General features: G+C 26.9%; 97 protein-coding genes, 2 tRNA genes and 1 pseudogene. 94 read left to right on the plus strand and 6 right to left on the minus strand.

Annotation, left to right across the window (positions count from 1 at the left end; translation table 4 throughout):
- The first annotated feature begins 32 nt into the window (after window positions 1-32).
- The 47 genes and pseudogenes from SMONO_RS04400 (at window position 33) to SMONO_RS01660 (ending at window position 51,658) form a co-directional block, all read left to right on the plus strand.
- A pseudogene (locus tag SMONO_RS04400) lies at window positions 33-2,018 on the plus strand (ABC transporter ATP-binding protein).
- A gap of 140 nt (window positions 2,019-2,158) precedes the next feature.
- Window positions 2,159-3,757, plus strand: coding sequence for an ABC transporter ATP-binding protein/permease (locus SMONO_RS01430; RefSeq protein ID WP_101780576.1), 1,599 nt, complete (start codon window positions 2,159-2,161; stop codon window positions 3,755-3,757).
- Window positions 3,758-3,820: 63 nt separating this feature from the next.
- Window positions 3,821-5,137, plus strand: a complete 1,317-nt coding sequence (trmFO, locus tag SMONO_RS01435) for a methylenetetrahydrofolate--tRNA-(uracil(54)-C(5))-methyltransferase (FADH(2)-oxidizing) TrmFO (protein WP_101780577.1) — start codon at window positions 3,821-3,823, stop codon at window positions 5,135-5,137.
- Between the two features lie 16 nt (window positions 5,138-5,153).
- On the plus strand, window positions 5,154-6,752 hold the full coding sequence (locus tag SMONO_RS01440) for a hypothetical protein (protein ID WP_101780578.1): 1,599 nt from the start codon (window positions 5,154-5,156) through the stop codon (window positions 6,750-6,752).
- A 51-nt stretch (window positions 6,753-6,803) separates the two neighbouring features.
- Window positions 6,804-6,880, plus strand: a tRNA-Arg gene (locus SMONO_RS01445).
- 88 nt (window positions 6,881-6,968) lie between these two features.
- A complete protein-coding gene (locus SMONO_RS01450) occupies window positions 6,969-7,736 on the plus strand; it encodes a GNAT family N-acetyltransferase (protein ID WP_101780579.1) in 768 nt (255 codons plus the stop codon).
- Between the two features lie 24 nt (window positions 7,737-7,760).
- On the plus strand, window positions 7,761-9,011 hold the full coding sequence (locus SMONO_RS01455; protein WP_101780580.1) for a hypothetical protein: 1,251 nt from the start codon (window positions 7,761-7,763) through the stop codon (window positions 9,009-9,011).
- Window positions 9,012-9,319: 308 nt separating this feature from the next.
- Entirely contained in the window at window positions 9,320-9,709 is a 390-nt protein-coding gene (rpsP, locus tag SMONO_RS04390) for a 30S ribosomal protein S16 (protein WP_101780581.1), read from the plus strand.
- Window positions 9,710-9,711: 2 nt separating this feature from the next.
- Window positions 9,712-9,972 carry a hypothetical protein gene (locus tag SMONO_RS01465; protein ID WP_101780582.1) on the plus strand — a complete coding sequence of 87 codons (261 nt, stop codon included), beginning with the start codon at window positions 9,712-9,714 and terminating at the stop codon, window positions 9,970-9,972.
- Window positions 9,965-10,459 carry a ribosome maturation factor RimM gene (gene rimM, locus SMONO_RS01470; RefSeq protein ID WP_101780583.1) on the plus strand — a complete coding sequence of 165 codons (495 nt, stop codon included), beginning with the start codon at window positions 9,965-9,967 and terminating at the stop codon, window positions 10,457-10,459. Before SMONO_RS01465 ends, rimM begins: the two co-directional genes overlap by 8 nt.
- Window positions 10,459-11,190, plus strand: a complete 732-nt coding sequence (trmD, locus tag SMONO_RS01475) for a tRNA (guanosine(37)-N1)-methyltransferase TrmD (RefSeq protein WP_101780584.1) — start codon at window positions 10,459-10,461, stop codon at window positions 11,188-11,190. Before rimM ends, trmD begins: the two co-directional genes overlap by 1 nt.
- A complete protein-coding gene (gene rplS, locus SMONO_RS01480; RefSeq protein WP_425443422.1) occupies window positions 11,190-11,594 on the plus strand; it encodes a 50S ribosomal protein L19 in 405 nt (134 codons plus the stop codon). The genes trmD and rplS overlap by 1 nt, the downstream gene beginning before the upstream one ends.
- Before the next feature lie 107 nt (window positions 11,595-11,701).
- The gene (locus SMONO_RS01485; RefSeq protein ID WP_101780586.1) at window positions 11,702-12,445 is read left to right on the plus strand and encodes a DUF3196 family protein; all 744 of its coding nucleotides are present in this window, start codon (window positions 11,702-11,704) and stop codon (window positions 12,443-12,445) included.
- 17 nt (window positions 12,446-12,462) lie between these two features.
- Window positions 12,463-12,810 carry a hypothetical protein gene (locus tag SMONO_RS01490; protein ID WP_101780587.1) on the plus strand — a complete coding sequence of 116 codons (348 nt, stop codon included), beginning with the start codon at window positions 12,463-12,465 and terminating at the stop codon, window positions 12,808-12,810.
- A gap of 22 nt (window positions 12,811-12,832) precedes the next feature.
- Window positions 12,833-14,125: a GTPase ObgE gene (obgE, locus tag SMONO_RS01495; RefSeq protein WP_101780588.1), complete on the plus strand. Its 1,293-nt coding sequence runs from the start codon at window positions 12,833-12,835 to the stop codon at window positions 14,123-14,125.
- A gap of 1 nt (window position 14,126) precedes the next feature.
- Entirely contained in the window at window positions 14,127-14,855 is a 729-nt protein-coding gene (gene nadE, locus SMONO_RS01500) for an NAD(+) synthase (RefSeq protein WP_101780589.1), read from the plus strand.
- A gap of 81 nt (window positions 14,856-14,936) precedes the next feature.
- Window positions 14,937-15,428 carry a hypothetical protein gene (locus SMONO_RS01505; RefSeq protein ID WP_101780590.1) on the plus strand — a complete coding sequence of 164 codons (492 nt, stop codon included), beginning with the start codon at window positions 14,937-14,939 and terminating at the stop codon, window positions 15,426-15,428.
- Window positions 15,429-15,541: 113 nt separating this feature from the next.
- Window positions 15,542-15,814 carry a TIGR04561 family membrane protein gene (locus SMONO_RS01510; protein WP_101780591.1) on the plus strand — a complete coding sequence of 91 codons (273 nt, stop codon included), beginning with the start codon at window positions 15,542-15,544 and terminating at the stop codon, window positions 15,812-15,814.
- A gap of 36 nt (window positions 15,815-15,850) precedes the next feature.
- Window positions 15,851-17,368: an MSC_0882 family membrane protein gene (locus SMONO_RS01515; protein WP_101780592.1), complete on the plus strand. Its 1,518-nt coding sequence runs from the start codon at window positions 15,851-15,853 to the stop codon at window positions 17,366-17,368.
- Window positions 17,350-18,462: a radical SAM family heme chaperone HemW gene (hemW, locus tag SMONO_RS01520; RefSeq protein ID WP_101780593.1), complete on the plus strand. Its 1,113-nt coding sequence runs from the start codon at window positions 17,350-17,352 to the stop codon at window positions 18,460-18,462. Before SMONO_RS01515 ends, hemW begins: the two co-directional genes overlap by 19 nt.
- A 1-nt stretch (window position 18,463) precedes the next feature.
- Window positions 18,464-18,955, plus strand: coding sequence for an isochorismatase family protein (locus SMONO_RS01525; RefSeq protein ID WP_101780594.1), 492 nt, complete (start codon window positions 18,464-18,466; stop codon window positions 18,953-18,955).
- Between the two features lie 68 nt (window positions 18,956-19,023).
- Window positions 19,024-19,776: a hypothetical protein gene (locus tag SMONO_RS01530; protein WP_101780595.1), complete on the plus strand. Its 753-nt coding sequence runs from the start codon at window positions 19,024-19,026 to the stop codon at window positions 19,774-19,776.
- Window positions 19,777-19,922: 146 nt separating this feature from the next.
- A complete protein-coding gene (locus SMONO_RS01535; protein WP_101780596.1) occupies window positions 19,923-22,070 on the plus strand; it encodes an ATP-dependent Clp protease ATP-binding subunit in 2,148 nt (715 codons plus the stop codon).
- A 61-nt stretch (window positions 22,071-22,131) separates the two neighbouring features.
- Window positions 22,132-23,151, plus strand: coding sequence for a heat-inducible transcriptional repressor HrcA (gene hrcA, locus SMONO_RS01540; protein WP_101780597.1), 1,020 nt, complete (start codon window positions 22,132-22,134; stop codon window positions 23,149-23,151).
- A gap of 2 nt (window positions 23,152-23,153) precedes the next feature.
- Entirely contained in the window at window positions 23,154-23,729 is a 576-nt protein-coding gene (locus SMONO_RS01545; RefSeq protein ID WP_101780598.1) for a nucleotide exchange factor GrpE, read from the plus strand.
- A 29-nt stretch (window positions 23,730-23,758) separates the two neighbouring features.
- The gene (gene dnaK, locus SMONO_RS01550) at window positions 23,759-25,573 is read left to right on the plus strand and encodes a molecular chaperone DnaK (protein ID WP_101780599.1); all 1,815 of its coding nucleotides are present in this window, start codon (window positions 23,759-23,761) and stop codon (window positions 25,571-25,573) included.
- Between the two features lie 56 nt (window positions 25,574-25,629).
- Window positions 25,630-26,760 (plus strand): molecular chaperone DnaJ, encoded by a 1,131-nt coding sequence (dnaJ, locus tag SMONO_RS01555; protein WP_101780600.1) that lies wholly within the window; start codon window positions 25,630-25,632, stop codon window positions 26,758-26,760.
- A gap of 81 nt (window positions 26,761-26,841) precedes the next feature.
- Window positions 26,842-28,005: a hypothetical protein gene (locus SMONO_RS01560; RefSeq protein ID WP_101780601.1), complete on the plus strand. Its 1,164-nt coding sequence runs from the start codon at window positions 26,842-26,844 to the stop codon at window positions 28,003-28,005.
- A gap of 10 nt (window positions 28,006-28,015) precedes the next feature.
- Window positions 28,016-29,143 carry a tRNA 2-thiouridine(34) synthase MnmA gene (gene mnmA / locus SMONO_RS01565; RefSeq protein ID WP_101780602.1) on the plus strand — a complete coding sequence of 376 codons (1,128 nt, stop codon included), beginning with the start codon at window positions 28,016-28,018 and terminating at the stop codon, window positions 29,141-29,143.
- A gap of 47 nt (window positions 29,144-29,190) precedes the next feature.
- On the plus strand, window positions 29,191-29,820 hold the full coding sequence (locus SMONO_RS01570; RefSeq protein WP_101780603.1) for a hypothetical protein: 630 nt from the start codon (window positions 29,191-29,193) through the stop codon (window positions 29,818-29,820).
- A gap of 43 nt (window positions 29,821-29,863) precedes the next feature.
- The gene (locus tag SMONO_RS01575; RefSeq protein WP_101780604.1) at window positions 29,864-31,951 is read left to right on the plus strand and encodes a DUF2779 domain-containing protein; all 2,088 of its coding nucleotides are present in this window, start codon (window positions 29,864-29,866) and stop codon (window positions 31,949-31,951) included.
- Window positions 31,944-32,894: a methionyl-tRNA formyltransferase gene (gene fmt / locus SMONO_RS01580; protein WP_101780605.1), complete on the plus strand. Its 951-nt coding sequence runs from the start codon at window positions 31,944-31,946 to the stop codon at window positions 32,892-32,894. The genes SMONO_RS01575 and fmt overlap by 8 nt, the downstream gene beginning before the upstream one ends.
- A 108-nt stretch (window positions 32,895-33,002) precedes the next feature.
- Window positions 33,003-33,560, plus strand: coding sequence for an elongation factor P (gene efp / locus SMONO_RS01585; RefSeq protein ID WP_101780606.1), 558 nt, complete (start codon window positions 33,003-33,005; stop codon window positions 33,558-33,560).
- 30 nt (window positions 33,561-33,590) lie between these two features.
- Window positions 33,591-33,881: a hypothetical protein gene (locus SMONO_RS01590; protein WP_101780607.1), complete on the plus strand. Its 291-nt coding sequence runs from the start codon at window positions 33,591-33,593 to the stop codon at window positions 33,879-33,881.
- Between the two features lie 102 nt (window positions 33,882-33,983).
- Complete coding sequence (locus SMONO_RS01595) at window positions 33,984-35,843, plus strand: caldesmon family protein (RefSeq protein ID WP_101780608.1); 1,860 nt, start codon at window positions 33,984-33,986, stop codon at window positions 35,841-35,843.
- Between the two features lie 69 nt (window positions 35,844-35,912).
- Window positions 35,913-36,947, plus strand: a complete 1,035-nt coding sequence (locus tag SMONO_RS01600; protein ID WP_101780609.1) for a hypothetical protein — start codon at window positions 35,913-35,915, stop codon at window positions 36,945-36,947.
- Window positions 36,948-36,964: 17 nt separating this feature from the next.
- Window positions 36,965-38,170, plus strand: a complete 1,206-nt coding sequence (locus tag SMONO_RS01605) for a hypothetical protein (protein ID WP_101780610.1) — start codon at window positions 36,965-36,967, stop codon at window positions 38,168-38,170.
- A gap of 31 nt (window positions 38,171-38,201) precedes the next feature.
- Window positions 38,202-39,158 (plus strand): hypothetical protein, encoded by a 957-nt coding sequence (locus SMONO_RS01610; RefSeq protein WP_101780611.1) that lies wholly within the window; start codon window positions 38,202-38,204, stop codon window positions 39,156-39,158.
- A gap of 99 nt (window positions 39,159-39,257) precedes the next feature.
- Window positions 39,258-40,580 carry a hypothetical protein gene (locus SMONO_RS01615; RefSeq protein ID WP_101780612.1) on the plus strand — a complete coding sequence of 441 codons (1,323 nt, stop codon included), beginning with the start codon at window positions 39,258-39,260 and terminating at the stop codon, window positions 40,578-40,580.
- Window positions 40,581-40,621: 41 nt separating this feature from the next.
- On the plus strand, window positions 40,622-41,254 hold the full coding sequence (locus tag SMONO_RS01620; protein WP_101780613.1) for a hypothetical protein: 633 nt from the start codon (window positions 40,622-40,624) through the stop codon (window positions 41,252-41,254).
- A 48-nt stretch (window positions 41,255-41,302) separates the two neighbouring features.
- Window positions 41,303-42,592: a trigger factor gene (gene tig, locus SMONO_RS01625; RefSeq protein ID WP_101780614.1), complete on the plus strand. Its 1,290-nt coding sequence runs from the start codon at window positions 41,303-41,305 to the stop codon at window positions 42,590-42,592.
- Window positions 42,593-42,693: 101 nt separating this feature from the next.
- The gene (lon, locus tag SMONO_RS01630; protein WP_101780615.1) at window positions 42,694-45,069 is read left to right on the plus strand and encodes an endopeptidase La; all 2,376 of its coding nucleotides are present in this window, start codon (window positions 42,694-42,696) and stop codon (window positions 45,067-45,069) included.
- Window positions 45,070-45,156: 87 nt separating this feature from the next.
- Complete coding sequence (locus SMONO_RS01635; protein WP_101780616.1) at window positions 45,157-47,025, plus strand: ABC transporter ATP-binding protein; 1,869 nt, start codon at window positions 45,157-45,159, stop codon at window positions 47,023-47,025.
- 58 nt (window positions 47,026-47,083) lie between these two features.
- The gene (locus tag SMONO_RS01640; RefSeq protein ID WP_101780617.1) at window positions 47,084-48,334 is read left to right on the plus strand and encodes a replication-associated recombination protein A; all 1,251 of its coding nucleotides are present in this window, start codon (window positions 47,084-47,086) and stop codon (window positions 48,332-48,334) included.
- A gap of 26 nt (window positions 48,335-48,360) precedes the next feature.
- A complete protein-coding gene (locus tag SMONO_RS01645) occupies window positions 48,361-49,140 on the plus strand; it encodes a hypothetical protein (protein ID WP_101780618.1) in 780 nt (259 codons plus the stop codon).
- A 522-nt stretch (window positions 49,141-49,662) separates the two neighbouring features.
- Window positions 49,663-50,385 carry an ABC transporter ATP-binding protein gene (locus SMONO_RS01655; protein WP_101780620.1) on the plus strand — a complete coding sequence of 241 codons (723 nt, stop codon included), beginning with the start codon at window positions 49,663-49,665 and terminating at the stop codon, window positions 50,383-50,385.
- A complete protein-coding gene (locus SMONO_RS01660; RefSeq protein WP_101780621.1) occupies window positions 50,369-51,658 on the plus strand; it encodes an FtsX-like permease family protein in 1,290 nt (429 codons plus the stop codon). The genes SMONO_RS01655 and SMONO_RS01660 overlap by 17 nt, the downstream gene beginning before the upstream one ends.
- Window positions 51,659-51,669: 11 nt before the next feature.
- On the opposite strand, the gene SMONO_RS01665 is transcribed toward SMONO_RS01660, so the two are convergent.
- Both SMONO_RS01665 and SMONO_RS01670 read right to left on the minus strand, forming a co-directional pair.
- Window positions 51,670-54,198 carry a hypothetical protein gene (locus SMONO_RS01665; RefSeq protein ID WP_101780622.1) on the minus strand — a complete coding sequence of 843 codons (2,529 nt, stop codon included), beginning with the start codon at window positions 54,196-54,198 and terminating at the stop codon, window positions 51,670-51,672.
- 96 nt (window positions 54,199-54,294) lie between these two features.
- The gene (locus tag SMONO_RS01670) at window positions 54,295-56,721 is read right to left on the minus strand and encodes a hypothetical protein (RefSeq protein WP_101780623.1); all 2,427 of its coding nucleotides are present in this window, start codon (window positions 56,719-56,721) and stop codon (window positions 54,295-54,297) included.
- 290 nt (window positions 56,722-57,011) lie between these two features.
- Between SMONO_RS01670 and SMONO_RS01675 the strand changes: the two genes are divergently transcribed.
- The 3 genes from SMONO_RS01675 (at window position 57,012) to SMONO_RS01685 (ending at window position 63,963) form a co-directional block, all read left to right on the plus strand.
- The gene (locus SMONO_RS01675; RefSeq protein ID WP_158637887.1) at window positions 57,012-62,084 is read left to right on the plus strand and encodes an ABC transporter permease; all 5,073 of its coding nucleotides are present in this window, start codon (window positions 57,012-57,014) and stop codon (window positions 62,082-62,084) included.
- 109 nt (window positions 62,085-62,193) lie between these two features.
- On the plus strand, window positions 62,194-62,721 hold the full coding sequence (locus SMONO_RS01680) for a hypothetical protein (protein ID WP_101780625.1): 528 nt from the start codon (window positions 62,194-62,196) through the stop codon (window positions 62,719-62,721).
- 120 nt (window positions 62,722-62,841) lie between these two features.
- Window positions 62,842-63,963: an AEC family transporter gene (locus SMONO_RS01685; protein WP_101780626.1), complete on the plus strand. Its 1,122-nt coding sequence runs from the start codon at window positions 62,842-62,844 to the stop codon at window positions 63,961-63,963.
- 11 nt (window positions 63,964-63,974) lie between these two features.
- On the opposite strand, the gene SMONO_RS01690 is transcribed toward SMONO_RS01685, so the two are convergent.
- Window positions 63,975-64,397 (minus strand): hypothetical protein, encoded by a 423-nt coding sequence (locus tag SMONO_RS01690; protein ID WP_101780627.1) that lies wholly within the window; start codon window positions 64,395-64,397, stop codon window positions 63,975-63,977.
- Between the two features lie 68 nt (window positions 64,398-64,465).
- Between SMONO_RS01690 and SMONO_RS01695 the strand changes: the two genes are divergently transcribed.
- The 6 genes from SMONO_RS01695 (at window position 64,466) to rbfA (ending at window position 69,338) form a co-directional block, all read left to right on the plus strand.
- Window positions 64,466-65,041: a DJ-1 family glyoxalase III gene (locus SMONO_RS01695; protein ID WP_101780628.1), complete on the plus strand. Its 576-nt coding sequence runs from the start codon at window positions 64,466-64,468 to the stop codon at window positions 65,039-65,041.
- Window positions 65,042-65,189: 148 nt separating this feature from the next.
- Window positions 65,190-66,533, plus strand: a complete 1,344-nt coding sequence (gene nusA / locus SMONO_RS01700) for a transcription termination factor NusA (protein ID WP_101780629.1) — start codon at window positions 65,190-65,192, stop codon at window positions 66,531-66,533.
- Window positions 66,534-66,540: 7 nt separating this feature from the next.
- Complete coding sequence (gene rnpM / locus SMONO_RS01705) at window positions 66,541-66,810, plus strand: RNase P modulator RnpM (protein WP_101780630.1); 270 nt, start codon at window positions 66,541-66,543, stop codon at window positions 66,808-66,810.
- The gene (locus tag SMONO_RS01710; RefSeq protein WP_101780631.1) at window positions 66,801-67,109 is read left to right on the plus strand and encodes a L7Ae/L30e/S12e/Gadd45 family ribosomal protein; all 309 of its coding nucleotides are present in this window, start codon (window positions 66,801-66,803) and stop codon (window positions 67,107-67,109) included. Before rnpM ends, SMONO_RS01710 begins: the two co-directional genes overlap by 10 nt.
- A gap of 16 nt (window positions 67,110-67,125) precedes the next feature.
- Window positions 67,126-68,991: a translation initiation factor IF-2 gene (gene infB / locus SMONO_RS01715; RefSeq protein ID WP_101780632.1), complete on the plus strand. Its 1,866-nt coding sequence runs from the start codon at window positions 67,126-67,128 to the stop codon at window positions 68,989-68,991.
- A gap of 2 nt (window positions 68,992-68,993) precedes the next feature.
- Window positions 68,994-69,338 (plus strand): 30S ribosome-binding factor RbfA, encoded by a 345-nt coding sequence (gene rbfA, locus SMONO_RS01720; protein WP_101780633.1) that lies wholly within the window; start codon window positions 68,994-68,996, stop codon window positions 69,336-69,338.
- Window positions 69,339-69,364: 26 nt separating this feature from the next.
- Here the strand turns inward: rbfA and SMONO_RS01725 are convergent, their stop codons facing one another.
- Window positions 69,365-70,045: a hypothetical protein gene (locus SMONO_RS01725; RefSeq protein ID WP_101780634.1), complete on the minus strand. Its 681-nt coding sequence runs from the start codon at window positions 70,043-70,045 to the stop codon at window positions 69,365-69,367.
- Between the two features lie 95 nt (window positions 70,046-70,140).
- On the opposite strand from SMONO_RS01725, the gene SMONO_RS01730 reads away from it, so the two are divergent.
- The 3 genes from SMONO_RS01730 to SMONO_RS01740 are packed head-to-tail and all read left to right on the plus strand — an operon-like array spanning window position 70,141 to window position 73,375.
- Window positions 70,141-70,854: an RsmE family RNA methyltransferase gene (locus tag SMONO_RS01730; RefSeq protein ID WP_101780635.1), complete on the plus strand. Its 714-nt coding sequence runs from the start codon at window positions 70,141-70,143 to the stop codon at window positions 70,852-70,854.
- Between the two features lie 3 nt (window positions 70,855-70,857).
- The gene (locus SMONO_RS01735) at window positions 70,858-72,039 is read left to right on the plus strand and encodes a hypothetical protein (protein ID WP_101780636.1); all 1,182 of its coding nucleotides are present in this window, start codon (window positions 70,858-70,860) and stop codon (window positions 72,037-72,039) included.
- Between the two features lies 1 nt (window position 72,040).
- The gene (locus SMONO_RS01740; protein ID WP_101780637.1) at window positions 72,041-73,375 is read left to right on the plus strand and encodes a protein kinase family protein; all 1,335 of its coding nucleotides are present in this window, start codon (window positions 72,041-72,043) and stop codon (window positions 73,373-73,375) included.
- 6 nt (window positions 73,376-73,381) lie between these two features.
- Here the strand turns inward: SMONO_RS01740 and SMONO_RS01745 are convergent, their stop codons facing one another.
- A complete protein-coding gene (locus SMONO_RS01745) occupies window positions 73,382-73,912 on the minus strand; it encodes a hypothetical protein (RefSeq protein WP_101780638.1) in 531 nt (176 codons plus the stop codon).
- A gap of 123 nt (window positions 73,913-74,035) precedes the next feature.
- Between SMONO_RS01745 and truB the strand changes: the two genes are divergently transcribed.
- From truB to SMONO_RS01795, 11 genes are all read left to right on the plus strand, one after another.
- The gene (gene truB / locus SMONO_RS01750; protein WP_101780639.1) at window positions 74,036-74,956 is read left to right on the plus strand and encodes a tRNA pseudouridine(55) synthase TruB; all 921 of its coding nucleotides are present in this window, start codon (window positions 74,036-74,038) and stop codon (window positions 74,954-74,956) included.
- The gene (locus tag SMONO_RS01755) at window positions 74,949-75,683 is read left to right on the plus strand and encodes a nucleotidyl transferase family protein (protein ID WP_158637888.1); all 735 of its coding nucleotides are present in this window, start codon (window positions 74,949-74,951) and stop codon (window positions 75,681-75,683) included. The genes truB and SMONO_RS01755 overlap by 8 nt, the downstream gene beginning before the upstream one ends.
- A gap of 56 nt (window positions 75,684-75,739) precedes the next feature.
- Window positions 75,740-76,843, plus strand: a complete 1,104-nt coding sequence (locus SMONO_RS01760) for a serine hydrolase domain-containing protein (RefSeq protein ID WP_101780641.1) — start codon at window positions 75,740-75,742, stop codon at window positions 76,841-76,843.
- A 153-nt stretch (window positions 76,844-76,996) separates the two neighbouring features.
- Window positions 76,997-77,131: a hypothetical protein gene (locus SMONO_RS04370; RefSeq protein WP_281254167.1), complete on the plus strand. Its 135-nt coding sequence runs from the start codon at window positions 76,997-76,999 to the stop codon at window positions 77,129-77,131.
- 758 nt (window positions 77,132-77,889) lie between these two features.
- Window positions 77,890-78,165, plus strand: coding sequence for a hypothetical protein (locus SMONO_RS01765; protein ID WP_101780642.1), 276 nt, complete (start codon window positions 77,890-77,892; stop codon window positions 78,163-78,165).
- A 349-nt stretch (window positions 78,166-78,514) separates the two neighbouring features.
- The gene (gene rpsO / locus SMONO_RS01770; protein WP_101780643.1) at window positions 78,515-78,781 is read left to right on the plus strand and encodes a 30S ribosomal protein S15; all 267 of its coding nucleotides are present in this window, start codon (window positions 78,515-78,517) and stop codon (window positions 78,779-78,781) included.
- A 148-nt stretch (window positions 78,782-78,929) separates the two neighbouring features.
- Entirely contained in the window at window positions 78,930-79,511 is a 582-nt protein-coding gene (locus tag SMONO_RS01775) for a hypothetical protein (RefSeq protein ID WP_101780644.1), read from the plus strand.
- A gap of 195 nt (window positions 79,512-79,706) precedes the next feature.
- Window positions 79,707-80,627 carry a tRNA (adenosine(37)-N6)-dimethylallyltransferase MiaA gene (gene miaA / locus SMONO_RS01780; RefSeq protein WP_158637889.1) on the plus strand — a complete coding sequence of 307 codons (921 nt, stop codon included), beginning with the start codon at window positions 79,707-79,709 and terminating at the stop codon, window positions 80,625-80,627.
- A 34-nt stretch (window positions 80,628-80,661) separates the two neighbouring features.
- A complete protein-coding gene (locus SMONO_RS01785) occupies window positions 80,662-81,414 on the plus strand; it encodes a MurR/RpiR family transcriptional regulator (RefSeq protein ID WP_101780646.1) in 753 nt (250 codons plus the stop codon).
- Window positions 81,415-81,508: 94 nt separating this feature from the next.
- Window positions 81,509-81,582 (plus strand) — tRNA-Gly (locus SMONO_RS01790).
- Between the two features lie 69 nt (window positions 81,583-81,651).
- Window positions 81,652-82,362 (plus strand): DxFTY motif-containing membrane protein, encoded by a 711-nt coding sequence (locus tag SMONO_RS01795; RefSeq protein WP_101780647.1) that lies wholly within the window; start codon window positions 81,652-81,654, stop codon window positions 82,360-82,362.
- On the opposite strand, the gene SMONO_RS01800 is transcribed toward SMONO_RS01795, so the two are convergent.
- Window positions 82,359-83,150, minus strand: a complete 792-nt coding sequence (locus SMONO_RS01800) for a phosphotransferase family protein (RefSeq protein ID WP_101780648.1) — start codon at window positions 83,148-83,150, stop codon at window positions 82,359-82,361. The genes SMONO_RS01795 and SMONO_RS01800 overlap by 4 nt on opposite strands.
- 63 nt (window positions 83,151-83,213) lie before the next feature.
- On the opposite strand from SMONO_RS01800, the gene rdgB reads away from it, so the two are divergent.
- The 24 genes from rdgB (at window position 83,214) to aspS (ending at window position 115,252) form a co-directional block, all read left to right on the plus strand.
- On the plus strand, window positions 83,214-83,819 hold the full coding sequence (gene rdgB, locus SMONO_RS01805) for an RdgB/HAM1 family non-canonical purine NTP pyrophosphatase (RefSeq protein ID WP_101780649.1): 606 nt from the start codon (window positions 83,214-83,216) through the stop codon (window positions 83,817-83,819).
- Window positions 83,820-83,831: 12 nt separating this feature from the next.
- On the plus strand, window positions 83,832-84,350 hold the full coding sequence (locus SMONO_RS01810) for a tRNA (cytidine(34)-2'-O)-methyltransferase (RefSeq protein WP_101780650.1): 519 nt from the start codon (window positions 83,832-83,834) through the stop codon (window positions 84,348-84,350).
- A 42-nt stretch (window positions 84,351-84,392) separates the two neighbouring features.
- Window positions 84,393-85,760 (plus strand): DEAD/DEAH box helicase, encoded by a 1,368-nt coding sequence (locus SMONO_RS01815; RefSeq protein WP_101780651.1) that lies wholly within the window; start codon window positions 84,393-84,395, stop codon window positions 85,758-85,760.
- 64 nt (window positions 85,761-85,824) lie between these two features.
- Window positions 85,825-87,369, plus strand: a complete 1,545-nt coding sequence (locus SMONO_RS01820; RefSeq protein WP_101780652.1) for an AAA family ATPase — start codon at window positions 85,825-85,827, stop codon at window positions 87,367-87,369.
- Window positions 87,370-87,388: 19 nt separating this feature from the next.
- Window positions 87,389-89,056 (plus strand): vWA domain-containing protein, encoded by a 1,668-nt coding sequence (locus SMONO_RS01825; protein ID WP_101780653.1) that lies wholly within the window; start codon window positions 87,389-87,391, stop codon window positions 89,054-89,056.
- A gap of 10 nt (window positions 89,057-89,066) precedes the next feature.
- Window positions 89,067-89,429, plus strand: coding sequence for a PCC domain-containing protein (locus tag SMONO_RS01830; protein WP_101780654.1), 363 nt, complete (start codon window positions 89,067-89,069; stop codon window positions 89,427-89,429).
- A 174-nt stretch (window positions 89,430-89,603) separates the two neighbouring features.
- Window positions 89,604-91,139 (plus strand): cytoskeletal motor fibril protein Fib, encoded by a 1,536-nt coding sequence (gene fib / locus SMONO_RS01835; RefSeq protein ID WP_101780655.1) that lies wholly within the window; start codon window positions 89,604-89,606, stop codon window positions 91,137-91,139.
- Window positions 91,140-91,216: 77 nt separating this feature from the next.
- A complete protein-coding gene (locus SMONO_RS01840; protein ID WP_101780656.1) occupies window positions 91,217-91,618 on the plus strand; it encodes a hypothetical protein in 402 nt (133 codons plus the stop codon).
- Window positions 91,619-91,697: 79 nt separating this feature from the next.
- Window positions 91,698-93,410, plus strand: coding sequence for a YitT family ABC transporter (locus SMONO_RS01845; protein WP_158637890.1), 1,713 nt, complete (start codon window positions 91,698-91,700; stop codon window positions 93,408-93,410).
- An 87-nt stretch (window positions 93,411-93,497) separates the two neighbouring features.
- Window positions 93,498-93,773, plus strand: coding sequence for a post-transcriptional regulator (locus SMONO_RS01850; RefSeq protein ID WP_101780658.1), 276 nt, complete (start codon window positions 93,498-93,500; stop codon window positions 93,771-93,773).
- Complete coding sequence (locus tag SMONO_RS01855) at window positions 93,773-97,501, plus strand: protein translocase SecDF, variant type (RefSeq protein WP_158637891.1); 3,729 nt, start codon at window positions 93,773-93,775, stop codon at window positions 97,499-97,501. The genes SMONO_RS01850 and SMONO_RS01855 overlap by 1 nt, the downstream gene beginning before the upstream one ends.
- A gap of 16 nt (window positions 97,502-97,517) precedes the next feature.
- On the plus strand, window positions 97,518-98,030 hold the full coding sequence (locus SMONO_RS01860) for an adenine phosphoribosyltransferase (RefSeq protein ID WP_101780660.1): 513 nt from the start codon (window positions 97,518-97,520) through the stop codon (window positions 98,028-98,030).
- A gap of 135 nt (window positions 98,031-98,165) precedes the next feature.
- Window positions 98,166-99,389 carry a hypothetical protein gene (locus SMONO_RS01865; protein WP_101780661.1) on the plus strand — a complete coding sequence of 408 codons (1,224 nt, stop codon included), beginning with the start codon at window positions 98,166-98,168 and terminating at the stop codon, window positions 99,387-99,389.
- A 15-nt stretch (window positions 99,390-99,404) separates the two neighbouring features.
- Window positions 99,405-100,136 (plus strand): ABC transporter ATP-binding protein, encoded by a 732-nt coding sequence (locus SMONO_RS01870; RefSeq protein WP_101780662.1) that lies wholly within the window; start codon window positions 99,405-99,407, stop codon window positions 100,134-100,136.
- 14 nt (window positions 100,137-100,150) lie between these two features.
- On the plus strand, window positions 100,151-102,103 hold the full coding sequence (locus tag SMONO_RS01875) for a hypothetical protein (RefSeq protein WP_101780663.1): 1,953 nt from the start codon (window positions 100,151-100,153) through the stop codon (window positions 102,101-102,103).
- A gap of 105 nt (window positions 102,104-102,208) precedes the next feature.
- Window positions 102,209-104,530, plus strand: a complete 2,322-nt coding sequence (locus SMONO_RS01880) for a RelA/SpoT family protein (RefSeq protein ID WP_101780664.1) — start codon at window positions 102,209-102,211, stop codon at window positions 104,528-104,530.
- A gap of 110 nt (window positions 104,531-104,640) precedes the next feature.
- Window positions 104,641-105,453: a hypothetical protein gene (locus tag SMONO_RS01885; RefSeq protein ID WP_101780665.1), complete on the plus strand. Its 813-nt coding sequence runs from the start codon at window positions 104,641-104,643 to the stop codon at window positions 105,451-105,453.
- Window positions 105,454-105,544: 91 nt separating this feature from the next.
- A complete protein-coding gene (locus SMONO_RS01890) occupies window positions 105,545-106,249 on the plus strand; it encodes a DeoR/GlpR family DNA-binding transcription regulator (protein ID WP_101780666.1) in 705 nt (234 codons plus the stop codon).
- Window positions 106,250-106,252: 3 nt separating this feature from the next.
- Entirely contained in the window at window positions 106,253-107,191 is a 939-nt protein-coding gene (locus SMONO_RS01895) for a 1-phosphofructokinase (protein WP_101780667.1), read from the plus strand.
- Between the two features lie 9 nt (window positions 107,192-107,200).
- Window positions 107,201-109,555, plus strand: coding sequence for a PTS fructose transporter subunit IIABC (locus SMONO_RS01900; RefSeq protein WP_101780668.1), 2,355 nt, complete (start codon window positions 107,201-107,203; stop codon window positions 109,553-109,555).
- Window positions 109,556-109,631: 76 nt separating this feature from the next.
- Window positions 109,632-111,947, plus strand: coding sequence for a PHP domain-containing protein (locus SMONO_RS01905; RefSeq protein ID WP_101780669.1), 2,316 nt, complete (start codon window positions 109,632-109,634; stop codon window positions 111,945-111,947).
- A complete protein-coding gene (locus tag SMONO_RS01910) occupies window positions 111,934-112,236 on the plus strand; it encodes a hypothetical protein (protein ID WP_101780670.1) in 303 nt (100 codons plus the stop codon). The genes SMONO_RS01905 and SMONO_RS01910 overlap by 14 nt, the downstream gene beginning before the upstream one ends.
- Window positions 112,237-112,276: 40 nt before the next feature.
- Window positions 112,277-113,530 (plus strand): histidine--tRNA ligase, encoded by a 1,254-nt coding sequence (gene hisS, locus SMONO_RS01915; protein ID WP_245857240.1) that lies wholly within the window; start codon window positions 112,277-112,279, stop codon window positions 113,528-113,530.
- A gap of 3 nt (window positions 113,531-113,533) precedes the next feature.
- Window positions 113,534-115,252, plus strand: coding sequence for an aspartate--tRNA ligase (gene aspS, locus SMONO_RS01920; protein WP_101780672.1), 1,719 nt, complete (start codon window positions 113,534-113,536; stop codon window positions 115,250-115,252).
- Window positions 115,253-115,343 lie beyond the last annotated feature (91 nt).

A 115,343-nucleotide genomic window follows, 5' to 3' on the forward strand; every position in this document is an offset into this window, starting at 1 on the left:
TTTAAGATATTTATTAGAAAATGGTGAATAAAATGGCTGAAAAAACAACTTTGGAATCTACTCAAGAAGTAAATATCCAAAACCAAAACAAAAATATCAAACCTGAATTTAAGACAAAGAGAAGTGGAAGATCTTTCTTTGCTATAATTATGCATTATTTAAAGAGACACCCAATGCTTGGTGTTTTCTTGGTGTTATTAACTTTAGCTTCTTCTGTAACAAGTGTTTTAAGTCCAAAAATTATTGAAAATATTATGAGTATTTTAACTGCTCCAACAAGAATATCTGCAGCTGGAATAACTGATTTAAGTGAAGAAACAATTAATCGTTTCTTACATTCACTTACAAGTGGTCCTAAAATAACTGCATTTGGTAGTGGTCAAAATGTGATGGATTACATTTTTACAACAGGCTTATTCGGATTTAATTTAAAATGACAAGATTGAATCTATGTTCAATTAGGCTTATTCGGTTCATTAGCGATATTTACTTTCGCTTCTAACTACATTGCTGGAATCATGGGTAAAAATATTGAAATTGAATTAAGAAATAAAACTCTTGAAAGATTAGTAAAACAAGATATGAGTTACTATTCAGATAAAAAAATTGGAGAAATTTTAACAAAAATAGTCTCTGATACTCAAATAATTGGAGATCAAGCGCAACAAGTTCCAGTTACAATGATGAGTGCTGCATTTACATTCTTTGGTGCATTAATAATGATGTTTACAATTAACACTTATTTAACTGTTGTTGTTATCATTACAATGACAATAATTGTTACATCAATATTCTCTACATTTGGAATTGTTAAAAAAGCGGCCTTAAAAACTAGAGATTCAATAACAGATATAAACGGTGATGTAACTGATAGAATTGCTACAGTTAGATTAATTAAAGCATCTGGTACTGAGAACTATGAAACTTAAAGATTTAAAGAAATTCATAAAGATTACTTTAAAAAATCAAGTAGTTTAATTAAATTACAATCAACAGTAATTACTGTATTGGTTGCAGGGGTAAGTTCAATCCAAATGATCATTGTTATTGCTGCTGCAATTAAATGACATAATGATCCAGGAACTTTATCTGTTGTACTAACTGCGTTTATTTCATCTGTTGGAACAATGGTTGGTCCAATTATGCAAGTTGCTAGATTACAAGCTGGATTAATACAAGCTTCAACATCAGCAGTTAGAATTAACGAAATTCTTGGAGCAAAATCAAGAATTAACCCACACTACAACCCTGAAGAAGGAATTCACATTGAAAATATTGACAAAGATATTATATTTAAAAAAGTTGAATTCAGATACCCAGAAAAACCTGAAAAAGTTATTATTCCAGAATTTGATTTCACATTTGAACACGGTAAATCATATGCATTTGTTGGTGAAACTGGAGCTGGTAAATCAACTATTGCTAAATTATTATTGAGATTTTATGATCCATACAAAGGTCAAGTTTTAATAAATGGTAAAGAAGATTTAAAAGATGTAAACTTAGCAAGTTACTTAGATAAAGTGGGATATGTTGAACAAGAACCTCAAATTTTATTCGGAGATGTATTAGACAATATTAAATATGGTAGATTTGATGCTACTGATGAAGAAGCTATTGAAGCTGCTAAACTAGCTGAATTACATGATTTAGTTATGACTTGACCAGAAGGTTATAAAACTGTTCTTGGTGAACGTGGATTTATGTTATCTGGTGGTCAAAAACAAAGACTTGTTATTGCAAGAATGTTCTTAAAAGATCCACAATTATTAATTTTAGATGAAGCAACAAGTGCTTTAGATAATATTGTTGAAAAAGAAATTCAAGCAAAACTTGATAGTTTAATGAAGGGTAGAACAACAGTTACTATCGCTCATAGACTAAGTACAATTAAAAACGTTGACCAAATCATAGTTTTAGCTCCTGAAAAAGGAATTGCACAAGTTGGTACTTTCAATGAATTAAAAAATAAAGAAGGTCACTTCAAAAAACTATATGATGCTGGATTAATGGCATAAAAATAAAATCCTCTACTCATTAAAGTAGAGGATTTTTTATGTGAAAATTCTTTTAATTTTTTTTTTTTTTTTATTTGTATTTTTATTCTATAATATCAATTATGGTGCTTATTTATTGTAAAAATAGAAAGTTAATAAATATGAATAAAGAAAATACTATGAGTAATTTTTCAAAAATTGATGGTGAAAAACCATTAATTAAAATTGAAAATATTTCAAAAATATATAAAAACAAAAAAGCTTTAGATGATGTCAATTTAATAATCAATCCAGGAGATAGAATTGGTGTTATAGGACCCAATGGTGGGGGAAAGTCAACTTTAAGTGAAATTATTGGGGGAATTAGAAAACCAACTTTTGGTAAAGTTACAAGACAAGAAAACATGACCATAGGATTGCAATTTCAAGAATCAAAATATCCAATAGGTATTAGTGTTTTAGATATGGTTAAATATTATCTTGAAACTTTTAATATCCCAATGACAGAAAGAGAACTTACTGAAATACTAAGAAAATTTCAAATAGATAACTTTAAAAATAAATTTTTAGAGGGGTTAAGTGGTGGTCAACAGCAAAGAGTAAATATTCTTTTAAGTTTGATACACAATCCAGACTTAGTAATATTTGATGAAATATCAACAGGACTTGATATAGAAGTTAGAAGTGAAATTTTTGATACAATAAAGGAAAATGTTGTAAATAAAAACAAAGCAATGATTTTAGTTACACACATGATGAGTGAAATAGAAGAACTTTGTGACAAATACATTTATATTCACAACGGTAAAATAAGAGAACAAGGTTTGGTTAAAGATTTAGTTAAACAATATGGATCTGTTCATAACTTCACTTGAAAAAAATTTAAAGAAGAAAAGTCGGCAGATCTTAAAAAAGAAAATCTGCAAGCAGACAAGGAAAATAAAAATAAATTAGATAAAATAATTAACAGTGAAAAAAATAAAGGTAAAAACATACCCTTAATAAAACTTTTATTAAAATACTATTATAAAGGGTTTGCTGTTCCTTTTTTCTTATTTTTCTTCCCATTAATTCTTCTTTTCTTGGAAGGTTTTGTATTTAAAAATATGCCTGATGCCTCAGGGAAACCGGGAGGGCTATTACATAATCTAATCGGTTCTTTGGCGATTATGCAAATTATTGCTGTTGGAATATTTATCATACCTCAAACGATTTTAGAGTTCAAAAATAGTGTTCTTATGAAAAGAATTGGTGCAACAAATATTAAACCTATATTCTTTGTTTTAACAGTTGTTGCAATGGGTATATTCTTTATGATAATTGGATTTTTTTGAACATTGCTTTGAGCAGGAATAATGTTTGGTGGAGACCTAGGTTGATCAAATGTAGCTTTACCAAAACAATTCGGACCATCAGTACCATTTTTGGTGTTAACTTTAGTTCAATCAGTTTCGATGGGAATGATGTTGGCAAGCGTCTTTAGATCAACAACAGCATATATTGCTGTTTCAAATGTTCTTTATATGCCAATAGCTTTTTTGGGTGGTTCATTCCTGCCTATAGATTTAATAATGGATAGTCCGGTTTTAAGATATGCAACATACATTAATTTATTTAAATACTGTATGGAACCATTCTCAAACGCATGGGGAGGGACATTTAGTTTTAATTTAACTACAGGAATTTATTTAGGATTATCATTGTCAATGATTGCTGCATTTACAACAACATCAGCAATGAAACTTAGATGAGAATCATAAAATCTTTATTAATGCACAATTTTATTGTGCCTTTTTTATAATCTTTTTTGTTATAATTAAGCAATGGAAAAACTAGTTAACATAATTGGGGCAGGTTTATCAGGGTGTGAAGCTGCTTATCAATTATCAAAAAGAAGTATTAAAGTTAAATTATATGAGAAAAAAACAATTGAAAGGAATCCTGTTCAAAAATTAGATTACTTTGCTGAATTAGTGTGTTCAAACACTTTAAGGTCAACCGATCTAAAAAACGCAGTTGGTACTTTAAAAGAAGAAATGAGGATGTTTGACTCATTAATAATAAAAGCAGCTGAATTTGCACAAATTCCAGCAGGTGGTAGTCTTGCTGTTGACAGAGATGTATTTTCAAAATATATAACAGATGCAATGAATAATGACCCAAACATTGAAGTTATTGAAAAAGAGTTTGAAAAAATTAATGAAAATGAAATAACGCTTATTGCTTCTGGTCCATTAACAAGCGAAAAACTGCAAACAGAAATAGCGAAGGTTATAGGAGAAGATTATTTTTATTTTTTCGATGCAGTTGCTCCGATAATAACAAAGGATTCAATAAATATGGATGTTGCTTTTAGAAAAAATAGATATGAAAAAGGCGAAACACAAGATTACATTAACTGCCCAATGAATAGAGAACAATATGAATTGTTTTATAACGAACTTGTTAAAGCTGAATTGGCTCCAGTTCATTTAGAATCTGAAAAAAACCTTAAATATTTTGAAGGGTGTATGCCAGTTGAAGTGATGGCAAAAAGAGGGTTTGATACTTTAACTTACGGACCTTTAAAACCTGCTGGACTTAGAAATCTTGATGGAACAAATAATTTTGCTGTTGTTCAATTAAGACAAGATAACGCAGCAGATGACCTATATAATTTTGTTGGTTTTCAAACAAATTTAACATGACCAGAACAAAAAAGGGTGTTTAGATTAATACCGGGTCTTGAAAAAGCTAATTTTGTTAGATATGGTGTAATGCACCAAAATAACTTTATTAATTCACCTACAGTTTTAAATGAATTTAATCAACTTAAATCTAATAAAAATATATTTTTTGCAGGTCAGATAACTGGTGTTGAGGGTTATGTTGAATCAACTTCTTCAGGCATCATAGCTGCAATAAATATTTCAAGGATGTTTGAACAAAAAGAAATGAAAAAATTTCCTAAAGACACTGTAATGGGTGGGCTTCAAAACTACATTATTTCAACGGATTCAAAAAACTTTCAACCAATGAAGGCTAATTGAAGTATTGTTGAAAATTTAGAAATTAAGTCTAAAATTAAAAAAGAAGAAAAAAAAGAACTTTACTCTAGTAGGGCGTTAAACTCTATGAAAGAATTCATTAAAACATTATAAAAAATGAAAGGTATATATGAGAGAAATAGATAAACAAAGTATATTTTGATTTGGATTACATAATTTAGCTCAAGAAAATGCTCAGTTAAAATACTATATAACAACTCAAAAAGAACTTATTTATAATTTGTATCCTGTAGTTTATTTGGGTGTTGTTCAATATTCTTTATACAGAGGAATAGTTTTAGATGAAATTCCTCTTGAAGAAAGCAATACTTATACTGAATATATCTTGCAAAGATATGAAGAAATATACAAAATAAGATATAGATTTGTAAAAGATAAGCCTAAAAAAGCAAATTTAAAAGATGAAGAAACATATGAATTGTGTGAAGAAATTATTTCGAATTTACTCTTACCTTATATTAATGAATACTGTTTCAGAACCTATGATATGTGAAAAAACTTAGCACAAGCATATATTAGGGAAAGTGCAATTAATTATGAATATGATATAAACCATGAATCAGATGATGGAAAAATCAAAACATCAATGCTATATCCTTTTTACTTTACTTTGAGTTTAATTGTTGTTCAAGAAAGACAGGGTTTATATCAAAGAATTGAAAAGTGTTATCAAAAAGATGTTCTATTGAGAAAATTTAATTCTGGAAGAGAATGAAGAGAAAAGGAATTAGATTATTTAAACGAAACTTATGAATTAATAAAGAATGACGAAGAATGACTATTATTTTTAAGTAATTTTTCATCATCTAAATGAGATAACTTTGATTTAAAAGAAAGATTTAAAGCACTATTCCAATTAACAAAACTTACAACTATTTTAATGAAAGATGAAATAAGTGCGGTTACAATGCTTGATGATGGTGAGGAATTATTTGATCAAGTAAAAAACTACTTACCTTTATTTATTTGTGATGACAAAATATTTAATGACAAAAAAGAATTAAAGAGAGACTATAAAAAATCAAATATAAAAATACTTTCTCCTTTTGCAAATCAAAATATAAATATAGAAGTTTTGGGACCCTATATTCAATCTAAAGGAGAAAGATTTACTGATTATAAAAAAGAAACTTTGATTGGAACATCAGAAATTATATACACAGTTCTTGCAAAATTAAGGTTGATATTATTGATTCATGAATATTTACCGAATTTAATTGATTCAAGAATTGCTCCAAAGAAAAAATTATTTGTAGAAGTATTAAATCTTTTTCAAGAAGTTAAAGAGTGTAAATTCAAAAGAAATCTTGATGTTGAGAACTTACTTGAAGCAGACTTTTTGATCTCGGAAGACGATATAAACGAAATATTAGAATCAGAGTATACAAATATAAAAGATTTCTATAATAAAAACTGTTTCTATAAAATTGGAAAAATAATGAGTTTAATGCTTGGAGTAGAAAACACAACTGCTTCAAGAATGGAATATGATTTATTTGAATTATTTAGAAATATAATAATTTTAATGGGTCCTCATCCATTGGATCATACTGTTCAAACATCTGAAACAATAGAAAAACTATACAATAGTTTTAAACTAATGTGTGAAGATTATGAAAAACTTCTTCAAAGAGATTTGGAAGAATCCAAAAAATATATATCTAATATTGAATTGCCATTAAAGTTATTAAGATGAAAAAAAGACTAAATTTAATAGTAATATAGCAAAAAATTTGCTATTATTATTTTGTCTTATTTTGCCCACGTAGCTCAGTAGGATAGAGCATGCGCCTTCTAAGCGTAGGGTCAGAAGTTCGAATCTTCTCGTGGGCGCCATTAAGAAATTAGGTACTAGTTTGCAAACTAGTATTTTTTTTTATTCTTTTTTACAATATGGTTGTAAAATGAATAGGAGGTAAAAAATATGAAATTTCTATACAAACAAAAAATATCAGAAAATGAAGGACATGATAATCTTGGTAGAGCATATCTTAGTTATTTCTCAGATCCAATAAATGACCCATTTGAAATTATAAAAGAAGGTAATTTACAATTATTTAAATTTAAAAAGCATGAAAATTCAATTGTTACAATTAATTGAGATTATAGTACTGAAGATATTGATAAATTTAATCAATATTCACCTAAATTTTTGGTTAACTTAACAAATAAAAAATATGATAATCAAGAATTAAAGGGTATGAAATTTAAAGGTGGATACACATTTATGAGATTAAATCTTAAAGGTTTAACCAAATTTGATGCTTTGGAATTAGAGGGTGCAACATTTGAAAAAATGACCAACTCAGTTGAATTGGATACCTTTGTAGATATTGTTGGAACGGTTTTCACTTCTGACGTAACAAGTTCTAAAAAATTTTATGGAATATTTGATGAATACAAAGACTTAAGTGAATTATTTTTAATTAAATATAATAAAGATATTGTTGGTACTGGCCATTTAATTCATTTTGATAAAAACAGCTCAATTGTTGATGACATTGCAATTAGTGAAAAAGCTAGAGGCAAGGGTTTAGCAACATTTTTAATGAAATCACTTATAAATTGATCAATTGACAACGGAAAAGAAGAATTATGCTTATTTGGTAGTGATGAGGCATTCAATATATATAAAAAATTAGGGTTTAAGGAAGAAGATTTTTGACTTGAACAGTTTGAACTGATTTATTAATAATTAAAGAAAAGAGAAAAATAAATGAAAAAATTTAGTATTCAATTAGTTTTTATCAGTGTATTATTTTTTGCTTATTACTTTTATAGTGCTTGAGTGGGCAGTTTTAAAGATGGTGAATTAATGTTTGAATTATTTGATCCTTTTAAATTAATTTTATTGGGTATGATTTTCACTATAATTTATGCAGCTATAAAAAACTTATTATTTTCTAGGTTTGTAAATTTAAAACAATACAGAAAAACACTTAGGGACAATATATTGTTTGAATTTGAAAATACAATAATTTATGTGAAAAACTTAAGAAAGGTAGTGGAAAAGAATGATTATGTTGGAGTTAAAAAAGCTTTAAAAGATTTTAAAACAATAGCTTATAGACCTAATTATCTTTCTGACTTCATGGAAGTTTTGGCAAATGAAATATTAAAACAAAAAGATTTGTCTATTTATATCAATTCTGTTGAAGTTATTTTGAATAATATTGAAAAGAACTTTTCTCTAGAAAGTGAAAGAGTTTTAAAAAATCAAAAAGGTATGGCAGAAATCAGAATGACAGAAGCATACTTTACAAATACGAGTTGAGACTCAATTAAATATAATTTGGCTTTAAATAATCTGGATAATAGCAAATCTAGTAGATGAAAAATATCAAGTTTATATATTGCTAAATTTAAAAACTCTTTATTTATGTCATTCTTAATAACATCAACTATATTTATATTTGTTGGATTAGGAATGTATTTAAATAAAACAGCATTTAATAATTACGCACTTGTGGCTTATTTGGCAAGTCTACTAATAATATCTATGATTCATTACAATATAACAATATTTATATCTTCTAAAAAAATGAATATTAAGATTTACTGAAGCCATCTAATGGTTTACTATGTTGTTATATCTTTAATATTTGCAAATATAATACTGAACATAATATTTTTCCCTAGTGTTGGCAATATTGAAGTTTTAAATGAGGTAGCTTGATACAATTCTGAATTGTTGAACTTTTTAAAAAACATATTATATATAGTTTTTTCTACAATGTTGCTAACATATGTTTTTGGAGGACTTTTAGAATTGTTAGAAAATAACAAATTTAATTTCAAAAACTCTATTGAAGCTTTTATAATTCCTTTAAGTATATTTATATTAACTTTAGCTATAAATATAGTTTCAATACATACTCTGGGAGATACTTTATATTTTATAAATTTTGCAATATTAACAGTTTTTTGAACTTTTATTGGTATTTGAAATAAATTTTTTGCAAAATAGTAAAATGTTTTTATTGAAGTAAAATTATATTTATTCTAAAATCATTTATTTTTATACATTTATAATCTTTAATATTAAAAGGGTTATGAAAAGAAGTATACATACAAAAATATGCTATAAATGTAAGTTAAAAATTGAAGAAAGGGATAAATATAAGCACTTTGAAGATCATGATATATTCTTGAATAAAGTAATATTTTATGCACACAATGAATGTTTAAAATAAGTTTGTTAAGTAATTTAACTTGACAAACTTATTTTTTAGTTTAATATTAATAATGTTCTTAAATAGAAAATAAGGAGGAAACATGGTTAAATTAAGATTAAAAAGAGCTGGTAAAAAAAGAGCTGCTTTCTACAGAATTGTTGCTTCAGATGCACGTGTTAAACGTGATGGAGAGTACATTGAATTAATTGGAACATACAATCCAATCAATGGAGAAGTTAACGTTAAAAAAGAAGTTGCTTTAAAATGATTACAACAAGGAGCTCAACCTACTGATACAGTTAGAAATATTCTTTCAAAAGAAGGTGTTATGACTGATTTGCACAACGTTAAATTAGAAAACAAAAAAAACCAACCTAAGAAAGAAAAAGCTGCTAAAAAACCTGCAGCAAAAAAAACAACAACAGCTGCCAAAAAACCTGCAGCTGCCAAAAAACCTGCTGCAGCAAAAGAAGAAGCTCCTGCAGAATAATTATGCAAGAAGCTTTTAAGGCGATTGATTGATTGTTCAAAGATATTGTCCCTAAAGATATAAAATATGTTTTTAAGGAAAAATATGAAACAGATCAATCATATGAATTTATACTTGTTATTGAAGAAAAAGACTTACTTTTTTTTAAAAACAAAAAAAGTGAAAACTTAATTAAGTCAATAATTGATATTGCAAATTCGAGTAATTCAAATTTTTCTAAAAAAATAGTTATAGATTTAGAGGTATTAGAAACATATGCTTAATAATCTAAAAAAAATAGGAAAAATTGTTGCAACCCATGGTTTAAAAGGAGAACTAAAATTCAAATTAGAGGATAATTTAATTATTTCTGGAGAATTTCAAGGAGAACAATTATTCTTGGAGAATAGTTCAAAAAATCTGGATGTTTTTGAGGTTAAAAAATCTTATTTTTTAAACAAAAAACATGTGATAGCTTTAGAAGAAATAACTAATATTGACAAAGCTCAAAAATTAGTAAATAACATAGTTTATGTTAAAAAAGATTCTGATTTCATTGAAGAAGAATTTAGTTATGTTGGTTTTGAATGTTTTTATAATAACAAATCTTATGGAAAAGTTATTGAAGAAATGTTTAATGGAGCACATGACTTAATAAAACTTAAAGTGGAAAATAAAGAAGTATGAGTTCCTTGTGTTGATTTCTACATTGAAAATGTAGATGAAGAAAATAAGGAAATTACATTAAAGGAATTTGAGGTTTTAATATAATGAAATTTTCAATTATTACCTTATTTCCAAATTTAATAAAATCATACATATCAGAATCTATTATTAAAAGAGCTGTTGATAAAAATAGTATTGAAGTTGAAGTTATAGATTTAAGAAATCACACTACCTTAAAACATAATCAAGTTGATGACTATCAATTTGGTGGCGGAAAAGGTATGGTTTTAATGGCAGAGCCAGTGGTTAATGCGATTGAAAGTTGCAAAACTAAAAACAGTTTAGTTGTCTTAACAAGTCCTCAAGGAAAAACTTGAAACCAAAGTTCGGCAAGAGAATATGCATCATCTAATGAACACATAATATTAATATGTGGTCATTATGAGGGGTTTGATGAAAGAATTTTGGATTATGTCGATTTAGAAATATCGATTGGTGATTATGTTTTAACTGGAGGGGAAATTGCAAGCATAGCAATTCTTGATTCAATAACAAGATTATTGGATGGAGTTATAGCAAAAGATTCTCATTTGAATGATAGTTTTGAAAATAACTTATTAGATCATCCTGTCTACACTAAACCAATAGAGTTTAGGGGCAAAATTGTTCCAGAAGTTCTTACTAGTGGACATCATGCAAATATTGAAAAATATCGCCAAGAAGGCAGATTAAAAAATACTTTTAATAAAAGACCAGATCTTTTAGAAAAAAGTAAATTATCAAACACAGATTTAGAATTTATTGAAAAATTAAAAAAAGTGAAAGGAGATAATTAATTATGAATATGTTAACAAAAAACACAAAAGCTTTAATTGATGAACAATTAAACAATAATCTTCCAAATTTTACATCAGGAGATACTATCAAAGTTAGTGTAAAAATTAAAGAGGGAGAAAAATTCCGTATACAAGCATTCGAAGGTGTGGTTATTAAAACTCAAGGTAGTGGAATATCATACTCAGTTTGTGTAAGAAAAAACTCAAATGGTGTTTTTGTTGAAAGAACTTTCCCAGTTCATTCACCAATTATTGAATCAATTGAAATTATTAAACGTGGACGTGTAAGAAGAGCAAGAATTTACTACATTAGAAAATTATCAGGTAAAGCTGCACGTATTAAAGAAGTTATTAATAACAAAGCAAAAGATGCTTCATCTGTTAAAAAAGCTGTTAAAAAATAATTCAAATAAAATAATGATCTCTCATATGTTGGGAGATTTTTTTATTTTATAGTAATGAATAAAACTTCTAAAAAAGGTAAAATATACTTTGTTAAGAGGTAAGTTTTATGAAAAATTATTATGATGAAATAATGGAAAAAATAAATGAAGCTGTAAATAATAATGATTTTGATGAAGCCTTCAGAATTGTTTCTGAAGAATTAAATGCACCTTATGTTCCAAATGATTTTGAAGAGCAATTAGAAAAAATGCAAAGTCAAATAATAGAGAAATTAAATTTAAAAGATAATAATTTAAGTAATTGAAATACAGAAAAGGTATTAGAAATTATGTCTAAAAAAATGGATCAAGATGTTCATTTAATGGCTTTTGATGCACTAAGGGGTTTGAATGCAAGACTTATAATTGAAGAAATTAAAGATTATCTTGTTGATGAAGAAATAAAGCCAGAATACAAAACCTTTCTATTAATGGTTTTAATCGAACAAGCAGTAGATAAAGAAATAACTATTAAAAAAGAATCTGAGAGCATAACAATAAATCCTTCAAAATTTAATTTAAATGATGCACAAGATGTTTTGAGAGATATTGAGTTAAAAATAGAACAAGTTGTGTATGATACAAATCCGAGTTTATTTTCAATTTGCCAACATATTGCCAACACATTTTTTTATAATAAATTTCCAATGTTAAATTTTGATAACTATTCTTTAAATGATTTAGCCATGGCAATAATTATAAAAGCTACAAACTCTTTGGGTTTAGAATTAGAAGAATATTTAGAATTAAAATTAGAGTTTAATAAAGAAAATACAATGTTATTATTAAATGAGTTGAATAATATTGTTTAGAGAAGAGGTATTTAATTATGATAAAAACAACTTTCACAGAAGAAGATTTTGTAAAATATAATGATCCAAAAAACGTTATGATGCAATTGTTTGGTGTAACTTGCTCGGTTTGCGGTGTTGATGAAATAGATTTTATTGATGAAAAAGCACCAAAGACCTTAGGCCAAGTAGCAGAAGAAATTTTAGCAGAAAATCCTGAAATTGATGATGAAGAATTAAATGAAATGATAGAACCACAAATTGAAGCGTGACAAGAATTAGATGATTACAATGCTTCAATTGGTATGCCAACATTTTTATGTTATAACTGTCATGATCAATTGATTGAAGGTGAAATTTCAATATCAATGACAGAAGAAGAATAGTGAAACAAGGAGTATATAGTTCATGAAATTTGTAGATTTAGCACACTTTAATATCAAATCTGGAAAAGGTGGCGATGGAGCCGTCTCTTTTCGTCATGAACTTTATGTTGCTAATGGTGGACCAAATGGTGGAGATGGTGGTAAAGGTGGAGATGTTATCTTTATTGCAGATGAAGGAAAATCATCGCTATTAGACTTAAAATTACAAAAATTTTATACTGCAGAAGATGGTTACAAAGGTGACATCAAAAATATGCACGGTAAAAATGGAAAAGATACATATATAAAAGTTCCTGTTGGAACAGTTATATATAATGCAGATACAAATGAGTTGTTATACGACTTTACAATTAACGGTCAAGAAGAGTTCGTAGCTCTTGGAGGAAAAGGTGGAAGAGGTAATGCAAGATTTGCAAACTCAAGAAACAAAGCTCCAACTATTTTTGAAGCAGGAGATCCTGGTCAAGAAATAAATATCAAAGCAGAACTTAAAGTTTTAGCTGATGTTGGATTTGTTGGTTTGCCAAATGCTGGTAAATCAACTTTGCTAAGAGCTATTTCAAATTCAAAACCTCAAATAGCAGATTATCCATTTACAACTTTAAATCCTCAACTTGGAGTTTCAAGAGATAAGCAGGGAAGAACTTTTACTGTTGCTGACTTGCCTGGTTTAATTGAAGGTGCCAGTTTGGGGAAAGGTTTAGGACATGAATTTTTAAGACACATTGAAAGATGTAAAATTATTTGTCATGTTATTGATATGTCAGGAAACTATGCAACAGAAGATGTTATAAAAAATTACGAACTTATCAGAAAAGAATTGGTTGAATACAATTATCACTTAGAGAAAAGAGTTGAAATAATTGTTGCAAATAAGATGGATATTGATGAGGCTCAAATAAATGTTTTATATTTTAAAGAAAAATATAGAGATAAAAAAATAATTGAAGTCTCAGGTCTTAACAAAATGAATGTTGATAAATTATTATTAGAAATTGGTTCAACTTTAGAAGAAGTTAAAGATATTCCTCTTTGAGAAATCAAAGATGAAAATCCTCAAGATTACAAAGTCTATACATTTGAAAGTGACTTGAAAGATATTCAAGTTAATAATCTTGGAAATGGTAGATGAAGAATTGAAGGAGAAGATGTTTACAAGGCTTATCAAAAAACACCAATATCAACTTATGACAACTTACTATTATTTAATGAAAAACTTAAAAACCTAGGAGTTTATAACATTTTAAGAGAAAAGGGAGCACAACGAGGCGATATCGTTAAAGTGTTCGACATAGAATTGGAGTGAATGGATTAATATGGAATTAAAAGAATATTTAGATTATTTAGTTGAATGATTAAGAGAAGAAGTTAAAAAAGCTAATCAAAAAGGTGTTGTTGTAGGGATTAGTGGCGGAATTGACTCTGCAGTAGTTGCAGCTCTTGCTAAAAAGGCATTTCCAAATGACTATATAACTGTTTGAATGCCATGCAAATCAAGCAAATTAGATGAAAAGTGCAAAATGGAATTAATAAATGATTTAGATCTAAAAAATGTAAGTGTTGATTTAAGTCAAACATTTGAAGTTATTTCAAAATCACTTAATGATTCAGGGATTGAACAATCAAAATTAGCTCTTGCAAATACAAAAGCAAGATTGAGAATGTCTACATTATATTCAATGGCTCAAACTCACAATTACTTAGTTTTGGGAACTGATAATGCAGATGAATGACATATTGGTTACTTTACAAAATTTGGAGATGGTGGAGTAGATTTATTACCAATAGTACATTTGCTTAAAAGAGAAGTTAGAGAAGCTGCAAAAATATTAGGAGTTCCTTATTCTATAATAAATAGAGCTCCAACAGCTAGTTTGTGAGAGGATCAAACAGATGAATCAGAAATTGGATTTAGTTACGATTTGATTGATGATTATATAAGTGGAAAACCTGTTGCTGATGAAGTTAAAAAAAGAGTTGATCACTTACATGACATATCAGAACACAAAAGAAACGGTGCTCCAATGCCAAAAAATATAAGATAAAAGTTTAAAAGATATATTTAAACTTTTTTTTATTAATAACCTTTTTTGTTAGATAATTAAAGAAACAAGGAGAAATATAAAATGACAGAAGTACAAGCAAATACAATTAGTGAATTTATTGATAATTTACCAGACGAAACAGCTGATAAAATGTTTGAAGAGTTAATAGCTGGAATGAGTCTATACTTTGCAGTAGTTTTATTTGGTGAAGAAATTGAAAAAAATTACGAACCATTAAAATTAGATGGAAAGTCTCTTGAAGAAATTTCAAGAGTAGTTAAAGAAAATGAAATAGGAGAAGAAGAAGTTTATGCTGCATTGATGGGATCATTGCAAGAAGAATCAGATGCTGAATTATTTGCTGAAGATTGTGTTCAATCAATTGCTTTTAGTCCAGAATTCCCCGAAGAAGTTTTAACTAAATTAAATGAATTAGAAATAGATGTTAATGACTTTTCAATGAACTTGATTGTTACATTGAAAGATGAATTTATCGATTTTTTTGTAAATGATCTTGATATTGAAGAATGAAAAAACGACATTATTGATGCGTTAGTAGCGAGTTGAGATTAATAAAAAAACAAACTAGATTATAAAAAAATCTAGTTTTTTTTATAATTATGTTATTATAAATATGATTGTAGATAGGGTAATTTACAGTTGGGCTAAAAATAAAGGTGATTTTTATGAAAGCATTACTATTAATTGGGACAGATTTCAAAGTTTTAGATATAGCTATACCTTTGATTGCAGTTTTAGTGGTTTTTGCTTTTATTGCGATTATTTCTTTAACTATATATTTCTTGATTCTTTTTAGAAAAAATAGAAAGTTTTATTTTGAAAAAGAAGAAGTTTCTGCAAATGAATTCAAAAGACTTGAAAAATTTGAAGATCAAAGAAATGATTTTGAGCTAGAAATAGCTAAAATAAAGAAAATTAAAAGAGAACGCAATAAATAATACCTTTTTATGCTCGTAAAAAAGGGGGCTTTTTTTATGAGTGGATTTTTAAATCCTTTTAAAAAAGAAAATTCAACAGATAACCAAAACCAACAAAATGTTGGAAATTTTGAATTTAATCAAAACCCTCAACAAAACATGAATTACCAAAATGAAACAGCAATGTATCAAAAAAATCTAATAGAAAACAAAAATGAAGGTTATATAAAACCTAGACATAAAAGTTTTGAAAATAGTTATCAAAATCATGCTCAAATAACACCTCAATATGGTAGAAATGAAACTACTGGTGAAATCATGATGAAAGGTTATCTATCAAATAGTGTAAATAATGCATCAATACAATATGGACAACCACAACACTCACAAAGAATGAATCAACCACAATATCAATCAGTTAATAACTATGATAATTATCAAAATCAATACAATAATTTAAAACAAGAATACTTAGATTTTGATAATAATTCAAGAATTGATTATGGTAATTTCAGAGATGAAAACCAATATAATAGAATGGTCTATCCTCCAAATAATCAAATGAATAATATTCAACAAAGAAATGATTCTTATTCAAACAAACCTTTATACGAAAATTATCAAGTTCCAAATAATAATATGCAATACGGATATAATGATTTTTCAAATAATGGTCAGTTCTATAACCAGGATGGTCCTTATGGATATAATCCAGAAGTTGACTATGCACCAGTTAGTTCAAATAACTATAATCCTTATGAATATCGTTCATATAACGAAAGAATGAGGGTTGCCAATATTATTCCAAGGGAAATTGGTAAAGAAATTAAAAGTGAAAAATTAAGAATTTTCTTATTATTCTTAATGGGGGCTGTAGGAATTATTTCAGCTTCTCTAATGTTGGCAATTTATTACAAAGCTGGAGAAGAAGGTGGTACTTATCTTGGGGTATTGCGTAACCAGGTTATGTATCCATTCTTTTCAATATTATTACTAATAGTTTCTGTTGGTTTCTTTGGTACAAGTCTAACTGATTATGGTTTTCTATATTCAAATGTTAAAAAATATGAAAGAGAATTAATGGTGGGTAAAGAAGCCGTTCCTTATTTCATTACAAGAAACTACAGAAGTTTAATATCAAGATCTGTTTATGTGAATTGAATTTCATTTTGTATATACATTTTTGGAGCAATAACTCTTGGTATAATGTATGGTCTTCAAGAACAAGTTAAAACAGGCAATACAGACATTTATATACTATTTTGAAGGGTGGGAAAACTAAAACCTTTAGTATCAGAAATACAAACAAACATTATTGTTTTATTTGTTACATTAATTGTTCATGTACTAAATATTGTCACTACAAGAACAAGAAAAAACAACATAATAGGTTACTATGGATATGAAATAATTCCTCAACAAGAAATAAAAGAAATTAAAAGAAAAGCAAACAAAGTTTGCATGATTATTTTCTTTACAATTATGGCAATTATTTTATTTGCAATTATAATACCTTGATTAATAATTAGAAAAAAAAGAGGTTTACCACTTAAACCATGAGGAACAGCAATTTAAAAGATAGAAAAATTAATAGTTTATATGTTCACATTCCATTTTGTGAACATATTTGCTTTTATTGTGATTTTGTAAAGGTCAAAAAACCTGAAGATCCAAAAGTAATTGAAAAATATTTAGATAAACTAAAAAATGAATTAAGTGAATATGGAGATAGATTAAACGATATTCAAAGTATATATATTGGCGGGGGAACCCCAAGTTGTTTAAATTTAGAGCAAACAATAATAATGTGTGAGATGTTATTTAAATATAGCCAAAAACCTAATTTTGAATATTCAATTGAACTAAATCCAGAATCTGTTACAAAAGAGAAATTGGAAATATACAAAAAATATAACATTAACAGAATAAGCATGGGTGTACAAAGTTTTGATAATGATTTATTAAAGAAAATTGGCAGAATTCATGATAATTCAATTGCTATTAATGCTTATAAGTTAATAAGAGAAGTTGGATTTGAAAATGTAAGTATTGATTTAATGTACAATTTGTATGACCAAACTAAAGAAAGTATAAATGTTGACCTGTCTTATATTAAGGAACTAAAACCAGACCATATTTCTTGATACTCACTGATTATGAAAGAAAAATCTGTTTGAGGAAGAAAAAATATGAAAGTTCCTGAAAATGATGAATTATTTGATGAAATTGTCAATGAAGGTTTGAAAGAAATTGGTTATACTAGATACGAGATATCCAATTATGCACTAGGAGAAAAAAATAAGTCATATCATAATATGACTTACTGAAATAACTCTATATTTGCAGGTGTTGGGATTGGCGCCACCGGTTTCGAACAAATTAATGGAAAATATTTTTTAACTAGAAACGAAGGTAACATTTTAAATTACAAAAAGGATTTTGAAGAATTATCTCAAGAAGATTATTATTTCCAAATAATAATGATGGGATTAAGGTTGGTTGACGGAATAGATATTTCAATAGAAATTAATAAAGATATTTATGAATTTTACAAAGAAAAAATTAATCAAAAAATTAATGAAAATTTATTAGAATTAGTAAATAATAATATAAAATGTACAGAAAGGGGTTTTAATATCTTGAATGAGATATTAATAGATTTTTTATAATATGAAAAAAGCTTTAATAGTTGTAGATTATCAATATGATTTTGCAGATCCTAACGGTAAGCTATATGTTCCTCAAGGTGAAACCATCAAAAAAGATATTGATAATAGAGTAAAAGAATATAAAACCAATGATAACTATGTAATATTTTCTGGTGATTTTCACCCAATAAATCATGTATCATTTTCTAAGTGAGGAGAACACTGTCTTGTTAATTCTGATGGAGCAGAATTTTATATAGATTCTTCTCAAGCAGACTTAATAATAAAAAAAGGAGTAGAAGTTGATTATGATAGTTATTCGGCTTTCTATATTGCACAAGACTTAAATATCGATTCAGGATTGAATGATTGACTAAAGGAAAGAAATGTTGAAGAGATAGAAGTTTGTGGTCTTGCTTTAGATGTATGTGTGCAAGCAACTTATGCTGATGCTGTTGAGAAAGGTTACAACTCTTTTATTAATTTTGAACTTTCAAAAAGCATAAACTCTTAGGAGTTTTTTTTTTTTTTTTTTTTGAATTATTTATTTTCTTCACCGATTAATAAAATTGGAGGATATATATGCTTAAAAGAATTATTAACAAAGAAGAAGACAATTTAATATTTACAAAATTTGCAAACAAGGTAAATCACATAGATTTTAAAGATATAATTTATAATTTTTTGAATCAACCACAAATCAAGGTTGAACAAAAGTATGATTTGCTATTTTCAAATGCAATTAAAAGAAACTGTTTCAAAGAGGTTGTTAAAAATCTGGAACAGGACTTTAAGAATAACTTCATTTTATGGAAGTTGACAGAAAGAATTTCAAATTTAACAAACAAGTTCTTTTCAAGTCACTTTAGAAAAGGAGAAGGTTTTAAAATAATTCAAAGATTATTTTTATTAAAACAGATTTTCCTTGCTCAATTAAGGTATAACTCAAATATTTGATTGAAATTAGATGTAAATCAAAGCCAAAGAGTATTGGATAAGAAAAATGATTTAAATATAAATTATAAAATAGCATTAATGTTATTTGATTTTAATGATAATGATGATTTATCTAATCTTATAAATGGGGATCAAAAATTAATTTTAGATTTAGTATTAAGATCAAACTCTATAGAGGAGTTTGTAACGTTAAACAATGAAATTGAAGTTGATATTTTTAAATATCTACCAATAAATATGATGCTTTTACAAGCACAAATGATTAAAAGCAATTCAAAATTAAATCTAAAAGAAAAAGCTAAATTATCATATTCAACATTTATGCAGTTATTCTGTATATTTGTGGAAGAAAATCTTTCTAAGAAAAAATTAAATTAATAAAAATAGTACCTATTTTCGGTACTTTTTTTATTAAAAAAAATTATAAATTTAGCACTTAACCATTGACATTGCTAATACAAGATGTATTATATTAATGATTAGCAAATAAGGTTATAGAGTGCTAATAAAAAGGAGGAATTTTTATGGATTTTACACAAAAACCAGATCCTTTAAATGATCCAGAAATCTTAAGTAAATACACTAGAGATTTGACAAAGGATGCAAAAGAAGGAAAAATTGATCCCATCATCGGTAGAGATGATGAAATCATGAGAGTGATTAGAATATTAAGTAGAAAAACAAAAAATAACCCGGTACTTATAGGTGAGCCAGGTGTTGGTAAAACAGCTATTGCAGAGGGCTTAGCTCAAAGAATTAACAAGGGAGATGTTCCAAGTGTATTAAAAGATAAGAGAATTCTTGAATTGGACATGGGAAGTGTTATGGCTGGAGCAAGTTTCTTGGGAGACTACGAAGCTAGAATAAAAGGTATAGTAAATGCAATTCAAAAAGAAGATGGACAAGTAATATTGTTTATTGATGAATTACATTTAATAGTTGGGGCTGGAAAAACTGGTAATGGTGGAGGAATGGATGTTTCAAACCTTCTTAAACCAGCTCTTGCAAGAGGTGGTATTAAAGTTATTGGTGCAACAACTTTAAAAGAATATAGAGAATACATCGAAAAAGATGCTGCCTTAGAAAGAAGATTTCAAAAAGTTGTTGTAAGTGAACCTACAATTGAAGAAACTATCTCAATATTAAGAGGTTTAAAAGAACGTTTTGAAACTTATCATGGAGTTAGAATTCATGACAATGCTTTAGTTGCGGCTGCACAATTAAGTGATAGATATATTTCAGATAGATATTTACCAGATAAAGCAATTGACTTAGTTGATGAAGCTAGTGCAACAATTAAAACAGAACTAGCTTCTGTTCCAACTGAGTTGTATCAAATTGATAGAAAAGTTATGCAATTAGAAATTGAAAAAGCTGCTCTTTCAAAAGAAAAGGATGAAAAATCTCTTGAAAGATTAGAACAAGCTAATAAGGAATTGACCACATTAAAGCAAAAACAAAGCGATTTCAATGAAAAATGAAATGCCGAAAAACAATCTTTGGAAAAAATTAATCAATTCAGATCAACAATTGATTCATTAAAGATTGAATTAGAACAAGCTCAAGCTCAAGCTAATTATCAAAGAGCTGGAGAAATTCAATACTCATTATTGCCTGCTCTAGAAAAACAATTAGAAACAGCTTTAGATACTAATAAAGAAAAACTAATTTCAGAAGAGGTAACTGAAAGTGAAATTGCTTCAATAGTTTCTAGATGAACAGGTATTGAAATGGAAAACCTAATTGAAAGTGAAAAGCAAAAACTATTAGGTTTAAATACACAACTTAAAAAAATGGTTAAAGGACAAAATCAAGCAATTGAACTTGTATCTGATGCCATTATTAGAAGTAGGAGTGGAATAAAAGATCCAAACAAACCGATAGGAAGTTTCTTATTTTTAGGTCCGACAGGGGTTGGTAAGACAGAAGTTGCAAAATCACTTGCAAGAAATCTTTTTGGAAGTGAAAAGAAAATGCTGCGTTTTGATATGTCTGAATACATGGAAAAACACTCGGTTTCAAAACTATTAGGATCTCCTCCAGGTTATGTTGGATATGAAGAGGGTGGTAAACTGACTGAAGCAGTCAGAAGAGCACCGTACTCAATATTATTGTTTGATGAAGTAGAGAAAGCTCATCCAGATGTTTTTAATATTTTTCTACAAATATTAGATGATGGTAGAGTTACAGATTCTTTAGGTAAAACTATCGACTTCAAAAACACAATTATAATTATGACTTCAAATATTGGATCGGATTATTTAATATCTACTCCATCTGAATTAGTAGATCAAGATGTTGTAATGGAAAACTTAAAAAAATTCTTTAGACCAGAATTTTTAAATAGAATAGATAACATCGTAAACTTCAATTCTCTTTCAAAAGAAGTTATTAAAGAAGTTATTTTGAAAACTTTGGACGAATTAAAAGAAAGAGTACTTTCTACAAATGAATATATTCTTAATTTCACTGACGCAACAATTCAAAAAATTCTTGAAGAAGGTTATGACCAATTATATGGAGCAAGACCAATTAAGAGATATATTGAAAGAAATATTGAAACATTAATAGCGAGAGCTATTGTTGGTGGAGAAATTGAACCAAAAAGAAACTACGTTATTGATGTAAAAGATGATAAGTTCACAATAACAACTTCAAATAAATTAAATTAGCACTTGATTATTAAGAGTGCTATTGATAAACTAGATATGTATTGTGATGGAGGTGTTTTTATTGTTAACAGAACGTCAAGATTTGATATTAAAATCAATTATTGAAGAATATATTAAAACTGCTTCACCAGTTGGTTCTAAAAGAATTCAAGAAGTGTTATCTATAGAAGTGTCTTCTGCAACAATTAGAAATGAATCAGCTTTACTTGAAGATCAGGGTTATTTAGAAAAAGCCCACACTTCTTCAGGTAGAGTCCCTTCTACAAAAGGTTACAGATATTATGTTGACAATTTAATGGAGTCAAATAATATTGATGATATTAAATTGCAAATTGATGAAATCTTTAAAAAAAGAGGGGCAACAATTGATGAGGTTTGTTCTAAAATCTCATCAATTTTAAGTGAGATGACTAAGTTAGCAACTGTGGTTGCAACATCTGATACAAACGATGAAGTACTATTATCAAAAGTTGAATTAGTGCCAATTTCAGATAGATCAGCAATAGTTATATTTGTACTTTCAAATGGAACTATTCAAAATAAAACAGTTAATCTAGATTCTGTGTCATTAGAAGAGTTAAGATTATCGATTGACCTATTTAATGAAAGACTAATTAATTCAAAAATTTCTGAAATAGAAACTAAATCACAAGCTATGATACCGGTTTTAAAACAACAAGTTAAAAAATATGAGTTTGTTTTACAAACATTGGTAGGTGCTTTGATTCACACAGATTCAAATAAATCAAAAACTAGTGGTGTTAAATATTTATTGGAAAACCCTGAATTCAACGATCCAAATAAAATAAAAGACATTATACAGTTTATTGAAAATGCTTCTCCTTTTGCTTGATTTAATTATCAAAGCAAAACAAATAAAACAACTGTTGCTATTGGTTTAGAAACAGGAAATGAGAATGATGATATTGCTGTTATTGGAACAAACTTCCCCACTAAAGGTGGGGGAAAGGGTGCGTTAGCACTTGTTGGTCCTAAAAGAATTGAATATGATAAAGTATCAAAACTTTTAGAATGAATTAGCAAAAAAATCGAAGAGAAGTTTTTATTAGAAGGAGAATAATAATGGAAAAAGAAAAAGTAAAAGAAATTTTGGATTTATTTGAAACTCTTAAAAAGGAGTTAAAAATAGAGCCAAAAGAAGTTAAAGAAGGAGAAGTTCAAGAACCTTCTAATGTAGAAAAATTGGAGCTTGAATTTATAGCTTTAACAGAAGAAAATGCAAAATTAGAAGAAGCGAGATTAATAGCTGTAGCTGATAATCAAAACACTGTAAGAAGATTTCAAAATGAAAGTATTTTGGTAAGAAAATATGGTGGAGAAAAATTGGCTTCAGAATTAATTCCTGCTATTGATATGTTTAGGGGGGTTCTAAAATCAACTCCAGATAATCCGGAAATTAAAAATTATTTAATGGGATTTGAAATGATTATCAACCAAATAGATCAGGCATTAACAAATGCTGGTGTTACTATGGTTAATGTTAAACCTGGAGATGATTTCAATCCAGAATTACACTCAGCAATTGAACAAGTTAAATCAGAAGAATTTGAATCAGGAAAAATTGCTATTGTAGTGTCAAATGGTTATAAATTACATGACAGAGTTATAAAACACGCTGCTGTTAAGGTGGCAGAATAGTATAGAAAGAATTTAAGAGGAAAAAAATTATGGCAAAAGAAAGAATTATAGGAATAGACTTAGGAACTACAAACTCATGTGTTGCTATTATGGAGGGTGGACAACCAATGGTTCTTGAAAACCCAGAGGGACAAAGAACCACACCATCAGTTGTAGCTTTTAAAAATAGCGATATCATTGTTGGTGGAGCTGCAAAAAGACAATCAGTTACAAACCCAAACACTGCAATCTCAATCAAACGTGATATGGGAACAAATAAAAAAAGAAATTTAGAAGGTAAAGATTACACACCAGAACAAATTTCTGCAGAAATTTTAAGATACTTAAAAAAATACGCTGAAGATAAAATTGGATCAAAAATTACTAAAGCAGTAGTTACAGTTCCTGCTTACTTCAACGATGCACAAAGAAAAGCAACTAAAGATGCTGGTAAAATTGCTGGATTAGAAGTTGAAAGAATCATTAACGAACCTACAGCAGCAGCACTTGCATACGGAATTGATAAACAAGATAAAGAAATGAAAGTTTTAGTTTATGACTTGGGAGGGGGAACATTTGACGTTTCTCTACTAGAGTTAGCAGATGGAACTTATGATGTTTTATCAACTTCAGGAGATAACGAATTGGGTGGAGATGACTTCGACCAAAAAATTATGGACTGAATTGGTCAAGAAATTAAAAAAGAACATAACATTGATTTATCAAAAGATAAAATGGCTTTACAAAGATTTAAAGATGAAGCTGAAAAAGCAAAAATTAACTTATCAAGTCAAGTTGAAACAGAAATTAACTTACCATTTATCGCAATGAATGAAAATGGTCCAGTTAACTTCTCAACTAAATTATCAAGAGCAGAATTTGAGAAAATGTCTAAAGATTTAGTTGAAAGAACAAGAAAACCAGTTGAAGATGCTTTAAAAGAAGCAAAATTAAAAGCAACTGATATTGATCAAGTTCTTTTGGTTGGAGGATCAACAAGAATTCCAGCTGTTCAAGAATTAGTTAAATCATTATTAGGAAAAGAACCAAATAGAACTATTAATCCAGATGAAGTTGTTGCTATGGGAGCAGCTATTCAAGGTGGAGTTTTAGCAGGGGATGTAACTGATGTTTTATTATTAGACGTTACACCATTAACTTTAGGAATTGAAACAATGGGTGGGGTTATGACACCATTAATTCAAAGAAATACAACAATTCCAACAGAAAAATCACAAGTATTCTCAACAGCAGTTGATAACCAACCAGCAGTTGATATTAATGTATTACAAGGTGAAAGACCAATGGCTGCAGATAACAAATCTTTAGGACAATTCCAATTATCTGGAATTAAAGCAGCTCCAAAGGGAACTCCTCAAATTGAAGTTACTTTTAAAATTGACGTAAATGGAATTGTTTCTGTTACTGCAAAAGATAAAGATACTAATGAAGAAAAAACTATTACAATTTCAAACTCAGGAAGTTTATCAGATGCAGAAATTGAGAAAATGGTAAAAGAAGCTGAAGAAAACCAAGAAGCTGACAACAAAAAACGTAAAAACATTGAATTAAAAAACAAAGCGGAAAGTTACTTAAACATTATTGAATCATCAATATCAGAAGCTGGTGATACAATGAATGAAGAGCAAAAAAAACAATCTGAAGATATGGCAAAAGAAATTCGTGAATTAATTGCTAAAGAAGATTATGAAGCGCTAGATAAAAAAATGAGCGAATTAGAACAAGCTATGAAAATGGCTTCAGAAATGGCAGCTCAACAAGCACAAGCTGGTGGAGCAGAAGAAGTTAAAGAAGATTCAAAAGAAGAATCATCTGAAGAAAACAAGGATGAAGAATCTAAATAATTTTAAAAAACAACTATTAATTAGTTGTTTTTTAAAGATAGAAAAAGAGGTGTACAATGGCTAAAAGAGATTATTATGAGGTCTTAGGTATTGCAAAATCAGCATCTGAAGATGAAATTAAAAAAGCATATCGTAAATTAGCTAAACAATATCACCCAGATATTTGTAAAGAACCTGATGCAGAAGAAAAATTTAAAGAAGCAACTGAAGCTGCAGAGGTTCTTTTAGATGCAAACAAGCGTCAAACTTATGATCAATTTGGTCATGATGGACTTAACGGAATGGGTTCAGGCTTTGGTGGAGGCTTTGGTGGAGGCTTTGGTGACTTCTTCTCAAATATGGGAGGAGCAGGAGACTTCTTCTCAGATATTTTCTCAAATTTCTTTGGTGGAAGATCTGGAGGGGGTTCTTCTAGACAAAGATCTTCAAGAGGTAAAGATATTGTTATAAGTGTTAACTTAACACTTAAGGAACTATTGTTTGGTGTAGATAAAAATGTTGAACTTGATTTAGTTTCTAAATGTGATGATTGTGATGGTGTTGGAGCTAATTCAAAATCAGACATTGTTGAATGTGAAGTATGTAATGGTCATGGAGTTGTTACTGTTTTACAAGATATGGGTATTGCAAAATTCCAATCACAACAACCTTGTCCAAAATGTAAAGGTCAAGGAAAAGAAAACAAAAATCCATGTAAATCATGTAGAGGTGATGGGGCTGTTATGAAAAAAGAAACAGTTACTATGCCGATACCAAAAGGGTTGGTTCCAGATCAACAGATTGTATTGAGAAATGCTGGAAACTACTCGGTAGATGGTGGAGAACGTGGACACTTATATGCTGATGTTAGATTGAAAGCTTCTAAAAATTTAAAAATAGTTAATGAACACGATATTAAATTTAAGTTTGATGTAAGTTACATCGATGCATTACTTGCAAATGAAATATCAGTCAAAACACTTGATGGAGATATAAATGTAAAAATACCAAAAGGTATTAAAAATGGCGAAGTTATCACAATAAAAAATCATGGTCTTTATAAAGGTGTTAAGTCATCACACAGAGGTAATTTATTACTTGAAGTTAATATTGTTATTCCAAAAGAACTTGATAAAGAAGAAAAAGAAAAAATTGAAAGTATTATGGAAATAACAGACTTTAAAGTTACAAATAACTTGGAAGAATAATCCTTATGGATTATTTTTTTTGACAAAAGTATTTATTTAGATTAAATCTAAATATTGTATAATCATAAATGGAGGTCTATTATGTCTGATAAAATAAAAGTTTTAAAAATTAATAAAAGTAAAAAAGATACTTTTGAAGAAACAACAGAAGATTTTTCTTCTGAAGGCTTTTGATTTGAAGAGCATCTAGATGAATCTGTTTCAATGGATTTTGATAAAACCATTGCAGTTAAAGATAAAAAGACTTCTAAGTTAGATATAGTTCAAAATGCAAACTCGCATTTTTTTGAACCTAAAAATAAAGAATTAAATATTAAAAAAGAAGATTTTGAAAACAAAACTTTTGAATCAATTAATATTGTAGATAAAATGATTAGACCTTCAAACTCTGAAATAAGAAAAGAAATCATTGATATGAGGACAATGAGTTATCAAAATGAACAAAATGATAAGGACTTTTTACTTAATAAATTGAATGTTGATTTAAATAAACACAACAATTTTAAGAACTACAATCTTATTAAAAATGAAGAAGAAATGAATACCCCTTTAAATGTTCAAATTAATAAAATTGAAGAACAAATTACTCAATTACAAGAGAATTTATTAAATATTTCTAATATATCTCTTGGCAATAAGAATTCACAAACAGAATCAAATAATGTAAGTGATGAATTGGAAGAAATAAAAAGCGAAGAAATTTCGAAGGAAAAACCAGAAAAAGTAAAAGAGGTTAAATTTATGCTTGTAGATCATTCTGTAGTCGAAAAAAAAGAAGACGAAAAAAATGTAATGGTTGAGTTTGACAATATAGAACATAAGCAAAATAATGAGAAATCACTAGATTCTAATAAAAGTAAAAAGAGAACTTTATTTGATGATATGGACACAAAGGAATTGAAATCATTTTTTGATGATGAAAGCAGCAACTACTCAATTCCTGTTTTTAACAACAATGATTATACAGTTGCAAACACTGTTGACGATCTGGATAAAGCAATTAATAATTTAGAATTTGGAAGTAAAAAAATAAGAGAAAAGGAAAAATTCTTTGATCAAGATGGGGGTACAACCCAATTGGTCGAGAGTCTACAAATTGTTTCTAAAAATAATAAGAAACAATCTTTAAATTCTATGAATTTTGATTCTTTTGAAGAATGATTTAACAATTCAAAAGATGTTAAAAAATTAGCAAAGTTAGCAAAAAAAGAAAATAAAAAAATGAATAAAAATATGAAAAAATAAGGCAAAAATTATGAAAAAAGAGAAAGTTATTGTTGGTCTTAGTGGGGGAGTTGATTCTTCAGTTACAGCTGCAATATTATTAGAACAAGGTTATGAAGTTGAGGGTCTTTTCATGAGAAACTGAGATAGTAACTTAAATAATGATATTCTTGGTAATAACTTAGAAGGAGATATTTGCCCTCAGGAACAAGATTATTTAGATGCCAAAAAAGTGGCAGAAAAATTAAATATAAAAATACATAGGATAGATTTTATAAAAGAATATTGAGATTATGTTTTTGAATATTTTGTAAGTGAATACAAAAAAGGAAGAACACCAAATCCAGATATTTTATGTAACAAATATATCAAATTTGATAAATTTTTAGATTATGCCATTAACGAATTAAAAGCTGACTACATTGCAATGGGACACTATGCTGGAGTTAGGTTTAATGAAAAAAATAATGAATTTGAATTGATCAGAGGTTTTGACGAAAATAAAGATCAAAGTTATTTTTTATGCCAATTAAATCAAAAACAACTATCCAGAACAATGTTTCCACTACAAAGATATGAAAAAAGCGAAATCAGAGAGATAGCTAAAAAATATGACTTAATAACTGCAGAAAAAAAAGATTCAACTGGAATATGTTTTATTGGAGAAAGAAACTTTACAAAATTCTTGCAAAACTATATACCAAACCAACCAGGAGATATTGTCGATATAAAAACAAACAAAAAAATATCAGAACACATTGGCGTTATGTATTACACAATTGGTCAGAGAAAAGGTCTTAATTTAGGTGGTCAAAAAGAACCTTATTATGTTGCTAAAAAAGATATTGAGAACAAAATTCTGTATGTGTCACCATTAAGTGATGAAAGTTATTTAGAATCAAAACAATGTATAGTAGAAGAATTCAATTTTATTGCAAATTATAATAGTTACTTTGATTCAAATAAATTTGAATGTAGTGCCAAATTTAGATACAGACAAAAAGATGTTAAAGTAGAAGTAGAAGTTATTAGTGAAAATAAGATAGTTATAACTTACAAAGAACCTGTAAGAGCAGTTACTGAAGGTCAAGAAGCAGTTATTTACCTTGGAGAAGTATGCCTTGGTGGTGGAGTTATTGATAAAGTTTTAAATAATTAGATAAAATAAGTTAAAATAAATATGATTTAAAGAAAGAGGAATGTTGTATGTTTTTAGCAGGAAATACAAGCACAATAGTTATTGGAGTAGTTGTTTTAGTTGTTTTAGTATTTGTTATTGTTTCATCAATTACAAGTAAAAAAGCACAAAAAGTTGAGCAACAAAAGAGAAAAAAGGTAGTTAAAGAAGAAATCAAAAATTATCTTGCAAAAACTCAAAATATCAAAAACATTAAAATTGAATATGAAAAAGTTTATGCAAGAAAAGGTCAAGAATATAAATACAGAGATGTATTTGATGTTGTTGTTCAAATGTATGAACCAAAAACCAATAAACTAGTTTCAACAAATGCTTACGAAGTTGAAGGTATTACAACAAAGTCTGGAAAAAATAACTATGTAACTGCATGACAAGTTAATGGTGAAATTGATCTTGAAAACACTCAAAGAAGAATTGCTATTGCTGAAAAAAAAGTAAAACTTACTAAACAAGAAAAAGTGGTACTTAAACAAGAAGAAAAGGCTAAAGCGGTTGAATATAAAGTGCAAGTTAAAGAAGAAATGAAAAATATTAAAGTTGAGAAAAAAAATCAAAAAGAAAATAAAGATGCGAATCTTCAATTGGACAAAGCCATTAAAATGACAACAGTTAAGTTTATACCAAGAAGAAATAAATAACATATTTTAAATATGTTTTTTTTGTTTAGAAAGGAAATAAAATATGAAAAATAGTATTAGAGTAACCAAAGAAGACTTTAAAAGATACATGGCTGAATGCCCTAAAATTGCTTGAATATTTCATAGTCTTGATAATTTTAAATTAGCAGTAAAACTTAAAAAAGAGAAGAAAATTGAAACACATTATAAAGTTGAAATTGAAAAGGATGGAAATTACGATACTTCATCTGGTTTTAATGCAATTGATCTTTATTCTGACTTGTTGGAAAAAGAAGATAATGAATTAAGCAAAACTGAATTAAAGCAAAAAAATATGTTACTTAAACAAATGGAAGATCTTAATGGTTTTGAAATATCTGGTTTACCTGCAGAAACTATTGTTGATGGTAATTCTGTTGGGGACGCTGCTAGGGAATACTTTATTGAAAAACTATATAAAGATAATTTAAAAGATAAAACAAACTTTGAATTCTTAGATTTTCAAGAAAAAGGTTATGAAGAAACTATAGAAGAAACTAAAAAGGCTTTACAAGACAACAAAGTAAAATATCTTTTTGAACCTTCTTTTGAATATATGGATTCAATGTTAAGAGTTAGATGTGACGTTTTAATAAATCATGGAAATAGACATGTAACAATTGTTGAATTTAAAGCATCTACTCAATCAAAAATTGTTCATTTCTTTGATGTTATGTACCAAAAAAAAGTTTTAGAAAAAAATGGTTATATTGTAGATGATGTTAACGTTGGGTTAATAAATAAAAATTATGTAAGAGGTATTGGAATAGATGAAAACAGATCAAATTTTCTTATTTCTTTTTACGAAATGGATTTTGAAAATGAAGTAAAAGATAATTTGGAAAAAATTAAAAAACCAAAATCTGATGAGTCAGACTTAAATTATTCACAATTAATAAGAATAACTGACAAGTTAGAAAATACAAAAAAAGATTGTGGTCTAAATAAAATGATAATTGGTATGGAAGACAATGGATTCGATTTTGATGAAACTATTCTAGAAATATCTAAATCTTTTGAAAATTCAAATATTTTAAATAACACTAATTGTGGAAAAGTTTCATTTAACTATACTAAATACAATTATTCTATTAAAGAATCTGCTTGTCATCATGTTGTTAGGTATTATGATAAAAGTAAGTTTAATCTATATGAATTAACAAGATTCAAACCAAAAGCTGCAATTGTCCACTCAAGAGATGAAAAATCTATATATATTGAAAATATTGTGGATGTTGAAAAATCACAATTTAATGAAGATAAAGGTTCGTTGTTCAAAAAAGATGAGTTAAGAATTATAAGAACAGTAAGAAGTTATTTACAAAAAAATAAAATTGAAGCTAAAGATATTATTAGAGAAGATGGTATAGACTCATTAATGTCTCTTTTAAAAGATTATTATAAATATCCTGTTTATATGTATGATTTTGAAACTGTTAAATGAGCAATTCCAAAATATGATAATTCTTGATCTTATGAACAAATACCATTTCAATATTCAATTCATGTAATCGACAATCCTGATTATGATTTTAATGATCCAATAAACACAATGAAACATTTAAATTTTATTGCAGATAAACAAGAAGATCCAAGACCAGAGTTTTTAGTAAACTTTATTAGAGATTGTTTTGCATATGGCCCTGGAGTTTATGTTGCATATAACAAATCTTTTGAAAGAGGAGTTATTAAAAATATGATTTATTCATATCCTGAACTTTCCAAGCCTCTTGAATATATTTATCACAACACAATTGATTTAATGGAATTCTTTAAAAAGAAAGAAGATAATTGATTAATTTATCACCCTGACTTTAGGGGGTCATATTCAATTAAAAAAACTCAACCAGGTTTAGATAGTTCTTTAAGTTATAAGGATTTAAAAATTAACAAAGGTGATAAAGCAAGTCAAACTTTTAGACAATTTTTAGATAATGTAATAAGTCAAGAAGAATATGAAATAATATTAAAAGAAGATATGCTTAAGTATTGTGATAGAGATACTCTTGCTATGATTGTTGTTTTACAAAGGGTTGTAGATATTGTTAAGGAATATAATCCTAATTTTGAAATGGATATCAAAAAACTATTGGAGGAAGAAAAAAATGCATAAAGTTATATTTTGTGGAACTCCCCAAATTTCTGTGGAAATCTTAAAGGGCTTGGAAAATACTGGTGTTGAAATTATAGGGGTTATAACACAACCTGATAAACAAGTTGGAAGAAAAAAAGAAATCAAATTCTCACCAGTTAAAGAGTATGCCTTAACAAAAGGATACACATTATTTCAACCTTATAAAATTGGAGATATTCTCGAGGATTTAAAAAAATTAAATCCTGACTTTATGTTAACTTGTGCATATGGACAATTCATTACCCAACCAATTTTAGATTTATTTAAAAATTGCATAAATACACATGCAAGCATTTTGCCTAAATATCGTGGAGGAAGTCCAATACAATTTGCCATCATGAATGGGGAAAAAACCACTGGAATATCTCTTATGAAAATGGTAAAAAAGATGGATGCTGGAGAAGTTTATTATCAAGAAGAAATTGAAATTGATGATGAAGATAATTCTGAAACACTATTTAATAAAATGGCTGTTTTGGGTAAGAGAATGGTTGAAGAAAAACTTTTAGATATATTTGAAGAAAAAATAAAAGGAATTGATCAAGACGAATCAAAGGTTACTTTTGCTTATAATTTAAAAAATGAACAAGAAGTCATTGATTGAAATAATTCTGCTTTTGAAATAAATAACTTCATTAGAGCTTTAAGTCCTCAACCAATTGCTTTTACATTCATAAACGAGGAGAGAATAAAAATAAAATCAGCAAGGGTTATAAAAGACGAGGAAAATTTAGCTACTTTGGATAGAATTTTTGCAAATGGTGAAGTTATTTCAACAGATAAAGAAGGGATAATAGTTAATACTTCAAATGGGTATCTAAAAATACTAGAAATCCAAAGAGAAGGTAAAAAAATGGTTAGTGCATCAACTTTTAATGATCCTAATTCGCCTATAAAAACCGGAGTTAAATTTGGAAAATAAATTACTTAAAAGGTGATTTTTTAATTTAAATAATTTTCCACTAAAATGTACTAAAAATGTAATTTTTTATATATAATTGAGTTAGAAATATCAAAGGGAGATTAATTTATGTCAGTAAACGATTTAAGACCTGGAAGTACATTCTTATATGATGGAAACATCTTTGTTGTTTTAGAAAACTCATTTTCAAAAACAGGAAGACAACAAGGTAAAGTTACAGTTAAGGTTAAAAACCTTAGAACTGGAGCTAGAGTTGAAATAACATTTACAGGTGGAGAAAAAGTAGATAAAGCTTTAATTGAAAAGAAAGATATGCAATATCTTTATAATGATGGAACAAATTGTGTTTTAATGAATACAGAAACTTACGAACAAGTTGAGATAGCTTCATCAAAATTAGAGTGAGAATTAAAATTCATTACTGATGGAATAATGGTTAAAATGACTGAATATGATGGAGAAATCCTTGGTATTACAATTCCAGAAAAAATTGAACTTACAATAATTGAAGCTGAACCAGCTGTAAAAGGGGACACTACAAGTGGCGCTCAAAAGAAAGCTAAAGTGGAAACTGGTTTAGAAATAACTGTCCCTTTATTTATCAAAGAAGGCGAAAAAGTATTAATTAATACAACTGATGGTAAATATGCTGGAAGAGCAAATTAAAAATAAAAGAAAACTAAGAGGTATTTGTATATGTACATTTCTATAGATAGAAATTCTAAAGGAAATTTAGAGATCGATGAAAAAATCTTAAGTAAAATTATAGAGTTTGATGTTACATCAAATGCTGTGGGTTACAGAGATATCAAAGCATCAGTAAGTATTCATCAAGAAACTAACTTGTTTGTTGTTGTAAGGGTTTACACAATTGAAAAGGGTAAATTTCTTATGGACGGCATAAAGGTAGCTTCAATAATTAACGAATCAATGTATAAAACATTGAGAATTAAACCAAAGAACATTGCGTTCTCATTTATAAAATAGGTATTAAAACCTATTTTTTTGTATAATAGAGTGCTATAATATGCTTTAAAAAAGTCTAGAAATAGTGTATAATGATTTTGTATTTAAATGGAGGAACTAGGTATGGCAGCAGCTAAAACATCAACAAAAAAGACTACAACAAGTAAATCAACTATAAATGGAAAACCTGGAACAACTGATTATGTAAATCAAAAATTCGGACCAAAAGCTTTAGCTTTGATTAATAAATATAACTTACAAACAGATGAAAGTTACAAAAAATTAATATCATCTTTTGAAAGAATTGATTCATTACCAAAAAATGATCCAAGAAAACCTAATTTAGTTGACTTATGAGAAGGAGAATTTAATAGAATTTTCAAACACTTCTGAGAAAACTATGCTATTGGTCAAAAGAGAAAAGATAATGGCGTATCAGGTTGAAAAGAAAGACTTGATGTTAAACCTGCTGCTATGTCTCCAGATCAAAAGAGAAAAGATTTAATGACTAAACTTACTCCTGGTAATGTTTCTACAAATAGAAATACTAAAGAAGAAATTCTATCAAGAGCTGGTTATGTAAGCCAAGTTAAAACTGAACAGTTTAACTTTACAGCTGTTCCAAGAACTGGACAAAACATTTACGAAATTGAAAATCTTTTAAGTGCTGCAGAAGAAAAAGGGATGGGAGAACCAGAAAGTATTTTACAAAATGGTTTTGGAGTTGCTTCAAAAGTTGAATCAACTATTGATGAAACACCATCAAACGAAAAAATGTCAATTGATGAAGAAACAGAGTTGATGACTTCACAAGCCGTACCAGATCCAAATTTATTAGACTTTATTAATGAGGGAAAAGTTTCAAATGAATCATCAAATGAATCATCAAATGAAACACAAAAACAAGAAATGAATAATACAAATAACAATGATAACTTAGGATATGTTGCAAGAGAAAATATGTCAAGAGAAGAATTTAATAGAGCAAATAATATATACTTTGATGAATCACAAAATTCAAATGAGGATGATAACTTAGCTGCTTTAGAACTGGGAACAGAATTTTTCCAACAACATTTAACTGAAGATTTAATTGGTCAAGGTCATGTTGAAATAAATGAAGGTCTTGCAAAGAGAGAATATAATGCCAAAGATGAAATTGTTGCTCCAGAAAAGAGAAATATAGTTTCAAAAGAGGGGTTTGAAATATCTGTTAATCCAGAAAAAACTGATTTATCAGGTAAAGTTTTATATGAATCAAAATCATCTGGATCAAAAAAACCTTATCACGAAGAAAATCCAGTTGGATACTATCCAATGAATTATGATGCAGCTAAAAGACCTGCAATGCATGATTTAATGGCTGCTCACCAAAGAGAAGGTAAGGCTCTTGATGAAATGACTCAAAAAATTGAGTTCCTAAGAGAGTTGAGAAATGATCGTCGTCATAGAATTAATATGATGAAAATTGAACGTGCAAATAGCTATATAGTTGCTCGTGCTAGAAGATTAACTGAAGCTCGTGAATTAAAAAGACTTAAAAAACGTGAAGAATTTAATCTAAAAGCTATTGAAAAAGCTGAAAGATTAAGAAGATTACAAGAACGTCAAAAATTAATAGAATTGATGAAAGAACGTCAATTAAAGAGAAATGAAGAAAAACGTGTTGCTACAGTTTTAAGATTAGAACGTGAAAGACGTCTTGAGAGAGATGCTAAATACAGAACAGAAATTGCAAGTATTGATGCACAAATTAGACACGAACAAGAAATGATTAAACGCACAGAATTAAAAATGAAAGCATACTTTACAAAAGTTCATGATGACCAATTATTTGACAAATCATTAAAAATTGCTAAAGAAACTACTCCAAACTATAAATCAATAGAACAAAAAGCGGAAGTGCTACAACAATTAGAAGAGCAAAAACGTAAAGATAGAGTAGAAAAAATAAGTAGAAAATTTATTAAAAATATTAAATAGTCAAATCATGGGCAAGAATTAACTAAAACTTGTCCATTTTTTGTATAAATTTGAAAAGGGGTGTATTTTATGACTAATAAAAAAAGCAAAGTTGTTAACAGAGTTCCTAAGATGAAAATATTGGAAGATGCCAAACTGGGTATAAACACAATAAATTCTCTTTCTGGAAAAATAGGATCTACACCTATTAAAAACACTAGTGATACACCAGAAGTTCACCAAGCAGTTCAAAAAATGCAAATAAGACAAATGAACCCAAATGATGAGAAAAGAACCGATTCAAGAACAAGGCATATTGAAAAGGTAAGGAACAAAACTCAAGTAATAAATGAGAAACTTTCAATTCTAGAACAAAGAAAATTGGGTTATGTAAGTAATAAAAAACTTGATTACGAAAAAGAATTAGAAAGAAAAAGATTGGAATCAAAAAGAAAAGTTAAAAAGTCTTTATTCCAAAATGATGATTATGTAAAAATGAACCAGCAAGCAGCTAATTTATTTTCACAAGATATTCTAGTTAAATCAAAAATTAAAGATACAAAAGATAACTTAAAGGGAAGAAACCAAAAAGTTTCTGATTTAAAATCAATGTTTGATACTTCAAGTTCAAGTAAAATTTCTTTCAAATCTAACAATAATGTTGTTAATACAAAAAGAATAACAAAAATATTAGGAGATATACCTTTTGGTTCTGAATCAACTGAGTTTTTCTTAAAAGCTCAAGAAAAGCAAAATCAAAGAATTTTTTCTTCTCCATTAGATGACTATAAAGTTGAAAAAGAAGAAAAATTAGAATTAGAAGAGCAAATTGATTTAAAAGAAGATATTTTAGAGCAAATTAATCAAGAAGAAATAATTGATTTAAAAACAATTAATCAAATGGCTAAAAAATATCAACAGGATGCTGAAAAAATAAGAAAAGAACTTGAAAAACAAAATGATAAAAAGCTTAGTTCATATGATATTTCAAGCATTTATAATAGAATTTTGGGTAGTGCAAAAACTACTAAGATCAGCAGGGTAGAAAAACCTAGATTAGAAGGTAATACATCAACTGGTATTGATATAAGCAAAAGACCATCAATAGCATTTGAAAAGAAATAGAATTAGAGGGAATCGTAATGGCTAAAAAAAATAATTACAAAAATGAAAACGATTTCTCTTTATTATCAACAAAAGTCAGAACAAGGGTAAAAAATTTAATTGATAAAAGACTTACAAGTCAAACAGTTATGCTATTTGCGCAAGAATATGAAGCATATGATATTGATTTTCGTGAAGAATTAATTGAATACATTAATTTCTTAATGGAAATTGAAAGAGAAAAGTGAATGAATGAATCAGCTTATCTTTATGAAAAACAAAAAGTTGGATCTTTTGGAAGTTTAAAACAAAATGATTTTTATAAAAAGCAAGAAGAACTTAAAAAATTCCAAGAATATCTTTCAAAAGACAGAACAAGTGCTACTCAAAAGGCAATTGAAGATTCTAGAAGAGAAGTTCTTGTTAAAAAACCTGAATCTCCAGAGTTTGTGAATAAAGCATCTAATAAAAATGTAAAATCAATTGAAAAAAATTCAATTAACAGAATGTTATTGGAAGCAAAGGCAAGAGAAGAAAAAGAAGCAAGAGAAGCAAGGTTGAGAGAAACTAAAAGAGCTGAAGAAGAGCGTAAAGAACAATTGGCGAAACAAAAAGAGTTAGAGAAAAAGAAAAAAGAAGCAATTAAAAAATCTAAAGAAAAAAATGCAAGTAAAAAATTAGAGAAAAAGCCAAGTAAAAAATCAAAAGTTCAAGTTCAACCAATAATTGATAGAAACTATGAAAAAGAGCAAGCAGAAAAAGAAAAATTATGAAAAGAACTTTACGGTAAAACTAGAGAAGAAACTTTAAATGAAAGAAAGACTGAAAACGAATTTAAGGAAAGTTTTGTTGAATATGATAAAAAGCCAAACTTTAATTCAACTAACGAAATTCAAAAATCGTTTATGATATTAGGGTATGAATTTTCTATTGATGAAGTTACTGACCCTAAAAATAGATATTTTAGTTTTTGATATAACTTGAAAAAAAGAGTTAAAACTTCGAATATTTCTATTTGATTGAGTATTCATCCAAATAAGCAAAAATCAATTCTTAATAAAAGATTAAGAATTGAAACAAATATTGGGATATGAGATAAATTGAAAGCTATATTTAATGTAAAACCAAAAGTACAAGTAGTTAAAAAAGAAAAATCAAAACGAAAAGAAGTTAAAAAAGAAATAAAAAAAATTGAAATTAAAAAACAAGAAAAAGAAAATAAAATTATAAGCGAAAGCAATTAAATTCTAAATTAAGGAAAGTGTGAATTAAAATATGTATTATGCAATTGGAGTATCGGCATTTATATTGTTTATAGCAATTACATTGATTATTGCTATATCTGTTGTAATAAAAGTTAAAAAGCCGAAAAAAGTATTAAAGCAAATAACAAGTCATACATACTTTACAAATGAAACCCACGGAAAAGAGAAATGATGAGTCTCTAAAGATGGTAACTTTGAAAAGAAATGAATGGAAGTTCAGGATTACGATTTTAAAATTAGATATTTTGACTATGAAGAAAACTTTTCGGAAGGTTTTTTAAACTCTAAATTCGTAAGGACAAAAATATTCTTATATGATTTAATGGATATAAATGCTGTTAACAAGACAATTGACAGAATAAAATTATATGCAAATTGTCTAGAAAATATTTGATGAAAAAAATATAAAATTCTTTTAACAACATCTTTTAATGAAATGCCTCAAATTACACAAGCGCCAGAATATTTCTTTTATAAATACTATTTCAAACTAATTTCTAAATTAAGAAAAGTGATGTCTACATATCTTTGTGAATACATAATACCAAATGTAATCATTACTGAATTAAGTCAAGATAAATATAAAAAATATAAAATTAATATATCAAATGATCCTAAGAAAAATATTTTGTTTGCTTTTGAACAAGTTTCTCAGGAGGCAGATGATTTTTCAAATGAAATTCATGAGGAATTCAATAAGGAATTAGCTCAGAAGGGACCTGAATGGAAAGTTGACTATTCAACTAAAAATGACCCTTTAAGTTTATTCTTGCCTGAAGAAATTGTTAGAAAAAATATGTTGAGAAAAAAAATAGTAGTTTTATCTAAAAAATACAAAATTCCATTTAATGGAAATGTTGAAGAAACAGTCAAAAAGCTTGAAATATACTTAAATAGTGTTGAACAAGACAAAATAAACTCAATAAAACAACTGGTATCTAGTTTTAAAGAAGAGGCTGGAAATTAAAAACACACTATTTAAATAGTGTTTTTTTAATAAATAATTCAAATATAATTCTTTTTAAAGCAATAAAATTATATAATAAAGAGTATATGGGGGTACTTCATGTTATATACAGCAAGTGACGCAATAAATTTAGTTTATAAAATAATAGGTAAAACCTTAGCTTTAATGGGTGAGGGTTTTAAAAATGATAAAGAAAAACAAAAACAAGTTGCCTTAAACTTAAAAGAATTCTACAGATATTCAATGAAAAAAAGAGTTCATACTGAAAGCGAAATAATTTCTTGTGGTGAAACTTTTAACTGAAACTTTATTTCAGAATCAGAATTGGTAGATCTAAAAAAGTTATTTTTAGAAAACTGTTTAATTACAACAACTGAAAATCATTATTTAGATCATGAATATGTGGTTCAAGAATTAAACAAACTTTATGATAAAGCTTTAGAAAATACTTTTATTGTTGATAGAGAAATGATTGATTGAGATAAGACAATTAAAATGATTGAATCAAGATTTTTATCATGAGTTCATGCAAAAAACTTGAAACAAGATAAAGATTTAAAAGAAAAATTGCTGTCAATTATGGCTAACTTGAACGAAAAAGAGGAAGTTTCATACTATTCAAAATATAATATCTTAATTGAAACATTAAGAAACTTTAAAAAATTTGTTGAGGATTATGAAAATGGTATTGTAGCTCCAACACCTGAAAATCACAGATACTATGAGAAAAGTAAAATAAGTATGGATGGTTTAAAGTTCATGGATGAAAAGGATTTTGTAGTTTATCTTGATTATGACCAAATACTAGATCAATTACAAAAATTACCAGATAATTCTGAATTGTGAGACTTCAATTTCACTTTAGAACTAAATATTAGAATTTTCTTTTCAAGTATTTTAAGCAATATTATTACTTCTCAAACAATAAGTGTTTGAGGTGCAAAAGCTGAAATGATTAGAAGTAATGGTGGGTGATTAATTTCTAGAGAAAAAGAATCATTTAAAAATTTATATATTGCATTGACTCAATCAAATGAAAAAATACAAAGTTTAATATCTTTATCAACTAAGCGATTAAATAGAAATTTAATTCAATTAGTTAAAGACTTAATGATTAAATTCAAAAATAAATCAGGTGATGACCTATACAATCCTGTAATATTGAATTCTTACTTTGAGCAAATCGATAAATTAATTAAATATCACGAAGCTGGAGTTGCTGATTCATTTTTATCACATCCAAATGAAATGTTAGATGGTTTTAACATTAAATCAGCTGATGCTTTATTGGATTTTGAAAATATGTCAAGAATAGCTGATGCTTTAGTTGAATTAGATTCAAACCTTTCAAACCAATCAAAAGGTGATTTATTAAGAACAATTGAGTTTATTAAAAAAATAAGTGATCTTGAAGAATTTTAAATCGTTATAATGACGATTTTTTGAGTTAAGGAGAATAAAATATGTCTTGTTGCAAATGTGAAGAATTGCTTAATAGTTGTACTTGTATAGTTTTGGAGTGCGAATGTAATAAATCAATTAATTGTTGATGTTGTTTATATAATAATTGAGAACAAATTGATTCAAAGCACTCTCTTACATTTAACTTTATTAACTATTATAATGAAATAAACAAATTAAAATCTGTTCCTAAGTTGTTTAAAAAGGGCATAAAGAGCTTATTGAATGATTTAAAACAAAACAATAATAGCTTAAATAATCTAAATAAAACAGATTATATGAATCTAATTGATTCAAAATTTGATCCAGTTAAAATTGCTTCAATTATTGAAGAAGATAACATTGCGAAATTAATTTATTTTATAAACAAGTTGGAATTTTATGTAGAAATGTCGATTATATTAATTGAGATGAATAAGACATTAGACTATGAAATATCTTATTTGGAGATATTTTCAGTTAGTGATGCAATTGAAGAATTAATACCTTCAATTGTTAAGGTTTTTGCCTCAATTGAAAAAACATTAGACAGTTCTGTAGAATATGAAACTTTGAAAGAAAAACTTTATAGTTTTGATGTTGTTTCAACTAATTTAAGAAGTATGTTAGACATTAAAATACTTAACAATAGGTAATTATTTGTTATAATTAAAAATGTTACATATATAAAAGGAGATATTTATATGAAATTTAGTGCAAAAAAAGTTGCCGAAAAAGGCCAAGGAACATGAATAGTTACAATAGATGGTAAAGAATGAGAAGAAGCTGTTAAAAAAGGTAAAAACAAAGCTGCTGCAAGTATTGAAATACCTGGATTTAGAAAAGGTAAAGCACCAAAAGAAAAAATAGAACAATATTTAACACCAGTTAAGTATTTAAATGCAGCAGTTCAATCAATTATGGAAAAAGCTTGAGCATTTGCAAGAGATCAAAAATCTGATATTGAACCATTTACATCACCAGTACCTACACCTGTAAAAATTAGTGAAAAAGAATGTGAATTACACTTCATTTTTGACTTAAAGCCTGAAATTAAAATCGGAGAATACAAAGGTCTTAAAGATAAAGAATTGGTAAAAGAAGAAGTTAAAGTTACAAAAGAAGAATTAGATAAAGCAATTGACCAATACAGAGAAAGATTTGTAATGGAAAAAATTAAAGAAGATGGAGCAAAAATTGCAAAAGGCGATGCTGTTACATTTGACTTTGAAGGATTTATTGATGGAGAAGCTTTTAAAGGTGGAAAAGGTTTAGACTTTAAATTAACAATTGGAAGCGGACAAATGATTCCTGGATTTGAAGATCAAATGATAGGAAAAACTTTAGGAGAATCCTCAATTAACGTTGTTTTCCCTGAAGACTACACACCTGATTTAAAAGGAAAATCTGCTGAATTCAAATTAAACGTTAAAGAAATTAAAGAAAGAATTTTACCTTCAAAAGATGATGAATTAGTAAAAGACTTAAACTTGCCTGGAATTACAACATTTAAGGAATTAGAAGATAGTTTGAAAAAACAAATTATTGATCAAAAATCAACTCAATCAAAAAATATCTTTGTAAACAAAGTTATTGATATGATTAGAGAAGGTTCAAAAATTGAAATTCCTAAATCAGCAATTAACAAAGAAATTGATACTCTATACAGAGAATTTGAAGCTAAAGTACAAGCTCAAAAATTAACAATGAAAGACTACAAAAAGCAAACAGGTTTAACTGATGAAGATATTAGAAATGAACTATTTGATGATGCTAAAAAACGTATTGAAAGTTATTTAATTACTGATCAAGTAAGAAATACTGAAAAATTTGAAGTTTCTAAAGAAGAAATTGAAGCAAAATATGAAAACTTAGCAAAAACTTTTGGAGTAGAAACTGATTTCATTAAAAACTCTCTATTGCCAGAACCACAAATTAAAGAAGAAATAATTAGAGAAAAAATAGTGGATTTCCTATACTCAAATAATGGTTAAAAAATACAATAAAAAAATTGTATTTTTTTATTTTTTAGCACTTAACACTTGCAAGTGCTAAAAAATGTGTTATCATAATTTTGTACCTAAGGAGGAATATTATGAATAAAAAATTACCTATGTTAATAACTCGTGGTAGTTACATCTATCCAAATTTTGACCAAGTTTTAGAAATTGGTAGAGATAAGACTACTCTTGCTGTTAAAGAAGCTGTAGAAAAATATGAAGGAAAAATCTTAATGGTTTCTCAAAAAAAACCATTAGAAGATGATCCTAAAATTGAAGAATTATTCACATTCGGTGTATTAGCCGAAGTTAAAATCAAAAAAGAATGAAAAGATGGTACATTAACTGTAAATATAAAAGCAATATCACGTGTTGAAACAAGCGATATTGAATTGAAGGATTTTTATATTGCAAATTATGAATTGAAAGATAGCCTAAAAAGCTCAGATAAAGACGCATTAGATAAAATTACAAAATACATCAAAGCGATGATCAGTTCACAAGATGAATTTCCTTCTGAAGTAGAAGAAATAATAAATTCTGCTTCAAGTGATTTAGATCCAAACTTTATTGTTGATAGTGCGGCAAACTTAATGCCATTTATGCCTATCGATAAAAAGCAAGCAATGCTTGAAGAGTTAGATCCCGTAAAAAGAATTGAAATAATCAATGACTTTTTAGATGAAAAACGTCAATCAGCTGATATTGAATCAACAATTAGCAAAAAAATTAAATCAAGAGTTGACGAACAACAAAGAGAATTCTATTTAAGAGAAAAATTAAAAGCTATTAAAGAAGAATTGGGAGATATGGATGGTGAAGGAGACGACTTGGCTAAATATAGAAAACGCCTTGAAACTGAACCTTTCCCAGAAAATATTAAAAAAAGAATATTATCAGAAATCGACAAATGTGAAGGTATGCCAGCAGCTTCATCAGAAGCAAATATTACAAGAACATATATTGATTGAATGATGCAAACACCATGATGACAAAAAACTGAAGAAAAAACTGATCTAAAATTTGCAAAAGATGTTTTAGATAAACACCACTATGGTTTAGATAAAGTTAAAGAAAGAATCATTGAATATTTAGCTGTTAAACAAAATACTAACAAGGTAAAAGGACAAATCATTACATTGGTAGGTCCTCCTGGAGTTGGTAAAACAAGTTTAGCAAAATCAATTGCTGAATCAATGGGTAGAGAATTTGTTAAAATGGCTCTTGGTGGTGTTAAAGATGAATCTGAAATTAGAGGTCACAGAAAAACTTATATAGGAGCAATGCCGGGTAGAGTTATTCAAGGAATGAAAAAATCAGGAGTTAAAAACCCAGTTTTCTTACTTGACGAAATTGATAAAATGGCAAGTGACTACAGAGGAGATCCAGCTTCAGCGATGCTTGAAGTATTAGATCCAGAACAAAACTCAAAATTCTCAGATCACTACTTAGAAGAAGAATATGATTTAAGCGATGTTGTATTCATTGCAACAGCAAACTATCCTGAAAATATTCCAGAAGCGTTATATGACAGAATGGAAATCATTGAACTTTCAAGTTATACTGAAATTGAAAAAATGAAAATTGCAGAAGAATATTTAATACCAAAAGTATTAGATGATCATGCAGTTACAAAAGAACAAGTTATCTTTACAAAGGAATCAATTAACGAAATTATCAAACACTACACTAGAGAAGCTGGTGTTAGACAATTGGAAAGATGAATTGCTTCAATTGTTAGAAAGTTTGTTGTAAAAATGTTAAACAAAGAAATGGAGTCATTAACTGTAACTCCAGAAGTTGTTAATGAATTGTTGAAAAAACGTATCTTTGAACATACAGAAAAAGAAAATGAAGCACAAGTTGGTGTTGTTACAGGACTTGCATACACACAATTCGGAGGAGATATATTACCAATAGAGGTAAATCACTTCCCAGGTAAAGGTGGACTGGTATTAACTGGTAAACTTGGAGATGTTATGAAAGAATCTGCAACAATAGCTTACGACTTTGTTAAATCAAACTACAAAGCGTTTGGTATTCCAAAAGAAGTGTTTAATGAAAATGATATACATATTCACGTTCCGGAAGGTGCTGTACCAAAAGACGGTCCAAGTGCCGGGGTAACAATTACAACCGCTATTGTTTCGGCCTTAACAAACAAACCTGTTCCAAGAGAAATTGGTATGACAGGAGAAATCACATTAAGAGGTTTAGTATTTCCGATTGGTGGTTTAAGAGAAAAATCAATATCTGCTCACAGAAGTGGATTGAAAAAAATATTAATACCATTCAAAAACACTAAAGATATTGAAGATATTCCTGAAGAAGTTAAAAAAGAACTAGAAGTAGTTCCTATACAAAAATATTCAGAAGTATATGAAAATGTATTTGGTATGAAACTAAATGACTTAGTGAGAGAACTTCCAATATCAACTTCAGCAAATGAAGAGGCAAAAAAAGCTCATTAATAATAAAAACAACCTAATTTAACAGGTTGTTTTTATTAATTTTGTGATAATATATCAACAATGAAAATATAAGAAAGGGGAATTTTAATGGATCAATCATTTAGTGTAACAAACAACCCAATTGGTGATGTGAATGTTGCAAGTAAAAAAGAAGAATCTAAAAAGTACATACCAGATGATAAGGTATATAAACTTGTGAAAGAAAAACAAAAATTAAAGTTTTCTTGAATTGTTTTAATATATGGATGAAAATACAAGGCTTTATTTTTAAGTGTTGTATTTGTAGTTACTTTTAGTGCTTTTTTAGTAAGTTTAAATACTTTGTTCCTAAAAAATGTTTTATCTGCAGCTCAAGCAGAAGATTTGACTTATTGAAATTTGAAGTGACATTGATGAATGGCAATAACTGCAGCAGATTTAGTGATGCTTTATTTCTGTACATATATTAGAAACTCTTGTTCAATAATGTTAGCTGTAAGAATAGAAGTTGAATTAAGAAATTTAACAATTAAGAGATTATTAGAGCAAGACATTAGTTATTATTCTGATAAAAAAATAGGTAAATTAATGACTAAGTTAGTTGGTGATACTAATGTTATTGGAAATGAAATATCAGGAATGATTGCTTGGGTAATTCAAGCTCCATTAGTAATAATTATGGGTACTGTTATGATGTTCATAATACATCCACAATTAGCTGTTGTTGCAAGTGTTTCTGTTTATTTATTGACCATATTAGTAATTTTATTCTCATTACAATACCAAAAGAAAGTTAAAAAAGTTAGAGAAGTAATTTCTGACATAAACGGAGATGTTGTTGATAGAATTGGTGCTATTAAATTAGTTAAAGCAACAGGGACTAGAAAATATGAAGAATCAAGATTAGAAACACTTCATGACCCATATATTAAAGCTTTCAAACCTATATCTAAAATTGATGGAACATTGTTAGCAATCCTTATTGCATCTGATGTTGTTATAAATTTAATTATGATAACTGTTGCGATTTCATTTTATAGAAATGAATCTGGAATGATGACAGAAACTTTACCTGCATTTATTTCTGCAATGGTTGGTTTAACAAGACCTTTATGACAAATTGCAGCTATTATTCCAGGTCTTTCTAGAGCGTCAGCTTCTTCAACTCAAATTTATGAAACAATTGAACAAGATCCTATTTTAGATGACAATGAAAAAAACGGATTATTATTTGATGAAAATATTTCTAAAATTGAATTTAGACAAGTTAAGTTTAATTATCCAGAAAAACCAGAAGTTAATATAGTTCCGAAACTAGATTTAGTTCTAGAAAAAGGAAAATCTTATGCCTTTGTTGGAGAAACTGGAAGTGGTAAATCAACAATTTCTAAATTATTATTAAGATTTTATGACCCAACAGAAGGTTGCGTTCTTGTAAACGATAAAAATGTTAAAGATTTCAATTTAAAAAGTTACTTAAGCCATGTTGGTTATGTCGAACAAGAACCTTCAATAATATTTGGGGATGTATATGACAATGTAAGGTATGGTTACTTTCAAGCAACTGAAGAAGAAGTCCATGAAGCTTGTAAAAAAGCACAAATTGACAAAATCATTAATAGTTGACCATATGGTTACCAAACAGTTCTTGGTGAACGAGGATTGTTATTGAGTGGTGGGCAAAAACAAAGACTTGTTATTGCAAGAATACTTTTAAGAAACCCAGAACTTTTAATTTTAGATGAAGCAACAAGTGCTTTAGACAATATTGTAGAAAAAGAAATTCAAGCTCAATTAAATGAACTAATGAAAGACAAAACATCAGTAATTATTGCTCATAGGTTAAGTACTATAAAAGATGTTGATCAAATATTTGTTTTAGCTCCAGGTAAGGGAATTGTTCAACAAGGGACTTATAAAGAGTTAATAAAAGTACCAGGTAAATTTAAAGATTTACATGATGCTGGAAATGCTTAAAAAAACTAACCATAAAGGTTAGTTTTTTTATGCTATTATTCAATTAGGAGTTGAAATTATGAACAAACCTCTAAGTTTCTTGTTGAGACCAACATCTCTAAAAAATATAATAGGACAATCACATTTAATAAATAATAAATATGGATTAATAACAAAAATGGTTGAAAACAACTTTCTTGCTAATCTAATTTTTTATGGTCCTCCCGGGGTTGGAAAAACTTCAATGGCTATATCTATTGCGAAAGACTTAAACGCTAAATTTGAATTTTTTAATGCTTCAAACGATAAAAAGGACAAACTTCAAAAACTTATCGATTCTTCAAATCATGAAGAACAATTGGTTTTAATAATTGATGAAATTCATAGAATGAATAGAAATATTCAAGATTATTTACTTGAATATATTGAATCTAAAAAGGTAATAGTTTTTTTAACAACAACTGAAAATCCTTACTTTGTAATAAATCCAGCAATTAGAAGTAGATGCACTATCTTAAAATTGCAAGAAATAAATACACAAGAAATGAAAGAGGGTCTGAAAAGAGTTATTAAAAATAATAATATAGAATTAAATATTGAACAAGATGCATTTGATAATTTGTGTGAACTTTCAAACGGAGATTTAAGAGTTGCTTTAAATGCAATTGAAATAATTACAAATCTTTATTCAAAAGAAAAAGTGAATAATGAAGTTATAAAATCAATTTTTGACCAAGCAGTTACAAAAGGAACTGGTGAAGGTGATGAATATCACGATCTTAAATCAGCTCTTCAAAAATCAATTAGAGGAAGTGACGTTGACGCATCACTTCATTATTGAGCAAGATTAATGGCTATTGGTGATTATGAAGTGTTAATGAGAAGAATGATTATAATGGCTTATGAAGATATAGGACTTGCAAATCCAACAATAACAGTAAGAGTTTATCAGGCTTGCCAAATCTTTAGGCAAATTGGGATGCCTGAGGGAAGAATAATTTTGGGTCTAGCAATAATTGAAATGGCCTTAAGTGAGAAATCTAATTCATCTTATTTGGCTTTAGAAAAAGCTCTAGAAGATGTTAAACAAGGTCTAGCACCACCAATACCACCATATCTAAGAGATAATCACTATAAGAATGCACATAAATTAGGTCATGGTATTGGATACAAATACGCTCATGATTATCCAAATGATTGAGTAGATCAACAATACTTGCCTGATGAAATAAAAGACATTACTTATTTTGAGTTTAAGCCACACAGCGCTTATGAAAAAAAGTTAATGGAAATCTATATAAAATTTACAAATAAAAATAATATAAAATAATATAAGTGAAAGAGAGGTATTTAAATATGAAAACTAGTATGCAAATTAAAGAAGAATTAGCTAGTCAAGGTTATATTTGAATGCCTACATACAAAGATATCTTACAAAAAGTATGATATCAAACAGAAACTTATTTTGATGATGATGAAACTGTTTTATCAGCTCTTTGGGCAAGTTTTAAAAGATATGATGATGAAATGGTTGGGATAGTTTTTATTACCTCAAAAAGAACTTTTACACTAGAGATTTTAGATAATGATACAAGTACTCAAATTAGATATTTACCTTTTGATTCTTATTCATTACAAAAAATTCAGTTACAATTTTCTAAAAATCCTGGAGGATTACATTATGTATCTCTCCAAAACGATAGTTTTGGAAATGGTGTAACTTTTGCAACCCCAAATAGAGAAGTGGCTCAACACTTTGTAGATACTCTTGCAGGAAGGACTAATGGTGAAATTGAACTTCTTCCCGATTCAGATAATCCTTTATTAGCTGAAAATGAAAGAGAACAAGTTATTGATAAGAACTTAAATAAAGCAGAAGAGATTGTACCTCATAAGTTCGAAAAGAAACATGAAGAAATAAAACCTATGAAGGAATTTGATGGATGAAGAAAAGCACCACCAGAAGCAAAAGAAAAAGTAGTTGAAATTAAAGTTGTTCCACCTAAAAAAACAAAGCCAAAAAAAGAAAAGAAAAATGGTTATGGTTCAAAATGACAATCAAAAACATGGTTACTTTGATTTTTATTGCCTGTAGGAGTTTTGGGGTTAATACTTGCAATTATATTTATAATTTAAGGAGTGTTTATGAAGAATAAAATCAATTACTATAAATTAGCTATATTTATATGTCTAATCGCACAAGTGATTAGTTTTTTTGATTTTCTAATTGTGACAACTTTCTTAATAATTAATTTAAATTTTATATTCAAATTAATTAAGTTACCATTTTCCAAAAATAAAAAGGGGACTTTAAAATCGTTTGCATTTATATTTATTTATATTACTTTTTGAACTATGTTTTTATTTATTGTTTTTGGATTTACTTTATTTATAACTATAAAATTTAGTTCTCCAAAAATAGATTTTAAGTTATTGGAAATATTTTATTTAGTAATTCCATTCATATTTAATACTTTAATATTTAAATTACATAGAGATAAAATTATAAGGATTATAGAATTTAGAAGAGTAGAACCTAAAAGACAAGATGAATTTATAAATATAATTTCCTCGAAAAATATAATAATTTCCTATATAAAAGAGATAAAGCCTCTTTAAATTAAAAAAATTATTTTTTAATTTAAAGAGGAGGACAAAATGAATAAAATTATAAAAATAAATAATGTATCTAAAGAGAAAATAATAAAAAATGTAAACTTATCAATTTCAAATGGAGAATGTATATCTATTATGGGTAACAGTGGAGCTGGTAAGACAACTCTTGCAAATATAATATCTGGATTGGAAAAACCAACATCAGGCAATGTGCTTTTTGACGGTGTTGATATAGTCCAACTAAAAGAACCTAATCTAACAAAGTTTAGATCTATAGCAATTTCTTATATATTTCAAGACTATAAATTAATAGAATATTTAAATGTTGAACAAAATATAAAATTTATTGAAAAAAATAACAAAAGTTATATTGATGAAAAAAAATACAATAAACTAATAAATGATCTTGGATTAACAAAAATTGAAAAGAAAACTGTTAGTCAATTATCTGGTGGACAAAAACAAAGAGTTGCAATAGCAAGAGCGATGATAGGAGAGTCTAAAGTTATAATAGCAGATGAACCAACAGCAGCTTTGGATATGGTTAATAAGAAAATTGTTTTAAATGAATTAAAGAAACTTACAAAAGCCAATAATAAAACTCTAATAATAATAACTCATGATCCTGAAGTGGCATTAAAGTGCGATAGAATTTTAATAGTAAGTAATGGAAGTATAAGTGATGAGTTTTCAACTAATTATGTTTCATATAATGAGATTGAAAATATTTTAATAAAGAATTATAAAAATGAAAACAATGCTTAAACAAATTTTTAATTACAAATACTTTAATATCGCTTCAGCTTTGGTATTTTTAATATCATCTATGTTTATATATTCTTCATCAACGCTTTTAATTTCTTCTTTTAGTAATGAAACGGTTCAGGAAAGTAATATGACTTTAATATTTATAATACTTTTTGGTGTTTTGTTTTTGGTTTCTATAATTGTTTCTTTGTTCATAATGAAAATGAATTTAGAAACAAGAAGTGAGGAGATAATCAATAAAAGGATAATTGGGATATCAGAAAAATCAATAAAGAAAAATTTAATTTTAGAACAGTTAATAATACTATTTCCTGTAATATTGTTGGGATTTTTACTTTCAATACCTTTGAATGGAGTTTTAATAGAAAGTTTGAAAGAAAAGAATGTTTTAAATATTGATTTCGAAATAAATTATAACTTTACTCTCATTGTGGAAGTTATAATCTTTGGATTAATATTTATATTACTTTCCTCAATTATTAGTTTAACTGGTTTCAAAAACATTAATTCACCGAAGCAAATTGCTACTGATATTAGTAGAAAAGAGCTGATTATTAAAATAATATTTGGTTCAATTTTTTTAATATCTTATCTATTGCTTGTATTCTTAACTAGAACTAGCGTTATATATTTATTTGGAGGTATTTTTTTAATAATAGGATTGTCATTTATTGGAGACTTATTTGTTCTATATTCTTGTCAAATATTTTCCAAAATTTTAAGTAAATCATTTTTGATCCATGGTTCTTTTAAAAATATTATGCAAAAATACAAACTTGTATCTTCGTTGATTTTAATAATTGTAACTGTTTGTGTATTCAACTATTTTACTCAAAATGCTTTATTGGCAGATGTAGATAAATTTAATGATAGTAATAATAACTTTGCCATTGGACTTAACTTTTTAGCTTTATATTTGAATTACTCATTAATATTTTATGGTGTTTTAGTTCTTATAAATTCTACTTTTATCTATTTTAATTCTTTAAAAGAAGAAGAAAACAAACTAAAAAAACTAGGTTTTAGTAATTTTAAAATATTTATTAGAAAATTAACTCAAATTAATATAATATTTTTGTTTATTTTATTTTGAATATTTATCTCAACATTATTTATATCTTTAGTTTGAAATGATGAGCAAGCAATTAATAATATTGTTAATTGATTCTATTTAATCTTAACAATATACTTGCTACTTATTGTTATTTCAATTATTAGTGTATTTAATATTCAATCAAATAATAGAAAAAATACAAAAAAAATCGCATAAAGCGATTTTTTTTAAACTCTTTTAATAGATTTAATATATCAATCAGACCAACCTGGTCTTAAAAGGAGTTTAATTTCATAATTAAATGTTCTCTTTGTTGCTGGATCTGTATAGGTTGTTACGTATACAATTCCTGATTCAACATTTCCTTCATCGATTCCATAATGAGATTTAACTTTACTTTTAAAGTTTCTTGATTGTATTAAAGGTTTATAAACTGTATTTGATAGGTCGTTTTTCACTTTGTTAACATCTGCAAAACCCTTAACTATTTGATCTAATAGACTATCAATTGATTTGTCATCAATTATTTTTTCTAAACCAGATAATAAAGAATTATCTCTAAATTTATTTAATTGTCTTCCGTTATCATCAAAATCTGTTCCTAAAGCATACATTGCAGATTTTGCTCCGTTTATTGGTGGTATATTATTATTCTCGATTTGAACTGTTAAACCATTTAATCCCGAAGTTATCATCAATGCTTGAAGTGCTGTATATTGGTTTTCTTCATTGCTTCCTTCACCATTATATGGTTTGTTGCTGTTTTTTATAAAAATTTTGTATTTATCTTCAACTAATGCTTTTGAAATATCTTGTAAACCTGAAGCAATACCTTTGGCTTCTTCTTTTAATTGTCTAAATTTAGCATCATTATTAGAAGATGACTTGATATTTTTATAGATAAAATCTAAAATTTCACTAATTGTTTTTCCTTCATAAACTGGTCCTGCAAGAATTATTTGAAGAGAAATATTTTCTTCTCCTCCAATTATATCTTTTAACATAGTTGAGTTTTTACTATATAAAGCTGTTCAAGAATTTTTCATAATTTTCTCAGAATTAGAAGAAAATTTTATGGGTAGAGAAACTCCGAAAGAATTTAATAATTCTATAAGTCCATTTAAACCATCAATGCTACTTCCTTGAATAATCATATCCATTGATAATCTAAGTAAATTACCTATTTGATCTTTTCCTATATCAATACCAATATTTATTGATATATTTTGTCACACGGCAATTCCGTAACCTAAAGAATAAAGCAATGGAGATAAACCTTCATGAGAGCCAACATCATTAGATATATTTGGTAGCATTGTAAGTAATTTAGAACCTCAACCAATTATGTTGTTACCTAAAAATGGTTTGCCAAAGTCAATCGATTTAGATGTTGAACCAGTTTGTAATAAAAGAGAGAATAATTTCGCTAATTGTAAACCATTTTCTGATTCACTGTTAAATGCTATTGATAGGTTTTTTACTAATTTTTTAGTACTAAAAATATTTTCCTTATATTTTTCGCTTCCCAGTCTTTTCAAAAATTCCTGATTTTTATTTTTTCTATCTTCATTATTATTAAATAAATCGCTATTACTTTGTGCAACATTAGTTTCAAAATCAACACTAGTAATTCTTTGTAATAATCCTGCTACCACAAATAGAATATCTGGTATTATTGAAACAATATTTGAAGTGCTTATGCTAGAAATATTTTCAAAAAATACTGCAATAACTTCACCAAATTGTTTTTCAAAGTTATAATCAATATCTTTGTAAAGTTCTATTTTATCTGTTATTATTTTATCGTTTTGTCCTGATAATGTAGCAAAGATATTATAAAGTCTCTTATTTGTTGCGTTCATTATTTGTTTATTTGTCATACTTTCAATTGAATCCATTGTTAAAATAGAATTAATTAAATCATCCATTAAAGGTATTAAAATGTCAAACTCATTTAATAGTTCTATTATTCCTGAAATTAATGGAACAATATTAATGCTTGAAAGTGCTGAAAGTAAACCATTTGTTATATTTGTTTTACCTTCTTTCATATCATTTAAAAAAGTTGCATTTAATAGATTTGAAATTAAACTATAGACAGCATTTGATCCAGAAACTGACTTTAAAAGAATTGCTAATGGAACTGATGCATTATCTAAAATACTTGCAACACTTTCCATACTTTCTTTTCCCACACCATTTGCACCAGAAGGTGATAGACCTAATTGTGGTAATAAACCTTGTATTAAACCAGAAATACTTGGATGGATTCCTCCATTAGATTTAATAGCACTAATAACAAGAGTTAATATACTTCCAATTGAATCTCCCGAACCATTAGGTGATTTAACTTGGTTTGTTAAAAAATCATTTTCACCATAACTGCCATTACCTGATTTATTTAACTCATTAATCGCATCTCTGCTTAAAGATTGACCACCAAAATAGTTAGACATTAATGATCCAACTGTTGTTTCTGAGTCTGTTTTAAAATCAGGAATTAATGAATTTGCTTTTCCTGAATTAATTAATCCATTTAAATATTCAGCGTCATATGCCAATTCACCATTTGCAAGCATATCTTGACTTGCGTTTTGTATCATAGCTCCTCTCAGAGCTGCTGATGATATTTTCATTAAGTTATCTACTTTATTTTTAATAGAAGTTTTTATGTTATTAACTGTACTACATGCAGCAACACTTCCTGTAGAAGCTGTAATTGCAATAATTCCTAAAAAAGAAATTAACTTTTTCATTTTCCCAACTACCTCATATTCATTCTTAAAAAAATTATATAATAAAAAGTAAAGATTATCATATAAAAAACAACTTAAAAAAAGAGCTATTAGCTCTTAAATTAATTTTATTTTTTCAACTTTTCAACTTTGGTCATTTAAAGCTAGCGTCAAAATGACTTGATATCTAAATTCTTTACCTAAAAACGGATCTTTATATGTTGTTATGTATTTTATTTGTTGTATTTTATTTTTTTTATCGATGTTTTCTTTTGAAATTAACTTCGTCTTAAAGTTTTCGCTTTTAATTAAAGGAAGATAAACTTCTTTAATTATTTTTGAATTTAAATTTTTAATTTCAATAAAACCATTTGCAATATCATCTAAGACATTTTTCACAATTTCATCATCAAATATTTTTTCAACACCAGCTAATAAACTTTCTTCTTTAAAATTATTATTTATCTGATTACCATTATTGTCATATAGAGTTCCTAGAGCTGCCATAATTGCTTTATTACCTTTTATATTTAAGTTATTTGGCTCTTGATTGTTTGTGGATAAAATTAAACCACTTCTTTTTGATGCCAAAATCAATACTTGAAGAGCGTTGTAATTACCTTTGTTTTCATAACTAAAATCTTTAAATTGTTCTAATTTACCTTTGTTTTTATATCATAGTGTAAATTCTTCAGATATTAAATTTTTGGCAACAATTGAAATTCCTTCTTTTAATTTTTGTCCTTGGTTAATTGTTTCTCCTTCAATGGAATTATAAATAAGTCTTAGAATTTCTGAAATAGTTCCATTTGAAGATATTTTTATACTGAAAATAGAATATAGGTTAGTTTCAAGACCAAGTAAATCTTTAAATAGTGTTGAATTTTCATCTCAAATAGAATTAAAGAGGTGCTTCAATTGATCTGTGGTTTCTTCACTAACTCTAAGATCAATTTTAATTCCTAAATCTCCTAAGATATCCAAAACCTTGTTTAAGCCACTAAAATCAGAGTTATGACCAAGTCCATCGCCAATAACTCATCTAAACAAATTTCCAACTGAATCTGGTCCGAAGTTTTTATAATTTCATTCTTGTCAAACCGCAATACCATTACCCAAACCATACAATAAAGAAGAATAGTTATTTTTTAAGTTATTTGAACCCGATTTAAGTTTTACAAATAAATTTATTAAAGTAATATTTTTATCTATATTTGTAGGTGATTTTCCTGAGTTAAATAACATGTAAAATAATTTTTGTGTTTGTTTTCCAAATGGGTCTTTATTTGTATCTGTTATTTCAATTAAATTTTTAAATAAAGTTTTAGAAGAGAAGGGGTTTTCCTTTAAATTTTTATTATTTAATTCTTCTAAAAAATCATTATTTGATTTTTCGCTACTGAATAAGTTCTTGTCGTCTTTAGGGTTATATTGTGAAAAATCAATAGAAGATATATATTTTAAAATTCCTGAAATAAAGAATATAAAATCTACAATATTTTCAGGTTCACTAATAATTAAAGTTAAAAATTTTGAAAAGTCAAAAGTTTCATCCTTTGAACCTATTTTTTCTAAGAATTTGGCAATTATTTCTCCTAAATTTGTATCAAATTTACTACCTAATGGTTCATAAAGGTTTTCATTACCTATAACTTTGTCTAATTGTTGTGAAGCTCTTGCAAATATATTGCTTATTCTGTTTAGAGAAGCATTTATTATCATCTGTCCAGTCAGTTCTTCAGCTTTCTTATCAATTGTTAAAGATGAGTTTATAAAATTATCTAAAGAATTTAATAGACCCTTAAAATCTATATTTTTAACTGTTTCATCAATTCAACTACTTGTCGAAGAAATGTCTTTGTCTTTAATTGCATTTATAAATTCAGAATTAAAGAAATTTTTTAAAACAGAATTTAAAATTTTTGATTCTTGTAAAAAACCTATTAGTTTTGTTAATTCTGGTCCTGTTTGTTCTAAGAAATTTGAAATCGGTTTTAATTTATTGCTAGTTAAATTATTTGCTAATTTTTCATCTCCTATATTAATTTGAGGCAAAATACCTTCAATTATTCCAGATAAACTAGGGTGAATTCCACCATTAGCTTTTAATATGCTTATTATAAGAACTAATGTATCTCCATATTGATCTAAAGGTCCTGAAGGAGATTTAACATTATTGCTTAAAAAATTATTATTTTTAGAATTTATGGCATCTCTACTTAAATCTTGCATATCAAAATATGTACTGTGCAGGTCATTAATACTTGTTTCTCTATCTGTGTCAAAACCTTTTATAGTATCTATTGCCTTTGTATTACCAACTATTGTGTTTAAAAAATTAGAATCATACGATGAAAGTTCTTTATTGCCTTCATTTGATTTTTGAATCATTGTTCCTCTCAAAAGAACTGATGAAATATTCATTAAATTTTCAACCTTATTTTTAATTGATTGTTTTTCTGTATTTATAAAACTGCAAGATGCCACACTAAAAGTAGATGCAGATATGCTTATAACACATAATAGCTCTAAAATCTTTTTCATATTATTCCCCCAATATTTTTTATTATATTTTTAAATATTAGTAAAAATTTTTTAGGTTAGTAAAATCTTTTAGGTTAGTAAAATCTTTTAAATAAATTTTTTATATACTTGAAAAAAAAAAAAAAAAAAACCTATAATATGATAATGAATTCTAGTCGGGAATGAATAAAGTGAAAAAGTCAATTTTTTTATATTTGAAACAAGGAATAAAGGGTGTCCTAAAGTTCAAAATACAATTCATAGTAATTGTTATTTTGAGTTTTTTAGCTACCTTTATTTTAAGTGTTTCATTGTCAGTTACAAAAAGAATTAATGAAGATTATAATAATGCAATGTCTAAAATGAATCCATTTAGCTATGTTGACTCAAAAACAATTGGAACAAACACTTCTGAAGAATTGGGTCTTAATATAATAGCTCCAATGGATATATTAAATAATGAATTTTTATATGTAAAAGATTCAAATGATCCAAATAACGAAAATAAAAACAAAGCAATTGACATAAATTACAATATTAGTAGTTTTGAAAATCCAAAATATAGCGAAACCTTTTTAACAAGAACGTTTGAAGATGCTGCTGTTGAAGAAAAATTTTTAAATACACTAGAGAATCCAGCATATTGATTTTCAATTTTTGACTATAAATACGACGCAACAAAAGATGTCGTATCTTGAGATCCATTTTTTCATATAAATTGGTATGCAAATGTTACAACTTATCAGATTTTAGATTCTTCTCAACCTGCACCTGCAAGTGCTTCATTTAAAGATTTTTATTTATTTACAATTGAAAAACTTAAAGAAGAATATTTAAAAGATCTTTTTGATGAAGATACTCCTAATTATTTAAAAAATACTTTATTTTTTGAATTGAAAGATAAAAAAATAATTAGTATGAATAATTTTGAAGGAAAGATCCAAGATAATAGTGATAATGATATTTATAATAGATACTTATATTTTGCTTTAGAAACATTTATAAGACAATTATTAAGATCAACCACAGAATATCCTGCTTATTGAATTAATGAAGTTATTTCAACTATGAATGGTGAAAAAGATAGAGAAATACTTATTTCAGAATTCAACAAAAAAGAATCTGAAATCGGATTTCAATTTTTATGCTATTCAGATGATTGTGGTTCTTTTCAAACAAGTGAAGAAAATTCAAAAGCATTTGCATCAACAATATTTACATGAATTTTTGGTAGGTCTCCAAAAATAAGTGGTTATGAAAACGATAACTTAAATAGTGAGTTTATTGTAAGTAATAATAATGGTCCATGAGACAATTCTTTTAACTATTTCGAACCAGAAGGAAACTATTTAAATTCAAGAAATGAAGTATTTAAAAAAGGGATGAGAGGTAGTTTTACACAATTGGTTATTAGTGGTAACCAAAAGAGTGTTGATAAAACTTTTAATACAAAATATTTAAGACACTTTGAAAATTCGAGTGTGGATAATATTCTCGGTCATAATGCTGACATGAGTGATTTAGACAATTATAAAAAATATAGATATGAGGAAATTAATTTTATTAGAGGTTATTTCTTAAAACAGGAAATACTTGCTGATGCTTTTGATTTTGATTATGAAGCAAGAGCGGAAGTAGAATTTACCGATAATATTAGTGAAGTTACATATAGAATTGTAGATATTGAAACAGATTGAAAAGATAAAATTACATTGTATGAAGGAAATATGCCTAGAACTAAAAATGAAATACTTATAAATAATCAATTTGCAAAAGCTAATAATTATAAAATAGGAGAAAACATAAAAATAGGTGGAAATAACTTTGTTATTTCTGGTTTTGCAACTGAACCACTAACTTATTACCCAATGGGCAATACAATGAATCCACTGCCGAATAGCAAAAAAAGCGCAATAGTATATGCTAACAAGCAGAACCTGGATCAAATAATAACTAATGATCTAAGTAAAACAGCAACAAAAACTATGTATTCTTTATTAACTTTTAAAGGCAATAATAAAAAAGATATGCAGTATAGCATAGATAATTTTAGGGCATATTCTTTCTCTAATATATCAGAGGTTTATGACTCTTACTCTTTTATAACAAGTGAAACGCCGAATCTAATTGAAAACAGATTAATTGATAATTATAAAAATTTTGATTCAAGTACTTTAAAATTAAATTGAACAATGGCACCAAAAATAATAAGTATTTTTAAAATTTTTGTTTATATATTCTGTGTTTTAATATTTGTAATTACCATTACAGCTACTATAATCGCTGTTAAAAAAACGGTTGAATTAAACTCTGGAGAAATTGGAATATTAAAGGCTATGGGTGCTAAAAGTTGAGAAATTTCTTCATCTTATTTAGCATATGGTTTTGTTGTTGCTATTTTTATTGCTCCGTTTGCTTGAATTTTAGGTTCTATAATTCAAGAGTATATGGCAAAAATATTTTTACAGTTTGTTGGGGGAACAACTAATCTTGTTTATTTCAGTCCATTAGCTTTAACTATATCAATACTTATTTTTGGTTTGTTACTATGTATAATTTCATTTTTAACTGCATATAACCTAATTAGAAGACCAACTTTAGAAATAATAAATAAAGTTAATAACATTAAAAGAATTGAATGGATGGATAACACAAAAAATTGAATTGTAAGAAAACGTTCATTTTCTTGAAGGTTCAGTTTGGAATTAGCTATTTCTGGATTTTCTAAAACAATATTATCGGCTTTAACTGTATTTTTTGCAGGTTTTTTAGTTTCTTTTGGACTTACAATTCCTGGTATGGTTCAAAATGTGGTAGGAAGTTATTATAAGAATGTTTACTATTCTAATTCATTTGCAAACAGAGAAGTTATGGGTAATGCACCCTTATCAAAAACATCATTATCAGCTACAAAACCAATAGATGATTATGAAAATAATTTATTCGATAGTAAAAGCATCTTTGGTGAAGGGATCAATATGATTTCTAAAAATATTACTGACTTTGCACCATCCCCAGACTCATCTGCAATACCTCAAATATTATTATCAAAATCTAATGAAGAATTAACTGCTAAATGAATATATGAAACTATTACTGATGATTCTACAATTTCTACAAAGAGCAATTATTCTGAGCAAAATTCATTAATATCTATTATTTCTAGTTTGCTTGGTAATAACATAAGTCAACTTGTGGGTAAAGGTGTTTCCATTGCAGATATTCAAAAAATAATAGAATGAGTAATTCATTCTGAATCAGAGGAATTTAAAAATGACATAGATTCTAGAGTCAAAAAAATTGATGAAATCTCTGGATTATTGACAAATGGTTTACCAACTTTATTAACTAATTTTATAAAGGGTTCTTCAACAACTGATGGAGAATGAAAAGAACAAATAGTTAATATAATAATTTCACAAACTCCAGCATATTTAAAACAATATGTCACAAGATCAGAAAATAGATTAAATAACTTTGAATTTGGATGACAAATAAATAAATATATACCTGGTGTTGATAGTTTTTATACTAAACTAAACTTAAGCACAAAAAATAAATTAAGCACAGAAATTACTGGTGTTCAAAAAACCCAAAGTGCATACAAAATAAATGAAGCTAATCTTGAAAAAACTTTTATGAGCGATTATCAAGCACTACAACTGAAAATGCTTTTAAATGGTGAAAACCCTGATAAAATTGACCTAGAATCTATAAAAGGTTTTTATGATGAAAAAAATCATGAAATATTAGTGCCAGTTATCTCGAACCAACAAGCGGAATTTGATTTAGAAAACAATTGAAGTAAATTAGATAATCCAACAATAAACAAATCAAGACTAGTTCTAAGAAATGGAAATGTTAATATTCCAAATGAAGCTTGAATGTATGATGATGGTGATTGACTTAAAAATGAAAACAAATTAAAAAATGATGAAAACCACGGTTATATTGAAATGACTGACTTATCGGCAAGTAAATTCACATATGCTCCTGTTTTTGAGAAGACAGGATTCAACCTAATTAATGTAGAAGAAAATCATTTAATGGATAATTCTTATGGATTTTATAATCTCACTTCTAACCCAACAATAGATGGTGAGGAATTGAATTTAGAGGTTAGACCTTATTATTCATATGATAATGTAACAATGTTTTTCCCTGCTTTCTATAAAGAAGACTTTGAAAAATTAATGAATAAGGGAAATAGAGATACATCAAAATGATTTAAAGATGGAAGTGATGTAAAGGGTTTTGTTCCAGAAACAACTAAAAAAGCATGATCTAAAATAGATAAGAGTTTTGAAAATACAGAATGGTTTGCAATAAAGCCGTATTCATATTATTATGATCAATCAGGTTCTTATAGAAGAGAAAGTCAAAATTTATCTGGAGAACCAATTGAAAGTATTACAAATGGGTTTGAAAATTTTTATTCAAGAACTTTAAGAGATAATGACGGACCAATAACTTTTGGTAATTCTAATATGAATTGAAAAAATGAAAATGTAAATAAAATTAGTTTTCACAAGAGCGGTTCTATAGAGGTTTATGGTAGTTCAATAATTCTTGCGGATCAAAATATTATAAATCTACTGAGTGGTTATGGAATTTCCAAATATGTTCCTTTCAATTTAAAATATGAAGATAGTTTAGGAGAAGGTTACTCTTATAAGGGCGTTGATATAAATACATACAACTATTTAGACCCAATTAATTATTACAAAGATGAAGCAAAAAACAATTCTAAAGAATTGGTTTTTGGTAAAAATGATTTTGAAAGAAGTATTAGACCAAGTTCTTGATATACTGGTATGTATTCAAATGCAGAAGAACCTTATTTCATAACAACTCAAGCTTCTTTTTCAAGAGACAAAATATCAGGTACAGATACAATTAATGGTTCAAACTATGGAGCTTCTGCTTTACAACTTGAATCTACAAAACTACTAAGTCAACAAAAAACTTTAATATTTCAGTTGTCAGCAATAGTTTTAATATTATCTTCAATTGCAATAAGTTTATTGATTATAGTCATGATTCTTACAATAACACTTATAAACGATTTATATGTAAATCAATATAGAAGATTTATGGTGGTTATGAAATCAATAGGTTATTCAAATTGAAATATAATTAAATATACTTTTGGTACCATGACTGTCCTTTCGACTATTTTTTATGGGCTTGGTGTAATGTTAAATTTCTTTGTGATATTAATATTATTTAACATAATAAGTAAAAATCTAGGTTCTATTCCTTTTGGTTTTGCTTGATGAACTCCAATATTGGCGATTATTTTGGTAATGGGGTCTTTTGTGATATCAATTGCAATAACAACAAGAGAAGTAAGAAAAGTCGCTCCTTCTTTATTGATGCGCTAAAAAAGATGTTTTAACATCTTTTTTGCTTTTTTTTGTTCTAGTAAATTAAGGTTTAGAATTATTAAAAAAGTGTGATATAATCTTATCAAACAATAAAGGAGTCTTAATAATGAGTGAAAAAGTATATCAATTAAATTCTGATCAAATCGGAGTAGTAAATTTTGCAGAACCTTGATTTTTAGCGCATTTTGAAGTAGAAGGTGAAGTTGAACCATATCAACATTTTTTCCCATCATTAGCTGAAGGAATTCAAAAATTTCCAACAGTTTTTGAAGAAAAAGTTATTAACCATTGATTAGCACAAGGTGCGGCAGGACAAAAAAAATTAAGAGACTTAAAGGATTACTTAATTTCTACATGAATGAATCCAGGTATTGAAACTATGAGAGAAGCTATGTTTCAAACATATGGGCACCCAGAATTTAGAGAAAAAACAGGTTTAGAATTAATAGAAACTAATAACGACTTCTTGGCTGTTGTTATTGGTCATATTTGTTTAAGATATAACAAAAGTCATTTCTACTTTAATGGTTTACATATTTCAGGAAGAACTGTTGATAAAATGTTAGCAGTTAACTTTTGATCAAAAGTTAAACAAGAAGCTATGAATGATATTGGAACAACAATATTTAAATAGTTAAGTATCTTTAAAGTAATTAAAAACTGAAAAATTAATATAAGGAAAGTCGCGGTACTTTCTTTTTTTATTTTTTATATGGTTTATAATAAAAGAAATATTATTTGCTAGGAGAAAAAGATGTTTTACAGTAGTTCATTAAAGGCAATGCTAGATGTCCTATCTAATTTCAATTTTTGAAGTATATTAATAGCTGCAACTTTTGTAATATTTATTGGTTTTATATTTCAAAAAAAATCTTTAATATTTCCAGATTGAGAAAAAGTTGTAGTTAAAATTATACTTTATGTTGCTTTACCCGCTTTAGCTTTAAAGAGTTTTTTAATAGATATAAATACCGAACAAATTGGAGAGTCTATTGCATTAGCAATTCTTGGGATTATTTTTTATACTAGTTTAACTTTTGGGTCAAAGTTCTTCTTTATCAGAAATCAAAAGTCATTGCAAGATACATTGGGAATGAGTGTTGCATTTTCTTCTGCTGTTTATTTTGGAGTTATGATAGTTAAAGCGATTTCTATAGAGAAAAGTGCAGAAATAGACTTATATTCTTCTTTATTTTTAATTGGATTTTGAATTTTTATGTATTCTGCAGCTGACAATATTATGAAAAAAAAGCGTTTTGATGAAATGGAAATGCAAAAAGCACTTGTTGGTAAAAAAGAAGGTTTCATAAAACTCATTAAAGTTTTTAAAAATCCAGTTATAATAGCTACTTTTGTTGGTATATTTTTATGATTATTTCAGTTAATTCCTGGTATAGATTTAATAAAAACAGATGGTAAAAACTATTCTATTAGTAGAATTGATAAATATATTCCTGGAGTAAATCAAATTCTATCTATATTAGCACCTCTCGCTAGTCCTTTAGCATGATTTTCAATGGGATCTGTACTTGCAAAAAGCGAAATAAAAGAAGCTTTTAAATCAAAACTAGTTTGATGAACTGTTTTTGTTAAAAATATAATAACTCCAATTTTTTGTATTATTTTATTTGTTATTTTTAGTTTAATATTAAGAACTTCAACTGGTGTTGGAATTACATCTTTATCTTTTGTTTTATGTGTTGCGATTGTTGCATCACCAACAGCAAATACTATAGTTGGTTATGCAATTTTATACAATAAAGAGCCTAAAGTGGCCTCACATGTAGGAGCACTTACCATTCTAACTGGTATTATCAATATTCCTCTTTGAATATTGATATCTTCAGCAATAGGTGCCACAAGTCTATTTAGTTAATAAATATATTTTTATTTCATTAATTTTAATAAGTCTTTTTGTTTTATGTTTAAAAATTTATTCATATTATTTGCCAATACATAAACACAAGCTGCTTTGCTATGGTGCTTAGTCATTTTGTTAGGGCTAAAATTTGAATAAGTCTCTATAACTTGATTTTTAACATCACAAAAAACTACATCAACTTTTTCTTTAAAACCAAATGAGTTAAAACCTTTTGAGTATATTAATCTGAAACCATTTTCTGATGAAAATTTCTCTTTAAATATCAAAGAACTAAATTTATTTGAAGGGCTACGTACTGTTCTTACGTTTATATTTAAAATTTCTTGATTATGAACTAATTTTAAAGAGTTATCTTCTTTGAAAATGTCCTTATTTCTATCCTTTTTAAATATTCTTATAAAACCTATTATTTTTTTAATTGAACCCATTCAAATCACCTATGAATATTATAACTAAAAAATAGTAGTATAATATTAAAAAGAAAAGAGGAATAAATATGGCGAAAGTAGCTATTTTTGTTGCTAACGGTTTTGAAGATACTGAAGTTGTAGCAACTGTTGATGTTTTAAGAAGAGCAGAAAAATTATTTAAAGGAAGTTTTCCTGTTGTGGATATAGTTTCTATAAATGATTCAAAACAAGTAAAAGGTGCTTGAAACATCGAGTTAACAGCAGATAAATTAATTGGAGAAATTAATTTTTCAGAATATGATTGTTTAGTTTTACCTGGTGGTAGAGAAGGTGTTGATCGTCTAAAAGAGAACGAAACTTTAATGAATGCTATTGAAAAACATGCAAAAGAAGAAAAAGTTGTTGCAGCAATTTGTGCTGCTCCTGAAATCTTAGGAAAATTAGGATTGGTTGATGGAATTGAAATAACTCATTATCCAGGTTGCACAAAAGATTTAGATAATGCAATTAAAAAACCACATATTTCAGCAATTGCAGATAAAAATATTATTACAGGAAGTTCTATAGGGGGTGCTTTACAATTTGCTTTACAAATAGTAGATCATTTTACTTCAACAGAACAAATGTTGCATCTTCATGAAACTTTGGTATTTAACTATTAATTTATAAAAAAATAATTTTATTGTATTTTTCAGATTATTGGTTATAATAAAAGAGTCATATTTAAGTAAAAGAAGGCGAAAGTCTTCTTTTCTATTTGTTAAAACAAAATTGGCAAATTATTAAATTTAAACAGGAGGAATAGAAGCCATGATAGATGGTGCACAATTATTGGATGCGATTTATGAAATCGTTCAAGATAAAAAAATTGATAAAGAAATTATTTTAGAAGGAATTAGAGAAGGTTTTCAAAAAGCTTATGAAAAATTCTTTGATCCAGAAGCTATTGTTAGAGTTGATATTGACCAAAACACTGGTCAAATCAAAGTATTTAAAGAATTAACAGTTGTTCAAAAAATAGAAGATGAATGATTGGAAATTGGTTTAAATCAAGCTAAGGAACAATATGGAGATAATCTTTCAATAGGAGATAATGTTTATGAACCAGTGGAATTTACATTAGAATTCTCAAAACTTGCTATAATGCAAGTTGGACAAATTATTAAACAAAAGATTCGTGAAGGTGAAAAGAATAAGATTTACCAAGAGTTCTTATCAAAAAATCACGAAATAGTTGGTGGATTTGTTAAGGATATTACAGAAACAAGTTACTTAGTAGATGTTGAAGGTTCAATTATTCCTATTTGAAATAAAAAAATGATTCCAGGTGAAGATTTTGATATTGATCAAAGAATTTGTTTCTATATTGAAGAAGTTTCAAAAGATAATAAACACTCACAAATTCAAGCATCAAGAATTCACCCGGAATTCTTAACAAGATTAATGGAAACAGAAGTTCCTGAAATATTAGAAGGAATCGTTGAAGTTAAATCTGTCGCAAGAGAACCCGGACATAGAGCTAAAATAGCTGTATTCTCACACGAAGAAGGAGTAGATCCGATAGGAAGTTGTGTTGGAGCTTCAGGAAGTAGAATTAAAAATGTCACTAAAGAATTAAATGGTGAAAAAATTGATGTTGTTTTATGAAATGAAGATAAAAAAACATTTGTAATGAATTCATTAGCACCAGTTAAAGTGATTAGTATTGATATTGACGAAGAAAATAATGAATGTTTCATAGTTGTTCCTAATGAACAATTATCACTTGCAATTGGTAAAAAAGGTATGGCAGCAAGATTAGTTGCTAATTTAGTTAACATGAAAATTAATATCTTTTCATTAGAAAATGCTAAAGAAAAAGAAATTGAAATCAAATGAAATGGAAACATCGATGAAGCTGAACTAAATAATCCTGAATTCTTAAACAAAGTAAATAAAAGAAGAGAAAAAACTGCTGGAAACTATGTTAAAGAAAATAACTTTGTTAAAAAAGAAGTTGAAGAAGAAATTGTATTTGTTGAAGAAGATAAATCTATTGATGAAATTCAAGCATCAATTGCAGCATTTGAAAGCTTAAGCGAAGATGACGCTACTTATGAATTTGAAGAAAGTATTGGTAGTGATGAAGATTACGATTCATACTACGAAAAATAGTTTTTAAATGACAAAAGAATTAAATCTTAGAAAAGATGCTGCATCTAATAAGATGTATCCAAAAATTGAACTTATTAGAGTTGTAAGAAATAAGAGCGGAGAAGTTTTTATTGATAATACTAAAAAAGCAAATGGTAGAGGCGCTTACATAAGACCAACCATCGAAGCTGTTCAAAAAGTTAAAAAAACCAAAGCTTTAGAAAGAAATTTGAAAGCTAAAATAGATGAAGAATTCTATGAAAAACTTCTAGAAGAGGTAAAATTAAATTGGGATTAGAATTAGAAAAATTGCTAGGCTCATTAGGAATGATTTCCTCTGCTGGAAAACTAGTTTATGGTGAAAAACTTTTCGATCACATCAAACAAAATAAGGTGAAGATAGTATTGACAACATCAGATATGGGAAAATCACAATTAAAAAAAATAAACGATAAAGCTAATTTTTATAATATAAGAATAATAAATAATTTATTTGATTCTAAAACATTGAATAAAGCTATTGGAAGAAATAATGTTAAAAGCATTGGAGTTAATGATGATAACTTTGTAAAGTTAATTTTAAAAAACGTCGAATAAGAGAGGAGATGTAATTATGGCAAAAAATACAAAGCAAAATGATAAAAATAAAATACAAGCCAAAAACAAATCCAAAGCACATAACGCGAATTTAAAAAACCAATTAAAACAAACAACTGAAACTGGATTAATTGATGGTATTTTTGTTTATACAGAACCATTATCAATTGCAGATTTTGCAAAAAAATTAAATAAAGGTCCTGCTGAAATAGTTAAGTGATTTTTCACAAATGGTTCAATGGTAACTCAAAATCAAATTTTATCAGAAGAACAAATGGGTGAATTATGTATTGAATTTGGTTATGACTTTAAAAAGGAAACTACAGTAACTAAAGAAAATATTTTTGAAACTTTTAATGAAAAAGATGATCCAAAAGATTTAAAAGCCAAACCCCCAATAGTTACAATTATGGGGCATGTAGACCACGGTAAAACAACATTGCTAGACTCAATTAGAAATGCGAATGTTACTGAAGGAGAGTTTGGAGGTATTACCCAACATATTGGGGCATATCAAGCAACAATAAAAGAAAACAAAATTACATTCATCGATACACCAGGCCATGAAGCTTTCACAGAAATGAGAGCAAGAGGGAGTGAAGTTACTGATATAGTAATTTTGGTTGTTGCAGCAGATGATGGGGTTATGCCTCAAACAGAAGAAGCTATTGACCACGCCAAAGCAGCAGAAGTTCCAATTATTGTTTTTGTAAACAAAATTGATAAACCTGGAGCTGATCCAAGTAAAGTTAAAATGGAATTAATGAACTATGGTATTGTTGCAGAAGAATATGGTGGAGACATTCCTTTTATAGAAGGTTCTGCAAAAGCAAAAACAGGTTTGGATACTTTATTAGAAACTATCTTATTAATATCAGAACTTAAAGATTTAAAATCAAACCCTAATAAGTTTGCTCGTGGAACTGTTTTGGAAGCTAAATTAGATAAAAACAGAGGTCCTATTGCAACAGTTCTTGTTCAAGAAGGGACTTTAAGAATGAGAGATATTCTTATTGCTGGAGGTACTTTTGGTACTATTAAAGATTTAGAAAATGAAAATAAAGCAAAATTAAAAGAAGTATTACCTGGACAACCAGCTGTAATATTTGGTTTAAATGAAGTTCCAAAAGCTGGAGATAAATTTATCGTTGTTACAGAAGAGAAAATGGCAAGAGATATTGCTAAAGCTCAATTTGAAAAACAACAAAATGAAGCAAGACAAAAAAACCAAACATTTACACTTGATTCAATTAAATCTAAAATTGAATCTGGTGAATTAAAATCAATTAACATTATTTTAAAAGCAGATACACAAGGAACTGTTGAAGCTGTTAGAAACTCAATGTTAAAAATTAATATTGAAGGTGTAAAAATTAACGTTATTAGAGCAACTGTTGGAGCAATATCTGTAAGTGATGTTACTCTTGCGTTAGCATCTGATGCCTTGATATATGGTTTCAATGTAAGACCTACTGCTCAAGTTAGACAAAAAGCGGAAGAAGATGGTGTTGAAATAAGACTTCACAATATTATCTATAAATTAATTGAAGAAATTGCAGAAGCTGCAACTGGTATGTTAGATCCTGTTTTTGAAGAAAAATCACTTGGAGAAGCTGAAGTAAGACAATTATTTAAGCATTCACAAGTAGGAACTATTGCAGGATGTAGAATTATAAGTGGTACAGTACCAAGAAACTCAAAAGTGCATATCTTGCGTGATGGAATTGTAGTTTATACTGGTGAATTATCATCATTAAAAAACAAAAAAGATGACATCAAAGAGGCAAAAGAAGGTGCTGAATGTGGGCTTACAATTAAAAACTTTAATGATTTAAAAGAAAATGATATTATAGAAGCATATAAGGTAGAAGAGGTGAAATAGTTATGCCAAACGATATTAAAATTGAGAGAAATCAATCAACTATTTTAAGAGAATTAAACTTAATCTTACAAAGAGAATTTCCTGATTGTGAATATTTAAACACACTTACAATTCATGAAGTAAGACTGTCAAATGACATGAGTCATGCAAAAGTATTTTATTCATGTATGGATACATCTGCAGATCTTGCAGATGTAAAAGCTGAAATTGATGAAAACTTAAAAGAAATCAGAATGATTTTAGCAAGCAAAGTTGAAATGAGAAGTGTTCCAGAATTAACATTTGAATTTGATAAAACTTTAGAAAATGCTAATAAAATAGAAGAGATTCTTAAAGAAATAAAATAGAAAAAAACCTGCATAAGCAGGTTTTTTTATCTATATATAAGCAATTTATTTGTTAGTAATTGAATTCTATTGGTAGTGAGTGTGAATAAAACTATTGCAAATAGATCAAATACCATAAAGGCCAGTCAAGAATTTATAAATTGTATAAAACCATACATTTCTCCTAGTTCGACATAGGATCATATAAAATTTATAGATGCTGAACTTAATGGACCAAAAATAAATACTAAAAATCCAGAAATTATTAGTGAAAGGCTTCTGCTAAAACATTTTCCTTTACTGTAAACTTTGAATATTTTATCGTACATTAATCAAAATAGTAAAACTCAAATTGCCAATCCAATTCCGGATGTAAACCTAAATAAAGGACTCATCCCTCAGACTAGAAATTGAAGTAAACCATCTAACAAACCTATTGTCATACCCCAGTATATTCCTACCACTTGAAAGCTTATAGCAATAATAAAATATTTTAAGACAAATCCTACATTTACCCCCGTAATAACTAAAGGAATAACAACATTTATCATACTAACAGCTGTGGACATACTTAGTAACAAACTAACAAGAGTTATTTTTAGAGTCTCACTCTTAAACCTTGTGTGCTTGCCTGCTTTATTAAGTTTGCTGATTTCGTAATCAACATTAATTTGGTTGAATTCATCAACTAAATCAATTTGCTGATCATTTTCATCAGTATTCTTCATCGGCTAATTCTCCCTCTAACAAAAAATGATAGAATTCAATTAATATTCACCTCAAATATTATTATATTATAATATATAGAGATTGGGGTAGAATAATGAATAGTTTCTTTTTAGGTGAGTTAAATAAAAATGTTTTTGAAATTAAAAATGAAGATTTTCATCACATAAAAAATGTAATAAAATTAAGGGAAAAAGAACAGATTCTTTGTATTTTTGATAACTCTAAATATTTGTGTGAAATTACACAAATATCTGATAACACTTGTTTTGCACAAATTGTAAGCAAAATACAAGATCATAAAAAGCAATATAGAGTGAATTTAATACTTGGCATAATTAGAGAGCAAAAGTGAGATTTTGTTCTTCAAAAAGCCACAGAATTAGGTGTAGATACCATAATTCCTGTTGAATTTAAGAGAAACGTTGTTAAAGTTGATCAAAAAAAAGAAGCAAACAAAATTCAAAGATGATTATCAATTTGTGAGAGTGCTGCAAAACAGTCTAAAAGAACATCTATTCCAGATATCACAACCATTATTAGAAATATAAATGATCTTGAAAAATATAGTGCAGATTTAAATCTGGTTTGTTGAGAAGAAGAAAAGAAAAACACTTTAAAAAGTGAACTTGCAAAAGAATTCAAAACAATAAACATAGTAATTGGACCAGAAGGTGGCATATCACCAGAAGAAATAATTAAACTAAATAAGCTTGGATATATAAATGTTAGTTTAGGTGATAATATAATGAGAGCAGAAACGGTACCATTATTTTTACTAAGTTGTTTAAGTTATGAAAAAGAGGGTTAAGTTATGGAGAAAAATTTCAGTAAATTAATTACAACAGATTTAGAACAAATTAATAACCAATTAAAAGGAGTTTCTATCAATAAAAATATGAAAAATTTTATTGATAAAAACATTAGTTTTATAAAAAGAAAATTAAAAAATATAGTCAAAATAAAAACTCACGGTTCATATGCCACTGGAGAATTTTATAATTTTGATAAAGTATTAAATGTAGACTTATTAGCAATAAAATATGTTAACAATAGTATGTATAAAACTTATGAAGATGAAATTGAAACAAATGATCACTTTGGCGACTGCTGAATTTGTGAAATTAACGAAGATATATTTAAAGTTTTAACTAATAGTTACAAAGTAGATGAAGAGGTTAAAGTTGTTTGGAACCAAAAGAAATTCCAACTTCCAAATTCAGAAGAAACCATAGCTTTTAATGATTCTTTAAGAATAGAATTTTACAAAGATGGCCAATTGGGTTTTTCAATAGTTATAAGATCTGCTTTGCAACACAGTGAATACCCTCCAATTATTTGTAATAAATCTATATACAAAAGAACTTTTACCTTAGAATATCTTAAGAAATTTAGAACATTAAATAAACTGTTAGTGAAAAAATTACAAATATTGTTTTACTATATTAGAATTAAGTATAGAAATGATTTATCAAAAAATGAAAGAATGATTTTGAAGTTAAGTATAATGTCGGATATTCAATATGAACTTACAAAAAGTAATTTTTTACAACAATGACTTGACCATGCATTTGAATATCATTTTTCAAATAAAAAAGTCGTAGATAATATTTTAGATTCAAAAAAAATTTATTATAAAAGACCTAAGAAAATTTCTAAACTTTATAATTCATTTAAACTCAAAAATTTAAATTGAGTTTTTAATAAAACTTATCCAAATACAAAAGAGTTTTTGGATAAATATTTTGATTATGCTGAAAATTTTAAACAAAATAAAGAAGAATATATAAACGGTAATTTTTATTTTTGATATGATTCAGTATCATATTTAAAAAATACTTTGAGTTCAACAAGTATATCAATAAAAAAAGAAAACAAAAAATATGATAATCTTGATATTCAGATGCATTCAAGAACCATATATCCAACCGACAAAGAAAATGGATTGTTTCTAATTTTTTTGCAATACTTTACTTTTGAAGTAGAAAGAGATTAATATGAAATTAAATAGAGATATATGAAAATTTAATGATGTAGTAAAAACTTTGACGGTTGAAGAAAAAGACTTTACTAAAAAAATAAATTATTATTTCAATGATCTTAAAAAATTATTTTTAAATTCCGGCATTCATTTAAAAAAGGTTGGTGATTTTTCATATAACTCTTACAAAAAGATTAATAAAGTTTTCAATTTAGATTTGGTGGCTGTTAAGTATGTTACTAAATCATCTATTAAGTTCTCTGGGTTTCAAAATTTAATTTTGGAAATATCTAAAAAATATAATGGACTTCCTGAAATACATACCGATAAAAATTATATTAACTTAATTTTTAATTATAAAAACACGAAAATAAATTTTAGAATAATTCCCTTAATTGCTAAAAATATTGATAATGAAATTCAATGCAGAGTAAATAGAAATGGAATCATTCAAGAAGACTTGGTTTTAAATTTGACAAATGATTTTAAAAAAGCTAACAAATTAAGTTCTGGATTATTGGTTTCTATAAAAAGAATAATAAATTACATAATGAATGGAGAATTTAATTATTCGTATGATATTGATTTTATATTGTTGAGATGATTTTATGAATATGTTTCAAAAACAATTGATGAATTTATTTTAGAGAGATATATAAAAAGAGATTTGGAAATGAATGTAAAACAATTCATGGAAGATGAAAATTTGAGAAAATGAATTAAGAAGAATGTAAGTTTCTTTGATCTTGTAAGTTTTATATTTTTAAAAGTCGATTCTACGAATACTTATTACTTTAATCAATTTAACTTTGAATTTGAAGAAATGTTTGATGGAATATCAAGGTACTCATTAAATACAAATTCAAACTTCAAACTACCAATTGATTATTTATCTGAAATTAAATTATTTGACACTGATTTAATTGAAGATAAAATATATATTCAAAGCAATATTTCAAATGAGAATGGCTTATCTGGTGTATCTTGAGAAAAATTTAAAAATGAAGGAAACAGATACATAGTTTCTCCTGTTATGAGAAGTGGTGTTGCAAATTTTGCTATGTTTCAAAAGTGACTAACAGCAAAGTCAAATGAACTTTATATGAAGTTAAATGATGATCTCAAGGCAGAAATTAAATCAACTAAACAAAGAGAAGCTATGGGTGAATTAAACGAAATAGCAAATGAATGGTTAACTAAATATAATCTTAAGTTGAAATATATTCAACCATATTTTGATAAAAAATACCCATTTGCTTCGAATTATGAAATCGATCAATTAGCTTCTTTAATAATTCAAACAGTTGATAAAATTGACTTTAAACAATGAATAATAAAAAATGATAATTAGTAATAATTATCATTTTTCTTCTTCTACACTTGAATTTTTTAATATTTCAGTACGTTTTTTAACATAGTCTTTTTCAACTTTACCAATGTGGTGGTACAAGTCACGACTGGCTTTAATTCTTAGTTTTTTAAGTTCTTCATCACAGAAAACTCAAGTTAATCAAACAATGTGGAAATGTCTTAAATACTTAATTTCTCTTTCGTCATACATTTCATTACTTAAAGCTTGCGCTTCTCTTTGAGCAAAATCAACTCATTTTTGAGGATTAATGTTTTCATTGTATGCTTCTTTTGCCAAGGCTTGGTAAGATAAAGCCTTTTTAACAATGATATCTTCTAGAGATTGTAAAGTATTAGCAATTTCTGCAACTATTGCTTGATCGAATTCATCATAAGAATTAAATTGGTGTTTTGAAAGATAAAACATTTTCGTACTTAAGTTACTTACCGGATTACCGCCGCTACCTAAGTGTTCTTTTTCAGAAATAATTTTAAATTCTGTTTCAATTTCTTTATAAAACTCTGATTTAATACGCATAGTCTCACCTGAATTCCTTTATTATTGGTATTATTATACCACAATTTTTTTAAAAATTAATAGTGTAGAGCCATTGGGTTATGTGTAATAATAAATATATATTGTGTCTTTGGAGGTGTTAAAATGAATACAAAATCAGGAATTTTATTAGTAAACAAACCTGAAGGAATAACTTCAAATGATCTAATTCAACAAGTAAAAAGAAAATTAAAAGTTAAAAAGATTGGTCATGCAGGAACACTTGACCCTTTAGCGACTGGATTAATGGTTGTTTTAATAAACCAAGCTACAAAAATATCTAACTATTTATTAAGTAGTGATAAGAGTTATGTAGTTACAATGAAGTTGTTTGTCCAAACAGATTCTCAAGATATTACAGGAAATATCGTAGAAGAAGAAGACTATAGAAAAATCTCAAAAAGTACTATTAAAGAAGTTGTGGATAAATATAATGGATATATTTATGATCAGTACCCACCAATTTATTCTGCTGTTAAAATTGATGGTAAGAAACTTTATGAATATGCAAGAAAAGATCAAGAAGTAGTAATAAAGCCAAGAAAAGTTACTATTAAAGAGTGTGAGCTTTTAGATTTTAACCAGAAAAATGGAACAATAAAACTTAAGGTGCGTTCAAGTAAGGGTACATATATTAGAAGTTTAGTTTCTGATATTGCAAAAGATCTAGAGACAATAGCTACAGTTTCCCAACTAGAAAGAATTAGTTCTGGTGGATTCTTAATCGAAGATTCAAAAACAATCGAAGAAATAGATGAATCCAATTTAATAGATATGTATGATGCATTAATGGTAAATGAACATCCTCTAGTTGAATATCATAGAGTTAGAGATATAAAACAAGGTAAAGCCATTACATTGACAGGAATTAATTACCCCATAGTTTTTATAATTAATGATAAAAAAGAAGTTATTGCAATTTACAAACATATAGCACACGATTTATATAAATGCCAAAGAGGGTTGTGAGATGAAATACCATTTGATCAGTTAACTGAGGCTGAAAGGAATGGATACTATGATTAAAATAGAAACATTTCTGAATGAAAATGAATCTTTTAACTTTGAAGAAAGTGTTGTTTGTATAGGTTTTTTTGATGGAATTCATAAAATGCATGATAAAATTATTTCTAAAGCAAAAAGTATTTCTGAAAATGAAAATTTAAATTGAAATATAATAACATTTACAGAAAAAGTCTCAGATTTTTTAAATAAAACAAATAATAATATTCAGTTAAAAGAAAATAAATATCTTCAATTTAAAAATAAATATAATCCTAATTTTTTAATTGAAATACAAGTTAATAAAGAAACAATTACAAAAAGTGCAGAATACTTTTGTGATTTTTTGAAAACAAATCTTAAAGTTAAAAAAATTGTTGTTGGTGATGATTTTAGATTTGGATATAAAGGAACGGGAGATGTTCAACTACTTAGAAGTTTTTTTGGCGAAGAAAATGTAATTCTCTTTAAAAGAGTTAAAGAAATTTCTACTTCCTTGGTTAGAGAAAATATAATTAGTGGAAACATCGAAGAGATAAAAAGAATATTGGATAGAAATATTTTTGTAACATTCAAAAAAATTGAAGATAAAAAATTTTCTATTATTGATTTTAATTTAAATTTAGCAAATGGCTTATATGAAATAAAAATGGATTCAGAAATTCAAGAAATAGAAATTTTGGAAAACAAAACAGAATTTAATATAGGAAAAGATGTTGTAACTGTTGAAGTATTAAGACGTGTAATGTAATCATAAAAAATTAGATTAAAGATATGTGAAATAAAAAAATAGATAGAAGAGTTAAAATGTTTGAAAATTTAGAAAGAAAAATAAATAATTTAATTGAAAAAAATCTTTATCCAGGAATGGTTGTAAAAATAGATCAAGACGGAAAAGAGATTTTTCATAAAGCTTTTGGTTTTAATGATATTAAAAAGAAAATAAAAATGGAAAAGGATACAATATTTCCTATATATTCAACAACAAAATTAATAACTGTAGTTGGAGCATTTCTTTTAATTCAAGAAGGTAATTTGAATATTGATGAAAGTGTATCAAAATTTTATCCTAAATTTAATAATGATATAACAATTAGAAATTTAATGAATATGACTTCTGGTGTTACATATAATTGAAATGCAGAAGAAAATAAAAGTGCAATTATTAGTATAGAGAAATTAATTGAAGAAGATAGTTTAACAATACATGAAATAATTGATAAATTGAGTGATATACCAACCAAGATAATTCCTGGAAGTGAATGAGTTTATGGGATGAACACAGATATACTTGGTGGTATTATTGAAAAGGTAAGTAATTTAAAATTATCTGACTACTTAAGAGAAAAAATATTCACACCTTTAAAAATGTTTGATACAGATTTCAAAATAAATGATTTGAAAAGAAAGGCTATAAAACACAATCTTTTTGTTAATAATGAAGAAAATATTTTGATTCCTTCATATGATTTTCATTGGCTAATGCCTGAAAAATTGGATGAAGTACCAAATTGTTGTTTAGGAGGATCGGGTGTTTTTAGTACAGCGAAAGACTATAATAAATTTTTAAATTTCTTACTTGATGGAAAAATTGATGGTAAAGTTGTACTGGAAAAAAAATACTTAAATGAGATAACTTCAAACCAAATAAGTCATTTAAAAGATGCTAAAGTTTGAGATTTTAATTCAGACTATTCTTATGGATATAGTGTTAGAGTAAGAACAAAAAATGAGTTGTATCCACTAACGGAGATTGGCGAATGGGGATGAGACGGAATTTTAGGTAATTCAACCCTTGTAGATCCTTTAAGAAAGTTAACCATGACTTTAATGGTCTCTGTTTTTCCTGCGAATAATATTTTAATTCAAACAGAGATATTTGAAGCTTTATATAAAGATTTTAGTTTGTAAGAAATTAAAATTTTTATATAATTGTATTATCTATTTTTGTTATTAGTATAATTGGACCTATACTTCCTTTAACTATTTATAGTTATTTTTCTAAAAGCATTAAAAATTATAATATAGCAATAATTATTTAATGCATATTATGAATGGTATTATATGAATTATCATGAAGAATATAATTATGAAAATTTATCAAAATTTTTGCAATCAACTTTTCCTAACTTTAAAAATAAAAGTAACGAATATATTAAACAATTATTTGTTGAAACTTTTATTAGTCACAGAATATAATTTGCAAATAAAATTATTAGTAGATTTTATTTTGGTATTCACAATTACCCAAATAAAGATTATATTGCCCATTATGCTATATATGATTCTTACAAAAGTAATTATCAAAAACTGGGTAATGGTTATTATCATCATAAATATTTAAAAAAATGATTGATGGGATGATTCATTAGTTTCAGTTTTTAATATTTTAATTTGAACAATGATTGATAAAGTTGATAGAATAGGAACTATTGACTATATTAAAGAAAACTTCACTTATTTTTATTTTCCAGATGCTAAAGTAAATTATTTTTTTTGAGAATCCAATTTATTCAAAACATACGACTTTAGATTGAATATTAGATTATTTTTCAACAAGTAATTGATCAAATAATATGCGCTATAAATATAAATAAGAAAATTTTAATGTTGATGAAATAGAAAATAGATTTAAAATAAAATTAGAATTTTGATTGCAACATATCAATAATAATTTAGAATTACAAACAAAATATGGGATTTCATCAAAATTTATGGATGGTACTATATTTTGTTTTGAAATAAATTTTGGTGATTAATATTTTTTTCCAAATGAAAAAACTAGTTATGTAATAAAAGAAGATTATGATAAATTTGAAAAAAAAATGAATACAATAATATATCCACCATCTTGAGTAAAACCAGAACTCCCATTCTTTTAATGTGAAAGAAATGGTAATTATTATAATTTACAATTTATTATGACTTCTGCATTCATATAAACTATTTGTGCACAAATGCAGATTAATTTATTAACAGTAAGGGAGTTATTTGATAATGCATTGGGATGTATTTCACAAGAATATGATAAATATTCTAATGCCGAAAAAAAATTTGTGTTGAATGCATTAACTGAAGCTGCATATAGTTTATTCGGTTGGGGAGGATTAGCAGAAATGATACACCATTATCTGCCATATAATGAACGTTCCAATTATTTTTTAGAAATTTTTTATAGTGCAGAAGAGGGTGTTAATAACATTGGTTTTGTAGATTGAAATGAGCCTTTATAAAATAGAGATTTTTATAAATACCAAATACTGCTTGTGCATATTATAAAAATTTATTAGAATTACAAATAAGGGTTTTGGATTTACTTACAATTTTTATTTTAAATTGTATTCTTTTTGATAAAAACACAAGAAAATTATTATTTTAATAAAAAAATATATTCATTAAATTGACTTTATTATTTACGTCAAAACGTCTTTAATTTATTACAACAAGATTTTAAAAAAATAAAATAAATATGTTTTTTTTGCTATAATTTTTAAGTATTGATGTTTTTACGTTGAATTGATCATCCCTGAATCAATTCTTTGTTAAAACCTTTTCAATCAAGAATTAAAGGGGGATTTAGAAATGGTTTCTAAAGCACAAATTGAAAATATCGTAAAAGAATATGGTTCAAATGCAAGTGATACTGGTAAAGCAGAAGTTCAAATTGCAATTTTAACTCAAGATATTCAAAACTTAACAGAGCACTTAAATTTACATAAAAAAGATATTACTTCTAGAAGAAGTTTATTGAAAAAAGTTGCTCAAAGAAGACACTTATTAAACTTCTTGTTTAAAAAAGATGTTGAAAGATACAAAGCAATTATCGAAAAATTAAAAATTAGAAAATAAAAGGTTTTTAACTTTTTATTTTTTTTAAGTTAAGAGTAATGACACTAGATAACTTTGATAAAATAATGTATAATAAAATCATATTTTGGTACAAAAAATAAATTTATATCAAAATTTAATATTGTTTATTAGAAAGACGGTGTTACATATGGCAACTGCAACAAAAAAACCAGCAGCAAAATCTACAACAAAAAAACCAGATAAAACTGCTGTTAAAAAAGCTGCTTCAAACAAAAAAAGAGCAGAACACATTCAAACAAGAAAGAAAGCAACCGATCCAAAACCTGAAAAAATTGTTAACAAATTAATTAAGTTAACTGATGGACAGGAAAAATTTATTTGAGAAAAGGCTGACCCAGTATCAGCAACTAATGCTTCAATCTATAGACAAGACGTGGCTGGAGCTATCATGAAAATTAGTGAATACGGACAAGCTTCAGAGTTTGGATGAGTTTACAGTTTAATTGATCCAGAAGGAGAAACTGATGACGTAAACAACGTTATTGCTTTACACTGAATGAACGGAAAAGTTAAACGTAAAACTGATGAAAATTGAACAGCTGTTGTTACAGGTGGAAGAGACCAAACAGGTTTATTCAATCAAAAGAAAGATACAAAAATCGCTGGTACTCAATTATCAAAAACTAGAAAAACAGTTTTATTCCAACCTTCAAAAGTTGAACCTAAAAAAGTTAATGTTCAAATTAGAACTGCAACTGGAAAAAAATAATAAAAAAACCCTATACTATGTAGGGTTTTTTTATTATATAATATTAATGTCCTTCGGGACGCCAAGAATATTTGTTATTCTTTATGTTTGCGTGAGATATTAAAGACCGCTCAATAAATAAGTATTTCCTTTCTCATGCATTTGATAGCGGGTGGGAATATTTTTTTTTGTCTTTTTTTAGGAAGAAGGTTGATTATGAACAAAATAATAGTAATAGTTGGACCTACTGCTAGTGGTAAAACTGATTTATCTATAAAAATAGCAAAAGAATTTAATGGTGAATGCATTAACTCAGATTCTACTCAAATCTTTAAAGGAACAGATATAGCAACTAACAAGATAACTTCAGAAGAAACGCAAGGAATAAAACATCACTTAATTTCTATTAAAGAAGTTAATGAGTCATATTCTGTAGCTGATTTTCAAAAGCAAGCTAGAGAAATAGTTGCAGATTTATTGGAGAAAAATAAAACTCCGATAATTGTTGGTGGTACTGGACTGTACACAAATGCAGTTTTAATGGATTATAATTTCTCAAGTGATGATCACATTGAGGGTTTTGAAAAAAAATATGAAAATATCTCAAACGAAAAAGTTTGAGATATTTTGAATTCAAAAGATGAATTGGAAGCTAAAAAAATTCATCCAAACAATAGATATAGAGTTATTAGGGCTTTGGAGATAATTGAACTTAATGGAGTTAAAAAGACAGAAATTATTAAAGATAATAAAAAATATATTTATGATAATTTATTAATTATTGGATTAATTCCAAAAAGAAGCGAATTATATAGTAAAATAAATAATAGGGTACTTAGCTTGGCAAAGCGAGGTTTATTTCAAGAAATTGAGCAAGCTTATAAAGCAAATAAGTTTAATAAAGAAGCTCAATCTTTAAAATGTATTGGTGGACCAGAAATTATAAAATATCTTGAAAATAAGATAGATTATGATGAATGTATAGACCTAATGCAAAAAAATAATCGACATTACGCAAGAAGGCAATTAACTTGATTCAAAAATCAACTACAAAATGTTGAATGATTTGAACATGATTATGAAAATTATGATCAAATAACAGAACAAATAGTTGAATACATTAAGAAAAATATTTAGTTTGAAAATTGAATACAAGTTAGGAGACTTATTTATGTTATCTGTATACGAACGTGTAGAGAACTTAATTAAGGACAATAAAAATACGACATTTAAACTTATAGGAAAACAACTTTTAACTGATTGATCTGTTGGTGTATTCAAGAGTCAAAACGAGATTAGTGAGTCTTGTTTTGTTTCTTTGGCAACAGTAACACAATTTGCAAAAGCCTGTTTGTGTGAAGGATATAAAGAACTTTCTATTAGATTAAGAGTTGAGTATGAGAATGTTATGCAAAACCAATCGAAAACCGTTATTGCCAATGAGGCAAATGACAATGGTATGAGAACCGTTATATATCATTGAGTTAACGAAAATGATGACTTTTTATTGGATTTGGCTAATAAAATTAATGAGAAAAGAAAGGTTTGAATATGTCCATCATATCAGTCAATGTATGCAGCTAAATTTTTAGAAGACGTACTTACTAATGTTGGAATTCAAGCCAAAATAATTGATATGTCTATTAACCTAGAGGTCGGGAAACATTTAGAGTTTAGTGATGAATTAATAGTAATTTTATTAACAGGTAGAGACACTGAAACAACAGTTATTGCTTTGGAGTATTTAATGAAGGCTAAAAATGATATCTTTGTTATAACAACTCCAAGCAATATTACAGAATTACCTGAAATAAAAGAATTCAAACACATGCTTATAAATTTTCAAGATAACAACTTCTTTTATAAGTATAGATGTTATGCATTAATTACATTGTTCTTTTCATTAAGTGAAAAAATAAAATAGAATAAAAAATATAAATCTGAAAAAAAATAAAAAATATTTTAAAAGTATTGACATCTGCAAAGCAATTATATATATTTATTAATGTAATTAATTTGCGGGTGTAGTTTAATGGTAGAACTTCAGCCTTCCAAGCTGACTGTGAGGGTTCGATTCCCTTCACCCGCTCCATTTAGAAATTCAAATCCCTTAAGGGATTTTTTTATTTATAATATTAATTAGACTAGGATAGGTGATTTTATGAAATTCAATTTATTAAAAGAATTTAATGAGTCCAGAACTCCATTCTTTAAAAGTTTTGGGTTTTTAATGATAGAATCAATAATTCCTGGAATTATAGTTTGATTTACTGTGGGATTTGATTTTAGTTTCACTTTAAATACTAAATTACCAAATCCGCATGTTGGATATGTTGCTTTAATTTGTTTACTTTATTTTATTTATTCATTTCTAATTACTTATGTATTTTATAAACTCAAATGACATGAATCTGATAACATTACATTTTCACAGTTATCTTCTATCATTTTTATATGCATAATAATGTTTGGTAGTTTTATTGATAAATGACCAATGTCTGTATTATTAAGAATAGTTTTAATACTGCTTGTTGTTGTTGTTTTAACACCCATAACTGTTTTTTTTGCAACTTTAATTAGAAATAACGATCTAAAAAGAAAAGATGACCTAGAAAAGATCTATGAAGCCTATAAAAAAGGTGATTTAATTCCTAATAATAAACTTTTAAAAGCTCAAAGATATCAAAAATTTCTTTTGAAAAAAGAAATTAAAAAACAGGAATTAGAAAAATTTAAGATTGAATTAGAAGAAAAAATTAGAAAAGAATTGGAATTTAAAGAAGTACAAGAAAAAGAAAAAATTTATAAAATAAATAAGAAATTAGATGAAAAAGAAAATAAAAAGAGAGAAAAAGAAAAACAGAAAGATTAATATGTCTTTCTGTTTTTTAATCTATTTAGTTTATCTTCAAATATATCATTAAAAATAGATTCTTTCTTTTTTTCATACATAACTTTTGCTCAAATTGTTCAAAGTAAATCTTGGTATTTAATCATTTTATTTAGTAGTTTTAAATCTTCTTTTTTCATCAAATCACTTTTAAAACATTGCTCTATAAAATACTCAACTAATTCTTCGTTTTCATTTAGAGTTTCTGTAATGAAACTTGCTAAATCAAACAAATTATTATTTAATGTAACATAATCATAATCAATAAAAATTACTTTATTTTCTTTTACAAGTATATTTCCTGGAACCAAATCGTTATGACTTAAAACTAAATCTAAACCATTAAAATCTCCATCTATATCCTTTACTTCTTTAATGTAATCATCTAAAAAATTTAAATCATTCTCTAATTGACTTTTAATGTTGATCAAGAAATCAAAATATTTAAAACTTTTTATCTTACTATTATTAATATTTATTTTGTGCATTTCAGATATATTGTCGATGACTAAATTTATTATCTTCTCATCAATAATTATTTCACTCAGTGTTTTAAATTCACTTAGATATTTATATTTTGAGATTAACTTATTATTATTTAAATTAAATTCTAAGGGCTTCAACAAGTAATCTTGATTCATGTGTGAAAGTTCTTCTAAGAAAACGAATTCATTTCTTTTATCTAAATAAAAATCATGGAAGGAATCAGACTCTTTTATTATGATGTTGTTTATTAAGTGAATTTTATTTGTAAATCCTTGAAATTTCATTTTAAGTTCCTCTTAGTTCATTATTATTATAATATTAATTAGAACTTAAAGGAGCTAAATTAAATGAACACAATTTGATTTGCGTCACAAAATGATAATAAAATAAAAGAACTTAAAGAAATGATATCAGAGTTAGAAATTAAATCTTTAAATGATTTAGATGAATTAATGGAAATACCTGAAGACGAACCAACATTTGAAATGAATGCTTTATTTAAAGCTAAAACATTATCTGAAGTTGTTGATGGAATTGTTATAGCAGATGATTCTGGATTAAGTGTAGTTGAGTTAGATAATTTTCCCGGAATATATTCAGCAAGATGGGCAAAACCTGAAAAAAATTGAAATATAATAAATGAAATGTTGTTAAATAAATTAATGGATAACAATTTATTTAATGATGAACAACGAAGAGCAACTTTCACTTCTTCAATTGCTTTTGTTGACAAACAAAAAGGAATAGAGAAAGTTTTTACAGGAATTGTTAAAGGTGTTATTGTATACAACCAAATTGGTGATAATGGTTTTGCATATGACAAAATTTTTAAACCAGATGGATATGATAAAACATATGCAGAGATGACAAATGAAGAAAAAAACCAAATTTCACATAGAAGAATATCTATTGAAAAGTTGAGAGATTTCTTAAAAGAAAATAATTATTTTTAAGAGGGGCTTATTATGAGAAAAATTAATATAGTTTTATACGAACCAGAAATAGCTGATAATGTAGGAGCTATAATGAGAACTTGTGCTTTAACAAATGCAAAATTGCATTTGATCGAACCATTTGGTTTTGTATTTGATAAGAGGAATTTTGCAAGGAGTAGTGCAAACAATTTTGAAGGTTGTGAATATGTTAGATATGATGACTGAAGTCACTTTGAAGAGGAAAATCCTAAAGCAAATATTTTTTGCATGACAAGATATGGTAAAAAACCAATAAGTGATTTTAAATTTACAGAAATTAAAGATGAAGTTTTTATAATGTTTGGTAAAGAATCAACAGGAATTCCAAAAGATATATTAAAGAAAAATATGGATAAATGTTTTAGAATACCCATGGTTGCAACTGGTAGGAGTTTGAATATAGCAAATTCAATGGGTATTGCAACTTATGAAGTTTTAAGACAATGAGATTATTTAGATTTATCTAAAGTTGAAGTTGAAAAAGGTGAGGACTATCTAGAAAGAGATTAATAAGATATAATAATATTTGTATGTATTTAGGAGGTAAAAAATATGAAATTTTCAGATTTTGGATTTAAAAAGTTTATAAATGATTCTTTAGAACAAATAGGCTTTGTATATCCAACAAAAATTCAAGAAAAAGTTATACCTCTTATTAAAAAACACAGATCAGTTATAGCTCAATCTCATACAGGTACTGGAAAGACACATTCTTTCTTGTTGCCTATATTAAACAATATTAATTATGATGAAACTAACAAAATACAATGTTTAATTGTCACACCAACAAGAGAGTTGGCAAGACAAATATATGAAAATACAAGAGATCTTTTAAAATTCAATGAAAAAGGAACTGTTGGATTATTTGTTGGTGGAGATGATATTGAAAAATCAATTCAAAACGTTAAAACAAAACAACCCACTATTGTAATAGGAACCCCAACAAGGCTTAAAAAAATGTATGAGGAAGGTAATTTGTTTATTACAACTTCTAAATATGTTGTTATTGATGAGTGCGATATGATATTTGATTTAGGTTTTATTGAAGAAGTTGATTTAATGCTTTCAAAAATGAACAAAGATGTTAATGTTTCTCTTTTCTCAGCTACAATCAACAACGGTTTAAAGCCGTTTTTACAAAAGTACTTATCAAATTCAATTTTTATAGAGAATATGGACACAAATCCAACAAATAAAAATATTGAACACGTTTTAATTTGAACAAAAAATAAAGAAAATAAAGATTTACTTAAAATAATTACAAAATCTTTGAATCCTTATGTTTGTATGATTTTCCTAAATAAAAAAGATCAGATTAAGGAAATTATTAGTTGGTTAAATGAATTTGGAATTAAAAACGTAGGAGAATTGCATGGAGATTTAGATTCAAGACAAAGAACAAACATGCAAAAAAGAATTCAAAATGGAGAATTCAAATGAATAGTTGCATCAGATGTTGCGGCTAGAGGTATTGATATTGATGGGGTAAGTCACATTATCTCAGTGGACTTACCAAAGGATTTGGACTACTACATTCACAGAAGTGGTAGAACTGGAAGAAATCAATATTCTGGACAAAGTTATGTTTTATTTAATTCAAACAATCAACATCAAATTGATGAACTTAAATCAAAAGGTATTACTTTTACAAACTTCAAACTTGTAAATAATGAATTGCAAGAAGTTAATACAACCAAAAAGAAAAAAGAGTTTAATGCTGACTTACCTGTAAATGTTGAAACAAAAAAAATAATTGATAAATATAAAGGTAAAAAAGTTAAACCAGGTTACAAAAAAAGAAGAAAAGCAGAAATAGATAAAGTTAAAAAAGACATCAGAAGAAAACACATTAAAGAATCTATTGCAAAGATTAAAAAAGATAAATACAAAAAACGTAGAGAAGAATTATTTGAGAATTAACAATAACAACTATTTTAAAAAGGTTGTTATTGTTTTATAATTATATGTAAATGAGGGAATTACTATGGATATTACAGAAAGAATTAAAAAGTTAACATCAGAAATTTCATACCAAGTTTATGAAAAGGAAACTATTTTTAGATTAGCTATGCTTGCTTTGTTAGGAGAAGAATCAATCTTCTTGTTGGGTAAACCAGGTATTGCTAAGTCGCTTATTTCACGTAGGTTAAAATTTGCAATTAAAGGTGGTACAAATTTTGAATACTTGATGAGTAAATTCTCAACTCCAGAAGAAATTTATGGACCAATTGACCTAAGATTACTTAAAGAAGGTAAATATGTTAGGGTAGTTGATGGTTATTTACCAGCATCAAATGTTGGTTTCTTGGATGAAATTTGAAAAGCTGGACCAAGTATCCAAAATACATTACTTACAATTATTAATGAAAAGATCTTTAGAAATGGTGGGACAGATATTAGAGTTCCATTAAAACTTTTAATATCAGCTTCAAACGAACTACCTGCAGAGGGTGAGGGACTAGAAGCTTTATTTGACCGTTTTATTATTAGATATATTGCTGAAGGGTTAAAAGATGAAGACAACTTTGAACAATTGCTTGATGGAGAGTCATCTCTTGATGTTGATGTTGACCCTAGATTACAAATTTCAATTGAAGAATTAGAAATATGAAAAAAACAATCTAAGCAAGTTAGAATGAGTAGAAAATCATTAGACTTCATTCATTACTTTAGAAAAAAAATATTAAAAGAAACTAATGGAGAAGCATATATTTCAGATAGACGTTGAAAAAAAATATCTGGTTTAATGAAAACCAGTGCTTTTTATAATGGTAGAGCAGAAACTGATATTGCAGACTTATTTGTGATTCCATATTGTATTTGAGATAATGAAGATCAAGAAAAAGCATACTTTAAAATATTCTTTGATGCATTCTTAGAGCAATTTGGATTAGAGTGAAGAAACGAAAAGAAAAATTTAATGAACCAAATTGATACAATCAATTCACAAATTGGACAAATTGAAGCTCAATACTTAAGATTGACACCTTACACAGATCCTTTCAAAGGTTCTCTTGGTGGTACTTATTACTTCATCAACTTCACTGATGGTGGAGAAGACTATAAAGTTTGTTTTATATCAGCAAGTGATTGAAATAGAATAAGAAATCTTACAAATGAAGATTTTGAAATTGACTTACACTTTGGACCAAACTTAAATAAATATGTTGGAAGTCAAAAGACTTTAGTAAGAGCTTATAAATCGGATCAAATTTTATTTGTTAATGAAAATAAGAAATATCTATTACAAAATGATAATCCAAATGAATTTAATGAACAGATGGTTAACTTAGCAGACACAATTATTGATTTAGAAAAACAGTATAAAGAAGTATCTGCAAAAATGTTTAAAGAATATAAAAAATATATGAACATGAATTGTATTTTCTTTGAAGATATTTACAATGAAAAAATAGCAGAAGCTTTTGATACTAAAACAAAAAAACAACTTGAAAGAGAAAAAGAATTAGAAAATATTGATGAATCAAACAGTCCAGTAGATAACTTAGAATTCGAAGTTGAAATGTAATTAAAGAAGGTGAACTATTATGGAATTCGATCTAGAAAAACCAATAAGTGAAATCAAACAAGAAATTGAGAAACTTAGAAGAAAAGATCTTCATAATAGTGAATTTCTAGCCTTCAAAAAAGATAATGAGTATGCAGCAGAACAGTTAGATGATAAGATTAATAATTTTTATTCTGCTTCAAACCTATCAACAATAAAACAAATAAAATTGCCTGAGCCAATTAGAAAAGAAATAGTTTATTACAACTATATTTCAGAAAAGTTTGATGAGGTAAGTTTTTCAGAAAACTTAAACTTAATTCAAAATAAATTGGATGAATTTGACTCTCCATTTTCAACTTACATTGACACAATGCGATGAAAAATTGACAATGGTTATTTAGAATTAAAAGATAGAGATTGATTAACTGAATTCTTTAGGACATGAACTTTCATGTTAACTAAGAGAATAATTGACTACAGAATGAAAGCTGTAGAAGATTTAAGATATAACTATTTGGTTGAAATTTATTCTATTATTAAAAACTATGGTAAGTATGCAAAAATTTATAAAACTATGTATGATGTTTTTGGAAAAGTTGCAAACATTGAAGATGAATTAAAAAATCAAAACATAGAATCAATTGCCAGGTTCGCAGAATTTTTATATAAAGATCCATCAATTCTTATGATAGCTGAAATGCTTGGTAGGTTAAATGGAGAAGATGATTTAATGGAAATAAACATTACTGAACAAGTAGTAACATATCCAACAGAAGTCAAACTTCCTCATAACCCAGAAGAGATTGTCGGTTTAACTGTTTCAAAAGATTTGGAAAGACTTTTACCAATGGAATTTGCCAATCTTTTTGATGAAGATTTAGAAATAATTTTCTATAAAAAATTTGTTGAAGGACAATTACAAACATTTCTTTTTGAATCAAAAGAAACTATTATTGAACACGAAATTGAAGAAGTTGAATATGAATCTCCAATTCCTTTAGAACAAGGTAAATTTATTATTTGTATAGATACATCAAGTTCTATGGAAGGTGCCGGAGAATATATTGCAAAAGCATTATCAATTGCTGTTGCAAAAGTTGCTTTAAAAGAATATAGAGACTTAGTTTTTGTTAACTTCGCAAATCAACATGTTGATGAATTTACAATTCATGGACGAAACGTGAATATACAAAAAATGTTAGAATTTTTAGCAAAATCATTTTACGGTAAAACAAATGCTAAGCCGGCATTTGAAAAAGTAATTGAAAAAATGCACTCTGAAGATTTCAAAAGAGCTGATTTATTATTTGTTTCAGATTTTATGATGGAATCACTTCCAAACTCAACAAGAGTTAAAATTGCTGATTTAAAAGATAATTACAATAGATTTCATTCTCTTGTAATTGGAACAATGCCTAATGTTGAAACTCAAGAAGTTTTTGACAATGTTATGTATTATGATCCAAACGATCCTTTTGCAACAAATCAAATTGTTAAATCTTTAAATGAAACTTTAAGAGATTTAAGAGAATTAAAAGAAGAAGAAGTTGCTTATAGAGACGAACAAATAAGCAAACTAAATGCAGTGCGAGATAAAAAACGTTTTAGAGAAAAACACTTAGATGATCCAAAATCTAAAAAACTTGCAAAACAAAAAGAAAAACTAAAAGAACTTGAAGCTAAAAAACAACAAGCACAAGGATAGGAGAAAAATCATGATAGTTAGAGAAAAATCAAATTTATTAGTAGTTTATCTCGAACAAGGTGAAGATATTTATCAACAAATTCAAAACATTGTTAGGGAATATAAACTTATTGATGCAAGAGTTACTGGGTATGGTTACTTGGAAAGAATGGAATATGGTGTTCTTTCTCAATCAGATCCCTTCTTTTTGTCAAAAATACTAAAAGAAGGGTTGTTAACAGTTACAAATATTAATGGTATGGTTGACAATCGTGAAATAACTATAATGATTAACTCGGTTGACGATAAATTTGAGCGTCATCAAGGTAGATTGATTAGTGGGGTTGTTATTAATTCGTTCAATATAATTTTAGAAATATATAAAACCGAGTAGGTTTTTTTCTTTTCATATTTAATTGAATAAATCAATATTTTTTACTAAATTTCACTTTATTTTAAAAAAAGTAGTGTTTTTTACAACTTTTTAGTATAATGAAATTAATCTTTATATTTGCAGGATATTGCAAAGGATAGAGGTAATAGAGAAAAAAACAAGAGGTGACAAGAAATGATCGGTATTATTTCAACAGCTTACTTTACAGTTAAAGACCGTCCAGGAATTAAAACTGTAAGAAAATATTGATGAAGAAATATGGTTATTCAACACGTTAAATACAGAGGGAAATTTTTCGTAATCGCAACAATAGGTTATGGAAAAGCAAATGCTGCTATGGCAATTACTTATTTAATGGAAGAATACCCAGCTTTAGAAACAGTTCTAAACGTGGACTTAGCTTTATCAACAAATGACAAATTTGATACAACAGATACAGTTATGGCAACAAAATTCATCTACAGAGATGCAGACTTAACAGTATTTAAAGATATTAAATATGGACAAATCGTTCATGAACCAGAAGCATATGCTTTCAATACAGAATTCGTAAACCAAGTTAAAAACTTTAAACTAGGTGTTTCAGATGGTATTGTTGGTACTGCTGATATGTTAATTTACAACTCAAAACAATTCAAAGAAATGGTTGACAAATACGGTCAAACAATCGACGTAATTGATACTGAAGCTAGAGCATTGGCTCAAATAGCTAAAAAATCAAGCGTTAACTTTGTTGCGATGAAAGTTATGTATAATAACGCATTATCTCCATGAGATAACGACCCATTACATAAATTTAAAATTTATGAAACAGCTAATACTTTAAAATACTTATTAGCAAGATTATTTAATTTATTATCATCAAGATATGTATTGGACTTTACAAAATCATCAAATGATGAATTAGAAGTTATTAATGAATTATTTGAAATGTCTCATGATGCATGAGCAAAACGTTTCAAAAAAAATACAACATCATTGATCTCAGGTTTAGGGCCATCTTTAATGTTAGTTGACAAAAATGGAGTTTCTCCAGAAGCAGTTGACATCGTTGAAGTTATGAAAACTAAATTAGACGATGAAGGACCAAGTAAAGTGATCTTAGGAGAAGATGAATGAAAAAATGCTCCTAAAAAATGATTACGTAAATTAATGTTCTTATCAAACATTCATGTTAATGATGATGAATTATTATGAAATAAATCAGCAAAATATGATATTAAAACATCAAAAATTCATTCAATGGAAGATGTTGCAAAAGCAGTATCAAAAGCTATTGCTGACCGTTCACAAGATAAATCATCATATACATATGATGGAACAACAGTTCTTAAAAAACATTTACTTGTAACAGTTGATGCAGCAATTTCATTCTACATCACAAATAACTTAACACATGAATTTGTTGAAGATCCAAAACACGGATCAAAATTAGTAGCAAACGAATTTATTAAACACTTAAACGAACAATTAGCAGAAGTTGAAACTCCATACGAAAAAGTTGTAGTATTCTTCAAAATTCCGGCAATGGGAGCTGCAAAATTACCAGTTTTCGTTCAAACAAAATCAAGAGCAAACCAACCAATTGTATTTGGTGGTTACTCAGCAAAAAATCAAAAAACTTACACAGTTGTTGATATTACAAGAAATGATTATGACCCATTGAAAGTTGGATCATTCAAAGTTACAATTCGTTTGAAAAACTTATAGAAAAAAATCAAATCACTCTAGTAGTGATTTTTTTTATTTTTTAGTATATAGTATTCTTGTAAAAAGGAGTGACCTTAGTGGCAGTTAAAAATATCAAAGCTAAAAAAAATAGTGATATAGATGCAAATATTGCTATGGAAGAATTGCTTGAATTATCAACTATTGAATTTGATGATGAAAAGAAATCAAATTCATCAAAATCAAATGTTTCTAAAAAAACTAAAGATAATGAAGATGAATTTGACCCAACAAATTTAGCATCAATAATTAAGCATGCAAAAAAAGTTGGAGCCGAAGTTAATGGGGTTACTTGAGTAGATCCTGATAAAAAAAGAGAAGATGACATAATAACTAAAGCTAAGAGTCAAGGTAAATCTGCCTATGATTCAGATGTCTTAAGAGAATTGATTTTACAAAGACAAAAACAAAAAAATGAATCAAAAGGATTGGCTGGAATAATAAATAAAGCTAAAAAATAATTTAAAAAAAGATATCTTAACATATCTTTTTTCATTAAACTAATATTAATTGATTAAAGATATGGAAGGGCAAAAACTAATGGAACCAAACAAACTAGATTTAACTGAATTAAGTAATGAAATTTCTGATTCAGTTGATGAAATGTTAGATGATGTAACTGTTGAATTTCAATCTTATGAAGAAAAAAAATCAATTAAGAATCTTGCCAAAGAACTTAATAAAGGAACAAACATTGATGGAGACATTCTATTAAACTTTGAAAATAAAGTTATGTCTCAAAGGGAACAAAAACTACTTGTAAAACAGTACTTTAGAACTAAATTTATTAAAGACTTATTGCAAATAGTTCTTGCAGCATTTTTAATTGCATTAACTTTTGACTACTTTATTTCTGTAACTGGAAGAGCTGGTCTTTTCCCTGCGGGTGTAGGTGCTATTGCTCGTTTCTTTGCTACATTAACTTTCCCTTCAAAGGATCAAGTTAATTTGCAATCATCATTCTATTTTGTTTACTATTTAGTAATAAATATTCCTCTATTTGTATTTGGTTACTTAAAACTGGGAAGAAAATTTACTTTTACAACTTTCTTATTTGTAATTTTACAAATTTGTTTTGACCAAATATTTCAAGTACTTCCTTATATTAATCCAAGAGAATTTCATTTAATAGTTAACTTTCAATTAATTTCGGGTATGCCAGGGGCATGAAATACTGGAATTTGGTTATTTATTTTTGGGGCATTAGGTGGAATTCTTTTAGGTTTTGCTTACTCAATAGTTTATAAGATTGGGTCTTCAACTGGTGGATTGGACTTTTTAACTGTATATTTATCAAATAAAACAAACAAACCAGTTGGTTCTTTGAATAGAAAAGTAAATCTGGTTATTTTGGCTTGTGTAATTGTTTTAAATACTTTAATAATTCCTATGGAAATGATAAATGCAGACATTAAAATAGATGTTTTACAAAGCGGTTATGAAAAATATATAAATGATCCAGTTTTATTACAATCTATGTGAGATTATGCTCTAGAAAATGGCGCAATTATTAATAATAAAATAGATACTATTTCTTGAGACCCTGTTTTTGAAACTTGATTTAAAAGTATAATAGGTTCTGGAATAAGTCTTGAAGATTGATTGAAGATTGAAGGTAATAAATTAACCAAAGAACAATACAATTATTTAGTTGAATTTGTATGTAAAAGCGGTTATGGGAATGCTTTAACTGAAAATCATATGGGATTGGTTATAAAAATTAAAGCATTATTTGTTTTTGGTCCATCGCTGTTTGCTTCATTCACACTTGTTATGTGTGCTGGAATGTCAACAAATCATTTCTATCCAAAATATACAGTAAGAACATACATGATTACAACAAACATGCCAAAAGAAATAAACAGAATGTTACTAGAAAATGGTTTCCAAAATGATATCTTAACTTGAGATAGTATTAATAGAATTAATGGAAACTATTTACACAGAAGTGTTTTAATGGTTGCAATGTCGGTAATGGATTGAGATAAAATTGAAAGACAAGTATTCATGGCAGATCCATTAGCTAAAGTTAATGCAATTAACACAAAATCAGTAAAAGGATTATTTAATTATGAAATCAAAAAAAATGATGACAGAGATATAATAAGAACCAAAATAGAAACTGATGAGCTAGAAAAAGAAAAAATAAGACAAATAGCTATTGTTAGGGCACAAAGAGAAAACGAAAAACTAACAAAAAAACAAATGAAAAAGAAAACAAAACCCAAGAAAAATGAAGAAAAACCAGAATAATAAAATTTAATATTTTAAAATAATCTAGTAAATTTATGTAATTTATTGGATTTTTTTGTTTATAATTAGGGAAGTAGTGGTGATATTATGAAAAATGATTACTTAAAGGAAATTGTTTACGAGATGTTGGACTTGAAGTTAACAGAAGTAAGGAAAGAGTACAATAAAATTAAGTTTAGTGATTTAATCTCTTACTTAAGAGATGTAATAATTAAAAATAATAAAATAATGGATTTGAATGATTTGTCCTTCTTTATTATGAATATTAAAGTAAATAAAGTGTTTGAATATCTAAATGTTAGTGCAATATTAGATAAAAATAGTTCAATTGAAATGGATTTAAAAAGTATTTTAGAAAGATAGTGATTAAGTTGAATATCAACGAAAAAAATATAAGCAAAAAACAAAAGAAACCATTTCTTAAAAGTTTTTCTATATTATTGATAATCTGTTCATTAGTTTTAGGGATATTTTTCTCTAGTTTAAAATTCTCAGAAAATATTAAGTTGGGTTCTGACTTTAAAGGGTATTACTCAGCTCTTGTTTCAGTTGATAACTTAAATGAAGAAAATAATACAAATGGTCAACCCAATGGTAATTCAAAAGAAGGTGCAAGAGCTTTAAATGAACGTTTAAATCCAATGGGAAACAACCAAATTATAATTGAGCAAGCTGGTAACAACTTTTTAAAAGTTCTTTCTCCAGTTGATGCATATCCAAATGAAACAGTGTTTAAAAATCAAATTCAAAAAAATGGTGGTATTGTTTTACTTGATTCAAAAAATAATTATTCAGATTTACAAATAACAAACGAAGCAAATGCTATTTCTAGAAAAGGAATTAATGATTTTTTTACTGGAGCAAAATCAACTTCAGTAACTTCTTCGAGTCAAAAAACTCCGGCCATATCATATTCTCTAAACGGAGATGCATTTAAAAGTTTGCTTCCAACCGCAGAAGGAACATCGCCAACACAAGATGCTTTAAATCTTTTTATCCTTTTAGACGCTGATGGTTTTTATAATGATGTTAGAAACTATTACAATTTAATTAGTGGAGAAAAAGATCAAAGAATTGAAGATTTTTTTAACAATATTGTTCTTCCTTTAAGAGAAATTTACAATAACACTTCAACTTCTGAAACAGTTAGAAGAGTTCTTTTTGACCTATTCTATGGTAGTTGAGATGTTTCAACAAGTGTGGGTGTTCCTTATAAAGCTTATGGTTCTTTAATGGATTCAAGTAATTTAAGCCTAAGAGACGCAAATGGTTTTGCACAAATTTCAGATTCATTTAATTATCTTTCAGAAACTTCAAAATATGTTTATGATTCAAATGCTGTTACAAAAGATTTTGAAGCTGGTGGAAGATATTCTAGAAATGTTAATCTTTGAAATTCTTCAAACATTTTAAGTGATTCTGGTAAAAAGGTTAATGAAATATTTGCTGAATTAAATCCAGTATTAATAAAGTTCATAAAAGATAGACAAGCATCTTTAAATGAAAACTATTTAACTATGTTGCGAACAAATTACTTCCTATTTGATGGGGGAGTTACTGAACAAAAATCTGGTTACGCAGGTTATATTGAGGGTAATAACTTAATAACTCAAGTTGAAAGTTACACAAAAGCAGAAATTGGAGCATCTTTATTTAATGCTGCAGGTAAAGGTTTTATCTTTACAGTTAACTCGGTTGCGACTTTAGATGGAACTGTAACAAACTTAATGTTATGATTTGGATTAATATTCTTATTAATTATTGCTCTGGCTTTAATGACTTATATGACATTCTTCTATAGAATACTTGGACTATTTTCAATGATAATTACTTTATCGATTATAGGACTAACTTTATTATCAATGACTTGATTTAATCTAACAGTTGGACCAGAAACTATTATTTCTTCATTTATTTTAATTGCTTTAAATATTGAAATATTTTCAACATTATTTGAAAATATGAAAGAAAGTTTCTATTTAAAACAACGTGGTTTAAAAACTAGTTTTAATATTTCTATTAAAGAAAATATTGGTCTTGCAGCTGATTTAGTTGTTGCATTATTAGTTCCTGCAATGTGTATGTTCTGAATTACCTCAAATGCAATAAGATCAATGGCAATTGTGCTTGCTATGGGTTCATTCTTTACTGTTTTATTTACAATATTAATTGCTTTCATATTGTTTAAAACTGTAATAAATTCTCAATGAATTGCAAATAGATCATACTTATTCGCTTTAAATACAGATTTTGCAAGTCAAGGTAAATTTATCTTGAACTATAAAATAAGCAAAACTGAAGCTAAAATTAAAAAATTAGAATCAAAAGAAAATTCTAATGTATCTTTAATTAAAACTTTGGAAGATAAATTGAAAACATTAAAAGATAAATTGACTTTAATAAATAAAAAGGAATTAGAAAAACAAGATAAAAAACAGTTATTGGCAAAAGATAAACTAAACCAAAAAATTGAAAAATTAAACAAAAAAATACAATCACTGGATGAAAATAAAAAGGCTAATAAAATTCAAAAACTTAACTTTAAAATAAATGAATTAGTATTTATTAGAGATGATAAAACTCAAAGCATTATTGAAGAAGAAGGTCAAATTTTAACAAATACAAATGAAAAATTGAAAATAAAAACAATTGAAAAAAATATCAAAAACGGATCAAAAATGATTTCAATATTTGGTGTTATCATGTTATTTTTATCAGTATTACTAGGTCTAGTGTTTGGTCTACGTTTTGACTACACATTTGGTGGAAGAACTGACTATACTTTATGAGGAGATAATATAACAAATGCTTACAATGGTATGACTGCTGAAACATTTGAAGATAGAGATCCAAGAACAGCTGGGCTTGAAGATGAAAGAGATCGCTTAGTTGCAGAACTTAATGAATTTATCGGTCAAAATCAAAATCAAAGAGATGCAATTGAGAAAAAAAGAACTGAAGTTGTTCATGAATATATTTACTATGTATTCTCAGATGAATATTATGTTAACTATTTAACAAACAACTTAAATTCAAATAGACAATACAAAAACCATAAATATTCAGTTTCTTATGGTGATTCATTTGTATATAATGGATCTTCTTCAAATCAAAACTGAATAACAATTACTGTGTATACTCAGGATTTAAGACAATCTGCAATAATTAAGCAATTGTTTACTTCATGAAACATAAGTAAACAAGAAGAAATAACTGAAACTAGTGGATTTATAACAAAAGCTATTAGACCAGCTACAATGATGTGAACACTAACTCAAATTGCAATAACAATTGCAGTTGTTATATTGGCTTTATTGATTTACATTTTAATTAGATTTAAATGAACTTATTATATTGCTATGGTAGTATCAATTGTTCTTGCTCCTCTGATTACTGTTGCGTTTATAACAACTTTACAAATTCCATTGGGAAACTCATCAATTATTGCAATTGTAAGTAGTATTGTTTTTGCTGTAACTGCATTATTTATTGTTTTTGGAAAAGCAAGATCTTTAGTTGCATCTAAAGATGAGAAATCAATGATTGAGTTCTTTAAAAAAGAAATTGAAATTGTTTATGACACAAAAACAATCAAAAGACAAATGAATGATGAGTTATTTGATTTAAAAAATCAAATGAGATTAAACATAAGAACAAATAAACTTACTAAAGATGAGTCTAAAAAACTTAAATTAGAGTTTAAAGAAATTAAGCACAATAAAAAAATTGAGTACAAAAAAGTTAAAAAAGAGAATAAAATAAAAATAAATAGAGTTGGTAAACAAAACAACTACTTATCTGAAGTTTTAGTAAAAACATTTAAATTTGGATTTGTAAGATGTTCTCTTCTTGTAGGACTTTATGCACTAGTAGGTGCTTTAATGGTAGTTTCTATGCCAACAATATCAGCATTTGGACTTTCAATCATTATTGGAACTGTTGTTACTAGTTTACTTGTATTGTTTATATCACTGCCTCTTTGAGTTGTGTTTGAACAAATAAGAATTAGAAATAACTTAGCTAGAAAACGTTTCATCAATGGTCTTTATGTATCAAATGAAGAGCAAATTATAGAAGGAATCAATGATTAATAAGAGGATATAAAATATGGACTTAAAAAAATATATATGAGATGTTGAAAACTTTCCAATTGATGGAGTTACATTTAAGGATGTAACTCCATTATTAAATGACAAAGATGCTTTCAAATATACAATCGATAAAATGGTTGAATATGTAAAACAAAAAAAAGCAAATGTTATTGTTGCTCCTGAAGCAAGAGGTTTCTTATTTGCATCAGCTGTAGCTTATGCAGCAGGTTGTAGATTTGTTTTGGTTAGAAAACCAGGAAAATTGCCAAGAGAAGTTAAAGATGTTGAATATGAATTAGAATATGGAAAAGGTCATATTCAAATCCATGTTGGAGATGTTAGAGAAAATGATAATGTAGTTATTGTTGATGATGTTTTGGCCACTGGAGGAACAATGAAAGCTATTGTAGATCTTGTGCAACAAGAAAAAGCAAAAGTAAATGGAATTGTTTTCTTAGCTGATTTGTCATTCTTGCATGAACCTGAATTATTTAAAGAATTTGATTCAAAAAGTTTAATAACTTATTAATAAAAACAAGGACTATTCCTTGTTTTTTTATTTATATTTTATTTTACAAAAACTAAAATATTTTTATATTCTATGTATAATCATATAGTAATGTCTATATAGACAAATTTAAATATATTTAAGGGGAAATTTGGGATGAAAAAATTAATTAAGTTACTTAGTGTAACTCTAATTACTGCCTCTACAACTGGAAGTGTTGTGGCATGTGGACCAACTATTATTAAAAAAGAAAAATTAAGAAATGTAGATACAAACTTACTATTATGATCTACAAACTCATTTTATTGAACGACAATTCAAGATAATGCCGCATATACAAGAGAAGATGTAATCAGAGAATTTAATGAAAATTATAATAGAGACAACAAAAATATTATCTTTCCGGATGGTATTTTAAGTGTTGAAGCATTAACTGGTGAAAACAATACTATATTGCTAAAATCAAATGTATATTCAAATTACAACAAAGTAGAAAATATTGAAATTTATTTTGTTGAAAATGAAAATATAAGAGATATTTCAGACAGAATTGAGAATAATATTCAATCTATTTTGAATAAGGAATATAGATACAATTATTTAGAGGATGCAAAATTAAGCCTGAAAAAAGGGTTATTGGATTCAAAGGCTTACTTTAAAGATGAAGAATCTTTTGTAAAAATTTTAGAAAACAATGATTGAAATGGTAGAGGACCTTTAAAGATAGATATTATAAATAGTAAATGAACTCTTGATTTAACTATATTACAACCTCTCTTGGATACTGCAGCTGGTTATACATTTGGATCTAAATCATCTTTAAGTGGAGATATTAATATTGTTGAGTCAAATACTATTTTTAAATCAATATTTGATATAAAAATAGATGATTATTATAAAACTATTGGTAATACGGCCGGAACTAATTGATTGTTTCAGTTTGTTTATAAAATAAATGGTAAGGAAATTTTTAATAGAGGAGAACTAATGGTTGTTATGACTCTTTATGAGTTTTATATAAGGTCTCTTCAAGAATATGTTTCTATAAAAGGCGAAGAATTAACATCAATAAATGATAGAAATATGATATTTAACTTTAGTTATAAAACTATGCAACAGTTATTTTCTGATCCAATAACTGGAGGACAAAAATTTAATGCAAACATAAACGGTGTTGCATTTGAAATTGAAGCCAGTCCTTATTTAGTTGACAATAAATCAAAAAACACAAACTTAAATATATTAGAAGATTATAATTTCAAAAAAACTTATAAGGTTGATTTTGACAATAATAAACAATTTGATGTATATTCATTTGTTAAAAGAGATGTATCTGATAATAATGCTTACGAATATAGCGAATTCAGACATAACAAATAGTAAGGGATTTCAAAGATGATAGAACTAAAAAATGTTACTAGAATATTTAAAGATGAAAAAGGTATTAAAGATCTTAATTTTGAAATTCCGGAAAAATCAATAGTTGTTTTTATTGGTAATAATGGTGCAGGAAAAACAACAGCTATTAGAGCTATATCTGGAGAATTAAAACTCCACTCAGGAGAAGTTTTGATTGATGGTGAAGATTTATTTAAGAACAATAATCTTAAAAAAATAGCATTTTTTCCAGATACAAATTCAATTCCCAGAGGAATGACTGTTTATGAATATGTTAGATACTCTTGTGCCGCTCATGGTATAAGGGAAAGTTTTATGTTAGAAAAAACTACACCAATTTATGAACTATTAGGAATTAGTGGATATATTAATACTAAAATTAAACATTTATCATCAGGTACTAAAAAGAAAGTTGCAATGGTTTCGGCTCTTGTTTTATCTCCAAAATATATTATTTTTGATGAACCAACAGCGAACTTGGATATTGAATCAAAAATAGAATTTATTGAAATTATTAGGGTTCTTAATTCTTTAAATGTTTCTATTATGATAACAAGTCACTTGATAGAAGAATTAGAAGATATAGCTACTCACGTTGTATTAATAAATGATGGAAAAATTGTTTATAAAAATGAGTTTGATAAAAAGAAAGAAAAAATATTAGACATATATAAGAAATTTGTTGAGAAGCCAATCTTTAATAAAGAAATTATTAAAGATTTATATTAGGAAGATGTGTTGGTATGGAAGAAAATAAAACCTTAGATTTAAATCAAAAACAAACAGATTTATTAAAAAAATACAAAAATAAAAGAGCTAAATCAAAAGTAAATGAGTATGAAAAAGTTAATTGAATGAATTTCCTTATTATATTGAAAATTAATCTTAGAAATTCATTTAAAAGCATTCCTTTAATAGTTACGGGATCGCTGTTTGTTATAGCATCTCTTGTTATGACTATCTCAATGCATTTTGTTAATTCTGACAATGGTTTAATAGATTATTCTAAGTTCTCTATTTTAATTGCAACACAATATATTTGTGGTGTGATATTACTTTCTGTATTTATAACAATACTTTGTGTTTTTTTGATTAGAGTTCATAAAAATACAGGTATTCAAAATATTGAATTAAGAGCTGGTATGAGTCCTGCTATAAGTTTTTTTATCAGACTTATTGTTATTTTGGTTATGGTGTTAACTTATGCTTCATTCAATTTGGTTTTAAATCTAATAGCTTCAATTGGCATAAGATTTGAACAAGATAATGGACCCTCAATAATATTATCTGCGCTTTTATTCTGATATATTTTTGGTCTTTTATTTGCATCAATATCTTTATTGACTGCTCAAGTAATTTCTTTCTTTGCTCAAACTGCTTTACTAGTAATTTTATCAATTACATTTGCAGTTTCTCCAATACTTGCAAATTTAACAAGAAGTGTTCCTGTAATGAAAAACATTTTTGAACAGAAGCAAAAAGCATATTTAATGTATCCGAAATTAGTGGCTGGTCAAGAATTTTATAATATTTTGTCTTCTGAGAATGTTGATCCAAAATTGTCTTCACTACTGTCTGATGCAAATTTATTTCAAACACTTAAAGAAAATATAGGTGAGGTATTTTTTTCAGATGATAGTGTAAAAATTAGTTTTGAAGATTTTTCAAGAAATGATAATCCTTCTATAATAGTTGATGCAACTACTCTATTAGAATTTTTAGTTCAAACAGGAAATTACAATGTTAAATTAACTTCAAAACCATTTGGTGGAAAAACAGATAAAATGAGTAATTTCTTATTTGAGGGTACAAGCATTTATTCTTTATTGAATGACATAAGTCAAAATTTAATTGGATTTGAAGACTCACAAGAAAACCCATTTATTTCAAAAGAAGAGAACTTAAATGATGATAGAACTGTTAATTTTAACTTAAAACCTGCATTGGACTATTTATCTAATAAATATATTTCAAATCCATCTATGTTGGCACTTATTAATTTAATAGAAGTTCAAAAACAACAATTAGATATTTATGACTCAATTACTCATACAGATATTTATACAATATATGAAGAACCTCAGTTTGTAAGAACTGGAGGAGAGGTAATGCCTATGTTTAAATATCAAGAAAATAGTCAATATTTTGATTTTGAATATGATAATGGTCATCAGTTAATTCCATCAATGCAAATGATCTCTTATATAATTTTGCAATTATATAAAAATATGTACATATCATCAAATTACGTAGACACTCAATTTGATATAAATATGTTCATTGAACAAGAGGGTAATAATTATATATTTGATAGTTCAGTTACAAGTGTAAATGTAATGAACATGTTAAACATCTTTAATCACACTGTATTTATTTATCTAAATGGTAAAACTTCTCCAATGACTTGAAATTATTTAAACGAAAAATTTTCTCTAATTAGTAAATTTTCGCTTACTGACTTCCAAGTCAATGTTAATTTAGAAGCTTGAAGTAGTATTTATCAAAACGGTGAAAAGCCAAATAAAACAACATCAGAATCAATATTATTTGCTAAAAATGATAAAGGTTCATCAAAAAATACTGTAACTATAAAAGATAATATTGAAGTTGCAGGAATAATTGTTTGATACCTATTTTTAACTATTGGTTTATTTTCATTAAGCTATTTACAATATTTAAAAAGAGCTAGATATTAAAACTTACTTAGGGTAAGTTTTTTTATTGTTAAGTTAGGAATATGCTATTTATTTATATATAATATAAATATTATTGGCAATTTTATAAAGTAAGGGGCGATGTTGATGCAAACTTTAGAATCAATAAATGAACAAGAATTTAATTATGTTGAGTGTAGAGATGTAGAAGTTCTTGTTGCAGAAATGCGCAAGTATATTAAAAATAATAAATTAATTGAAGAAGTTAAAAAAGCATACTATTATGCAGAAGAAAAACATAAAGATCAAAAGAGAAAAAATGGAGATCCTTTCATAATTCACCCACTTTCAACTGGTTATTACTTAGCCCAATGAAGAATGGGTCCAAAAACAATTATTGCAGGTCTTTTACATGATGTTATTGAAGATACACCAGTAACATTTTCAGAAATTGAAGATTTATATGGTGTTGAAGTTGCAGACATAGTTGAAGCTGTAACTAAAGTTAGCTACTTTACTAAAGAAAATCGTGAACAAATGAAAGCTAATTATTTAAGAAAACTATTCTTATCAATGATTAGAGATATTAGGGTTATAATTGTTAAAATTGCTGACCGTATGCATAACTTATTAACTCTACAATACATGAAACCTGAAAAACAAAAAATTATTGCCAAAGAAACTTTAGAAATTTACTCAACAATTGCTCATAGAATTGGTATGAAGACTGCCAAAAACATATTAGAAGATTACTCTTTTGAGTACTTAAATCCTAAAGAGTATACAAGAGTTAAAAACCTTTTGGAAGAAGATAAAAGTTCTAGAAAAGAAATTATAAAAGATATTATTGAAGAGATAAATAAAAAATTAAAAGAAGGCGGAATTAAAAACGCTCAAGTTTTTGGTAGGTCAAAAACAATTTATTCAATTTATAGAAAATTAACTCAATTTGGTAAATCATTTAGTGATATAAATGATATTTTGGCTGTAAGAATTATTACAGATAAACAAGATGATTGTTATAGAATCCTTGGGTGATTACATCAAATTTTCACACCACTTTCAGGAAGATTTAAAGACTATATTGCAACTCCAAAAAATAACTTATACCAATCATTGCATTCAACTTTAGCAAGTAAAGATGGGATAATATTTGAAGCCCAAATTAGAACAAGAGAAATGGATGAAATTGCTGAAAACGGAGCTGCTGCTCACTGAAAATACAAAGAGGGAGAAAAAACAGTAGATATAGCAGAAAAACAAAAGGAAATTGACTTAAAAGTTGATATGTTTACACGATTGATGAACCTTGAAAAACTTGCAACTGAAAGTATTGAAATCGATTATAATGAAGAGTCACAAAAAATTGACTTAAGTGGTGAAGTTGTTGAAGAAACATTTAAATCAGATTACTTAGCACCAATGATTTACATTCTTACTCCAGATGGTAGTGTTGTAAACTTACCTTTTGGATCGACTGTTTTAGACTTTGCATATAAAATTCACACAGAAGTGGGTAATAAAACTGTTGGGGCTAAAATTAATGGTGTATTTTCTCCATATAATACAACTCTTAACTCAGGGGAAATGGTTGAAATCCAAACTTCAAAAGATGCTTATCCTCATGAAAAATGATTACGTTTTGTTAGAACTTCAACAGCTCGTAGATCAATTGAAGATTATCTAAATCTTCAAAAAGAAAAAGAATTAGAAAAAGAAAAAATAACTAATCAAAAAATTATTAGAAACACTAAACGTGAAATTGATAGATATATTATTGCAAATAATTTAAAATGAAATATTAATTCAATTGAAGAAATTCAAAAAAAACTTAATGTTTTAGATTATAAAAATATTGATGAATTTTTATTATCTGTTGGTAATGGTGACTTTTCTATTCCTGAAGCGGTTGATATAGTTTATGTATCGAAACAAGAATTAAAAGATATTGAATTAATCAATGATATGAAGACAAGAAAATATAAATCATCTAAAGGTAGAGATGATTTAAGGATAAATGGTATTGAAAAAGTTAGTTGTTCACTTGCACAATGTTGTTATCCAGTGCCTGTTGAACCAGTAACAAGTTTTATGTCAAAAACTAAAGGTATTCAAGTTCATAGAAGTGATTGTTTAAATATTACGAATATTAAAAAAGTAAAAAACTTACTTGAAACAGAGTGAATTGAAAAGAAAACTATGAACAAGAGATATAATGCAAAAATCAGAATTAATGCATATGATAGACCGGGAATATTATTGGATATTGTTTCTGTCTTTGCAGCTCAAAGAGCTAACTTAACAGAGGTTAAAGTAATTTCACAAGAAGATGATTACACCGGAAAAGGAAGTATGGTAATTGATGTTAGTGATTTAGAACAATTAAAAGTTATTCTAAAAACTTTATCGGAAGTTCCTGGTGTTATTGCTGTTACAAGGGCAACTTCTTCAGAAAATCCAATATCTTAAGTGTATTAAATACACTTTTTTTATTAATTTAAAGTGTTATATTAGTGTTGTTAGTGATTAGTAAATATGATATACTATAACTAATTATTATATTTTATGCGGAGGTACCTATGAAAAAAGAAATGATCTATTTGCCAATTCAAGAATTTGTTCAAGCTAACTTAGATTTTAATATAGCTTCAAATAGAAAAGAATCAGAATATGATTTTAACTTTACAAGATGAAAGACAATGATTTTTTCAAGTCAGAAATTGAAATTTGTTCTTAAATATGCACAATCAGTTTTACAATGACTAAGTAAAGTTGTTAATGTACAAAACTTTAGTGTATCAATAGATACAACAACAGTTGATAGATTTAACTTATCAATTTATGAATTTGATACTCACGTATTTAACTGTTCATTATTTACTAACTTTTATTTAATACCAGAAGGTGACTGATCAAGTAAGATATTTGAAATGCATTTCTCAAAATTTGACTTAAGAAATGGAGAATTGCAAAAAAAAGATAGCACTAGTTTCTGAAAAGGTGAAGAAGGATTTGAAAAATTCGTAAATATGCTTTATGCAATTATTAAAGAACCTTATAAATTTGAAAAAGTAGCTCCAGTTCAATGACAAATTGACTTTAAAGATAAGAAACTTTCAAGTTCACAAATTAGAATGCAACTTGCATCACTTGTTCAAACAGGTGTAAGACCAGAAGATCCATACTTGACAATTGAACAAGCAATGAAAATTGAAAATGGAGCTAATCCAGATGTTGTTGCACAAGAAGCAAAAAGCGAAAGTGATTTAAAAGAAGTTATAAACCCAATTTGAGATGAAGGTATTGAACAAGAAGCTAAATATAAAGATTTAAACTTCGCAATGGCTAAATCAAGAGGGCTTGACCCAACTAATAAGAAAAAAAGAAGATAATATGCTTGCATATTATTTTTTTATTTAATTTTTTGGTTGTTTTTGGTTGTTTTTTATCTTTTTTGGAATAATATATCTATGAGGTGAAAGAATGATTAGAGAAGAAAGATTAAGACTAATCCTTGATTATGTCAACGAATTAGATTATTGTTCAAATGAACAAATATCAAAACACTTAAACATTCCGTTCACCACTCTAAGAAGAGATCTTACAGATCTTCACAATGATTCTAAATTAAAAAGAGTACATGGGGGAGCAAAGACCATTAGAGAAAAATCAATATTAGAAGCTGTTTTAGATGAAAAACTACTTACAAATATTGATGCCAAAAAAAGTATTGCAAAAAAAGCATTTGATTGTATTAAACCTTTTGAAACCATCTTTTTAGATGCAGGTTCAACAACATTTTTCTTAGCAGAATTAATAAAACCTGAATTAAATAATAAAATTTATACTAATTCAATTATTAATGCTCAAGTATTGGCAAAAAACGGTATTAAAGATATTAATTTATTACCGGGAAAATTAAAAGTATCTACAGTTGCAATTTGTGGAGTTGAAACAATTGCTGCTTTATCAAAATACAATTTTGATTTGGCTTTTGTGGGTATAAATGCTGTTGATAAAGAATTTAATTTTTTTACAACAGATGAAGATGAAGCAGAAGTTAAAAAAATAGCTATTAGGAATTCACAATTTGCATTTGGTTTAGCAGATACATCTAAAAATAACTCTAAATCACTTGTTAAATTTAGTGATAAATCTCAAATAGCACTTATCAATGAAGAGGTATAAAAAATGATATATACATTAACATTAAACCCAGCAGTAGACCACATTGTTCTTGCTAACAAAAAAGTAGAACTTGGTGTAACTAATTATTATAACGATGAATACAAAGTTGTTGGTGGTAAAGGTATTAATGCAGGAATAATTTTAAAGAATTTAACTGCAGAAGTTCAAGCAATTGGTATTATGGGTGAAAAAAACAAAGAAATATTTTTAGATAAATTTAAAGAAATAAATTTAAATAATAAGTTTTTCTTAAACCAAGGATCAACAAGAGTTAATTATAAAATTAAACACTTAGAATCTAAACAAGAAACTGAATTAAATGGTATGGGATTTGAAACTCAAAAAGAAGTTTTAGAAGATTTAATCCTATACTTGAAAGATAATCTTAAAAAAGAAGACATCGTTATGCTAACTGGTAGTGTTGCTATGGGTATTGAAAAAGATATCTATGAACAAATAGGTAAACTTGCAAACGAAAAAGAAGCAATTTTAATTTGTGATGCTACAAATGACTTATTAAAAAATGTTTTAAATGAAAAACCATTTTTAATAAAACCTAACTTAGAAGAAATTTGTTCTACTTTAGGATTAGAATTTAACGAAGATATTAGCTTTGAAGAGACAAAAGAATTAATTCAAAAACTAAAAGACTTAGGAGCACAAAATGTTTTACTAAGTATGGGTTCAAAAGGGAGTTTATACTTTGATTCAAACAATGATGTTTACAAAGTTGGAATTGCACAAGGTAAACTTGTTAACTCAGTTGGTGCTGGAGACAGTATGTTAGCTGGATTTGTTTTTGGTAAATACAAAAACTTATCAATTGAAAATACACTTCAATATGCAGCTGCCAGTGGTGCTGCAACGGCTTTTAATGAATGACTTGCTTCAAAAGAAGAGATTGAAACATTAGTTTCACAAATTAAAGTTGAAAAATTATAGGAGGTTCACATGGAATTAAAAGATTTATTTGGTAAACAAATAAGTTTCTTTGATGTAGATTTAAATTCAAAAGATGAAGTAATTGAATTTTTATCTAAAAAACTTCAAGAAGAAAATTACATAAAATCTGTTGAAGACTTCAAAGCAGCTGTTTACAAAAGAGAATCTGAAGGGTCAACTGGTGTTGGAGATGGTATTGCCATTCCTCACGTTTTAAATCCTACAGTTCAAAAATCAGCAATCGCATTTGCTAAATTAAAAAATAAAATTGATTGACAATCATTAGATGATCAACCAGCTGATTTAGTATTTATGATTATGACAAATGGAAAAGATGGAAATGAACACTTAACTGCTCTTGCTGATTTGTCTGGTTTCTTAATGAAATCAGATGTTCAAGCAAAATTAAGAGGAGCTAAATCTATCAAAGATGTGCAAAGTGCATTTACAAAAGAAGAGAAAAAGGTTGAAAAAGTAGAAAAACCAGGAAGTTATGATGTAATTGGTATTACAGCTTGTCCTACTGGAATTGCTCATACATACATGGCTCAAGAAAAACTTGAAGAGTATGCTAAAGCAAAAGGTTTAACAGTTAAAATTGAAACTCAAGGACGTAGAGGAATTGAGAATAAATTAACACAAGAAGATATAGATAACGCAAAAGTTATTATTTTGGCTCACGACAAAGCTCTTGAAGGACTTTCAAGATTAAATGGGAAGAAAGTTATTGATACACATACTAAAGAGGCAATCTTTAAAGGTGATCAATTAATTGAAAAATATCAAAAAGGAGAAGGATTAACTGAAGTTAAAGCGGCAGCCGATTCTTCAGAATCAAGTGAATTTACAATGAGAAAATTCCTTGATGTTAAAGGCAATTTACTTGGAGGAATTTCAAGAATGTTACCATTCGTTGTTGCAGGAGGAATCATTTTAGGAATAGCATTCTTAATTGACTTTGCAACAGGTGGTGGAACTGCCCCAGATAGTAGTTCAGAAATTTTTAAACAATGACTATTATCAAATGAAGGTAAAACATGAGCAGATTTCCAAACATACTGAATGGGTAACTTTGGTACTCATAATGCTGCTGCTGGATGATTTGCAGCAATTGGTAAAACATCTATGTCTATGATGGTTCCAATTTTAGGTGCATTTATTGCATTTTCAATTGTTGGAGCTCAGGGATTGATGCCTGGAATGGTTGCCGGGTTATTCTCAACAAACGTAATGGGATTTGCTTATTCAGGTAACGAAACTGGATGAGATGGTTTATGAGGAAGACTTTTAGGTGATAGCTTAAAAGGTACTGAATCAGGATTTATTGGAGCAATCGTTGGTGGTTACTTAGCAGCTTTATTGGTTGTTGGTTGATCAAAAGCAATGGGTAAATTCCCAAAAGGATTACAAGGAGCTAGAGATATTGTATTTATTCCTGTAATTTCATTATTATCAATTTCACTAACAATGTTCGTAATTAACATTCCTTTGGGATTTGTTATGGGTGGAATTAGTTTAGGAATTCAAAAATTAGCTGAATTAAACTTATTATGACTTGTATCAATTTTAATTGGATTTATGATGTGTGTTGACATGGGTGGACCTGTAAACAAAATTGCTTACTCACTAGGAAACTTAGCTGTTGGTGGTAAATTGGTTACTGACGCAACTACACAAGGTTATAGTGATCAAACAATTATTATGGCTTCAGCCATGATAGCAGGTATGTTACCTCCAATCATGGTTGCAATGTCAACAGTTATTTTCCCAAAAGCTTGAACAGCAAAAGATAGAGATGCTGCAAAAGCAAACTGATTAATGGGAGCATGTTTCGTATCAGAAGGTGCTATTCCATTCATGGTTAAGGACCCAAAAAGAGTTGCTGTAAGTGCAATGGCTGGTGGAGCTTTAATCGGTGGATTAATCGGTGCTTTAAAAGTTAAATTACTTGCTTCACACGGTGGTATATTTGTATTCCCATTATTAAGTTCAAGTTACTTAGAAAATGGAACAACAATGACTGGTGGTTCAATTGCTTTAGGAGCTGGGGGAGCACTTCTAATCTTATTAGGAGCAAGTTTCTTATCAGCGATGATTTTAGGAATTTGAAGAACAGCAGATATTAAAACTGGAAAATTAGTTTTAGACTCAACAAATGGAGTTAAAGAATCAATTTTATCAAAAATTGAAGCTGTAAAAGCAAATGAAAAAATTCAAAATAAAGAAGAAAAATTAAACGTATTAAACAATAAATTAGCTAAATACGGAGAATTTGAAACAGAATTAGTTACTAAACAAAAAGCATATCAAGTTCAATTAGCTGAAAAAGCTAAATTAAAAGAAGTTAGAAGAGTTGATAAGTAATTAAATAATAAAAAAACCATATATTTATTTGGTTTTTTTATTATTTATGTTATAAAAAAGAAAAAGGGGGTATTTAATGATTAATGAAAGTATAAAAATAGACTTACATATACATTCATTCAAGAGTTTTTACAAGGATGGAAAAATAGTTAAAGAATCAACTAAAGAAAATTTGGATGTTCTACTAACAAAATTAATAGAACATGAAATAAAACTTTTTTCAATAACTGATCATAATAGATTTGATTCTGATTTATATATTGAGTTAAAAAATAAAATAAATAAAGATGAAAAATATAAAAATTTAAATTTTATACCAGGAATAGAATTCAATCTAAAATTAGAGGAATTCGATGAATCAAAAGCAGGACAAATAAATATTTATTTTAACGCTAGTTCAGAAGAAGAATTTATTCATATCGAAAATATCATTAATAGTGATGAATTTTTTAAAGAGAATAAAGTAGATTTTTTTTCAAAAGAGGAAATAGAAAAATTAATTTATAAAATTGGTTTTGATGTTATATTAATTGCTTCACAAACCAAAGGACTACATTTTGAGGGTAATGGTGGTAAAGTTTCTGCCCTATCAGACCACACAAAGGATTCTAAGAAATGAATACAATCAGGATATATAAGTGCTTTGGAGTTTCAAAAACCAAGAGTGGAGGGTATTTTAAAGAATAATTTAAGAGATTTAAATAATTTTGCATTGATAACTTTTAGTGATTGTCATGAATGAGCGGTATATCCAAAGCACGATTCAAGTTCTAAACTTACTCAAAAAAATTTCACAAAGATTAAGTCATTACCAACATTTAAAGGTTTAATGTATGCATTTTCGTCGCCCAAAACAAGAATTAATAGAATTGAATCATCCAACACAAATTGAATAAGGGAAATAAAATTAAATGATAAAATTATAAAGTTGGATAGGTCAATAAATGTAATTACAGGTAATAATGGTTCAGGTAAAACGGCCATTTTATCAAAAATTATAAATGATACTAATAAACTCAAAAATGAGTATTCAACAATTTTCTTAAATAATTCATTAGAGTTTAATGGTGAAAATTCTATTTCGTTCAAAATAATTAAGCAAAATGAAATAATTGATAAAAAATTTGCTCTTTCAAATTTATTTGAAAATATAGAACATGACAAAGACGACAGTGAATTTAAACATAAGATGGAAACATACACAAATAGAATTAATAATAATTTTCGTCATTTTTTATCTATAAAAGAATCTTTAAATAAAATTTATTCAACAGAAATTGAATTTGTAGAAAAAAACGATCATTACTTTATTCAGTGTAGTAATGACCTAGAAAATATTGAAGAAAATAAATATAATAAAATAGTTAAAAACATAAATAAAATTATTCAGGGCTATAATGGTTTAATTGAAGATTTGACATTTAAAGCTGATAAAACAAGTTATAATCTTATTGTTAAAAATAATGAAAATATCTTGTTAATTCTAGAAAAGTATAATAATTTAAAAAATGAATTAGATCAAAAAAATAAAATAATAAATAAAATAATAAGTATATTTAATCGCATAAATTCAAACAATTCTAATAAATCATCTTCTGCGGAGCAAAATAGAAAAAATTACGAAACTAAAAAACAGGAATTAATTTCTGAATTTAAAAAAATTATAAAATTAAAAAGCAAGGAAATTAAAGTTGAAGAATTTCCTATATTTTCTAATGGTATTAGTGAAATCAAAAAAAATGGTTTTATTTTTAAAAGTATACCAAAATACAGTAAAAATATAAGTGAAAATGATTTTTATAGTGTTGTCTTTAATAAAGAAGTTTCGAATCAAGATGAACTATATAAATTAAAGTCAAATCAAGATTTCTTTAATTCTTTGAAAAAAACTTCAAATTCTCACGGACTTAGAGCTGATGAAATATTCAAAAAAAATTGTGAAAATTTTATTTCAAAGCAGATTGAAAGAAGTGAAATTATATTAGAAACTGATAATGAAAATCTAATAGGATCTACACCTGGACAAGCTGCGAATGCATTTATAAAATTCTTTCTTCAAGAAAATATATCTAACAACGATATAATATTGATAGACCAACCAGAAGATAATATATCTAATTTAAATATTAGTCTTGATATTATTGCTTTGATAAATTCAATGAGAGATGAAAAACAATTTATAATAGTAACGCATAACCCTATAATAGTTACTAATTTAGATATTGATAATTTAGTTTTTTTGGAAAATAATAATGGTCAAATAAGCTCTAAAAATGGTTGTTTAGAATACGATGGAGAATGAAATATTATAAAAATAGTTATTGATAATATGGAGGGTGGATTAGAAGCTGTTAAAAATAGAATGGATATTTACAAGTATGAAAAAAATTAAGTTAACATTAGATGAAAATGGATTAATGAAAATAAAGAAAAATCTAGATGAAGAATTAATAATAAAAAACCTAAATAATGATAAAACTATTAAAGGATCGGATATACTTAAATCAATTGTTTTTGATGATAAAATTGAAGAATTTGAAATAGAAGAAGAAAATAATTTTGATATCAAAGATAATAAAAATATAATAGAAACATTTGAAGAAATAGTATCTATTTTTAAAGAACTTTCTGATTACGTAAATAATAATAATAATAATAATAATAAAAACCCTAAATTTTAGGGTTTTTATTTTTCTCTAATTAAAAAAAGTGTAAAATATTATGGTTAGAGGTGAAAACATGATTCAAAAACCAAGAGGAACAGAAGATTTAATAGACTTAAAAGTAAGAGAATACTTTGCTTTAGAAGTTGTTATTAGACAAATAGTTGATACTTTCAACTATGGAGAGATAAAAACTCCAATATTTGAAAACTTAGAACTTTTTAAAAGAGGTGTTGGAGAAGAAACGGATATAGTTTCTAAAGAAATGTATACATTTAAAGACAGAAAAGACAGAGAACTTACTTTAAGACCAGAAGGTACAGCACCAACTGTTAGAGCTATTTTAGAAAACAAAATGTATATTAATGAAAACTTACCTTTAAAATTGTTCTACTTTGGATCAATGTTTAGATATGAAAGACCTCAAGCTGGAAGAAATAGACAATTCAATCAATTTGGTGTTGAAGTTTTTGGACCAAAATCTCCTGAAATTGATAGTGAAGTAATTTGTTTATCTTCAACAATATTAAATACAATTGGATTAGAAAATCACACAGTTCACTTAAATTATTTGGTTAATGGCGATCAAAGAAAAAAATATATAAATGATTTGAAAAAGTATCTAGAACCAAAAAAAATATGTGATGATTGTAAAAAAAGAATTGAAACAAATCCTTTAAGGGTTTTAGATTGTAAAATCGATTCAAAAAAATTTGATGATGTTATTGATATGAAAGATTATTTATCTGATGAAGATAAAACTTACTTTGATAATTTAGTTTCTAATTTAAAAAATATAGGAATAAAACCAATAGTTGATAAAATGCTTGTAAGGGGATTGGATTACTATACAGGTTTTGTTTATGAAGTTAAAGATAAAAAGGGTTCAACTCTACTTGGTGGAGGAAGATATGATGAACTTGTAAATCAGTTAGGTAATGTAGATTTACCTGCAGCTGGTTTTGGTTTGGGTATGGAAAGAATTTTAATAGCTTTACAAGAAGAAGAAATTTATATATCAGAACCAATCAGTTTAGATGCATACATAATAGGATTAAGTGAAAAAGCAAAACAATTTGCAAACATTTTACTATTAATGTTAAGAAAGTCTGGTTTAAAAGTAGATTTTGATTTCATGAATAGAAGTATGAAATCTGCATTCAAACAATCTGAAAAGTTAAATTCTAAAAATATAATTATCATTGGTGACAATGAACTTAAAGAAAATGTTGTTGTAATTAAAAATCAAATCACAAAAGAAGAAAAAAAAGTTGCATTTGAAAAAATAGTAGATGTAATAATGGGAGAATAAGAAATGAAACGTACACATACATGTGGTGAACTTACTTTAAAAAATGTAAACGAAAATGTTTTACTGCAAGGTTGAGTTACAAAAGTTAGAAAAATGGGTGCCATGAATTTTATTGATCTAAGAGATAGATATGGAATTACTCAACTTGTAATTGATGAATCAATCAGTTTAGAAAATGTTAAATCAGAATATGTTTTAGAAGTTGAAGGAAAAGTTATTGAAAGAAAATCAAAAAATCAAGAATTAAAAACTGGGGAAATTGAAATTAAAGTTGAAAAAATAACTTTAATAAATAAATCTGAATTAACTCCATTTGAAATTAAAGATGGAATTGAATCTCAGGAAGATACAAGGTTAACTTATAGATATTTAGATTTAAGAAGACCTGAAATGCAAAAGAACTTACTTGTAAGAAGTAAAATGAATCATGTTGTAAGAAATTTTTTTGTAGAACAAGAGTTTTTAGAAATAGAAACTCCAATATTTGGTAAATCAACTCCAGAAGGGGCAAGAGATTTTTTGGTTCCCTCAAGATTAAATACAGGAAAATTTTACGCACTCCCTCAATCTCCTCAATTATATAAACAATTATTTATGATATCTGGTTTAGATAGATACTTTCAAATTGTTAAATGTTTTAGAGATGAAGATTTAAGAATTGATAGACAACCCGAGTTTACTCAATTAGATATGGAAATGTCGTTTGCTGATGCAAATGATGTCATGGATACAATTGAATCTTTAGTTAAAAAAGTAATTTTAGAAATTAAAGGAATTGAAATCAAAGAACCAATTCAAAAAATTTCTTGACATGAATCAATGGAAAAATACGGAAATGATAAACCAGATTTAAGATTTGGATTTGAAATCCATACTTTAAATGAAATTTTTAATAAAACTGAAATTCCTTTATTCTCAAATTTAGAAAATAAATCAATTAGAGCAATCTGTGTAGATTCACTTTTAAATAAAAAAGAATTAGAAGATTTAACTGAAGTTTCAAAACAAAACAGTGTTAGCATTTTAGGTTTTGCAAAGTTTGATTCAAATGAATGAACAGGATCAATTGGTTCAAAATTATCTGATGATGAAAAATCAAAATTAATGAAAGAATTTGACATAAAAACTTCTTCAACTATTTTATTTGTAGTTGAAGAATATTCAAAAGCAAGTCAAGCTATGGGGGCAATAAGGAATAGAGTGGCAAAACTTTTAAATTTATTGGATCCAGAAGTTATGAAATTAGCTTGAATTGTGGATTTCCCATTATTCGAATTCTCAGAAGAAGAAAATAGGTATGTTGCAGCACACCATCCATTTACAATGCCTGCAGATGAATCAATTAATAATTTTGATTCAAATAAAAAAGAAGCACTAGCAAAAGCTTATGACATTGTTTTAAATGGTTTTGAAATTGGTGGAGGAAGCCAAAGAATTACCGACTCTACAATTCAAAAAAGAATGTTTGATGCGATTGGTTTAAATGAAGAACAAATTGAATCTAATTTTGGATGATTTGTAAATGCATACAAATATGGAGCACCTTACCATGCTGGGTGTGCTTTAGGTTTAGATAGAATTTGTATGTTATTAACTGGTTCGGAAAATATTAGAGAAGTTATAGCTTTCCCTAAAAATTCATCAGGAGTAGATCCAATGACAAATGCACCAGACTTAGTAACAAATCAACAATTAGATGAACTAAATATAAAATTAAAATAATCCCCAAGGATTATTTTTTTTATAGAAAAATTTAAAAGAGTTTTAGTTTTTAAAAACAATTTTTGTAGATAAATTATTTTTATATCTTTAT

This window comes from Spiroplasma monobiae MQ-1, from assembly GCF_002865545.1.
GTDB classification, from domain to species: domain Bacteria; phylum Bacillota_I; class Bacilli_A; order Mycoplasmatales; family Mycoplasmataceae; genus Spiroplasma_A; species Spiroplasma_A monobiae.